Origin of the sequence: Streptomyces sp. JH14, assembly GCF_029428675.1 — a bacterium.
Lineage (GTDB): Bacteria > Actinomycetota > Actinomycetes > Streptomycetales > Streptomycetaceae > Streptomyces.
This window is the reverse complement of the sequence record NZ_JAJNEL010000001.1, coordinates 5,951,370-6,066,712: the sequence shown is the minus strand read 5'-3', so window position 1 is coordinate 6,066,712 and position 115,343 is coordinate 5,951,370. Positions and strand designations below refer to the sequence as shown.

97 protein-coding genes and 3 pseudogenes (2 of these 100 cut by a window edge) are annotated in these 115,343 nt (G+C 70.9%); 43 read left to right on the top strand and 57 right to left on the bottom strand.

Annotated elements, in window-relative coordinates; genetic code table 11:
* Positions 1–554, bottom strand: partial view of an alpha/beta hydrolase gene (locus tag LRD69_RS27275; protein WP_277329186.1) — the 5' portion only. 130 nt of this gene lie to the left of the window's left edge; 554 of the gene's 684 nt are visible here — the first part of the coding sequence; its start codon is at positions 552–554; the stop codon falls past the left edge of the window.
* Positions 555–671: 117 nt separating this feature from the next.
* Between LRD69_RS27275 and LRD69_RS27270 the strand changes: the two genes are divergently transcribed.
* Together LRD69_RS27270 and LRD69_RS27265 are read left to right on the top strand one after the other, a co-directional pair.
* Positions 672–1,460, top strand: a complete 789-nt coding sequence (locus LRD69_RS27270; protein WP_277329892.1) for a chitosanase — start codon at positions 672–674, stop codon at positions 1,458–1,460.
* 685 nt (positions 1,461–2,145) lie between these two features.
* Positions 2,146–3,018 carry a chitosanase gene (locus LRD69_RS27265; RefSeq protein ID WP_277329185.1) on the top strand — a complete coding sequence of 291 codons (873 nt, stop codon included), beginning with the start codon at positions 2,146–2,148 and terminating at the stop codon, positions 3,016–3,018.
* A gap of 79 nt (positions 3,019–3,097) precedes the next feature.
* Here the strand turns inward: LRD69_RS27265 and LRD69_RS27260 are convergent, their stop codons facing one another.
* The 5 genes from LRD69_RS27260 to uraD all read right to left on the bottom strand — a co-directional run bounded on the left by LRD69_RS27260 (position 3,098) and on the right by uraD (position 8,220).
* Entirely contained in the window at positions 3,098–4,540 is a 1,443-nt protein-coding gene (locus tag LRD69_RS27260; RefSeq protein ID WP_277329184.1) for a nucleobase:cation symporter-2 family protein, read from the bottom strand.
* 239 nt (positions 4,541–4,779) lie between these two features.
* Complete coding sequence (locus LRD69_RS27255; protein WP_277329183.1) at positions 4,780–6,168, bottom strand: 8-oxoguanine deaminase; 1,389 nt, start codon at positions 6,166–6,168, stop codon at positions 4,780–4,782.
* A 186-nt stretch (positions 6,169–6,354) separates the two neighbouring features.
* Positions 6,355–7,278, bottom strand: coding sequence for a factor-independent urate hydroxylase (pucL, locus tag LRD69_RS27250; protein ID WP_277329182.1), 924 nt, complete (start codon positions 7,276–7,278; stop codon positions 6,355–6,357).
* 7 nt (positions 7,279–7,285) lie between these two features.
* Positions 7,286–7,690 carry a hydroxyisourate hydrolase gene (uraH, locus tag LRD69_RS27245; protein WP_277329181.1) on the bottom strand — a complete coding sequence of 135 codons (405 nt, stop codon included), beginning with the start codon at positions 7,688–7,690 and terminating at the stop codon, positions 7,286–7,288.
* Positions 7,691–7,695: 5 nt separating this feature from the next.
* Complete coding sequence (uraD, locus tag LRD69_RS27240) at positions 7,696–8,220, bottom strand: 2-oxo-4-hydroxy-4-carboxy-5-ureidoimidazoline decarboxylase (protein WP_277329180.1); 525 nt, start codon at positions 8,218–8,220, stop codon at positions 7,696–7,698.
* Positions 8,221–8,565: 345 nt separating this feature from the next.
* Here uraD and LRD69_RS27235 point away from each other — a divergent pair, with 345 nt between their 5' ends.
* The 3 genes from LRD69_RS27235 to LRD69_RS27225 all read left to right on the top strand — a co-directional run bounded on the left by LRD69_RS27235 (position 8,566) and on the right by LRD69_RS27225 (position 10,149).
* Positions 8,566–8,880: a metalloregulator ArsR/SmtB family transcription factor gene (locus LRD69_RS27235; RefSeq protein ID WP_277329179.1), complete on the top strand. Its 315-nt coding sequence runs from the start codon at positions 8,566–8,568 to the stop codon at positions 8,878–8,880.
* Positions 8,877–9,290: an SRPBCC domain-containing protein gene (locus LRD69_RS27230; protein WP_277329178.1), complete on the top strand. Its 414-nt coding sequence runs from the start codon at positions 8,877–8,879 to the stop codon at positions 9,288–9,290. The genes LRD69_RS27235 and LRD69_RS27230 overlap by 4 nt, the downstream gene beginning before the upstream one ends.
* An 82-nt stretch (positions 9,291–9,372) precedes the next feature.
* Positions 9,373–10,149 (top strand): MerR family transcriptional regulator, encoded by a 777-nt coding sequence (locus LRD69_RS27225; RefSeq protein ID WP_277329177.1) that lies wholly within the window; start codon positions 9,373–9,375, stop codon positions 10,147–10,149.
* A 96-nt stretch (positions 10,150–10,245) separates the two neighbouring features.
* Here the strand turns inward: LRD69_RS27225 and LRD69_RS27220 are convergent, their stop codons facing one another.
* The 3 genes from LRD69_RS27220 to LRD69_RS27210 all read right to left on the bottom strand — a co-directional run bounded on the left by LRD69_RS27220 (position 10,246) and on the right by LRD69_RS27210 (position 11,897).
* Complete coding sequence (locus LRD69_RS27220; protein WP_277329176.1) at positions 10,246–10,614, bottom strand: helix-turn-helix domain-containing protein; 369 nt, start codon at positions 10,612–10,614, stop codon at positions 10,246–10,248.
* A complete protein-coding gene (locus LRD69_RS27215) occupies positions 10,611–10,862 on the bottom strand; it encodes a hypothetical protein (protein WP_277329891.1) in 252 nt (83 codons plus the stop codon). The genes LRD69_RS27220 and LRD69_RS27215 overlap by 4 nt, the downstream gene beginning before the upstream one ends.
* Positions 10,863–11,057: 195 nt before the next feature.
* A complete protein-coding gene (locus tag LRD69_RS27210; protein ID WP_277329175.1) occupies positions 11,058–11,897 on the bottom strand; it encodes a GntR family transcriptional regulator in 840 nt (279 codons plus the stop codon).
* A gap of 438 nt (positions 11,898–12,335) precedes the next feature.
* Between LRD69_RS27210 and LRD69_RS27205 the strand changes: the two genes are divergently transcribed.
* The 3 genes from LRD69_RS27205 (at position 12,336) to LRD69_RS27195 (ending at position 15,735) form a co-directional block, all read left to right on the top strand.
* On the top strand, positions 12,336–13,772 hold the full coding sequence (locus LRD69_RS27205) for a cellulose binding domain-containing protein (RefSeq protein ID WP_277329174.1): 1,437 nt from the start codon (positions 12,336–12,338) through the stop codon (positions 13,770–13,772).
* Positions 13,773–13,947: 175 nt separating this feature from the next.
* Positions 13,948–14,787, top strand: a complete 840-nt coding sequence (locus LRD69_RS27200; protein ID WP_277329173.1) for a TIM barrel protein — start codon at positions 13,948–13,950, stop codon at positions 14,785–14,787.
* A 48-nt stretch (positions 14,788–14,835) separates the two neighbouring features.
* Positions 14,836–15,735, top strand: coding sequence for a 2-hydroxy-3-oxopropionate reductase (locus tag LRD69_RS27195; protein ID WP_277329172.1), 900 nt, complete (start codon positions 14,836–14,838; stop codon positions 15,733–15,735).
* 478 nt (positions 15,736–16,213) lie between these two features.
* Here LRD69_RS27195 and LRD69_RS27190 read toward each other — a convergent pair whose 3' ends face one another.
* From LRD69_RS27190 to gcl, 5 genes are all read right to left on the bottom strand, one after another.
* Positions 16,214–16,885, bottom strand: coding sequence for a response regulator transcription factor (locus LRD69_RS27190; protein WP_277329171.1), 672 nt, complete (start codon positions 16,883–16,885; stop codon positions 16,214–16,216).
* Positions 16,882–18,168, bottom strand: coding sequence for a sensor histidine kinase (locus tag LRD69_RS27185; RefSeq protein WP_277329890.1), 1,287 nt, complete (start codon positions 18,166–18,168; stop codon positions 16,882–16,884). The genes LRD69_RS27190 and LRD69_RS27185 overlap by 4 nt, the downstream gene beginning before the upstream one ends.
* Positions 18,169–18,214: 46 nt before the next feature.
* On the bottom strand, positions 18,215–19,378 hold the full coding sequence (locus LRD69_RS27180) for an acyltransferase (protein ID WP_277329170.1): 1,164 nt from the start codon (positions 19,376–19,378) through the stop codon (positions 18,215–18,217).
* Positions 19,371–20,360 (bottom strand): alpha/beta hydrolase, encoded by a 990-nt coding sequence (locus LRD69_RS27175; protein WP_277329169.1) that lies wholly within the window; start codon positions 20,358–20,360, stop codon positions 19,371–19,373. The genes LRD69_RS27180 and LRD69_RS27175 overlap by 8 nt, the downstream gene beginning before the upstream one ends.
* 237 nt (positions 20,361–20,597) lie before the next feature.
* On the bottom strand, positions 20,598–22,382 hold the full coding sequence (gene gcl, locus LRD69_RS27170) for a glyoxylate carboligase (protein WP_277329168.1): 1,785 nt from the start codon (positions 22,380–22,382) through the stop codon (positions 20,598–20,600).
* A 287-nt stretch (positions 22,383–22,669) separates the two neighbouring features.
* Here gcl and LRD69_RS27165 point away from each other — a divergent pair, with 287 nt between their 5' ends.
* The 3 genes from LRD69_RS27165 to LRD69_RS27155 all read left to right on the top strand — a co-directional run bounded on the left by LRD69_RS27165 (position 22,670) and on the right by LRD69_RS27155 (position 24,311).
* Complete coding sequence (locus tag LRD69_RS27165) at positions 22,670–23,383, top strand: hypothetical protein (protein WP_277329889.1); 714 nt, start codon at positions 22,670–22,672, stop codon at positions 23,381–23,383.
* Between the two features lie 41 nt (positions 23,384–23,424).
* Entirely contained in the window at positions 23,425–23,931 is a 507-nt protein-coding gene (locus LRD69_RS27160) for a GNAT family N-acetyltransferase (RefSeq protein ID WP_277329167.1), read from the top strand.
* Positions 23,932–24,089: 158 nt separating this feature from the next.
* Complete coding sequence (locus LRD69_RS27155) at positions 24,090–24,311, top strand: hypothetical protein (RefSeq protein ID WP_277329166.1); 222 nt, start codon at positions 24,090–24,092, stop codon at positions 24,309–24,311.
* Between the two features lie 37 nt (positions 24,312–24,348).
* Here LRD69_RS27155 and LRD69_RS27150 read toward each other — a convergent pair whose 3' ends face one another.
* Together LRD69_RS27150 and LRD69_RS27145 are read right to left on the bottom strand one after the other, a co-directional pair.
* Positions 24,349–25,962: an AMP-binding protein gene (locus LRD69_RS27150; protein WP_277329165.1), complete on the bottom strand. Its 1,614-nt coding sequence runs from the start codon at positions 25,960–25,962 to the stop codon at positions 24,349–24,351.
* Positions 25,959–27,635 (bottom strand): AMP-binding protein, encoded by a 1,677-nt coding sequence (locus tag LRD69_RS27145; protein ID WP_277329164.1) that lies wholly within the window; start codon positions 27,633–27,635, stop codon positions 25,959–25,961. Before LRD69_RS27145 ends, LRD69_RS27150 begins: the two co-directional genes overlap by 4 nt.
* A 110-nt stretch (positions 27,636–27,745) precedes the next feature.
* On the opposite strand from LRD69_RS27145, the gene LRD69_RS27140 reads away from it, so the two are divergent.
* Positions 27,746–28,588 (top strand): helix-turn-helix transcriptional regulator, encoded by an 843-nt coding sequence (locus tag LRD69_RS27140; RefSeq protein ID WP_277329163.1) that lies wholly within the window; start codon positions 27,746–27,748, stop codon positions 28,586–28,588.
* A 63-nt stretch (positions 28,589–28,651) separates the two neighbouring features.
* Here LRD69_RS27140 and LRD69_RS27135 read toward each other — a convergent pair.
* Positions 28,652–29,789: pseudogene (locus tag LRD69_RS27135) on the bottom strand (winged helix DNA-binding domain-containing protein).
* Between the two features lie 127 nt (positions 29,790–29,916).
* Between LRD69_RS27135 and LRD69_RS27130 the strand changes: the two are divergent.
* Positions 29,917–30,798 carry a DMT family transporter gene (locus tag LRD69_RS27130; RefSeq protein ID WP_277329162.1) on the top strand — a complete coding sequence of 294 codons (882 nt, stop codon included), beginning with the start codon at positions 29,917–29,919 and terminating at the stop codon, positions 30,796–30,798.
* A gap of 45 nt (positions 30,799–30,843) precedes the next feature.
* Here LRD69_RS27130 and LRD69_RS27125 read toward each other — a convergent pair whose 3' ends face one another.
* Entirely contained in the window at positions 30,844–31,752 is a 909-nt protein-coding gene (locus tag LRD69_RS27125; RefSeq protein ID WP_277329161.1) for a DUF2510 domain-containing protein, read from the bottom strand.
* 229 nt (positions 31,753–31,981) lie between these two features.
* Between LRD69_RS27125 and LRD69_RS27120 the strand changes: the two genes are divergently transcribed.
* Positions 31,982–32,350 (top strand): nuclear transport factor 2 family protein, encoded by a 369-nt coding sequence (locus tag LRD69_RS27120; RefSeq protein ID WP_277329159.1) that lies wholly within the window; start codon positions 31,982–31,984, stop codon positions 32,348–32,350.
* Between the two features lie 7 nt (positions 32,351–32,357).
* On the opposite strand, the gene LRD69_RS27115 is transcribed toward LRD69_RS27120, so the two are convergent.
* The 9 genes from LRD69_RS27115 to LRD69_RS27075 all read right to left on the bottom strand — a co-directional run bounded on the left by LRD69_RS27115 (position 32,358) and on the right by LRD69_RS27075 (position 44,786).
* Entirely contained in the window at positions 32,358–33,401 is a 1,044-nt protein-coding gene (locus LRD69_RS27115; RefSeq protein ID WP_277329158.1) for an aldo/keto reductase, read from the bottom strand.
* A complete protein-coding gene (locus tag LRD69_RS27110) occupies positions 33,398–37,282 on the bottom strand; it encodes an ABC transporter ATP-binding protein (RefSeq protein ID WP_277329157.1) in 3,885 nt (1,294 codons plus the stop codon). Before LRD69_RS27110 ends, LRD69_RS27115 begins: the two co-directional genes overlap by 4 nt.
* Entirely contained in the window at positions 37,279–38,664 is a 1,386-nt protein-coding gene (locus LRD69_RS27105) for an LLM class flavin-dependent oxidoreductase (RefSeq protein WP_277329156.1), read from the bottom strand. The genes LRD69_RS27110 and LRD69_RS27105 overlap by 4 nt, the downstream gene beginning before the upstream one ends.
* On the bottom strand, positions 38,648–39,463 hold the full coding sequence (locus LRD69_RS27100; RefSeq protein ID WP_277329155.1) for an ABC transporter ATP-binding protein: 816 nt from the start codon (positions 39,461–39,463) through the stop codon (positions 38,648–38,650). Before LRD69_RS27100 ends, LRD69_RS27105 begins: the two co-directional genes overlap by 17 nt.
* Positions 39,439–40,371 carry an ABC transporter permease gene (locus tag LRD69_RS27095; protein WP_277329154.1) on the bottom strand — a complete coding sequence of 311 codons (933 nt, stop codon included), beginning with the start codon at positions 40,369–40,371 and terminating at the stop codon, positions 39,439–39,441. Before LRD69_RS27095 ends, LRD69_RS27100 begins: the two co-directional genes overlap by 25 nt.
* A complete protein-coding gene (locus LRD69_RS27090; protein WP_277329153.1) occupies positions 40,368–41,432 on the bottom strand; it encodes an ABC transporter substrate-binding protein in 1,065 nt (354 codons plus the stop codon). Before LRD69_RS27090 ends, LRD69_RS27095 begins: the two co-directional genes overlap by 4 nt.
* A 64-nt stretch (positions 41,433–41,496) precedes the next feature.
* Positions 41,497–42,009 (bottom strand): flavin reductase family protein, encoded by a 513-nt coding sequence (locus LRD69_RS27085; RefSeq protein ID WP_277329152.1) that lies wholly within the window; start codon positions 42,007–42,009, stop codon positions 41,497–41,499.
* A 337-nt stretch (positions 42,010–42,346) separates the two neighbouring features.
* Positions 42,347–43,600, bottom strand: coding sequence for an ROK family transcriptional regulator (locus tag LRD69_RS27080; protein ID WP_277329151.1), 1,254 nt, complete (start codon positions 43,598–43,600; stop codon positions 42,347–42,349).
* Positions 43,601–43,958: 358 nt separating this feature from the next.
* On the bottom strand, positions 43,959–44,786 hold the full coding sequence (locus LRD69_RS27075; RefSeq protein ID WP_277329888.1) for a metalloregulator ArsR/SmtB family transcription factor: 828 nt from the start codon (positions 44,784–44,786) through the stop codon (positions 43,959–43,961).
* A gap of 207 nt (positions 44,787–44,993) precedes the next feature.
* Here LRD69_RS27075 and LRD69_RS27070 point away from each other — a divergent pair, with 207 nt between their 5' ends.
* Positions 44,994–47,411 (top strand): endonuclease/exonuclease/phosphatase family protein, encoded by a 2,418-nt coding sequence (locus LRD69_RS27070; protein WP_277329150.1) that lies wholly within the window; start codon positions 44,994–44,996, stop codon positions 47,409–47,411.
* Between the two features lie 195 nt (positions 47,412–47,606).
* Here the strand turns inward: LRD69_RS27070 and LRD69_RS27065 are convergent, their stop codons facing one another.
* Genes LRD69_RS27065 through LRD69_RS27055 form a run of 3 tightly spaced genes read right to left on the bottom strand, consistent with a single transcriptional unit; the run spans position 47,607 to position 50,197 of the window.
* Positions 47,607–48,509: an alpha/beta fold hydrolase gene (locus tag LRD69_RS27065; protein WP_277329149.1), complete on the bottom strand. Its 903-nt coding sequence runs from the start codon at positions 48,507–48,509 to the stop codon at positions 47,607–47,609.
* Between the two features lie 21 nt (positions 48,510–48,530).
* Entirely contained in the window at positions 48,531–49,967 is a 1,437-nt protein-coding gene (locus tag LRD69_RS27060) for a beta-ketoacyl-[acyl-carrier-protein] synthase family protein (protein WP_277329148.1), read from the bottom strand.
* Complete coding sequence (locus LRD69_RS27055) at positions 49,964–50,197, bottom strand: acyl carrier protein (RefSeq protein ID WP_277329147.1); 234 nt, start codon at positions 50,195–50,197, stop codon at positions 49,964–49,966. The genes LRD69_RS27060 and LRD69_RS27055 overlap by 4 nt, the downstream gene beginning before the upstream one ends.
* 345 nt (positions 50,198–50,542) lie before the next feature.
* Here LRD69_RS27055 and LRD69_RS27050 point away from each other — a divergent pair, with 345 nt between their 5' ends.
* Positions 50,543–52,120 (top strand): N-acetylmuramoyl-L-alanine amidase, encoded by a 1,578-nt coding sequence (locus LRD69_RS27050; protein WP_277329146.1) that lies wholly within the window; start codon positions 50,543–50,545, stop codon positions 52,118–52,120.
* 340 nt (positions 52,121–52,460) lie between these two features.
* The gene (locus LRD69_RS27045; RefSeq protein ID WP_277329145.1) at positions 52,461–53,672 is read left to right on the top strand and encodes an MFS transporter; all 1,212 of its coding nucleotides are present in this window, start codon (positions 52,461–52,463) and stop codon (positions 53,670–53,672) included.
* Between the two features lie 99 nt (positions 53,673–53,771).
* On the opposite strand, the gene LRD69_RS27040 is transcribed toward LRD69_RS27045, so the two are convergent.
* The 6 genes from LRD69_RS27040 to LRD69_RS27015 form a co-directional block, all read right to left on the bottom strand.
* Complete coding sequence (locus LRD69_RS27040; RefSeq protein ID WP_277329144.1) at positions 53,772–57,533, bottom strand: S8 family serine peptidase; 3,762 nt, start codon at positions 57,531–57,533, stop codon at positions 53,772–53,774.
* Positions 57,534–57,836: 303 nt separating this feature from the next.
* Positions 57,837–58,988, bottom strand: coding sequence for an XdhC/CoxI family protein (locus LRD69_RS27035; protein WP_277329143.1), 1,152 nt, complete (start codon positions 58,986–58,988; stop codon positions 57,837–57,839).
* Positions 58,989–59,025: 37 nt separating this feature from the next.
* The gene (locus LRD69_RS27030) at positions 59,026–60,489 is read right to left on the bottom strand and encodes an NCS2 family permease (RefSeq protein ID WP_277329142.1); all 1,464 of its coding nucleotides are present in this window, start codon (positions 60,487–60,489) and stop codon (positions 59,026–59,028) included.
* A gap of 290 nt (positions 60,490–60,779) precedes the next feature.
* Positions 60,780–63,164, bottom strand: a complete 2,385-nt coding sequence (locus LRD69_RS27025; RefSeq protein ID WP_277329141.1) for a molybdopterin cofactor-binding domain-containing protein — start codon at positions 63,162–63,164, stop codon at positions 60,780–60,782.
* Positions 63,165–63,166: 2 nt separating this feature from the next.
* Entirely contained in the window at positions 63,167–63,760 is a 594-nt protein-coding gene (locus LRD69_RS27020) for a (2Fe-2S)-binding protein (protein ID WP_277329140.1), read from the bottom strand.
* 2 nt (positions 63,761–63,762) lie between these two features.
* Positions 63,763–64,653 (bottom strand): xanthine dehydrogenase family protein subunit M, encoded by an 891-nt coding sequence (locus tag LRD69_RS27015; RefSeq protein ID WP_277329139.1) that lies wholly within the window; start codon positions 64,651–64,653, stop codon positions 63,763–63,765.
* A gap of 257 nt (positions 64,654–64,910) precedes the next feature.
* On the opposite strand from LRD69_RS27015, the gene LRD69_RS27010 reads away from it, so the two are divergent.
* Positions 64,911–66,641: a PucR family transcriptional regulator gene (locus LRD69_RS27010; RefSeq protein WP_277329138.1), complete on the top strand. Its 1,731-nt coding sequence runs from the start codon at positions 64,911–64,913 to the stop codon at positions 66,639–66,641.
* Between the two features lie 187 nt (positions 66,642–66,828).
* Positions 66,829–67,614, top strand: coding sequence for a hypothetical protein (locus LRD69_RS27005; protein WP_277329137.1), 786 nt, complete (start codon positions 66,829–66,831; stop codon positions 67,612–67,614).
* Positions 67,615–67,672: 58 nt separating this feature from the next.
* Here the strand turns inward: LRD69_RS27005 and LRD69_RS27000 are convergent, their stop codons facing one another.
* A complete protein-coding gene (locus LRD69_RS27000; protein WP_277329136.1) occupies positions 67,673–68,458 on the bottom strand; it encodes a GntR family transcriptional regulator in 786 nt (261 codons plus the stop codon).
* Between the two features lie 146 nt (positions 68,459–68,604).
* Here LRD69_RS27000 and LRD69_RS26995 point away from each other — a divergent pair, with 146 nt between their 5' ends.
* Positions 68,605–69,453, top strand: coding sequence for a (2Fe-2S)-binding protein (locus LRD69_RS26995; protein WP_277329135.1), 849 nt, complete (start codon positions 68,605–68,607; stop codon positions 69,451–69,453).
* 14 nt (positions 69,454–69,467) lie between these two features.
* Here the strand turns inward: LRD69_RS26995 and LRD69_RS26990 are convergent, their stop codons facing one another.
* Complete coding sequence (locus tag LRD69_RS26990; protein WP_277329134.1) at positions 69,468–69,665, bottom strand: hypothetical protein; 198 nt, start codon at positions 69,663–69,665, stop codon at positions 69,468–69,470.
* A gap of 247 nt (positions 69,666–69,912) precedes the next feature.
* A complete protein-coding gene (locus LRD69_RS26985) occupies positions 69,913–70,329 on the bottom strand; it encodes a hypothetical protein (RefSeq protein WP_277329133.1) in 417 nt (138 codons plus the stop codon).
* A gap of 477 nt (positions 70,330–70,806) precedes the next feature.
* On the opposite strand from LRD69_RS26985, the gene LRD69_RS26980 reads away from it, so the two are divergent.
* Positions 70,807–71,886 (top strand): DUF2637 domain-containing protein, encoded by a 1,080-nt coding sequence (locus LRD69_RS26980; RefSeq protein ID WP_277329132.1) that lies wholly within the window; start codon positions 70,807–70,809, stop codon positions 71,884–71,886.
* A gap of 144 nt (positions 71,887–72,030) precedes the next feature.
* Here LRD69_RS26980 and LRD69_RS26975 read toward each other — a convergent pair whose 3' ends face one another.
* Entirely contained in the window at positions 72,031–72,393 is a 363-nt protein-coding gene (locus tag LRD69_RS26975) for an ATP-binding protein (RefSeq protein ID WP_277329887.1), read from the bottom strand.
* 271 nt (positions 72,394–72,664) lie between these two features.
* On the opposite strand from LRD69_RS26975, the gene LRD69_RS26970 reads away from it, so the two are divergent.
* The 3 genes from LRD69_RS26970 to LRD69_RS26960 all read left to right on the top strand — a co-directional run bounded on the left by LRD69_RS26970 (position 72,665) and on the right by LRD69_RS26960 (position 76,747).
* Positions 72,665–73,057 carry a ribonuclease domain-containing protein gene (locus tag LRD69_RS26970; RefSeq protein ID WP_277329131.1) on the top strand — a complete coding sequence of 131 codons (393 nt, stop codon included), beginning with the start codon at positions 72,665–72,667 and terminating at the stop codon, positions 73,055–73,057.
* A 102-nt stretch (positions 73,058–73,159) separates the two neighbouring features.
* Complete coding sequence (locus LRD69_RS26965) at positions 73,160–73,549, top strand: barstar family protein (protein ID WP_277329130.1); 390 nt, start codon at positions 73,160–73,162, stop codon at positions 73,547–73,549.
* Positions 73,550–73,633: 84 nt separating this feature from the next.
* Positions 73,634–76,747, top strand: a complete 3,114-nt coding sequence (locus LRD69_RS26960) for a glycoside hydrolase family 38 C-terminal domain-containing protein (protein ID WP_277329129.1) — start codon at positions 73,634–73,636, stop codon at positions 76,745–76,747.
* Between the two features lie 59 nt (positions 76,748–76,806).
* Here the strand turns inward: LRD69_RS26960 and LRD69_RS26955 are convergent, their stop codons facing one another.
* From LRD69_RS26955 to LRD69_RS26945, 3 genes are all read right to left on the bottom strand, one after another.
* Positions 76,807–78,549, bottom strand: coding sequence for a pyruvate dehydrogenase (locus tag LRD69_RS26955; RefSeq protein ID WP_277329128.1), 1,743 nt, complete (start codon positions 78,547–78,549; stop codon positions 76,807–76,809).
* A gap of 62 nt (positions 78,550–78,611) precedes the next feature.
* Positions 78,612–80,291 carry a protein phosphatase 2C domain-containing protein gene (locus LRD69_RS26950; RefSeq protein ID WP_277329127.1) on the bottom strand — a complete coding sequence of 560 codons (1,680 nt, stop codon included), beginning with the start codon at positions 80,289–80,291 and terminating at the stop codon, positions 78,612–78,614.
* Between the two features lie 121 nt (positions 80,292–80,412).
* Positions 80,413–84,189: a S8 family serine peptidase gene (locus LRD69_RS26945; protein WP_277329126.1), complete on the bottom strand. Its 3,777-nt coding sequence runs from the start codon at positions 84,187–84,189 to the stop codon at positions 80,413–80,415.
* A gap of 211 nt (positions 84,190–84,400) precedes the next feature.
* Between LRD69_RS26945 and LRD69_RS26940 the strand changes: the two genes are divergently transcribed.
* The 3 genes from LRD69_RS26940 (at position 84,401) to LRD69_RS26930 (ending at position 88,534) form a co-directional block, all read left to right on the top strand.
* Entirely contained in the window at positions 84,401–85,390 is a 990-nt protein-coding gene (locus LRD69_RS26940; RefSeq protein WP_277329125.1) for a LuxR family transcriptional regulator, read from the top strand.
* 96 nt (positions 85,391–85,486) lie between these two features.
* Complete coding sequence (locus LRD69_RS26935) at positions 85,487–85,969, top strand: DUF456 domain-containing protein (RefSeq protein WP_277329124.1); 483 nt, start codon at positions 85,487–85,489, stop codon at positions 85,967–85,969.
* A gap of 168 nt (positions 85,970–86,137) precedes the next feature.
* Positions 86,138–88,534, top strand: coding sequence for a glycoside hydrolase family 95-like protein (locus LRD69_RS26930; RefSeq protein WP_277329123.1), 2,397 nt, complete (start codon positions 86,138–86,140; stop codon positions 88,532–88,534).
* A 141-nt stretch (positions 88,535–88,675) separates the two neighbouring features.
* Here LRD69_RS26930 and LRD69_RS26925 read toward each other — a convergent pair whose 3' ends face one another.
* Entirely contained in the window at positions 88,676–90,031 is a 1,356-nt protein-coding gene (locus LRD69_RS26925; RefSeq protein ID WP_277329886.1) for a DNA-3-methyladenine glycosylase 2 family protein, read from the bottom strand.
* A 91-nt stretch (positions 90,032–90,122) separates the two neighbouring features.
* On the bottom strand, positions 90,123–91,292 hold the full coding sequence (rsgA, locus tag LRD69_RS26920) for a ribosome small subunit-dependent GTPase A (protein ID WP_277329122.1): 1,170 nt from the start codon (positions 91,290–91,292) through the stop codon (positions 90,123–90,125).
* Positions 91,293–91,617: 325 nt separating this feature from the next.
* Here rsgA and LRD69_RS26915 point away from each other — a divergent pair, with 325 nt between their 5' ends.
* Complete coding sequence (locus LRD69_RS26915) at positions 91,618–92,118, top strand: DUF5949 family protein (protein ID WP_277329121.1); 501 nt, start codon at positions 91,618–91,620, stop codon at positions 92,116–92,118.
* A gap of 128 nt (positions 92,119–92,246) precedes the next feature.
* On the opposite strand, the gene LRD69_RS26910 is transcribed toward LRD69_RS26915, so the two are convergent.
* The 6 genes from LRD69_RS26910 to LRD69_RS26885 all read right to left on the bottom strand — a co-directional run bounded on the left by LRD69_RS26910 (position 92,247) and on the right by LRD69_RS26885 (position 95,406).
* Complete coding sequence (locus LRD69_RS26910) at positions 92,247–92,660, bottom strand: rodlin (protein WP_277329120.1); 414 nt, start codon at positions 92,658–92,660, stop codon at positions 92,247–92,249.
* Positions 92,661–92,776: 116 nt separating this feature from the next.
* Positions 92,777–92,989, bottom strand: a complete 213-nt coding sequence (locus LRD69_RS26905; RefSeq protein WP_277329119.1) for a hypothetical protein — start codon at positions 92,987–92,989, stop codon at positions 92,777–92,779.
* A gap of 197 nt (positions 92,990–93,186) precedes the next feature.
* Positions 93,187–93,597: a rodlin gene (locus LRD69_RS26900; protein ID WP_277329118.1), complete on the bottom strand. Its 411-nt coding sequence runs from the start codon at positions 93,595–93,597 to the stop codon at positions 93,187–93,189.
* A 184-nt stretch (positions 93,598–93,781) separates the two neighbouring features.
* Positions 93,782–94,072 (bottom strand): hypothetical protein, encoded by a 291-nt coding sequence (locus LRD69_RS26895; RefSeq protein WP_277329117.1) that lies wholly within the window; start codon positions 94,070–94,072, stop codon positions 93,782–93,784.
* A 441-nt stretch (positions 94,073–94,513) separates the two neighbouring features.
* Positions 94,514–94,747: a chaplin gene (locus LRD69_RS26890; protein ID WP_277329116.1), complete on the bottom strand. Its 234-nt coding sequence runs from the start codon at positions 94,745–94,747 to the stop codon at positions 94,514–94,516.
* A 248-nt stretch (positions 94,748–94,995) separates the two neighbouring features.
* Complete coding sequence (locus LRD69_RS26885; protein WP_277329115.1) at positions 94,996–95,406, bottom strand: rodlin; 411 nt, start codon at positions 95,404–95,406, stop codon at positions 94,996–94,998.
* Between the two features lie 457 nt (positions 95,407–95,863).
* Between LRD69_RS26885 and LRD69_RS26880 the strand changes: the two genes are divergently transcribed.
* Positions 95,864–96,826 carry a chaplin family protein gene (locus tag LRD69_RS26880; RefSeq protein ID WP_277329114.1) on the top strand — a complete coding sequence of 321 codons (963 nt, stop codon included), beginning with the start codon at positions 95,864–95,866 and terminating at the stop codon, positions 96,824–96,826.
* 231 nt (positions 96,827–97,057) lie between these two features.
* Here LRD69_RS26880 and LRD69_RS26875 read toward each other — a convergent pair.
* The 4 genes and pseudogenes from LRD69_RS26875 to LRD69_RS26865 form a co-directional block, all read right to left on the bottom strand.
* Positions 97,058–97,515, bottom strand: a pseudogene (locus LRD69_RS26875) (MaoC family dehydratase).
* A gap of 87 nt (positions 97,516–97,602) precedes the next feature.
* Positions 97,603–97,983: pseudogene (locus tag LRD69_RS31095) on the bottom strand (MFS transporter); the annotation flags it as partial.
* Positions 97,984–98,181: 198 nt separating this feature from the next.
* The gene (locus LRD69_RS26870) at positions 98,182–99,411 is read right to left on the bottom strand and encodes an acetyl-CoA C-acetyltransferase (protein ID WP_277329113.1); all 1,230 of its coding nucleotides are present in this window, start codon (positions 99,409–99,411) and stop codon (positions 98,182–98,184) included.
* A gap of 130 nt (positions 99,412–99,541) precedes the next feature.
* Positions 99,542–100,441, bottom strand: a complete 900-nt coding sequence (locus LRD69_RS26865; protein WP_277329112.1) for a LysR family transcriptional regulator — start codon at positions 100,439–100,441, stop codon at positions 99,542–99,544.
* A 150-nt stretch (positions 100,442–100,591) separates the two neighbouring features.
* Between LRD69_RS26865 and LRD69_RS26860 the strand changes: the two genes are divergently transcribed.
* The 4 genes from LRD69_RS26860 (at position 100,592) to LRD69_RS26845 (ending at position 104,477) form a co-directional block, all read left to right on the top strand.
* Positions 100,592–101,503 (top strand): CoA-transferase, encoded by a 912-nt coding sequence (locus LRD69_RS26860; protein WP_277329885.1) that lies wholly within the window; start codon positions 100,592–100,594, stop codon positions 101,501–101,503.
* A 26-nt stretch (positions 101,504–101,529) separates the two neighbouring features.
* Positions 101,530–102,291, top strand: coding sequence for a CoA-transferase (locus LRD69_RS26855; protein ID WP_277329111.1), 762 nt, complete (start codon positions 101,530–101,532; stop codon positions 102,289–102,291).
* 45 nt (positions 102,292–102,336) lie between these two features.
* A complete protein-coding gene (locus LRD69_RS26850) occupies positions 102,337–103,875 on the top strand; it encodes a 3-hydroxyacyl-CoA dehydrogenase (RefSeq protein WP_277329110.1) in 1,539 nt (512 codons plus the stop codon).
* A 155-nt stretch (positions 103,876–104,030) separates the two neighbouring features.
* A complete protein-coding gene (locus LRD69_RS26845) occupies positions 104,031–104,477 on the top strand; it encodes a VOC family protein (protein ID WP_277329109.1) in 447 nt (148 codons plus the stop codon).
* On the opposite strand, the gene LRD69_RS26840 is transcribed toward LRD69_RS26845, so the two are convergent.
* Positions 104,414–105,160 carry a helix-turn-helix domain-containing protein gene (locus tag LRD69_RS26840; protein WP_277329108.1) on the bottom strand — a complete coding sequence of 249 codons (747 nt, stop codon included), beginning with the start codon at positions 105,158–105,160 and terminating at the stop codon, positions 104,414–104,416. The genes LRD69_RS26845 and LRD69_RS26840 overlap by 64 nt on opposite strands.
* A gap of 52 nt (positions 105,161–105,212) precedes the next feature.
* Complete coding sequence (locus tag LRD69_RS26835) at positions 105,213–106,436, bottom strand: YihY/virulence factor BrkB family protein (RefSeq protein WP_277329107.1); 1,224 nt, start codon at positions 106,434–106,436, stop codon at positions 105,213–105,215.
* A gap of 17 nt (positions 106,437–106,453) precedes the next feature.
* On the opposite strand from LRD69_RS26835, the gene LRD69_RS26830 reads away from it, so the two are divergent.
* From LRD69_RS26830 to LRD69_RS26790, 10 genes are all read left to right on the top strand, one after another.
* Positions 106,454–108,091, top strand: coding sequence for an acyl-CoA dehydrogenase family protein (locus LRD69_RS26830; RefSeq protein ID WP_277329106.1), 1,638 nt, complete (start codon positions 106,454–106,456; stop codon positions 108,089–108,091).
* Between the two features lie 309 nt (positions 108,092–108,400).
* Positions 108,401–109,618, top strand: coding sequence for a GAF domain-containing protein (locus LRD69_RS26825; protein ID WP_277329105.1), 1,218 nt, complete (start codon positions 108,401–108,403; stop codon positions 109,616–109,618).
* 126 nt (positions 109,619–109,744) lie between these two features.
* A complete protein-coding gene (locus LRD69_RS26820; protein WP_277329104.1) occupies positions 109,745–110,338 on the top strand; it encodes a GNAT family N-acetyltransferase in 594 nt (197 codons plus the stop codon).
* A 317-nt stretch (positions 110,339–110,655) separates the two neighbouring features.
* The gene (locus tag LRD69_RS31090) at positions 110,656–110,739 is read left to right on the top strand and encodes a putative leader peptide (protein WP_316248393.1); all 84 of its coding nucleotides are present in this window, start codon (positions 110,656–110,658) and stop codon (positions 110,737–110,739) included.
* A gap of 114 nt (positions 110,740–110,853) precedes the next feature.
* Complete coding sequence (locus tag LRD69_RS26815; RefSeq protein ID WP_277329103.1) at positions 110,854–112,551, top strand: nitrite/sulfite reductase; 1,698 nt, start codon at positions 110,854–110,856, stop codon at positions 112,549–112,551.
* Entirely contained in the window at positions 112,548–112,727 is a 180-nt protein-coding gene (locus LRD69_RS26810; RefSeq protein ID WP_277329102.1) for a hypothetical protein, read from the top strand. The genes LRD69_RS26815 and LRD69_RS26810 overlap by 4 nt, the downstream gene beginning before the upstream one ends.
* Positions 112,724–113,425: a phosphoadenylyl-sulfate reductase gene (locus LRD69_RS26805; RefSeq protein WP_277329101.1), complete on the top strand. Its 702-nt coding sequence runs from the start codon at positions 112,724–112,726 to the stop codon at positions 113,423–113,425. Before LRD69_RS26810 ends, LRD69_RS26805 begins: the two co-directional genes overlap by 4 nt.
* Positions 113,425–113,994: an adenylyl-sulfate kinase gene (gene cysC, locus LRD69_RS26800; protein ID WP_114247376.1), complete on the top strand. Its 570-nt coding sequence runs from the start codon at positions 113,425–113,427 to the stop codon at positions 113,992–113,994. The genes LRD69_RS26805 and cysC overlap by 1 nt, the downstream gene beginning before the upstream one ends.
* Positions 113,991–114,926, top strand: a complete 936-nt coding sequence (cysD, locus tag LRD69_RS26795) for a sulfate adenylyltransferase subunit CysD (RefSeq protein ID WP_277329100.1) — start codon at positions 113,991–113,993, stop codon at positions 114,924–114,926. Before cysC ends, cysD begins: the two co-directional genes overlap by 4 nt.
* A protein-coding gene (locus tag LRD69_RS26790) for a GTP-binding protein (protein ID WP_277329099.1) crosses the window boundary here: on the top strand, positions 114,927–115,343 show its start. 918 nt of this gene lie beyond the right edge of the window; the window shows 417 of its 1,335 coding nt (coding positions 1–417); the start codon lies at positions 114,927–114,929; the stop codon falls past the right edge of the window. It abuts the gene before it with no gap.

Sequence of the window (115,343 nt, the reverse complement as noted above, 5' to 3'; positions counted from 1 at the left end):
TGCGGCATCGTGCTCTCCGGGCCTCCGGAGATCATCAGTGTGGGCGCGACGATCTCGCCGAGACCGTCCGCCCACGCCGGATCGGGGTCGGCGACCTGGGCCCGGATGGGGGCGACGACGTTCCAGTCATAATCCACCGGCCCGTCCGGCTGCGCGGGCGGCCGAGGCTTGCTCGGGAACGGGGGCGGGGTCTCCACCAGTACCAGCCGTTCCACCCGGTCCGCGTGCTCCTGGGCGAGCAGATGGGCGACGACCCCGCCCATGGAGTGGCCGACCAGCCCCACGCGGTCGAGCTCGCACTCGTCGAGGAAGCCGAGAACGTCGTCCCGCATCAGCTCGAAGGAGTACTCGTCGGGCCAGTCGCTCTCGCCGTGCCCGCGCAGATCGAGGGCGTACACCCGCCATTCCTCGCCCAGCAGGCTCGCAGCCGCCTCCCAATCGGCGGCGGAACCGCCGAGACCGTGCAGCAGGACGACGGGCGAGCCGAACGAGTCGCCCCAGGTCCGGTACGCCAGCCGCACATCGCCTACATCCACAACAGACTGATCTTCCATACTGCCGACGCTACCGCCGAATGGGCGAGGTTCCCTCCCCACGCCTGGCAGGGTGGAGCAGTGAAGATCACTGCGCGCCCCCGGATCGCCCCCGCCACAGCCCTCGTCACCGCTCTCGTGACGACGCTCCTGGTGCTGTTGGGCTGCTCCGCGTCCGGCGCCGACGCGGACAAGGACGCCTCCGAGGCCGGACTCGACGATCCTGCCAAGAAGGAGATCGCCATGCAGCTGGTCTCCAGCGCCGAGAACTCCTCGCTCGACTGGAAGGCCCAGTACCCATACATCGAGGACATCGGCGACGGCCGCGGTTACACCGCCGGCATCATCGGCTTCTGTTCCGGTACAGGAGACATGCTGAGAGTCGTCGAGCGGTACGCGGCGGCGCGCCCCGGCAATGCGCTGGAGCAGTTCCTTCCCGCGCTGCGCGCGGTCAAGGGCACCGACGCGCACGACGGGCTCGGCCGCCCCTTCACCGACGCGTGGGCGAAGGCGGCGGACGACGCCGCATTCCGGGACGCCCAGGACGCGGAGCGGGACCACTCGTACTTCGACCCGGCGGTCGAACAGGCCAAGGCCGACGGACTGGGCACCCTGGGCCAGTTCATCTACTACGACGCCTATGTGATGCACGGGGCCGCCGACGCGGACGGCACGGTCGGGTTCCGTACGATCCGCAGCGAGGCACTGGCCGCGGCCGAACCGCCGTCGCACGGCGGCGACGAGGCGACGTATCTGAACTGCTTCCTCGACGCCCGTGTCGCCGCGATCCGCAAGGAGCCGTCGCACTCCGACACCAGCCGCGTCGAGACGGCCCAGCGGGTCTTCGTTCGCGAGGGCAGATTCCAGCTGGAGACGCCACTGCAGTGGAAGGTGTACGGCGACAGCTACCGCATCGACGGCCCCTGAACCCGCGATCGGCGGGCGCGTGAAGCGTCTGCGCGAGGGGCCGCGCGCCGGCGCCCGGCAGGGTTCCCGCCACCGGTCTCGGGCCGGCCGCCGGCCCCGTGGCCCAGCCCGTCCGGAGCTCCGTCGTCACTCGGGGCGCCAAGGCCCTTCGTGGGAACGCACGGTCGACGACAACGGGTTCAACTCCCGTGGCGGACCGGGGCGTCGGAGTACCCGTGCCGGGTCGGGTGAACCGTGGGAAGTCCCTCAACCACCGTCAGCAGGAATGGCATTGAGCCATGGATGATCTGCGGGGCGGCCCCACGGACGCATGGATCCACGCGGCCCGCCTCACCTGCTGACCGCCATCTGCCAGAGGGTGTCCGCCCCTGATCCGCAGGCCGCCCCGTACGGCCCCGCACCGCGTCCGGCGCGGCGCGGGGCCTTTCCGTAGCCGAACTCAACACGCTTGCGCCGAACGAGTGCACGACTCGCACTCCACTCCGAACGCTCACCCCGCTCTGGTAGGAAAGCTTCGTCGCGGCTCACGGAACGACGAACTCCCTCTGGAGGAATGGTGCCCGCTTCCCATCGGCACGCCGCACCTCGCAACACTCGCCCCCTACGGCTCGCGCTGGTCGCGTTCGGGGTGACCCTCACGGCGGCACCCGCCACCAACCACGCCAGTGCCCCCACGCATCCCGCTGTGCGCCAGGATGTATACGTCACCCGGCAGCCGGCTGCCACCAGCGGGCGCCCCACGGCGACACCCGCCACCGACCACGCCAGTGCCCCCACGCATCCGCCCGCGCGCAAGGATGTCTCCGCCACCCGGCAGCCCGCTGCCGCCACCCGGCAGCCCGCTGCCGCCACCGGGCTGGACGATCCGGCGAAGAAGGAGATCGCCATGCAGCTGGTCTCCAGCGCCGAGAACTCCTCACTCAACTGGAAGGCCCAGTACGCATACATCCAGGACATCGGCGACGGCTGCGGCTACACCGCGGGCATCATCGGCTTCTGCTCCGGCACCGGCGACATGCTCGCCCTCGTCGAGCTGTACACCCAGCGCAAGCCGGGCAACGTCCTCGCGACGTATCTGCCCGCTCTGCGGGAGGTGAACGGCACCGACTCGCACGACGGCCTCGACCCGGACTTCGCCGAGGACTGGGCGGCCGCGGCATCGGACCCGGCCTTCAAGCAGGCGCAGAACGACGAACGGGACCGGATGTACTTCAACCCGGCGGTCGGTCGGGGGAAGGCCGACGGCCTCGGCACGCTCGGCCAGTTCGCGTACTACGACGCCATCGTCATGCACGGCAACGGCGACGACAGCACCAGCTTCGGCTCCATCCGCAAGCGCGCGCTCGCCAGGGCGAAGCCGCCGTCGCAGGGCGGCAACGAGGTGACCTACCTCAACGCCTTCCTGGACGCGCGGATCTGGGCGATGCAGCAGGACGAGGCCCACTCGGACACCAGCCGGGTGGACACCGCCCAGCGGGTCTTCCTGAAGGAGGGCAATCTGAACCTGGATCCGCTGCTCGACTGGAAGGTGTACGGCGACAGCTACCACACCGGCTGAGTCCTGCCCGCGCCTGCCCGGAATACGTCTGTGGCGCGTACCGCTCCCGCCGTGCGCGCCACAACGCCGTGCCGCACGCTCAGTGCGCGCCCACCGGAGCCGCTGCCGGAACGGAGGGCTCCTCCTCGTTCGCCTCCTCCGGTTTCCTGCCCAGGTGGTTGAAGGCCAGGTTGAGGACGATCGCCACGACGCACCCGGTGGAGATCCCCGAATCAAGCACGACCAGAAGGTCCTTCGGGAACGCGTGGTAGAAATCCGGCGCGGCGATCGGTATCAGGCCGATACCGACTGCGGCCGCGACGATCAGTGCGTTCTCGCCCTTCTCCAGGGCTGCGGCGGCCAGCGTCTGGATGCCGCTCGCGGCGACCGAGCCGAAGAGCACGATGCCCGCACCACCGAGCACCGGCAGCGGTACGAGGGCGATGACGGACGCGGCCACGGGGACCAGGCCGAGGACGATGAGGATACCGCCGCCCGCGGCGACGACGAACCGGCTGCGCACCCTGGTCATCGCCACCAGGCCGATGTTCTGCGCGAAGGCGCTGCACATGAAGCCGTTGAAGAGCGGGCTGAGGGCGCTCCCCAGGGTGTCGGCGCGCAGACCGCCCTCGATGGTCCGCTCGTCCGCCGGACGGCCGACGATCTTGCCGAGGGCCAGCATGTCGGCGGTGGACTCGGTCATGCAGACGAGCATCACGATGCACATCGAGACGATGGCCGCTATCTCGAACTGCGGTGCCCCGAAGTGGAACGGGGTCGGGAAGCCGACCAGGTCGGCGTCCTTGGTCGCGCCGAAGTCGGTGATGCCGACCGGGATCGCGATCAGGGTGCCGGCGACCATCCCGAGCAGGATCGCGATCTGCTGGAGGAATCCGCGCAGCAGTCTGCGCAGCACGAGGACGATCAGCAGCGTGACGGCGGCCATGGAGATATGGGCCGTGGAGCCGTAGTCGCCGGCCGCGGCGTTGCCGCCCTGCGACCAGTTGAAGGCGACCGGCAGCAGCGAGAGGCCGATCAGGGTGATGACGGTGCCGGTGACCACGGGCGGGAAGAAGCGGACCAACTTGCAGAAATAGGGGGCGAGTACGAAGCCGATCAGGCCGGCCACGATGATCGCGCCGAAGATGACGGCGATGCCGTCGTGTCCGCGGTCCTTGCCGATCGCGATCATCGGTGTCACGCCGGCGAACGAGACCCCGTTGACGAACGGCAGCCGGGCGCCGATGCGCCAGAGGCCGAGGGTCTGCAGGAGGGTGGCGATGCCTGCGGTGAAGAGGCTCGCCCCCATCAGGAAGGCGGTCTCCCTGGGGCTGAGTCCCACAGCCGGTCCCACGATCATGGGCGGGGCCACCACGCCCGCGTACATCGCGGCCACGTGCTGCAGTCCGCTGGTGAACATCCTCAGTGGGGGGAGGGTCTCGTCGACCGGGTGTGTGCCGTCGGCGACCTGCGGGTCGTCCGCTTTCGGCTCCTGGTCGGGTCCTGCGACTGCGTCGTTGCGAAACCTGGGCTGTGCTGCCACGTCGGCTCCTCCGGTCGGGTACACGTCGATACGACGCGGGTGTCAGGGAGGTGATGCGTTGGTGCAGGTAAGACAGGTGATGCAGCTGGTGCGGCAGCTTGGTTCGTCACCGGTGCGGCAGGCGCGTACGTCTGGGTACACGCCCGCCGCACCGGCTGCCGCGGACCCCGCTCGGGTCCACGGCGGCCGGCCGAGGGCCGTCCCCCGTCGGCCGGCCGTTCTGGGGGCGCCCCGGAGCGTCAGGCTCCGGCGGCGATCCGCGCGAGGCGCCGGGCCTCGTCGCGGGTGACGCGCGCGAGGACTTCCTCGTCCACGGTGGTCAGGCGGGAGCCCTCGACGACCGTCTTCCCGTTCACGAGGGAGAGCGTGACGGGGGCGGCCGCACCGAAGACGAGCGCGGTGACCGGGTCGGCGATGGAGGAGTGCGCGAGGGTGTCCAGCTTCCAGAGCACCAGGTCGGCGAGCTTGCCGACCTCCAGGGAGCCGATCTGGTCGGCGCGGCCGAGGACCTGGGCCCCGCCGTACGTACCCAGTCGCAGGGCCTGACGGGCATTCAGGGCCTTTTCGCGGTGGGCACCGAGACGGTTGATGAGGAGTGCGTTGCGCAGTTCGGTATGGAGTTCACCGGACTCGTTGGAGGCGGTGCCATCGACGCCGAGACCCACCGGGACGCCCGCCGCGAGCATGTCGGGGACCCGGGCGATGCCCGCGGCGAGGCGGGCGTTGGAGGACGGGCAGTGGGCGACGCCCGTTCCGGTGCGGGCGAACGCGGCGATGTCGGAGTCGTTCATATGGACGCAGTGCGCCATCCATACGTCGCTGCCGAGCCAGCCCGTCGACTCGAAGTAGTCGGTCGGGCCCATGCCGAACAGCTCGTGGCAGAACTTCTCCTCCTCCACCGTCTCCGACCCGTGGGTGTGCATCCTGACACCGCGCCGGCGAGCCAACTCGGCTCCCTGCCGCAGCAGTTCGGTGGAGATGGAGAACGGCGAACAGGGCGCCACGGCGATCTGGGTCATCGAGTCGAACGATCCGTCGTGGTGCGCGTCGATGGTCGCCTCGGTGGCGGCGAGCGCGCCGTCCAGCGTCTCGACGGCGAAGTCCGGCGGCAGTCCGCCGTCCTTCTCGCTGCGGTCCATGGAACCGCGGGCGAGGGTGAACCGTACGCCCATGTCCCGTGCGGCGCCGATGATGGCGCCGGACAGGTCGCCGGAGCCCTGCGGATAGACATAGTGGTGGTCCATGGCGGTGGTGACGCCACCGCGGGCCATCATCGCGAGCGAGCCCTGCGCGGCGGCTCGGACCATCGGCTCGTCGATGCGCGCCCAGGTCGGGTAGAGCGCGACCAGCCAGTCGAAGAGGTTGTGGTCGGTCGCCAGGCCCCTGGTGATCCACTGGTAGAAGTGGTGGTGGGTGTTGACCAGGCCGGGGGTGACGAGGTGCCCGGTGCCGTCGATGCGCCGTACGACGTTCTCCGGACCCGCGGGGGCCGGACCGGCGCCGACGTGCTCGATGCGGTTGCCCGCGACGACCACATGGCCCGAGGCGTACTCGGTGTCGTCCGCGTCGACGGTCGCGATCGAACAGTTCTCGATGACGATGCGTTCCACACGATCAGCGGCTGCCATGGCGCTTCCTTCTCTCTGGGGTGAGGTGGGCACGGCAGGACCCTAGGAGGATTTGAGTGCCACGGCGGTGCGTCCGTGGGTGCCGAGAGGGGAGGAACGGATGGGGCGGAACCGCAGCAGACACTGCCGCACCGGCTCCGGGGCCGGTCCCCGTACGCCCACGCGCGGGGACCGGCGCGGGCCTCGTCAGAGGTTGGTCAGGTCGACCGGGATCTGCGGCTCGACGCCGTCCCGCAGCACGGTGGCCTCGATCAGACCGTACGGGCGGTCCGCCGCGAAGTAGACCTCGTTGTCGTTCTTGAGGCCGAACGGCTCCAGATCCACGAGGAAGTGATGCTTGTTCGGCAGCGAGAAGCGGATCTCGTCCACCTCGCTGCGGCTGTTGATGACGCGCGAACCCATCTGGTACAGGGTCTGCTGGAGCGAGAGGGAGTACGTCTCGGCGAAGGCCTGGAGCATGTGCGTGCGCGTCTGCTCGTACGACTTCTCCCAGTTGGGCATGCGCGCGTCGTCGCTGGTCCAGTTGTACCGCCACTTGGCGGACACCTCCGTCGCGAGGATGCGGTCGTACGCCTCCTTGAGCGTCGTGTACTTGTCCTTTGCGTAGCCCCAGAACTCGGAGCTGGTGGAGTTCATCACCACCAGGTCCTTGAGACCCGAGATGATCTGCCAGCTCTCGCCGTCGAAGGTGATCTGGGTGGTGCGTACCTCCTGGCCCTTGCGGACGAAGGAGTGCTTGACCTCGTCGGCGCCGATGAACTGCGCGCTGGCGTCGGAGGTGGCGATGCGCTCCCAGGCGTACTCCTCGATCCGGATGCGCGCGGTCCTGATCGGCTCCTGCGACGTCACGAAGTGGCGGGCGAGGTGGATGCCGAACTGCTCGGCGGACTCGATGCCGTGCTCCTTGGCGAACGCGTACACCGTGTTCTTGGTGGTGTCGGTCGGCAGGACGTTGGCGTTGGAACCGGAGTAGTGGACGTCGTCCATGTCGCCGGAGAGGGCGACCGAGACGTTCAGGTCCTTGATGTGGTGGGTGTCGCCGTCCCGCGTGATCCTCACGACGCGGTTCTCTGCTTTGCCGTACTGGTTCTGGCCGAGAATCGTGGGCATGTCGGTGCTAGCTCCCTCGGTAAACGGAGTAGCCGAACGGGTTGAGCAGCAGCGGTACGTGATAGTGCTCGCCCGGTACGACGGCGAATGTGATCGCCACTTCCGGGAAGAACGCGCCGCTGTCCCTTACGCGGGGGGCGTCCTGCTGCGCCTCGGCTTGCCTCTTGGAACTGTGCTCTTTCGAGAAGTACGTCTCGGTGTCGAAATCGAGCCGTACGTGGGTGGTGCCCTCCGGCAGAGCCGGCAGGTTCTTGCACCGCCCGTCCGCGTCGGTCGCGGACCGGCCGACCGTCACCCACGGCGCGTCGCTGCCGCTGCGGGCGGCGAGCGAGACGGCGACGGCCTCGGCGGGGCAGCCGATGCTGGTGTCCAGGATGTGCGTGGACACCGAGGCGGTGGTGTCGGTGCTCACGGCCGTCACTCTCCTTCTGCTTCTGCTGCGTCCGCCACGAGACGGGTCAGCCGGATGCGGTTGATCCTGCCCAGCTCGGAGCGCACGATCTCACGCTCCCGCTCGGGCGGGTTCCCGATCCGGGACTTCACCGCGTCGCGCATCTGCTCACCGGTGGCGCCGGTGGCGCAGATCAGGAAGACGTGTCCGAACCGCTCCTGGTAGGCCAGGTTCAGTTCGAGCATCTCGGCCCTGAGCTCCTCGGTGGCGTCGGCCATCCCCCGCTGTTCGCGGGAGGAGGCCGGGTCTCCTGGCTTCGGGCGGCCGATCGGGGGGTGCCCGGCCATCGCGTCGGCCAGCTCGTCCCGGGTCAGCGCGGCCGTGGCGGCGTCACCGGCGGAGAGAAGGGCTTCCACGGTGGCGTACGGGCGCCCGGAGAGGATCGCTCTCCCCCATGCCGCGCTGGCACACACCTCGTGCAACGCGGCGGTGGCCTCGTCGTCCGCCAGGATGTTGAACCGGGCAAGGCCCGGCGTGGAGCTCGAAGTCACGGGAGCCTCCGTGGCTGCATGGCGCTGCTGCTGTTCGCTGTGCGTTGGTCGGGCTGCGGACAGCTAACGCCCTCCACAACACCACGTCAACACTTTGTTGAAATCTCGCGTACGGAAACGGCCATGGCGGGCGATCCGAACGACGGCCTTCATCCCCCTTCCGTACCCCAACTGCTCACCTTGGGCCGAATTCTCCCGGCAGGAAAGGGTGCGCGCACCCCCGACCGACCCTTCCCGGACCCGGTCACCTCATCGACCACAACGGTGCGATCGCGGTCCGAGCGCCCGGTTCCGACACGTCGGAAAAAGTTGACGCGTCGGAATTCTCCGACGTATCGTCGGGCCATGCCAAGCGACGTGTTCGGCGCGCTGGCCAATCCGGTGCGCCGTAAGCTGCTCGAAAGTCTGCGTGAAGGTCCGCGGGCCACGGGCGATCTCGCCGGGCTCTTCGAGCTGGGACGCCCGGCGGTCTCCGAACACCTGGCGGTGTTGCGGGCCGCCGGCCTGGTGCGCGAGGAACCCCGCGGCAGGCAGCGGTTCTACCACCTCGAACCGGCCGCGCTCGCCGAGGTCGGTGAGTGGCTGCACCCGTTCGAGCACTACTGGAAGCAGCGACTGCACGCGCTCACCGACGTACTGGACGAGGAGAACACCTCATGACCGAGCAAGCCGTGATCCGCTGCGAGCAGTACATGGATCACCCGCCCGCCGTGGTCTGGACCGCACTGACCGACCCTGAACACCTCGCCCGCTGGTGGGTTCCCGGCGACATCCAGCCGGTCGTCGGCCACCGTTTCACCCTCGACATGGGCAACTGGGGCCTCCAGCCCTGTGAGGTCACCGCGGTCGAGCCCGAGCAGTTGCTGCGCTACCGGTTCGCGGAAGGATCGCTGGACACCACAATCACCTGGCGTCTGGAACCGGAAGGCAAGGGCACCCGCCTGCTGCTCGAGCACGCCGGCTTCGACCTCGACTCCCCGATGGGCAAGCAGGCCTACCACGGCATGGGCGAGGGCTGGCCGCACCTGCTCGTCCACCTCGACACGGCCCTGAGCGGCCCCGCCGCCTGACTCCGGCTTCCCGGACCGACCCGGGGGCGGTGGCGCATCAGCCCTTGAACCTCCCGCGACGGGAGGTTCTAGCGTTGCTGACGTGATCGGGAAAGACACCACCGGACGCCGGTGGAGCATCGGAGAGCTTGCGCATGCGAGCGGGCTGACCGTGCGTGCGCTGTACCACTACGACGAGATCGGTCTGCTGACCGCGGGTGAGCGCACCGCATCCGGGCACCGCCGCTACACCGAAGGGGACCTGCGGCGGCTGTACCGGGTGCGGGCGCTGCGCGCCCTCGGGCTGTCGCTGGACGAGATCGCAGGCGTGCTCGCCGACTCGGCGGCGGACGATCTGGGCACGATGCGCGAACTGCTGGCTGCCCAGCTGCGCGACCTGGAGGAGCAGGCCGCACGCATCGAACGGCTGACGCACCGCATTCACGGACTGGTGCGTCAGCTGGACGACTCGTCGATGCCCGATCCGGATCAGTTCATGACGACCTTGGAGATGATCTCGGTGTTCGAAACCGGCTTCACGCAGGAACAGCAGGAGCAACTGGCCGAGCGGAGGGCCGAACTCGGCCCGGAGGCCGTGGAGTCGGCCAAGCACCGGTGGGCCGGCCTCGTCGAACAGCTCCTGGTTCATGTGCGGGACGACACCCCCGTCGACGATCCGCAGGTACAGGACCTCGTCCGGCGCTGGGACGAGCTGGGAGCCGCGTTCCACGCCGACGGCGAGCAGGGCGAGCGGACCAAGGCCGCAGCCCGCCGCATGTGGCAGGACAACAGCGCCGAAATCAGCCGGAGCCTGCCCTGGCCTGCCGACCGGATGGCCGCCCTGGTCGGCTATCTGGAGCGCGTGCGGCAAGCACGCTGACCGGTCGTCCGCCCTGGGGCGGACGATACGGACAAGGAGTGTACCGCCGACTCGGCCGGGAGGAGGCGCTCCAAGCTTGTGCACACCCCGTCCGCATCAGGGGCTCTTCTCCCGGTTCAGGTAGTTGTAGACGGTGAAGCGGCTGACCCCCAGGGCACCCGCCACCGTCTCCACGCCGTGCCGTACGGAGAACGCGCCCCGCGCTTCCAGCGTCCGTACGACCGACTGCTTGGTCTTGCGGTCCAGGTCGGCGAGCGGCATTCCGTGCCGCCGCTCCATGGCGGCCAGGATGTGGTCGAGGGAGTCCGACAGCTGGGGCAGCCGTACCGCGATGACGTCGTCGCCCTCCCAGGCCAGCACCACGTCGTCGGGCCGCGCCTGCTCGGGTCCGACCAGTTCGGCGCCGATGGCGTCGACGAGCGGCTTGACCGCGCTGACGAAGGGGTGGTCCGCCGGCTCGGTCACTTCGAGTCCTCCCCGAGGACATTGACCTGGAGCGACACCCGGGTGGCACCCGCCGCCAGGGTCTTGCGCAGCAGGGAGTCCACGGCCGTGAGCACGGCGTCGGAGCCGCCTTCCGCCGTGTTGCCGAACGGGCCGACGTCCACCGCGTCCAGTTCCGCGGCCGCGATGACCTCACGGGCCACCACGGCGTGCGCCGGGGCCTCGTCGAGATCGAAAGGCTCGGTCGTGAACTCCACTTTCAGGCGCACTGTCACCCACTCCTCATTCGGGGACACGACCCTAACGGACACACCGGCGAGGGGCCGGGGCCCCTACGGAACGGCCGGAACGTGCCCCCGTGCGGACCGAGCGGGCCGCCGCGCCGGACCGGGCCGACGGGCAACTTCGGCCTGCCGATCCACCGCGTCATCGGTCCGCGCCGCAGTCGCCCGAGCCGCACCGGTTCACTGCCCCGACTGGATGTCCCCCCGGGTGGACGAGGTGATCGGGTCGCCGTGGGCGAAGTCGCCCGGCGGGATACCGGGGTGGTGGCCGTCCGGTACGGGCGGCACCGCCGCGGCCGGGCCGAGCGCCAACCGGGAGACGATCCGGTAGCGGTCGCCCCGGTAGAGCGAGTGGACATACTCCACGGGCCTGCCCGTGGTGTCCGAGGTCAGCCGCTCGAAGAGCAGCGCGGGGGACAGTTCGGGCACATCGAGAAGCTTCGCCTCCGCGCGGGTGACCACCGTGGGCTCGATGGCCTGCAACGCCTCGTGGACGTGGACGCCGTGCCGCTCGCGCAGATGCTCGTAGAGATCGCCGCTCTCCAGTTCCTGGGCCGAGAGGCCGAGGACGAGCTCTGCCCTGATGTGCAGATGCTCTATGGCCATCGGGGCGCCGTCGACCAGCCGGAGGCGCGCGACGTACACGATCTCCGCGGCCGGTGACATCCGCAGCTTGCGACCGACCCGGGCGCCGGCCTGGAGCGTGGTGAATTCCAGCAGCCGGCTCGACCAGGCACCCGCCGCCGGGGGGACACTCAGTGCGAGTTCCCCCGAGACCAGCTCCTGGGTGATCTTCGCGGGTGCGACGAACATGCCCCGGCCGTGCTCGCGAACGAGGAGCCCTGCGGCCACGAGTTCGTCGACCGCGGCACGCAGAGTCGGCCGCGACACCCCGAGCAGCCCGCAGAGCGAACGCTCGGACGGGATGGCGTCCCCCGGGCTGCGCGCTTCGATGAGCTCCAGGATGGCGTCACGGGCCCTCTCCCGTTTCAGTACCGTCCCCGGCACGTCGGCGTCCATGCGGTCCTCTCCACATACGGTTCCCTGCTGACCAGTTGACCGAGCGGATTCTCCAACTGGACGGCTGGTCAAGGGAAGTCTAGCCACACTTTACGCAGACCGAACGAGTCGCACATCGGCAACATCATCAAATCCCCCTGCTATCAAGGGGGTTGACGGACCCATTGGTCTATGCCACCTTCTTCCACCATCAAGAGGTGAGCTGTCCAGCGGTCATCACTGGTCAGGTGGTCAGGTCCTGTCTCTCCGAGGTGAGCCGTGAAGTACCGCTTGCTTGCCGGTGGGTCCGCGCCGGTCACGGCAACCGCGCTCCGTGGCCGGACGTCCCCGCGTCCGCCACCCGCCACCTGACCGCACGGTCGCTCACGACCGCCTCCTGAGGAACGGCGCGCCCCCATCCGGCATCACCCCCACCACTGTTCCGGAGAGGAACACGCCATGAAGAAGATCGCCAGAAGCCGGCTGCGCGCATCGGCCGCAGCCGCCGCCACCCTGGCTCTGGGCTGTGCGGGACTCACCGCACTGCCCGCCTCCGCGACCGCCGTCGCGGACGGGTTGGTCGTCCAGTACCGGACGAGCGCCTCCGGAGCCACGGCCGACCAGAGCGAGCCCTGGCTCAAGGTACGCAACTCGGGCAGCGCGAGCGTGCCGCTCAGCAACGTCAAGGTGCGCTACTACTTCAAGTCCGACGCGGCCGGCATGGACTACCGCTTCGCATGCTCGTGGGCGGTGAAGGGCTGCGCCAACATCACCGGGACCTTCGGCGTCCCGGCCACGCCCACCGCCACCGCCGACCGGTATCTGGAGATCGGGTTCACCGCGGGCGCGGGCTCCCTCGCCCCGGGCGCGGACACCGGAGACCTCCAACTGCGCTTCTACCGGGCGGACTGGCAGACGCTGGGGCAGAGCGACGACTACTCCTTCGGTGCCGAACGCACCTCGTACGGCGACTGGCCCAAGGTGACCGCGCAACTCGGCGGGACCACCGTGTGGGGCGAGGCACCCGGGGGCAACGACCCGACCGACCCCACCGACCCCACCGACCCGCCGACCGATCCGCCCGCGGACGGACCCGCGCTGTTCGACGACTTCAACTACACGGGCCACACGGATCCGAAGATCGCCGCGCACGGTTGGTCCGTCCGCTCCAACTCCGGTGGCCCGGGTGTCCCGGGGGCGGTATGGGCCCCGGAGAACGTCACGTTCGCTGATCAGGGCGGCAACTCGGTGATGAACCTCGAGACCTCGACGGCGGGCACCAGCGGCTCGACGCGGCAGACCGAATTCCTCACCCAGAGCATGAAGTTCCGCAACGGCACCTACGCGGCCCGGGTGAAGTTCAACGACACGCCGCGGTCGGGGCCGGACGGTGACCATCTCGTCCAGACCTTCTTCACGATCAACGACCTCAAGGCACCGATGGCGGACGACTACGCGGAGTACGACTTCGAGTATCTGCCGAACGGCGGCTGGGGCGAACCGTCCGACATCCTCTACACGACCTCCTGGGAGACCTACCGGCCCGACCCGTGGGAGGCCGTCAACCAGCACAGCGAGTCCCGGCAGAGCTTCGCCGGGTGGCACGACCTCGTGGTGACGATCGACAACAGCGCGATCACGTACTACATCGACGGTCAGCTCTTCGGTACGCACGGGGCGGCATACCTCCCGGAGCGCGGGATGTCGATCAACTTCAACCAGTGGCTGATCGATCTGGCCGGGCAGACGAGCACCACGCCCCGCTCCTACGACCAGCAGGTGGACTACGTCCTGCATGTGAAGGACCAGGTGCTCTCGCCGGCCCAGGTGAACGCGGCGGTCGCCGCGTACCGCGCCGCGGGCACCACGTTCAAGGACACGGTCCCGGCCGGCTGACAGACGGATGGAGCGGGGCGGATGCCGAGGGTGGCGTCCGCCCCGTTTCCGTGTGTACGGCCGCCCCTGACCGGCCCGACATCCGGGCGCCCCCTTGACAGCTCATCCACCCCCCGGGCAATCTTCCGTTAAGCAGAAACTAATTTCCGCAATACGGAAGGAGCGCCTGACCCTCATGGGATATCCGGACCAGCGCTTCGATGTGAACCTCTCGATCCTTTTCACCGAACTCCCGCTCCTGGAGCGCCCCGCCGCCGCGGCCGCTGCGGGCTTCACGGCGGTCGAGCTGTGGTGGCCCTGGACCGATACCCCCGCCCCGCCGCAGACCGAACTGGACGCCCTCAAGAAGGCGCTCGACGACGCGGGCACGCAGCTGGTGGGGCTGAACCTCTACGCCGGACAGCTGCCCGGCCCCGACCGCGGTGCGCTCTCCGTACCCGGCGCGGAGTCGGACCGGTTCCGCGCCAACATCGAGGTGGCGGCCGGCTTCGCCGCCTCGGTCGGCTGCAAGGCGCTGAACGCGCTCTACGGCAACCGCGTCGACGGCGTGGACCCGGCCGTACAGGACGAACTCGCCCTGGAGAACCTGGTCCTGGCCGCCCGCGCAGCCGACCGCGTCGGGGCGGTCCTGCTGATCGAGGCCCTGAACGAGCCGGAGTCGCCGCGTTACCCGCTCGTGAGCGCACCGGCCGCGATCGAGGTCGTCGACCGGGTCAACGCCGCGACAGGGCTCGGAAACGCGAAGTTCCTGCTGGACCTCTACCACCTGTCGATGAACGGCGAGGACCTCAGCCAGGTCATCACCGCGTACACCGGGAAGACCGGCCACGTCCAGATCGCCGACGACCCCGGGCGCGGCGCACCCGGTAGCGGCTCGCTGCCGCTGGAGCGGCTCCTCGACGAGCTGACGAAGGCCGGTTACGACGGCTGGGTCGGCCTGGAGTACAAGCCCGGCGACCGGCCGAGCGCCGAGGCCTTCGCGTGGCTCCCCGCCGGGGCCCGGGCGGCCCACTGAGGTCGCCGGCCCCACTCCCGCACCCCCGTTTTTCAGGAAGGCACCCTCATGAGCAACAACCTCCCCAAGGTTGCGTGGATCGGGCTCGGCATCATGGGCTCCCCGATGTCCGAGAACCTGATCAAGGCCGGTTACGACGTCACCGGTCACACCCTGGAGCAGGACAAGATCGACCGGCTGGTCGCCGCCGGCGGCAAGGGCGCCGGCTCGATCGCCGAGGCGGTCCGGGACGCCGATGTCGTCATCACGATGGTGCCCGCGTCCCCGCAGGTCGAGGCCGTCGCGTACGGCCCCGACGGCATCCTCGAGAACGTCAGGTCCGGCGCGCTGCTGATCGACATGTCCTCGATCACCCCGCAGACCTCCGTGGACCTCGCGAGGAGCGCGCGGGACAAGGGGGTTCGCGTGCTGGACGCCCCCGTCTCCGGCGGCGAGGCCGGGGCCGTCGAGGCCGTACTGTCGATCATGGTCGGCGGCGAGCAGGCCGATTTCGACGCCGCGCAGCCGATCCTCCGGGCACTCGGCAGGACCATCGTGCTCTGCGGTCCGCACGGCGCCGGCCAGACGGTGAAGGCCGCCAACCAGCTGATCGTCGCGGTCAACATCCAGGCGTGCGCCGAGGCCGTCGTCTTCCTGGAGAAGTCCGGAGTCGATCTCACCGCAGCGCTCGACGTACTGAACGGCGGACTGGCCGGTTCGACCGTACTGACCCGCAAGAAGGACAACTTCCTGCGGCGGGACTTCGCGCCGGGCTTCCGGATCGATCTGCACCACAAGGACATGGGCATCGTCACCGACGCCGCGCGCAACGTCGGCGCCGCATTGCCCGTCGGCGCCGTGGTCGCCCAGCTCGTCGCCTCGCTGCGCGCGCAGGGCGACGGAGGCCTGGACCACTCGGCGCTGCTGCGCGCGGTCGAGCGGCTCTCCGGACAGCCCGTTCAGGCCTGAGCGGGCCGGCCCCAACGGACGGACCGCTCCACAGACTTCCGGATGGTGTCGGCGCCGACACCTGTCCTGTCGCGCCCAGGCGCCGGCACCATCCGGAACACCACACCTCCAATTTCAACAAATTGTTGACGTCGGGTTCGGGGCGTACTTACGCTCCTGGAGCCCCCAGGGCGTCGCAGTTCAGCAGCTCCCGTACGGAAGGTCGCCCCGACACCATGACGCAGCGTGCCGAGGACCGCGGCGGTGTGCGAGCCAGTGCGGTGGTGAAGGCGGCCGGCGGCCGCTCTCGACCTGACAGAGAGCGGACCCGGCCGCCCATCGCCCGTCGCCGCGGTCCCGGCACAACCCGCAGGAAGGACTCCGCCCGGCGGCGCGAACGAAACGGTCGCGCCGGCCTCTCGCCGTCGGGCGGTCACCACCCTCACGCAAGGGCGGGGAGTGCGGACGGTCCCGCGCTCCCCGTCCCTGCGTGTGTACGTCAGTAGCCGGCCGGGCGCACGAGGCCCGTCTCGTACGCGAAGACCGCCGCCTGGGTCCGGTCGCGCAGCCCCAGCTTGGCCAGGATCCGGCTCACATGGGTCTTCGCCGTCTGCTCCGCCACCACCAGGCGCGAGGCGATCTCCCCGTTCGACAGGCCCTGCGCGATCAGGGAAAGCACCTCGGTCTCACGCTCCGTCAGATCGCCGACGCGATCCATGAGCGGGGCCCGGGGGCTTGCGGTCATCCGGGAGAACTCGGCGATGAGCCGCTTGGTGATGTTCGGGGCCAGCAAGGCGTCACCGGCCGCCACCACCCTGACCGCATGGGCCAGTTCCTCGATCGATGCGTCCTTGAGGAGAAAGCCGGACGCGCCGGCACGCAGCGCCTCGTACACGTACTCGTCGAGATCGAAGGTGGTCAGGATCAGCACCTTGACCCGGGCGCCGGCCGGTGACGTGATGCGGCGGGTCGCCTCGATTCCGCCGAGCACAGGCATCCGGACATCCATGAGGACGACGTCCGGGGCGAGTTCGGCGACCTTGGCGACGGCGTCGAGACCGTCCACCGCCTGCCCGACGACCTCGATGCCCGGTTCGGCGTCGAGCAGCACCGTGAAACCCTGGCGAACCATCATCTGGTCGTCGGCGATGAGTACACGAATGGTCGTCACGGGATGTCCTCGACAGGTTCGGCGGACTGGGCAGGGGCGCTCACCGGCAGGATGGCCGTGACCTCGTAGCCGCCGTCCGGGGTCGCTCCGGCCGCGAGTTCGCCGCCCAGCATGGCAGTGCGTTCGCGCATCCCCAGCAGTCCGTGTCCCATGGACTGCTGGGGCGCGGGCGGTCCGTCGGGCGCGGTGTTGGTGATCCGGACGGACAGTCCGGTGGTCCCGTAGGACGTCTCCACCCGCACCCGGGCACCGGGGGCGTGCCGCATCGCGTTGCTGAGAGCCTCCTGGACGATCCGGAACGCCGACAGTTCGACGCTCGGCGGCAGCGGACGCGGCACGCCGGTGGTGGCGGTGGTGACGACGAGCCCGGCACCGCGCACATTGTCCAGCAGTTCGTCCAGGCGGTCGAGGGTGGGCTGCGGGGCGTGTCTCGCCCCCTGCGACAGGGCGTCCTCGGAGCGCAGTACACCGAGCACATGCCGCAGCTCGGTGAGCGCCTCGACGGCGTTCTGCCGGATGCCCGCGAGGTTCTCCCTGAGCGCGTCGGACGGGTTGTCGACCAGGTGCGGGGCGACCTGGGCCTGGATGGAGATCACCGACATGTGGTGGGCGACGACGTCGTGGAGTTCGCGGGCGATCCGGTTGCGCTCCTCCAGCAGCGTGCGCCGGGCCCGCTCCCCGGCGGTGAGTTCCTCCTGGACGACGAGCTGGGTGCGGGCCAGCCGCAGGCCGCGCAGCGCGGCGCCGATCAGCACGGCTGCGATCAGGACCGGGGTGCCGCGGTCGAGGACGTAGTTGTGTGCCCGGGTGGTGGCGACGGTGCAGGACAGCGCCGCGAGGAGGGTGACCACCAGCGCCCCTGCCGACCGACGGGGCCGGACCCGCAGTGCCAGCAGGAACAGCACCCCGCTCTGGAGCAAGAGCCCCGAAACGGTCCAGGGGAAAAGTGCGTCCGGGCTCACCCCGGGCTCCGTGATCCGCGCGGTGACGACCATGAGGACCGTCGACGCCCACCAGGCTGACACCGGGCGGGACATGCCGACGACAAGCGCCGCCGCCTGGGCGATGCCGAGCAGCACCGCGTACCCGGGGACGCCGCCGCCGTCGACCGGAGCCAGGGCGCTCACCTGGACCACGGCGAGGGCCACGGCGCAGAGGACCAGCACCATCCCGAACACCGGCCGCCAGACCGGCCATCCGGGACCCCCCATCGCAGGCAGCGGATCGGCGGGCGCCGTCAGATCCTCGAACAGGGCGCGCGGGGCCCTCCGCAGCGCCGCCATCAACCGCTGTTTGTCCCCCACCACTGACCCCCTCGTCCAGTCCAGACTAGGCACGGCGCATCACCGACTTCCGGGCAGGACGCCCCTCACGGACGATACGGCCGCCTTTGCGCGGCCGGCCCTGCTCGTACGTGCGGAACGCCGACCAGCACACCAGCAGCGCCACGGCGAAGACGGGCAGCCAGGCCAGCCGCGCGAACACCCAGTCCGAGTCCCTGGGTACGGTGTGCAGTCCCGGCAACGGCTCGCCCGCGAACAGGCCGACGGCGGTGACCGCCATCATCGCGGTCTGGTGCCACAGAAAGACCGTCATCGCGGAGAGGTTGACCAGTGCCACCGCCGCCCATGCCGCGGGGCGGCGCAGGACCCGCCGCAGCGGGCCGAGCAGCAGCCGGGCCGCGCCGCACTGGGCGAGACCGAAGGCGACGGCCGCGAGGGTGGGCGGGTCGAGGTTGGAGATCCGGCTGCCGGGCACCCCGACCATGGACGCCGGGTATCCGGCCCACAGGACGAGTGCGGCGGTGGCCGCGGCCCCGACGATCAGCAGGGCCCATCCGGTCGACCGGCTCCGCAGACCGCCTCGGGCCCAGCTCGCGCCCAGGCAGTACGGGACCAGCCAGCCGGCCGCCACATTGATCCAGCCGAGCCAGGCGGGGCCGCCCAGCCCGAAGCGGATCAGGTCCACATGCAGCACGACCACAAGCGGCCACAGGGGATGAAGCTTCGCCACCAGTGGGGTCACCGCCGTCAGTGCCGCGAACACCAGCAGGAACCAGAGCGGCGACAGCACCAGTTTGAGCAACGCGTGCACCGTCTCCACGCCCGCCCCGGAGGCGAGCAGCGCGCCCGCGATCACGGTCCACACCACCAGGACGGCGGCGACAGGCCGGAACAGCCGAAGCGTGCGGACGCCGAGCCATTGCCCGTACGTGGTGCCACGGGTGCGGGCGGAGGCGTAACTCTGCGCCCCGACCTGCCCGCCCACGAGGAAGAACACCGCAAGGGTCTGGAACAGCCAGGAGACCGGCGCCAGTTCGGGCATGTGCTGGAGAGGGCTCACGGCGCGCAACGTGCCGGTGTCGGCGATCAGGGCGGTCACCAGCCAGTGGCCGAGCACCACGCCCAGGACGGCGAAGGCGCGCAGTGCGTCGGTGGCGCGGTCGCGGCCGGGCGGGGTGGCGGCGTCGATACGCCGGACGAGGTCACGCATGACGCCCCTCCTCGGCGGGGGTCCGGCCGGAGACGATCCGGGCGATGTTCCTCAGTGACAAGGAGCCGGGCTTCAGGTAGTCGCTGTGGCCGCCGTCGCCCGCCGCGAAGTGCCGGGCGCCGAACCGAGGGGAGAGCGGGTCCGTTCCGAACCCGAGGGTGACGAAGGGCAGCCGGAGCCGCATGTGCGGCACCTCGGCGATCCAGTCGTCGCGGCCCCGGCCCGCCCAGACGGTGGCCGGGGAGTGGAGTGCGGCCGCGTCGCGGGCGCCGGTTCCGGGGCTGCCGTACAGGACGATGTCGGAGACCGCCAGCCCGGGCGCGGCCCCGGCGCAGACGACGGAGCCGTAGGAGTGGCACAGCAGCGATGTCCTGGCGGACGGCTCGGCCCGCATCAAAACGCCCAGGAATGTGCGTAGTTCCACTGCGGCGCTCTCGGCCCGGCCCGTGGTCACCGACGTCCGGCTCACCGTGTCGGGCGTCCGGTAGCCGAGCCAGCCGATGACCGCCGCCCCTTCGCCCAGCTCCCGGCGCAGGGCGACGCCGCCGGCCCGCAGCCGCCCGTAGTGGTCGAGGCCGACGCCTGCGCCCGGGACCAGCACGGCGATCCGGCGGGCCCGGGAGAGGTCGCCGAAGACCTCGACACTGCGCCCCCCGTCGCGGCCGTCGAAAGAAAAGAAGTGGCGTGCCGGGTCGGCGAGTTCATGCAGCGAGGCAGCCCGCTTCCGGTCGCCGTGGCGGGTGGCCGTCCGCTCGGCCGCGAGGATGGATCCGCGGTTGACGGCGTACCGCTGGGCCAGTGCGGCGGGGGTCGCCGCGCGGAGCGGAGCGAGGGCGGCCGGGACGGGCGCCGGGACGGCCGAGGGCCGGGCCGCGCCCGACAGCGGCACCGCGACCGCCGCGATGACCAGGGCGGCGAGCAGGGTCCGGGCGGTGCGCGGACGGATCGTGCGCGGGTGGCTCCTGGGCGGGCGGGGCACCATGAATGGGGGTCCTTCCGTACCGGATGTCCGTCGTGTCGTATGTCGCTTCCGGTACAGAAGCTAGGGAGCGGACGCCGTGGTCGGCGTCCACCCAGGGAGTGCACCTGCCGAGTAACCCAGAAGTACTACGGGTAGGGGGAGTTGGTGCTTCCGGTCTGACCGTGACACATGCGTGCGGGGGCCGGACACCGGGTTCCGGTGGCCGGCCCCCGCACGGGCGGCGGACGAGAGGGCGGGTCAGCTCGCAACGAACGGGCGGATCGAGGTCGGGGCGTGCCCCGGCTCGGTGGCGATGTCCTCCCACTCGTTGACGGCGTCGATCCCTGCGGCGCCCATCGAAATGTTGGTGACGCGCTCCAGGATCGCCTCGACGACCACCGGGACGCGGAACTCGGCGGCCAGCTTCTTGGCCTCCTCGAACGCGGGCAGCAGCCGGTCCGGCTCGGTGACCCGGATCGCCCTGCAGCCCAGTCCCTCGACGACCTTCACATGGTCGACGCCGTAGACGCCCAGCTCAGGGGAGTTGATGTTCTCGAACTCGAGGTTGACCTGGAAGTCGATGTCCAGGTTGCGCTGTGCCTGGCGGATCAGCCCCAGGTAGGAGTTGTTCACCAGGACATGGACGTACGGGATGCGGTGCTGTGCGCCGACCGCCAGTTCCTCCAGCATGAACTGGAAGTCGTAGTCGCCCGAGAGGGCGACGACCTGGCCCTCGGGGTCGGCGGTGGCGACCCCGAGCGCCGCCGGAATGGTCCACCCGAGCGGACCGGCCTGGCCGCAGTTGATCCAGTGGCGCGGCCGGTAGACGTGCAGCATCTGCGCGCCGGCGATCTGGGAGAGCCCGATCGTGGTGACGTAGCGCGTCTCCGGCCCGAAGGCGCGGTTCATCTCCTCGTACACGCGCTGCGGCTTCAGCGGCACGTCGTCGAAGTGGGTACGGCGCTGCAGCCGGGCCCTGCGCTCCTGGGTGGAGGCGGCCCATGCGCTGCGGTCCGGCAGTCTGCCCGCCGCCTTGAGCTCCTTGGCCACTGCGACGAAGAGCTCCAGGGCGGCCTTGGCGTCGGAGGCGATACCGAGGTCCGGGGCGAAGATCCTGCCGAGCTGGGTGGGCTCGATGTCGACGTGGACGAACGTGCGGCCCTTGGTGTAGACGGCCAGGTCGCCGGTGTGCCGGTTGGCCCATCGGTTGCCGATGCCCAGGACGAAGTCCGACTCCAGGAAGTTCGCATTGCCGTAGCGGTGCGACGTCTGCAGGCCGACCATGCCGGCGTTCAGCGCGTGGTCGTCGGCGAGGATCCCCCAGCCCATCAGGGTCGGGATGACCGGCGTGCCGGTCAGTTCGGCGAATTCGACGAGGAGTTCGCAGGCGTCGGCATTGATGATGCCGCCACCGGCGACGATGACCGGCCGCTCGGAGGCGAGCAGGAGTCCGAGCGCCTTCTCGATCTGGGCACGGGATGCGGCCGGCTTGTGGACGGGCAGCGGCTGGTACGTCTCCGGGTCGAACTCGATCTCCGTCAATTGGACGTCGATCGGCAGGTCGACGAGGACCGGGCCGGGGCGGCCCGAACGCATCAGGTGGAAGGCCTGCTGGAAGACGCCGGGCACCTGCGCGGCCTCCAGGACGGTGGTCGCGGCCTTGGTCACCGGCCGGGCGATCGAGGCGATGTCGACGGCCTGGAAATCCTCCTTGTGGAGCTTGGCCACCGGCGCCTGGCCGGTGATGCAGAGAATCGGAATGGAGTCGGCGATCGCGGAGTACAGCCCGGTGATCATGTCGGTGCCGGCGGGCCCCGACGTACCGATGCAGACGCCGATGTTCCCGGCCCTGCTCCGCGTGTACCCCTCCGCCATATGGGACGCGCCCTCGACATGGCGGGCGAGCGTGTGGTCGATGCCGCCACCGGCCTTGAGAGCCGCATAGAACGGGTTGATCGCTGCGCCCGGCACGCCGAACGCATGGGTGATGCCTTCCAGCTTGAGGATCTCAACTGCCGCTCGGGCAGCGGTCATTCGGGGCATGGAGTACTCCTGCTCGGACGGGTGGGATCGGGCTCCGTCGCGCCACCTGAGAGCACCTATTCCGTATCGTGAAACTTTTTTTCTGCTATACGGAAGCAATCTAAAGTGCGTCCGGACGACCGTCAAGGGCGGGCGTGACCCGCCGCACCGGGGGCTCCCGGAGCTCCGCGAATCCGCGAAGTCGCACCCCCGCGCGCCGCTCTTGGTGGAGCATGGGGACGGAGCAAGGAGAGACGGGGACGCAGAGGCACCGAAGACGGCACCGGGGGTGCCGGAGGGAGACCATGGTGGAGTCCGTGCCGGTACACTGCCCGGCCTGCGGTCGCGATCACGCCTACCTCGCACCGGTCTACCCGTGCCCGTGCGGCACCCGCATCGCCCCACCGGTGCTGCCCGGCGGGGCGGTCGAACCGATCACCCACCACGCCTGGAACGACGACTGGGTGACCGTGCGCTGCCTCACCTGCGGGCGCCACGACCAGTGGCCGCGGCCGGAGCTGTGCTGCCCGTGCGGCGCCGTGCTGCGGATCCCGGTCCGCCGGGCGTCGGAGTCGGCGTCCGGTGCGGCTGCCGGAGCCCCGCCGTCCCACATCCCGATGCCCCGGACCGCGGCGGCGCCCCGCCCGGCATTCCGGCCGATGACGATCCGTACCGGGCGCGACGCGGTCACCGCCGCCGCCCTGTATCTCGGATGGCTGGGCTACCGCAACGTCGTACAGCCCGCGGAGCGCCCCTCCTCCCGGATCGATCTGCGCGCCACCGGACTGATCGCCCAGGTCGACTCGACCACCCGGCCGACCACCCTGCGCGATGTCGAATGCCTCTGGCTGAACGGCCTGAACGCCTCGGTGACCGCCGTCCTCTTCTCCCTGGCCGGATATGCGCGGGACGCCAGGGAACGCGCGGACGGCCTCGCCGTCCCGCTCTTCGTGATGGACCTCACCGGGACCCCTCAGCCGGTGAACAGCCCTGCGGACGAACTGCTCTCCACCGGCGCCTGAGCGCCGTACCGGTCCGCGCTCCGACCGCTCATACTGGCGGCATGCGCATCCGTCCCGCCCGCCGCTCCGATCTCCCGCTGCTCCAGGACATCGAGCGCGCCGCCGGCGAACCCTTCCGCACCCTCTCCATGTCCGCCGTCGCGGACGACGATCCGCTGCCGCTCGAACTGCTGGACGACTACCGCAGGGCCGGTCGCGCCTGGGTGGCCGTGGACGACGACGACCACCCTGTCGGCTACTTGATCGCGGATCCGGTCGACGACGCGGCCCATGTCGAACAGGTCTCCGTCCATCCGTCCGCCGCCCGGCGCGGCGTGGGCAGGACCCTCATCGACCACCTTGCGACCTGGGCGGGCGAACGGCAGCTCACAGCCCTCACGCTGACCACGTTCGTGCACGTCCCGTGGAACGCGCCGTACTACATGCGCCTCGGCTTCCGCACGCTGACGGAAGCGGAACTCACGGACGGGCTGCGGAAGATCCGGGCGGAGGAGGCGGAACACGGTCTGGACCGCTGGCCGAGGGTCTGCATGCGGCGCGAACTCTGACCGCTCCACGGGAGTTCCGGCGACGCGCGGCGCCCCCGGCGGCACCTTCCGACGCCGCAGCGGAACCGGCCGGCAACAGCGAGTGCAATCGGTCACGTTCGGCCCAGGGGGCCACAAATGTTCGGCCGCTGTCAGAGGGCGCCCTTACAGTGGTGCGCATGGCCTTAACTCCACGACTCCCACCGACTTCCGCACCGCTGGACGCCGTACAGCCGACCCACCCGTCCGCCGTCGAGGCGAACGACGCGATCCGTGCGCTCGTGGACGCACGCGCCGGCAAGGACTGGTCCTCCGTGGAGTCCGCGGCGTACGAGGTACTGCTCATCGAGTGGGCGGCGGCGACCCGGGGCACCGCCGGCGACATCATCGAAGCCGCCTGACGGCGCCCGCGGGCGCTGCTTGCCCACGGGACAGCCCTTACCCGTAGTTCTCGCGCAGTTCGACCTTCCGGACCTTCCCGCTCACCGTCATCGGGAAGGTCTCCAGAATCCGCAGCCGCCGCGGAATCTTGTAATGCGCCAACTGCTCGCGGCAGTACTCCGTCACCTCGTCGAGGGTCGGCGGCTGCGCCGGGTCCCGGGGAATGACGCAGGCCAGGATCTCCTCGCCGTACGTGTCGTCCGGGACGCCCACCACCTGCACGTCCGCGATCTTCGGGTGCCCGTAGAGGAACTCCTCGATCTCCCGCGGGTACACGTTCTCGCCACCGCGGATGATCATGTCCTTGATGCGGCCGACGATCTGCACATAGCCGTCCTCCCGCATCACCGCGAGGTCACCGGTGTGCATCCAGCGCCCCGCGTCGATCACCTCCGCGGTCCGGTCGGGCTGCTCCCAGTAGCCGAGCATCACGCTGTAGCCACGGGTGCAGAGTTCGCCGGCCGTGCCGCGCTCCAGGGTCACGCCCGTCACCGGGTCGACGACCTTCACCTCGATGTGAGGCATCGCCCGGCCGACCGTGCCGGTGCGGCGCTCCAGGTCGTCGTCGCGGCGGGTCTGGGTGGAGACCGGGGAGGTCTCCGTCATGCCGTAGCAGATGGACACCTCGTCCATGTGCATCTCGGCGACGACCCGCTTCATCACCTCGACCGGACAAGGAGATCCCGCCATGATTCCGGTGCGCAGCGAGGAGAGGTCGTACGAGGCGAAGTCGGGAAGGTTCAGCTCCGCGATGAACATGGTGGGGACGCCGTAGAGCGAGGTGCAGCGCTCCTGCTCGACCGCCCGGAGGACGGCGGCGGGCTCGAAGGCCGGGGCCGGGATCACGATGCAGGCGCCGTGCGAGGTGATGCCGAGATTGCCCATGACCATGCCGAAGCAGTGATAGAAGGGAACGGGCAGGCAGACCCGGTCCTGCTCGGTGTAGGCGACCATCTCCCCCACGAAGTACCCGTTGTTGAGGATGTTGTGGTGCGAGAGGGTCGCGCCCTTGGGGAAGCCCGTGGTGCCCGACGTGTACTGGATGTTGATCGGGTCGTCGCAGGACAGCTCGGCCTCCCTGGCGGCCAGTTGTCCGGCCGTGACCGATGCGGCCGCCGCCGTCAGCTCGTCCCAGGACGGATCGCCGATGTAGTGCACGGCCCGCAGGCCGGGGCAGTTCGCCCGGACCTGGCCGACGAGGGCGCGGTAGTCACTGGTGCGGTGGGCGAGCGAGGCGACGAGGAGGGAGATCTGGGCCTGGCCGAGTACGTACTCCAGCTCGTGCGCCCGGTAGGCCGGGTTGATGGTGACCATGACGGCGCCGATGCGGGCCGTGGCGTACTGCACGAGCACCCACTCGGGGCAGTTGATCGCCCAGATGCCGACGCGGTCGCCCTTCGCCACCCCCGAGCCCATCAGGCCGCGCGCCAGCTCGTCCACGGCGGCGCCGAATTCGGCGTACGTCCAGCGGCGCCCCGAGCTGACGTCGACGAGCGCCTCGCGCTCCGGGTACGCCTCGATCGCCCGGTCGAGGTTGCGCCCGATGGTGTCGCCGAGCAGTGCGGTGGTGCCGGTGCCGTGCGCGTAGGAAAGTCCGGTCCGCTCGCTCATCGCAGGTCCCCCTCGTCGTATTCGGTTCCGGTTCCCTGGGCCGTGCGCTCGCGCAGCTCGATCCGGCGGATCTTTCCGGACACGGTCTTCGGCAGCTCGGCGAACTCCAGCCGCCGGATCCGCTTGTAGGGGGCGAGCACCGCCCGGGAATGGGCGAACAGCACCTTCGCGGTGTCCGGGCCGGGCTCCCAGCCGTCCGCGAGGACGACGTACGCCTTCGGGACCGCCAGCCGGACCGGGTCGGGTGCGGGCACGACCGCCGCCTCGGCGACCGCTTCGTGCTCCAGCAGGGCACTCTCCAGCTCGAACGGCGAGATCTTGTAGTCGGATGCCTTGAAGACGTCGTCGGCGCGGCCGACATAGGTGATGTAGCCGTCCTCGTCGCGGGACCCGATGTCGCCGGTGCGGTAGTAGCCGCCCGCCATCGCCTCCGCGGTGCGGTCGGGGTCGCCGTGGTAGCCGGTCATCAGGCCGACCGGACGGTCCGAGAGATCGAGGGAGATCTCGCCCTCCGCGGCTCCGGGCTCACCGCTGACCGGGTCGAGGAGCACGACCTTGAAGCCGGGGCTCGGCCGCCCCATCGAACCGGATTTCAGGAGCTGGCCGGGGGTGTTGGCGACCTGGACGGCGGTCTCGGTCTGGCCGAAGCCGTCCCGGATCGTGACGCCCCAGGCGCGCCGGACCGTCTCGATGACCTCGGGGTTCAGCGGCTCGCCCGCCGCGACGACCTCACGCGGCGGGGTCCGCAGCTGGGACAGGTCGGCCTGGATCAGCATCCGCCAGACGGTGGGCGGGGCGCAGAAGCTGGTGATGCCCGAGCGGTCCATCTCGGCCATCAGCCGGCCCGCGTCGAAGCGGGTGTAGTTGAAGATGAAGACGGTCGCCTCGGCGCTCCACGGCGCGAAGAGGTTCGACCAGGCGTGCTTGGCCCAGCCGGGAGAGGAGATGTTCAGATGGACGTCCCCCGGCTTGAGGCCGATCCAGTACATGGTCGACAGGTGGCCCACCGGGTACGAGACGTGGGTGTGCTCGACCAGCTTGGGACTGGCGGTCGTACCGGACGTGAAGTACAGCATCAGCGGTTCGTCGGCGTCGGTCTCCCGGTCCGCCTCGAAGGTCTCCGGCTGCTCGTCGGCGCCGGTGTACGAGCGCCAGCCCTCGACGTCAGCGCCGACGGCGATCCGGGTGTAGTCGCCGGGCACCTCGTCGAACTTGGCGGCGTCCGCGTCCCGCACGATCACATGCCGCACCCGGCCGCGGTCCACCCGGTCGCGCAGGTCGAGCGGGCCGAGGAGCGGGGTCGCGGGGATGACGACGGCACGCAGCTTCATCGCGGCGAGGGCCGTCTCCCACAGCTCGACCTGGTTGCCGAGCATGACGAGGATCCGGTCCCCGGCACGCACCCCCTGGGCGCGCAGCCAGTTCGCGGCCCGGTTGGAGCGGGCGGACATCCGGGCGAAGGACACCTCGGCGCGGCGGCCGTCCTCCTCCACGATGTGCAGAGCGGTGCGTTCGTTGTTCTCGGCGATGACGTCGAACCAGTCGAGCGCCCAGTTGAAATGGTCGGCGCGCGGCCAGCGGAAGCCCTCGTAGGCCGCCGCGTAGTCCTCGCGGTGCTGCAGCAGAAAGTCCCGGGCGGCCCGGAACGTCTCCGTCGCGCTCGATGCCGACATGTGCCCTCCTCATTGCGGACCGGACCGGTCTTTTAACATCATGTAAACAGTGACCCAGCTCTCACCACCCCCGAACGGGGGTACGACGAGCGGGGCGGAGAGGCAACGGCGTGCCGGAAGCGGTCGATACGGTCGAGATGCAAGCGGCGCTCCTGCGGCTGCGCCGGACGAGCGGACTGCCCGTCGCGTTCGGCGGACTGCTCACCGACGCCCGCCACGCGAGGATCGTGGAGCTCAACGGTGCGCAGACGACCGCGCTGCGCGGGCTCGTCATCTCGGCCGGCAGCGGACTCGGCGGCAAGTCGATCGCCCTGTCACGGCCGTGCGCGGTGACCGACTACGCCTCGTCGCGGCACATCAGCCACGAGTACGACACGGCGGTCGCCGCGGAGGGCCTGCGCTCGGTGGTCGCGGTACCCGTCGTCGTGCGCCGGAAGGTACGGGGCGTGCTGTACGGGGCACTGCGCGAGCCGCTCGCCCTCGGGGACCGTACGTTCGACGCGGCGGTAGCGGCGGCGCGCGACGTGGAGCAGGCCCTCGCCGTACGGGACGAGGTGCAGCAGCTCCTGGCCTTCACCCGGGATCAGGTGACGGACCCCCGGGCCGCGCCGGGGGCCTGGGAGGACGTCCGTGAGGCGCACCGCGAACTGCGCGCGCTCGCCCCCAGGGTGGCCGACCCGGCGCTGCGCGACGAGCTCCTCTCGGTGTGCGCACGGCTCGCCTCGGCGTCGGGTGCACAGGCGCCGCAGGTCAGCGGGGTGGTGCTGGCGCCGCGCGAGGTCGATGTCCTCGCCTGTGTGGCGGCGGGTGCGACGAATGCGGTGGCGGCGGGCCGGCTGGGGCTGCGGCCGGAGACGGTCAAGGGGTATCTGCGCTCGGCGATGCGGAAGCTGGGGGCGCACACCCGGCTGGAGGCGGTGGTCGCCGCGCGCCGGGCGGGGCTGCTGCCGTAGCCGGTCCGACGGACGCGGCCCCTGCCGTGCCGTCACCGCAGGCCGAACGGGCTCTGCCCGTCCTCAGTCCGCGAAGTCGACGAAGGGCGCGAACCGGATCTCGTGCGTGGACGGGTCCGCCGGCGTCATCGTGGCGAGCATCCGCAGCCCTTCCTCCGTGACGGCGTCACGCTCGGTCCGGCTCAGCCTCCCCAGCGCCTGCACGGTGACGGTCCCCTCGCCGCCGCCCGTACCGTGGCGCCAGATCGCGGCGAGGAATCCGTCGACCAGCACGGCCCCGTACGCCTGGTTCCCGTTCCCGTTGCGCCCCTTGAACCGTGGCGGGATAACGCGTGTCCGGTCCGCGTGGCCGAGCAGTACGTTGTCGAACTCGGGCAGGAAGCGCGGCGGGGCCGGGGTCTCCGGGTCGGGGCGCGGGGGCGTCCGGCAGGTCGAAGAGCTCGACGCCGTTCTCGTCGCGGAAGGTCATCAGCTGCGGCCGGAGCCGTTCGAACGCCTCCCGCAGTCGGGTCAGGCCCGCCCACCGCTGCATGTCCTGCACGGAGGCGGGGCCGAACGCGCCGAGGTACCGCAGCACCGTCGCGTCCGGCGCGGGCGTCGGCTCGGCGGGCCGGCCGAGCCAGTGCTCGGCGGTGGTCAGCGCGACCTGTCCGCTCCGCCCCCACAGCCCGCGCGGGGTGACCTGGACCAGCGGCAGGGTGCAGCGCGCGGCCACGGTCAGGGCCTGTGGGTCCGCGTCCGGCCACTCGGCGAGCAGCGCTTCGCGCAGCTCCTTCGGGGTGCGCGGCCGCTCCTCGGTCAGCTCTCTGCAGATCGCAGCGAGCCGCTTCAGGTCCACTCCTGACAGCCCCGTGCGGAACATGGCCAGCTCCCGGCTGCGGGCCGGCTGGACCAGCGGGCGCAGGGTGAGCGCGTCATCGGCGGTGTGGGTGTGGAGGGTGGAGCGCAGAGTGACGATGCGGACCACCTCGCGGGACTCCATCAGCGCGGAGAGCTCGGCGGGATCGAAACCGTCCAGCCGGGCGAAGAGCTGGTAGTAGGGCGGCTTGGTGTTCTGCGCCTGAAGCCCGACGAGATGCCCGACGGCGTCCCTCGCGGACATCGGGCTCCGGCGCAGCAGGAGTTGGCGCTCCAGGGTGGCGCGGCCCAGTGCGCGGGGCGAGAGCACGGCGGGTACAGCGGGATGCGTCTTCGCGGCCATGCCCCGCACGCTACGCGGGCTTGCGGACATCTCCGGTCCGCAAGCGCGCTCCCTCCTCGGGGCGGGTCGCCGCACCGCACGGTGGCAGGACCCGGGAATGCGCGCCGGCCGCCCGCATCATGGACCCGTGATCAGTGTCCTGTTCGCCGTCCTGACCGCACTGAGCAACGGCGCCGCCTCCGTGCTGCAACGCCGCGCCGCCCGCTCCGCACCCGACATCGAGGCGATGCACCTGTCGCTGATCGGTCATCTGGTGCGGCAGAAGGTGTGGCTGGCCGGGATCGGACTGGTGATCGTCGCAGCCGTCTGCCAGGCCACGGCGCTGGCGACCGGCCCGATCTCGGTGGTCCAGCCGATCTTCGTCATCGAACTGCCGGCCACGCTGCTGCTGGCCGGGTTCGTGATGCGGGTCCGCGTGCCGCGTCCGGTCTGGTACGGGGTCGTTTCCGTGACCTTCGGTCTGGCCCTCGGCATGGCCTCCGCCGCGCCGGGCGGCGGGAGTTCCTCGGTGCACGACGCGGCGTGGATCCCGGCGCTGATCCTGACCGGGATCTTCGAGGCGGCGCTGATCGCCGGGGCGCTGCGTACCCGCGGCAACCGCCGCGGGGCGCTGCTCGGTCTGGCCGCCGCGTGCGGGTACGCGCTCACCGCCGCGCTGATGAAGGACGCCATGGGGCAGCTCGGCGACGGCGGCGGGGCCGTCGCACTCATGACCTCCTGGCAGTTGTACGCCACCGCCGCCGCCGGAGTGGGTTCGCTCTTCCTCCTTCAGAACGCCCTGCAGGCGGGCACGCTGGTCGCCGTCCAGCCGATGCTGACGCTGGGCGACGCGCTGATCAGCATCCTGTACGGCGTGACCCTGTTCGGCGAGCACCTGCGTACCGGCTGGTGGCTGCTGCCCGAACTGGTGGCGCTCACCATGATCGCCCTGGGCTGCGTCGAGCTGGCCCGCTCGCCGCTGGCGTCCGGCAACGCCGTACCGCCGCCGCACGGCCCCCGGGTGAAGTGACGGCCCTGCCGGCCGGGCAGGGCCGTGACCGGCCCACGAGGGGCCCTACGCGGTCTGCCCGGCCTCCGAGCCTCCCCCGGACGAGGCCTTGATGCCCTTCGTGATCTCGTCCATCACCGAGAGCGCGGGAGCCTTGGGGCTGATGTCGAAGCCGGAGCGCACGACCACGAGCATGTCCGCGGAGTGCGGGGAGGGAAGGACCAGCGACTGCACATAGCCGTCGTCGCCCGACTTCGTCACCACCTTCCAGCGCACCACGTACCCCTTCTGGCCCGCGACGGTGACCGGCTCGGACTTCAGCTGCTGGTGCGAGGTGATGGCGCCGTAGGCCTTGCCGCCGTACGACTCCTTGGCGTTGACGGCGATGTCGGCCTTCGCCGCCGCCTCCGCCGTCTTCGCCGTGTTCTTCAGCGCCTGGGCCGGGGCGGCGAACACTCCACCGCGCTCACACTTCTGTGTGGCGTCGGCCGGGCAGGCGTAGGTGCCAGTGCTGACCGAAGCGCCGACCGCGGCGGACTGGCCCTTCCAGCCGTCCGGCACCGGCAGGCTGACGCCGCTGATCATGTCCGTGACATAGCCGTCCTCGGCCGGCGGCTGCAGCGGCTGCTGCTGGTCGGGCGCGGGGCTCCGGCCACCGCCGCCGGATCCGTCCCGGCCGCCCTCCCCCTGCCGTCCCCCCGGGGCACCGGGCGTGGGCGACACCACGTCGGATGCCGCGTTCTTCGAACCGCCGGAGTCGTCGGTCAGCAGCAGGACGCCGCCCGCGATCGCGGCCAGCACCACCACGCCCGCGGTGACACCGACGCCGATCCGTACCCGGCGGCGCCGGACGGCGGCGGGCGGCATGCGGAGCTGATCGGTCCACTGGCTGCCGTCCCACCAGCGTTCCTGGACGGGGCCTGTTCCTGTATACCCGGGGTCCGTATGCCAGCCGGGAGGGCTCATCTCGGTCACGACGTCCACCGTAGAGGTGCTCCCTGAAAATCAGATGAAACCGTGCGCCGAAATCCGCCGCCGCGCTCCCCCCGGGGCCGGCCCGACGGCGGGCCCGAAGACGGCCCGGGCCGGCCCCGGCCATGACCCGGGAGGTAATCGACGCTCCTTCCCCCGTCGGACATCGTGTCTCCCACGAGCAGCCCGGGAGCCCGGCCGCACGGCCGGGACACGACGAGAGGACCGCACGATGACCGCATACGAGGACGCCGTTCAGCGCTACTTCGCCGCCTGGAACGCGACCGCCCCCGAGGACCTCGCCAAGGCCGTCGCCGCCGCGTTCACCGAGGACGCCACCTACACCGACCCGCTGGCCGACGTGCGGGGGCACGACGGGCTCGTCGCCCTGATCGACGGTGCCCACCAGCATTTCCCCGGCTTCGAGTTCACGCCGACCGGCACCCCCGACGGACACCACGGCCTGGTCCGTTTCAGCTGGGATCTGGTCTCCACCGCCGACGGTTCGGCGCCCGCCGCCGGTTCCGACGTCATCGTCCTCGACGACGACGGGCGCATCCGCTCGGTCAGTGGCTTCCTGGACCGGGTCCCCGGGGCCTGAGCGGGCGCTACGCAGGCCGGGCGGAACGACGCCGCAGTGCGGGGTCGCTCAGCACGGCAGGCTGGTAGCCGGCGTCGCGGGCCGACAGGTTGGTGCCGGGCGGCACGATCTTGTCGATCTGGTCGAGGACGTCCCGGCCCAGCCGCACCCGGTCCGCGCCGAGCTGACCCGCCAGCTGTTCGAAGGTCCGCGGTCCGATGATGGCGGACGTGACCGCCGGGTGCTCCAGGACGAACGCCAGGGCCAGCTGTACGAGCGTCAGCCCGGCGTCCTCGGCCAGCCGGGCGAGGGCCTCGGCGGCGTCGAGCTTGGCGCTGTTCTCCGGGGACGCGATGTCGAAGCGCTCCGCCTGACGTTCGGCCCGGCTGGAGACGGGCTGGCCGGCCCCCTTGCGGTAGCGGCCGGTCAGCCAGCCGCCCGCGAGCGGGCTCCAGGAGAGCACCGCGAGGCCGTACCGCTGGGCGACGGGCAGCACCTCGCGTTCGATGCCGCGGGCGAGCAGGGAGTACGGGGGCTGTTCCGCCACGACGCGTTCACGGCCGCGGCGCTCCGCGGTCCACTGGCCCTCGACGATCGCGGAGGGCTCGAACGTGGACGTACCGATGTAGCGGATCTTGCCCTGGTGCACCAGGTCGGAGAGGGCACCGAGCGTCTCGTCGAAGTCGGTGTCCGGTTCGGGGCGGTGCACCTGGTAGAGGTCGATCCAGTCGGTGCCGAGCCGGCGCAGGCTGTTCTCGACCTCGCGGATGATCCAGCGTCGGGAGTTCCCCTGCTCGTTGGGGTCGCCGCCGAGGCTGCCGTGGAACTTGGTGGCGAGTACGACGTTGTCGCGGCGGCCACCGGCGAGCGCCTTTCCGACGATGGCCTCCGACTCACCGGCCGAGTAGACATCGGCGGTGTCGACGAAGTTGATGCCGGAGTCGAGTGCGTGGTGGATGATCCGGATGCTGTCGTCGTGGTCCGTGTTGCCGCGGGCGCCGAACATCATGGTGCCCAGACAGAGCGGGCTGACCTTCACTCCCGTGCGTCCGAAGTTGCGGTACTCGGTCATCGTGCACTCTCCTTGACGAGTTCATCGATCGGCGGATGGCCCTCGGCCGGGTCCGGGTCGCTGCTCTGGCGGAAGGCGTCCCAGAGGCGGCGGTACGGGCCTTCGGCGGCGAGCAGTTCGGTGTGGGTGCCGGTCTCGACGACGGTTCCCGCGTCGAGCACCACCACCCGGTCCGCGCGGGCCGCCGTCGTCAGCCGGTGGGCGACGACGACGGTGGTACGGCGCCGTGCCAGTACCTCCGTCGCGGCGGCGACCCGGCGTTCGGTGGCCAGGTCCAGCGAGGCGGTCGCCTCGTCCAGCAACAGGACGTCCGGGTCGACGAGTTCGGCCCGTGCCAGGGCCAGCAGCTGGCGCTGCCCCGCGGAGAGATTACGGCCCCGCTCCCCCACCGGCTGCAGGTAGCCGAGCCGCAGTCCCGCGACCATGTCGTGGGCGCCCACCGCGCGGGCCGCCGCCTCCACCTCGGTGTCGGTGGCATCGGGGCGCCCGTACGCGATCGCGTCGCGGACCGTTCCGCTGAACAGATGCGCCTCCTGTGGCACCACGCCCAGTCTGCGGCGGAAGCCGGGCAGATCGAGCTCGCGCAGATCGTGCCCGTCGATCCGGACCGTGCCCGCCGACGGGTCGTAGAACCGGGCGAGGAGTTTGACGACGGTCGACTTGCCCGCGCCCGTCGCACCGACCAGGGCGACGGTCTCGCCCGGCGCGATGCGCAGACAGACGCCGCGCAGGACCTGTTGGCCGCCGCCGCCCGCGTATCCGAAGGAGACCGAGTCGAACTCGATCTCCCCGCGCAGTGCTCCGACCGGCCGTGGGTCCCCGGCGGGCGGGGTGCCGGTGGGCGTCTGCATCAGCGTCCGGAGACGGCCCAGACCGATGACGGCCTGCTGGTAGCCGTCGAACACCTGCGAGAGCTGCTGGATCGGTGCGAAGAACAGCTCGACGTAGAGCAGGAACGCGATGAGGGTGCCGGCGCTCAGCTCGCCGGACCGGACCTGCCCGGCGCCGACGGTCAGCACGGCGGCCGTGGACAGCGTGCCGAGGAACTCGACGAACGGGAAGAACGTGCCCATGTACCGCTGGGCACGCAGCCTGGAGTCCCGGAAGGACCAGGCCAGTTCGGCGAAGTCGCGGGCGTTGCGGCGCTCGCGGCGGAACGCCTGGGTGACACGGATGGTGGTGACGTTCTCCTGGAGGCAGGCGTTGACCGCGCTGATGCGTTCCCTGGCCTCCCGGTAGGCGGGCACCGAGTGGTGGCGGAAGAGTGCCGTCGCGGCGACCAGCAGCGGCAGTGCGGCCAGCAGCACCAGCGCCAGCCGCGCGTCGATGACCAGCAGCGTGACCAGGACGCCGAGGACCGTCAGCAGGCTCACCACCGCGGTGATCAGTCCGGTCTGCAGGAAGTTCGACAGGGCGTCCACATCGGTGGTCATCCGGGTCATGATCCGGCCGCCGAGTTCGCGCTCGTAGTAGTCGAGGCCGAGCCGCTGCAGCTGCGCGAAGGTTTTCACACGCAGGGTGTAGAGCAGGCGTTCGCCGGTGCGTCCGGTGGTGCGGACCTGGGCCACGCCGATCACCCAGTTCGTGGCGACCACCACGGCCGCGCCGGCGGCGGCGGCCAGCAGGACGCCTCCGGCACGATGGGCGACGCCGTGGTCGACGCCCTGTCTCACGAGGACGGGCACGGTGATCTGGGCGAGCGCGTCCAGTGCGACCAGCACCAGGCCGAGCAGCAGCGGCAGGCGGAACGGACGCAGGAGGGTGCCGAGGCCGAACGCCTGGTCGGCGGCGACCGCCTGGCCGGTCGGCACCCGCGGATCGGCGGCGGGCAGCGGGAGCCGGGCGAGTCCGGCGATGAGCTCGGCGCTCGGCGGGGCGGAGCCGAGGACCCCGCCACCCGGGCCGCCCCTCCCCGGTCCTGAGGTGGCCGCCGCCTCGGCGAGCGCCTGGGCGGCACGGACGGCGGTTCCTTCGAGCTGGTCGGAGGTGGAGTCGTCGGGGCGGAGCCAGAGGTGGGGCGTGAGCGTACCGGCGGCCGCGTCCGGATCCTGGGGCACGGGCAGGGGGGCGTTCGGGGCCTCGGCCGTCACGCCCTCCGTTCCGCCGGCGGCGGCCCCCGTCGTCGCTTCCGCCGTGGAGAGCAGGTTGCGGAACAGGGCGGATCCGGAACGCAGTTCGTCGAGCGTTCCGATGTCGACGATCCGGCCGTGGTCGAGGACGGCGATCCGGTCGGCGAGTTCCAGCGTCGATCTGCGGTGCGCGACGATCAGTGTGGTGCGGCGCCGGGTGTCCTCGCGCAGCCGGTGGTGGATCTCGGACTCCACCCGGGCGTCGATGGCGGACGTGGCGTCGTCGAGGACGAGGACCGCCGGGTCGCCGACCAGCGCGCGGGCCAGCGCCATCCGCTGGCGCTGGCCGCCGGAGAGGGTGAGGCCCTGTTCCCCGACGACGGTGTCGTACCCCTGGGGCAGCCGCTCGATGAACTCGTCGGCCCGTGCCGTCCTGGCCGCCGCGCGCACCTGCTCGTCCGTCGCATCCGGGACGCCGTAGGCGATATTGGCGCGCACGGTGTCGGAGAGCAGCAGGCTCTCCTCGAAGACGAAGCCGATCCGGGAGCGCAGGGACGACAGACGCAGTGCGCGTACGTCGCTGCCGCCCACCCGTACCGCACCCGACGGCACGTCGTAGAACCTGGGCAGCAGCGCCGCCGCCGTGGACTTCCCCGAACCGGCAGGGCCGATCAGGGCGAGCGTCTCGCCGGGCCTGACGTCCAGGGTGAAGTCACGGAGCACCGGCTCGCCATCCCCGTGGCCGAAGGTGACGTTCTGCCAGGAGAGCGCCGGGGGTTCGTCCCGCAGCTCCTGCGCATCCGGCGCATCGGTGATCACCGGTGCTTCGTCGACGACCTCCAGGACCCGCTCGGCGCCGGCCCGTGCCTGCTGCCAGACGGTGAGGAGGGTCGCCACCTGTCGGACCGGGGTGACGAAGGAGCCGAGGTACGTCGTGAAGGCGAGAAACGTGCCCAGGGAGATCCGGCCGTGCAGGGCCATCCAGCCGCCGAGGGCGAGGACGGCGACCTGGCCGAGGGCCGGGACCGCCTGGAGGGCGGGGTTGTAGCGGCTGGTGAACCCGACGACCCGCAGCCGCGAGGCGAACAGGGTGCGGGCGCGCTCCTCGAGACCCGCGAGTTCGCGCTGCTCCTGGCCGAAGCCCTTCACCACGCGGACGCCGGTGACCGTCGCCTCGACGGTGGAGGCGACCTCGGCGGCCTCCTGCTGGGCGTGCCAGTTGGCGGGGAAGAGCGTGCGGCGCGAGCGCAGGGCGATCAGCCACAGCAGCGGGCCGACGACCAGCGCGACGACGGTCAGCAGGGGCGACAGCAGTGCCATGAGGACCAGCGAGAACAGGAACATCAGCGCGTTGCCCGTGAGGTTGGGCAGGAACTGCAGCAGCGTCTGGATGAGCGTGACGTCCGATATGGACCTGCTCACCACCTGCCCGGTCCGCAGATCGTCCTGCTGGGCGCCGCCGAGCCGCAGCAGCGCGGCGAACGCGTCGTTGCGGAGGTCGTACTGCACGCCGAGGGAGAGCCGGCCGGAGCGGTAACGGCGGGTGAAGCTCGCCCCGAAGCGGACCGCGCCGATGGCGGCGAGGAGGACCGTCCACGGGACGAGCGAGGCGGTGGTGCCGGCCGCCACCCCGTCCACCACGTGCCGCAGGACGAGCGGCAGGGTGGCGGTGGCGACGGCCGCGACCACGGCGGCCCCGAAGGCGAGGAGCAGGTCGGTGCGGTGACGCAGGCAGTAGCCCAGCAGCCGCCGCGCCCAGCCGGGCGGCGGCTGCCGGTGCGTACCGGTTTCCGGGTCCGTACAGTCCGTCACCGGACCTCCGCCAGCCCGATGCCGAAGTGGCCCTCGCTGCGGTCGACGGTCTCGAACAGCCGGTTGGCGGGGCGCGGCAGCCCGTAGTGGCCGCGCAGGGTGCGGGCGATGTACTCGGTGCGGAACAGGCCGCGCTCCTGGAGGATCGGCACCACCCGGTCCACGAAGACCTCGAGACCGGACGGGAGCACGGCGGGCATGATGTTGAATCCGTCGGCGGCGCCGCTGTCGTACCAGTGCTCGATGGTGTCGGCGACCTGCTCGGCCGTTCCGGCGAAGGTGCGGTGCCCGCGCCCGCCCCCGAGCCGCCCGATCAACTGGCGCACGGTCAGTTTCTCGCGCCTGGCGAGCTCCACGATGAGCGTGTAGCGGCTCTTCGCGCCCTCGATCTCGTCCTCGGTGGGGATGTCCTCGGGCAGCTGCGCGTCGAGGTCGAGGTCGTCGGGGGCGATCCTGAGGCGCTGGGCGAGCTGGCGCTTGGCGTACTCGGGGACGATCAGTCCCTCCAGCTCGGCATCCAGGGCCAGCGCTTCGGCCTCCGTGTCGCCGATGACGGGCACGATGCCTGGAAGGATCTTGATGCCGTCCGGGTGGCGGCCGATGGCCTCCGCGCGCTGCTTGACGTCCTTGTAGAAGGCGATGCCCTCCTCCAGGGTCTGCTGGGCGGTGAAGACGGCCTCGGCGTACCGCGCCGCGAAGTCCTTGCCGTCCTCGCTGGAGCCGGCCTGTACGAGCAACGGGTACCCCTGCACCGGGCGTTGCACGTTGAGCGGGCCGTCGACCCGGAAGAACTCGCCGGTGTGGCCGATGCGTCGCACCCGCTCGGCCAGGGCGTGGACGCCCCGTTCCTTGTCGGCGATCACGGCGTCGTCCGCCCAGCTGTCCCAGAGCTTGGTGGACACCTCGACGAATTCGGCCGCTCGCCGGTAGCGGTCGCGGTGCAGTGGGGTGTCGTCGAGACCGAAGTTGCGGGCCGCGTCGGCACCCGCCGTGGTGACGATGTTCCAGCCGGCCCGGCCGCCGGAGACATGGTCCAGCGAGGCGAACCTGCGGGCCAGGTTGTACGGCTCGTTGTAGCTGGTCGACGCGGTGGCGATGAGACCGATGCGCTCGGTGGCCCCGGCCAGCGCGGTCAGCAGGACGGTGGGCTCCAGCTTGGCGGCGGGACGCCGTCCCGGGTCGCCCATCAGGACCGGGCTGTCGGCGAGGAACAGCGAGTCCAGCCTGCCGCGTTCCGCGATGCGGGCCAGGTTCTTGTAGTGCTCGATGTCCGAGTTCGCCTCGGCCGGACTCTCGGGCAGGCGCCAGGACGCCTCGTGGTGACCGGTGGACATCAGGAAGGCGTTCAGGTGGAGCGGCTTGCGGTCAGGCTTGCGGGACATGGGCTTCCTTCTTCTCCGAACGGGCCAGGGGCTGCGTCACGCCGAGCGCGGTGAGCAGGGTGTCGCGGTACTCCTGGAAGCGGGGGTCGCGCCGGGAGCGCGGGGTCGGCAGGTCGACGGCGAGGTCGACCGAGATCCGGCCGTCCTCCAGGACCAGCACCCGGTCGGCGAGTTCCACGGCCTCGTCGACGTCATGCGTGACCAGCAGCACCGCGGGGCGGTGGCGCTCGTACAGTTCGCGCAGCAGGCCGTGCATCTTGATCCGGGTGAGGGCGTCCAGGGCGCCGAACGGCTCGTCGGCCAGGAGGAGCCCGGGTTCGCGGACGAGTGCCCGGGCCAGGGCGGCCCGTTGCTGTTCGCCGCCGGACAGCTCATGGGGCCAGGACCGGTCGCGGCCCTCCAGGCCGACCTCGGCGAGCGCGGTCAGTCCGCGTTCGCGCACCTCGGGGCCGCGCAGACCGAGTACGACGTTGTCGAGCACCCGGAGCCAGGGCAGCAGCCGGGAGTCCTGGAAGGAGAGCGAGACCCTGTCCGTGACGGTGAGTTCGCCGGAGCCCTCGACGGTGTGGTCCAGGCGGGCCACGGCCCGCAGAAGGGTGGACTTGCCGGATCCGCTGCGGCCGAGGAGGGCGGTGAACTCCCCTGGTGCGACGGTCAGATCGAGCTCCTTGAGAACGTTCCGGTCACCGAACCGGCGGACCAGCTTCCTGGTGCGTACCGCCGCCGGCCGCACCGCGGTCGCGGTTCCGGTCCCGGTCTCCTCGTGCGTGCCGGTCAGCCCGCCAGTGTGCGTCGCCATGACAGGGCCCTCCGCTCGATGGCGCGTACTGCCGCGTCCGAGGCGAAGCCGAAGATCCCGTAGGCCACCAGGCCCACGATGATCACGTCGGACTGGGCGTACTGCTGGGCCTGGAACATCATGTAGCCGATGCCGCTCGTGGCATTGATCTGCTCGACGACGATCAGGCCGAGCCAGGACGCCGTGACGCCGAGCCGCAGACCGACGAAGAAGCCGGGCAACGAGCCGGGGACGACCACCTTGCGGATGAACTGCAGGCGGCTCAGGTCGAGTCCTTCGGCCAGTTCGACGTACCTGCTGTCGATGCCGGTCAGCGAGGAGTACGTATTGATGTACATGTTCACCGCGACGCCGAGCGCGATCACGGTGACCTTCATCTGCTCGCCGATGCCGAGCCAGAGGATCAGCAGCGGGAGCATCGCCAGGGACGGGATGGCGCGCTTGATCTGCAGCGGGCCGTCAAGGAGGTATTCCCCGGTGCGGCTCAGCCCGGCGGACACGGCCAGGATCACTCCGGCGGCCACCCCGAAGAAGAGGCCGAGGCCGGCTCGTTGGAGCGAGATCAGCACATTGTCCTGGAGACGGCCGCTCCGGATCAGATCCGCCGCGGTGGAGACCACGGCGTCGGGTCCGGACAGGATCCGGGGATCGAGAAGGCCGGCGGCGGAAGCTCCCCACCACACGGCGACCACGAGCACCGGGCCGATCAGCCGGCCGAAGGGAAGCGAGCGGCCGGGGCCGAGCCGCCTGCGGGTGGCACGGGCGGTGGTGGGCGTCGCGGAGGCGGGGCCCTGGAGGCCCTGGCCCCTAGGGGTGTCCTGGGACCGGTGCGGGTCCGGCGAGCCGTGCGGCCCGGCGGTCCCCGCCGTCGGCTCCGCCAGGTGTGCTTTCGGCAGCAGCTCCGTCATGATGTCTCCCGGTACGTGGCCGGTACGGCCTGCGCCGCCAGCCCTTCGAAGCGGCGGTCGAACAGCCCGGTGACGTCCTGCTTCGGCACGAAGCCGCCCTCGGCCATCAGGTCGGCGGTCTCCTGCTCCCATTGGATCGCCTTGTCCCAGCTCGCCGGGAACTGCGGCTTGTTGAGGGAGGCGACGATGCGCCGGCCGTCGGCCACGGTCACGCCCTGGTCCTTGACGTAGTACGTGTTGATCCATTCGTCGCCGTTCTCCCACGCCCAGACCAGGCCACGGGCCCACAGCGGAATGAAGTTGCGGACGGCGGCGGCCTTCGCGTCGTCGTGCAGCACCTCGTCGGGCGCCCACAGCACGGTGAGCAGATCCACCACGTCGGTGGTGACTCCGCGGGCGCCGTCCTTGGCGTACTGGCTGAGGTACTTGGTCAGCGTCGGCTCACCCAGCGGGGCCACATCGACCTGCTTGGACTGCAGAGCGGTCAGGAACTGGGTGCTGGGCAGCGCGACGAGCTTCACGTCGCTGTTGCTCAGCCCGGCCTTCTTCAGGGCTCGCAGAACGACCACGCCCTGCGCCTGCCCCTGGGAGAAGCCGATCTTCTTTCCGCGGAAGTCCTCCACCCGCGTGATGTCGGAGCCAGGGGCGGTCGCGAAGACGTAGGACGGATGGTTGCGCACCTGCACCGCCACGATCTTCGCCCCGACACCGATGGCCGCGGCCTGGATCGGCGGAATTCCGGCATTGGATGCCACGTCGATGGAATGTGCTCTGAACCCCTGGATGATGTCGGGCCCGGCGCTCAGATTGGGCCATTGCGAGACAGTGAAAGCGAGGTCCTTCTGCAATCCGGCAGGACCCAGTTGAAGGCGCGTGGTGCGCACCGCTATCGAGAGTTCGGTACCGGGCGGCGGGGCACCGGAGGGAAGTTTTCCGGCAGCCTCCGGCCCGGCGACTGTCGCTGCCTGCGGAGCGCAGGCGGAGAGGCCCAGAATCGCCCCGCCCGTGAGGGCGAGGAACGACCGGCGGCCGACTGCGTGGCGTACGTCGTGGCGTGGCATGGTGAATTCCCGATCAGTGGTCGTGAGAAGTCGCGCGTGGTCGTCGAGGGTCGGAACGGAAGGGTCAGAGGGAGTGGTACGTGCCGTCGTGGAACAGCAGCGGACTGCGCCGTTCGTCGATCCAGGTGTCCACGACCCGGGCGATGACGATGCGGTGGTCGCCCGCCGGGACGGCCTGCTCGATCTCCAGCCGCAGCCAGCCGGCCACCCCGTCGAGGACCGGTTCCCCCGCCGGCAGCCGCCGCCAGGCAGTCGGCGCGGCGAACCGGTCGATGCCGCTGGTGGCGAACGTCGTGGCCACTGGCTGCTGTTCGGCGCCGAGGAAGTTGACGACGGCGGTGTCGGCCCGCTCGATGTGCGGCCAGGACGAGGTGGTGGTCCCGATCCCGAAGGAGACGAGCGGCGGGTCGAGCGACAGCGAAGCGAGTGAGGTGGCGGTGAAGCCGACCGGTCCGTGGCCGGCGTCGGCGGTGACGACGACGACACCGGCCGGATAGCGGCGGAAGGCCTGCCGGAACCGGTCCGGGGCGATGCCCGCAGCGGCCGCCGGAGAAAATGAGGGCACAGTGACAGTCAACGTCTCTCCCGGGATGGAAGCGCGAAGGGTGGGAATGAAGGAAGTGACAGGAGAATTCCGCACACGCGCGGCGAGCGCAGGCAGAAGTGAGGCGACGCGCATCGGCGCGTAACCGTTCGCGAAATTCAGCGGGTGGTTATCGGCAACCCGGACAGGAGCGACAACAGAAACGGCGGGCGACCATACGCACCGGCGCAGCCGCGCGGCGGTTGCGCGCCACCGGGGGCGCGTACCGGAATTTCCGCTGCTGGCTGGTCATGAATCCATCATCTCGCTCGGGCTCGGACCCGGTCAACAATGCAACTCTCTGAATTAAATCGGGGGCCGTGCCGCTTCGTCAGCACACCGCGGGCAGCACGGGCCACCGGCCGAGCGGGTCCCCGTACAGGGCGTCCAGCGCCACCGCGCCACCCGCGGTCGCCAGTACGGAGCCGGTGAAGCTGCTCGGCACCACCGCGCGCTCGGCGTCGTCGCAGACCGCGGACCGGTCCGCCACCTGCGCGCGCAGTTCGGCCAGACACTCCGGGATCCGGCCCGCTCCCGGTTCGACCACGACGAGCACCTCGGGGTCGAACATGTCCAGGAGCAGCGCCGCGGCGCGGCCGACCAGTCCCGCCCGGCGCCGGAGCAGTTCCAGCGCCCGCGCCTCGCCCGTCAGGGCCAGGTCCAGCAGTTCCCGGAACGAGGCGACCCGTAGACCCTGTTCGGCCGCGCGCCGCACCATGGCCCGCTCCGACACCTCGGACTGGAGACAGCCGGTCCGCCCGCAGGAACAGGGCTCGGCGCCACCGGATCCGCTTGGTCCGAGCGGCAGATGAGCGACGCCGCCCGCCCCGGAGCGCGGCCCCCGGTGCATGGCGCCCTCGGTGGCGAAGGCCGCGTCCACGACCGCGCCGACGAACAGCAGCACCGTGCTGGTACGGGTCGAGGTCTCGCCGAACATCTGCTCCGCCCGCGCCAACGCCCGTGCGTGGCTGTCCACATGGACCGGCAGCCCGGTCGCGGCGGAGAGGACGTCCCGTACCGGCACATCGCGCCAGCCGAGCTGGGGATGTTCCACGATCACGCCGGCCCCGGGGTCGACCCGGTGCCCGGTGGCGACGCCCAGGGCGAGCACGGAGCGGCCCGCCGCATGCGCGGTGGCGAGCCGGGGCAGGCGTGCGGCGAGGTCGCCGAGCATTCGGTGCGGGTCCGTGGTCCGGTGCGGCTGCCGGTCCTCGGCGACGATCCGGCCGCGCAGATCCATCAGGGACACCGTCGAGTGCGCGACGGCGATGTGCGCGCCGGAGACCAGGTAGCGGCCGGTGTCGATCTCCACGGGGATGTGCGGCCGCCCGAGCCCGCGCGGCCCGGCGGTCTCGGCGCTCTCCCGGACCAGTCCGCGGGCCAGCAGCCGGCCGACGTGCCCGGTCACGGACGCGGGCGAAAGCCCGGTGAGCCGGGCGACGGTGGACCTGGCGACGGGGCCGTGGTCGAGGATGGCGCTCAGTACGGATCCGGTGCCCGAGACGCGTCGCGCGGACCCGGGGGCAGGTATGTCGGAGCGGCGCAGAGGGGTGGGCCGGCGGACGGGCGCAGACAGGCTCTTCACAATGTCTTCCAGATCCTCGAGGGCAGCCGGTGCGGCGGTGCGCGCTCCTCGGAGAGGGAGCGCGTGGCAGACGCTGCCGACGTGCGGGCACGCTCAGCGGCTCTGCTTCTCCCGTGGAGAGAAACGCCCTGCGAAGACCCGATGGGCCGCATCCGAGGGTGCGCCGGTCGCGCGGGCGTCGTGCTCTCAGGCCTGGTGACACGCGGCGGAGCACACACGCTTGAGGTCGACATGACCTCGAGTCGTCAGGTGTGCGGATCGCTGCATGGCGGGCAACGTAGCCGGAACGACGTAACCCGGTCAAACCACTGCCCGCATCATGGACAACCGTGCGTGGCGAACTGTGCGTTCGGCAGCCTTACGCGGACGCGTCCCGGCCCTGGTCGGAGACGAACCTGCCACCCTCCAGCAGGGTCTTGAGCGTCGAGAGGATCATGATCCAGCCGCCGCTGACACCCTCCAGCATCTTGCTGTCCGGACTGTCGAAGCCATCGTGCGTGATGGTCAGCTTGACGCCCATCGCGGCCTCCTCGGCGGGCTCGATGTCGAACGTGACCTTGGACCGCTCCTTCACCGCCTGGGCCCACTCCTCGTCCGGCATCCGACCGAACATCTCGCGGTGCATGGGCTGCAGGGTGTGCCAGGTGTACGAGAGCCGCTTGCCGGGCTCCGCCTCCAGGACCCGCTGGCCGACCTCCTCGAACTCACCCTCGGGATCCATTTTCCAGCGGACCGGCGCGCCCACCTCCCAGCTCGACTCGGGGCCGTAACCGCCCATGTAGATCTTGATGAACTCGGGGTCGATCAGCGCCTGGTAGAGCTTTTCCGCCGTGGTCTGGATGTACGTGACGTAGACGAACTCGGGCTTGTCCATGACCGGACTTCCTTCCAGTGTGCGTTTGAGGCGGGACAGGGCGGTCATACGGCCGCGCTCGTACCGGCCGATCCAGCGGTCGGCGACTTCCTGGACGGGCACCGGGTTGAGGTAGTGGAGCTTCTCGCGGCCCCTGCGGACAGTGGTGACCAGCAGGGCGGACTCCAGGACCGCCAGATGTTTGCTCACCGCCTGCCGGCTCATGGCGAGCCCCTCGCTCAGCTCGCGCAGAGTCTGCCCGCCGCGCGCGTTGAGCCGGTCGAGGAGCTGTCGGCGGCTCGGATCGGCCAGCGCCTTGAATATCGCGTCCATCGCCGCCGCGGTCGCCATCGTCTCCCCGCCTTCCCTGGTCACCACCATCACCATAGGCAACCTTTTGGTTGCCTGTCGAGCGACGGACGGACGACCGAGGACCCGGGCGTCGGAACGATTTCTGGAATTAACCTCTGATGCCTTGTCATGGCCGGTTCTACGCGCATAGCTTGTGGCCTCTCATCACACTCTGAGGGGCAGCTGACCGTGCACATATCCAGACCGCGTTCCGTCCTGCTGGCCGGCGCCGTCACCGTGACCCTCTCGGCGACCGCGCTGCCTGCCGCCTTCGCGGCCCCGTCATCGACCGCCGTGATCTCCGAGGTGTACGGCGGCGGAGGCAACTCCGGGGCGACGCTCACCCGCGACTTCGTCGAGCTGGCCAACGCCGGCTCCGCCGCGTACGACCTGTCCGGCTTCAGCGTCCAGTACCTGCCCGGCACTCCGTCGGCCGGTTCGCTGTGGCAGGTGTCCGCACTGACCGGTTCCGTCGCCCCCGGCGGCCGGTACCTGGTCGCCGAGGCCGCGGGCACCGGCGGCACCGTCGCGCTGCCGACCCCGGACGCCACCGGCACCGTCGCCATGTCCGCGACCAGCGGGACGATCGCACTCGTCTCCGGCACCACCCCGCTGACCTGCAAGACCGCGGCCGACTGCGCCGCCGACACCCGCATCGTGGACCTCGTCGGCTACGGCTCCGCGGTCGTGCGGGAAGGCAGCGGGCCGGCGACGGGCACCTCCGCCACCGCCTCCGTGGCGCGCGGCACGTCGCTCGCCGACACCGACGACAACGCCGCCGACCTGACCGCGGGCGCCGCGACACCGGTCAACACGGCCGGTGAGACGTCCGGCGGTTCGGGTCCGGGCGACCCGGGCAACCCGACCGAGCCCGGCCCGGTCAGGATCCACGACATCCAGGGCACCACCCGTGTGTCGCCGCTGGACGGCCAGTCGGTGACCGGGGTCCCCGGCGTCGTCACGGCGGTGCGGACCAGCGGCTCGCGCGGCTTCTGGATCCAGGACGCGGCACCGGACGCGGACGCCCGTACCGGCGAAGGCGTCTTCGTCTACACCGGCTCCGCCGCCCCGGCCGTCGCGGTCGGCGACGCGGTGCTGGTCAGCGGCAAGGTGGACGAGTACTACCCGTCGGCCACCACCCAGTCGATCACCGAGATCACCGCCCCCAGGGTCACGGTCCTGTCGTCGGGCAACGCACTGCCCGCACCGGTCGTGCTCGATGCGGCGTCCGTGCCCGGCGCGTACGTCCCCTCGGCAGGCGGCGGTTCGATCGACGCGCTGCCCCTCGACCCGGCGACGTACGCCCTCGACCGGTACGAGTCGCTCGAAGGCACCCGCGTCGAGATCGCCGACACCCGGGTCACGGGTGCGACGACCGCGTACGGCGAGGTCTGGGTGACCGTCAAGCCGAACGAGAACCCGACCCGGCGCGGTGGCACGCTCTACTCCTCGTACACCGACCAGAACACCGGCCGCATCAAGGTGATGTCGCTCGACACCACCCGCCCGTTCCCCGCCGCGAACGTCGGCGACGTGCTGTCCGGCACCACCACCGGTGTCCTGGACTACGACTCCTTCGGCGGCTACAACCTCCAGGCCACCGAGCTCGGCACGCTCACCGACCACCACCTGCGGCGTGAGGTCACCCGGAAGCAGAAGGACAAGGAGCTCGCGGTCGCCACGTACAACGTGGAGAACCTGGACGCGCTCGACCAGCAGGCGAAGTTCGACACCCTCGCCCAGGGGGTCGCGGTCAACCTCTCCTCGCCGGACATCGTGTCGCTGGAGGAGATCCAGGACGACAACGGCGCGGTCAGCGACGGCACGGTCGGCTCCGAGGCGACGCTCAAGCGGTTCACCGACGCGATCGTCGCGGCGGGCGGCCCGCAGTACGCGTGGCGCTACATCGCCCCCGAGGACGGCAAGGACGGCGGCGAGCCCGGCGGCAACATCCGCAACGTCTTCCTCTTCAACCCCGAGCGGGTCGAGTTCGTGGACCGTCCGGGCGGCGATGCGACCACCGCGGTGACGGCCGTGGACACCAGGAAGGGCGTCACGCTGTCGGCCTCGCCCGGCCGCATCAACCCGACCAGCGACGCCTGGGACGACAGCCGCAAGCCCCTGGTCGGCGAGTTCCGCTTCCACGGGAAGCCGGTGTTCGTCATCGGCAACCACTTCGCCTCCAAGGGCGGCGACCAGCCACTGCACGGCCGCTACCAGGAGCCGACGCGCAGCTCCGAGACGAAGCGCGTGAAGCAGGCGGCCGAGGTCAACACCTTCGTCAAGTCACTGCTGGCGGCGGACAAGTCGGCCCGGGTCATCGCCCTCGGTGACCTCAACGACTTCGCGTTCTCCCCGACGGTGCAGAAGCTGGCCTCCGACGGAGCGCTCAAGCCGCTGATCACCACCCTGCCGACGAACGAGCAGTACAGCTATGTGTACGAGGGCAACTCGCAGACGCTCGACCATATCCTGACCAGCCCCGGCATCTGCCGCTTCGACTACGACGTGGTGCACATCAACGCGGAGTTCGCCGACCAGGCGAGCGACCACGACCCGCAGATCGTGCGCGTGGACGTGAACGCTCCGGTCCAGGGTCACCACTGACCTGATGTGACCCGGCCCGGCCGGCCCGCCCGGCGGGCGTCGGGAGACCGGCCCCGGTCCCTTCCGTGGACAGCCTCCGCGGAAGGGACCGGGGCCGCACGGTGTTCGGGCCTGCCGTCGGCGCGGCCGGGCGGGGTCAGGGCTTCGGCCTGTTCGGCAAGCGCACGACCATCGTCCGGTTCACCGTCGCACGGCTTATGCGGAGACCGCCGCATCGTGTTCCGCCCGGCGCCGGTGCGGCAGCGTGGCGATGCCCGGGGCGGTGTCGAGCGGGCGGTCGGTGAAGAACCGTGCCACCAGGTCCGCCACGTCGTCGGGCCGTTCCAGGATGACCCAGTGGTCGGAATCCGCGAGGGTGAGGAAGCGGCTGCCCTCGATCGTGGCGGCGAACTCCCGCTGCTGGGCGGGCGAACTCACCGTGTCGTGCTCGCCGGCGAAGACCAGGGCGGGTACGCCCGTCAGCCCCCCGGAGAAGTCCGGCGGGTCGCCCAGCACCCTGTTCACGGAGTCCGCCGCGTGCGGGGACCCCGACATCGCGTGCAGGAGCGAACGGCGTACGTAGCGCAGCGCCAGCTCCCTGCGGTGGACCCTTCGGTCCGGGTCGAGGCACATCAGCCCCTCGGCCGCGAGCGCGGCGGCGGCTTCGAGGTCACCGGCCTTCAGCCGTTCCTCGGCCCGCAGCCAGTGGGCGCGCTGACCGTCGTCGATGTGCGACGGCACGCCGCCGAGGATCAACCGGGCGACGCGGCCCGGCTCGTGCTGGGCGCACTGGAGGGCGATCGAGGTGCCGTAGGAGTACCCGAAGAGGTTGACCCTCTCCACGCCGAGGTCGTCGATGATCCGGGTGAGGGCGGAGCGCAGGATCCCGGCACTGGGCACGTCCGGGAGGGGATCGGCCCCGCCCATGCCGGGCAGGTCGGCGGTGACGACGTCGGCCACCGCTCCCACGTGGTGGTCCATCTGGGGCCAGCCGAACATCCCTTGGAGCGCGCCGCCGAGGATGACGACCGGTTCGGTGCGCGCTGCGGGCTGCTGCAGGAGTCGGTAGCCGTACCGCAGTCCGTTCACCGAGAGGCTGCGGACGGTCTCCTGGGGCATGCGGGGTCTTCCGTTTCTGCGTCAGGCCCTGGTGAGGACGAGTGCGGCATTGTGGCCGCCGAAGCCGAGCGAGGTCTTGACGGCGACGTCGAACAGGCCCGGGCGGGCCTCCTTGGCGACCACCTCGATGGGGATCTCCGGGTCGGGTGCGTCGAGATTGACCGTGGGCGGCACGAGCTGGTGCTGAAGCGCGAGCACGGTCAACGCGGTCTCGATGCCCCCTGCGGCACCGAGGGTGTGCCCGGTCATCGACTTGTTGGAGGTGACGAGGGCGCGGTCGCCGAGGACCCGGCGGAGCATCGTCGCCTCGATGAGGTCGTTGGAGACGGTCGAGGTGCCGTGGGCGTTGACATGGCCGACGTCCGCGCCGTCGAACCCGGCGTCGGCGAGGGCGGTACGCAGCGCCCGTTCGATGCCGAGCCCTTCGGGATCGGGGGCGACCGCGGAGTACGCGTCGCTCGACGCCCCGTATCCGGCGATGTGGGCGCGGATCCCGGCGCCGCGGGCGCGTGCGTGTTCCGGGCGTTCGAGCACGAGGAGCCCGGCACCCTCACCGACGACGAAGCCGTCGCGGTGGACGTCGAACGGGCGGCAGGCCGCCCCGGGGTCGTCGCGGCGGGTGGAGACGGCCTTCAACTGGCAGGCGCTGGCGATGAGCAGCCGGGAGCACACCGATTCGGCGCCGCCCGCGATGACGATGTCGCAGGCGCCGGCGCGCAGCATCTGGTGGGCGGTGCCGATCGCGACGGTGCCGGAGGAGCAGGCGGTGGAGACGGCCTGGCTCGGGCCGTGGACGCCGAGGTCCGTGGCGACGCTGCTGGCGGCGCCGTTGACGACGGTCAGCGGGGCGAGCTTCGGGGAGACGCGGCGTGCGCCGCGCCCGGCGAGGGTGGCGTGCTGCTCGTCGTAGAAGGGCAGACCGCCGTGGGCGGAGCCGATGACGACCGCGACCCGCCCGCTCTCCCAGACCGAGGGGTCGAGCCCGGCGTCGGCGACGGCTTCGCGGGCCGCGATGACGGCGAGCTGGGAGAAGCGGTCCATCAGCCGGTGCGCGGCCACACCGAGGACGGCCTTCGTGTCCAGGCCCGTGATGGTGTACATGAAGTCGCAGGGCAGATCTGCGAGTTCGGGACGCCGCAGGACGGAGGGTGCGGCGGCCGCCTCGCAGACGGCGCGCCAGGTGTTGCCGGCGCCCACGCCTGCGGCGGTGACGAGTCCGACTCCGGTGACGGCGGCGCTGAACGGCTCCGGGCGGGGTGACGGGACACGGCGGGGCGGGGCGGGACGGGTCGTCACGCCTTCGGTGGGCGGGCGGGGCGCCGTGACCTCGCCGGGCGGTCGGACCGGCTGACCCGTTGCGAGCGTGCGGGTCGCCGCGTCCTCGGCGAGTGCGCGGGTCGCCCGGCCCTCGGCGTCCGCACCGGCCGTGCGGCCCTCCGTGACCGTGCGGGGGATCATGCCGCCGCCTTGCCGTCGACCGTCTCGACCAGCCGGCCCCAGGTGTCCCGCGAGGACAGCTGGACATCGTCCAGGTCGACGCCGATCCGGTCCTCGATCAGGAGCCGCAGCTCCTCCAGCGCCAGTGAGTCCAGGCGGAGCTGATGGAGCGACACCTCGGGCCCGATGGTCCGGGGATCGGTCCCGAAGTTCGACACAAGCAAGGTGCTGATCTCTTCTGCCGTGCCCATGAGGCACTCCTCCGCTGTCGTACGCGGTGACGCCTGCCGCGTGAGGTGTACGTGCCGTCGGGTGACGCCGACCGGTTCCGGAGGGACCCTTTATACGCCTTCGCGGTGAGGTGTCCGGCCCGCGTTCCCCCGTGCGGTGGTTGACCGTCCAGGTGTCCGAATCGCAGCTCCACCCCCGGAGCTCCCACCCGTCGCCCCCATGCCATTGGAGTGAAGGGGAGTTCGACACACGGCAAGATCATTGTCATGCCCTGAACAGATGCATACCGTGGGCGGCTTCGCGGCCCTCGGCCCACCCCACTCGGGTCCGTGGGCGGTTCTTCTCCCCACAGAGCAGGAGCAGGTATGCCCAGACGAGCCGCAGCCCACACAAGGGTCCGCGCATCCGTCCTCGCAGCCCTCACCGTCACCGCGCTGGCCGCGACCGGCACACCGGCCCTAGCCGCCCCCGCCGCGCCTCCTCCGGCGCCCCAGGCCGCCACCCGTCACGCCATGAACCAGGCATTCGTCAGGGCCTCCGGGCAGTTCGACGTACCGCGCGATCTGCTCGCCGCCGTCGGCTACGGCGAGACCCACCTCGACGGCCACGCCGGCCGCCCCAGCCAGGCGAACGGGTACGGCGTGATGCACCTGGTGAGCAACCCCACGAACCGGACGCTGGAGAAGGCTGCCGACCTCACCGGTGAGCCGCTGTCACGGCTGCGGCGGGACACCACGGCCAACATCCTGGGCGGCGCGGCCGTGCTGCGCTGGTATGCGGACCGGCTCGGCCTCGACGGCGGCGAGCGCGACGACATCGACGCCTGGTACCCGGCCGTCGCGCAGTACAGCGGCTCGACCGGCCGCACCGCCGCCCTCTACGCCGACGCCGTCTACACGTTCCTGGCGCACGGGCTCAGCGCCACCGTCCCCGGCGGCGAGCGGATCTCGGTCGCGGCGCGGCCCGTCGCTCCGGAGAAGGGCCCGTTCGCCACCGCCGACGTACGCACGCAGAGCCCCGACTACCCGTCCGCCCTGTGGGTCCCGGCCGATGCGCACAACTTCGCCGCCGGCCGGTCGGCGAAGATCGACAAGGTGATCATCCATGTCACGCAGGGGTCGTACGCGGGCACCATCAGCTGGTTCCAGAACCCCACGTCCGAGGTGAGCGCCCATTATGTGATCCGCTCCTCCGACGGGCAGATCACACAGATGGTGCGCGACCGCGACACCGCGTACCACGCGAAGAACGCCAACGCCTCGGCGCTCGGGATCGAGCACGAGGGCTTCGTCGACGACCCGTCCTGGTTCACGGACGCGATGTACCGTTCCTCGGCCGCGCTGACCCGCGCGCTGTGCGACACGTACGGGATCCCCAAGGACCGGACGCACATCATCGGGCACAGCGAGGCGCAGGACAGCGACCACACCGACCCGGGGAAGTACTGGGACTGGAACCTCTACATGGGCTACGTCGAAGGCGACGGCACCGACGGCAGCGGCGAGGGGCTGAGCTTCACCTCGTACACGAGCCAGCGGAGCGGATCGTCGGGCGCCCGGGTCGAGGCGGTGCAGCAGCTGCTGACCGAGCAGGGCTTCACCACCGGCGACGAGGCGGGAGCCTTCGGCGCGGGCACCGAGAGCGCGGTGAAGGCGTACCAGACGGCCCGCGAGCTGACTGCCGACGGCATCGTCGGCGCGCAGACCTGGACCGCTCTGCTGTCGGCCGGCACCACGCCGACTCTGCAGCAGGGCAGCTCGGGCCCGGATGTGAGGCGGCTCCAGCGCTCGCTGACCGCGGCGCTCGGCACGACCGTGGACGCCGACGGGACTTTCGGTGCCACCACGGAGACAGCGGTGCGCACGTACCAGACGGCCCGTGGGCCGGCCGTCGACGGGATCACGGGCAGCGGCAACTGGGCGGCGCTGCAGGCGGGCCGCTGACCCCGCCCCGCCTGCGCCCTGGCTCCGGCTCGACGTCCCCCGCCCGGTCCTTGCCCGGCGGCGGAACCGGCGAGCCGGGGTCGAAGGCGGCGCCGAGTGACGCCGGTCCGGCGTGCACGGTTTCCGTGCGTCCACAGGTGGCGCAGGACACCGGCAACGGCAGCTGCCCGCAGGGCTGACGGCGCCCGCAGGCCACCTGCTACGTTGGCACGCATGCTCCTCCTCCGTGTCTAGGACTCCGCACCGCCCGCACCCCGTGTCACCCCGGGGTGCGGCACTTCGGCGTCCCTGCACACGCGCAGTGTGTGTCTCCGTACTGCATTTCCGAGGACAAGCCCCCATGCTTTCGCCTTCGCGCGCTCCTTCGTACGCGACCGTCCTGCGTACCCGTCATGCCTCCCGCACCTTCGGTGCGGCACTCCTGGGGCGGCTCTCGTACGGGATGGTCTCCCTCTCCCTGATGCTGGCGGTCAAAGGGGCCACCGGCTCGTACTCCGTGGCGGGCGCCGTCATGGCGCTGTTCGGGGCCACCAGTGTCTTTCTCTCGCCCGCCCGCGCCGCACTGATAGACCGGTACGGGCCACGCCGGGCGCTGCCGCCCATGGCCACCGCCTACGCGCTGCTCCTCTCCGCCGTCGCGTATGCCACCTGGCGGCCCGGTGCGTCGGGGTTCCACCTGGGGGTGCTGGCCGTGACCGCCGGCGCCTGCACACCACCGCTCGGTCCGGTGATGCGGACCGTGTGGAGCACCCTCGTACCCGACAGGGAACTGCTGCAGCGGGCCTACAGCCTGGACGGCGTGGCCGAGGAACTGCTGTTCGTCACCGGGCCGTTGCTGGTGGGCCTCCTGGTGAGGTTCGCCGAGCCCGCGACCGGTGTGGCGGTCAGCGCCGCGCTCGTGCTCGTGGGGGCCATCGCGATGGTGTCGTCCCCGGCGGTGCGCGGCACGGGTGCCCGCCCCCCGAAGGAGGCACAGGCCGGCCCTTCCGGATCCACCGGGCAACGGCTGCTCGGTGTCGCCGGGTTGCGTCACGCGGTCGTGGTGACGGCAGGCGTCGGTCTGTGTCTGGGGGCCCTCGACCTGCTCGTGGTGGCCTTCACCGACCTGCATCGTCAAGGTGCGGCCGCGGCCTGGGTGCTGGCGTCGCTCTCCGCCGGGAGCGCGGTCGGCGGTCTGGCCTACGGCGCCGTCTCGTGGCGTAGGTCAAGTCGGCTACGGCTGACGGCACTTGCCGTGGCACTGGGGACGGCCCTCATGGTGGCGGGGGCGTCACCGAACCTTTACGTCCTGGTGGCGGTGGTCGCCGCGGCCGGGCTGTTCGTCGCTCCCGCCCTCACCACCGCGTACCTGATCGCGGACGAGTCCGTCGGCCCGGGCAGCCGGACACAGGCGGGTGCCTGGGTCAACACCGCGGTCAATGCCGGATCTTCGGCGGGCACGGCCGCGGTCGGCCTGCTGGTGGGCCGGGTGCCGCTCGCGGCGTGCTTCGCGCTCGCGGCGGCGCCGGTACTGCTCTGCGTGGCGTTCACGTGGGGACGTGACCGGCGGTGACGCTCCCCCGCTGCCGAACGCGAAGAGGCGGCTGCGCATCCCGGTCCGGGGTGCGCAGCCGCCTCGATCGGGCCGCTCAGCAGATCGCTGCGGGGAAGGTCACTTCAGACCGAACGCGCGGATGATCTCCTGGTCGACGCCGAGCCCCTTCCCGTCCTCGGCGTGCGCCTTGAGCGAGACGAAGCCGCCGGCCTTCCCGGGCGTCTGGAACCGGGCGGTCCAGTGACCGTCGGAGGTCCTGTGCACCTCCGCGCCGACCCAGGTCCTGCCGTCGTCGTAACTCACCGACAGCGAGGCCTTCTTCGCCTTCACCGAGCCCTCCAGCCACTCCTGCGTACCGGAGGCGAGACCGATCTCGGTCCACCGGCCGGCCTCGACGTCACCGGCGAGGTCGGTGTCGACCTTGTAGTCGAGCTGGAGCAACGGCAGGTCGGCCTGCCAGGGACCGTTCTGGTCCATCTGGCCCGAGACGAAGCTCCACTCGGTGTGCGTGCGGGTGGAGGTCTTCCACACGTCGCCGTCGCGGGTGGAGTCGAGGACGAAGCGGTACGGCAGCTTCTCCGCAGAGAGGCCCCCGATGTACCCGGCCCGGCCCGCAACGCTCTGGACCAGTGTGTCGCCCTGGTAGAAAGCGGTCGTGGTGGTGTCGTACTCGTCCTCCGGCATGGAGCCCGAGTGGCCCGCGCCCGAGTCCGTCCACGGGGTGAAGTTGAACTGCATGTCGTTGCTGACGGACCGGAACGGACCCCAGTAGCCGGTACCCAGACGCGGGCGGCTGATCGGCGCGAACCAGTCGGTGTCGTAGGTGCGGCCGGCTGTGTAGTCGTCGTTGCCACCGCGCATCTCGTGCGCGAAGCCGGTCTCCGTGGCGTTGAAGACCGAATGCTCCTCGTACCAGAAGGAGGCGCCGGGAAGCGGGGTGACCCACTCGTCACGGGTTCCGGGGAACTTCTCGTACTCGGCGAAGCCGATGCCGGGCCCGTAGTCCGGGATGTCGTAGCGGTAGCCACCGCCGAGGGTGGCCTTGTGCCCGTAGAAGGTGTTCTCCACCTTCGCCAGCTCGCGGGCCGACGGGGCGAACGCCAGCGAGCGGTCCGGGACGGTGCCGTTGTGGCGGTCGACCAGGTCGTACACGTACCCGGCGAACCTGCGCTGGGTCATGGTCAGCTTCTCGCCCCGCGTGACCTCCTTGATCAGGGTCTCGCCGGCCAGCTGTTGCACCGAGGCGACCGGAATGGTGGTCGTGGTGCCCCACTCGGTGTACTGCTCCATCGCCACACCGCGGCCGTCGTTGACGACGAAGAGCGCCTCGGCGCCCGCGGCAAGCGCGTTGGTCAGCCGGTCGGCCGCGGCGACCGCGTCGCTGCGGCGGACCACGACGGCTTTGCCCTTGACGTCCAGCCCCTGGTAGTCGGCCGCGGCGCCGTTGCGCGCGAAGACACCGGTCAGCTTCTGACTGCCGTTCTCGGCGACGGGCGAACCGCCCTGCACGGCCACCGGCACGTCACGGCCGTCGACCGACAGGTCGATCTGCTTCTCGCCCTGGCGCCAGCGGGTCAGGAAGCTGAAGCTGCCCTGGGTGACCTTCTTCGTCGGGCTTGCCCACAGCTGGTCGTACGTCATCGGGATCTGGTACGCGTCGCGGAAGACCATGCCGTTCGGTGAGGTGCGCGCCATGTCGTAGCGCAGCTGCCGCGTCTCGGTCTCCTTCGGCGTCCGCACACTGATCTTGTGGGCCTTGGACGCGTCCAGGGTGACGGTGGTCGGCTTGTCGAGGACCGTCTCCGGCTCTGCGAGGAAGGCGACGGCCTTCGAGTCCGGGCGGTCACCGTCGACGTCGACGGAGGCCCAGGAGGTGTAGGTGCCCGGGGGCAGCCGCAGCGTGGTGTCGCCGGAGACCGGGACGACGTTGAGGCTGCCGAACGGGTCGTTCAGATCGCCGACGACGACATAGCCGTCCATCGGCTGGCCCGCGCGGTCGCGGAGCTTGTACGTGAGGTCGTAGAGCTCCCGCTCCTTGCTCAGTGCGAAGCCCGTGTGCGCGACGGTCGCGCCGGACGCGCCCTTCGCGACGACCTGGCCGGAGAACGTGGTGCCCGGCTCGACCTTCGACGGGTCCAGCGACAGCACGGCGTCGGCGGTGGATCCGGCGGGGACGGTGAGCTTCGGCGTCGAGAGCGTGTACGCGGCCGAGTCCGTGTCGGTGGCCAGGTCCAGGGTGACGTCCTGCGTACCGGTGTTGCGGTACGTGATCGTGCGCTGGGCGACCGGGTCGGAGGCGCTGTGCGGCCAGTCGTACGTGGCGACCGCGACGGAGCCGGTGGCCTCGATCCTCGTGTCCACCGCCGCCTTCACATCGACGCGGCCGGTGCCCTGCTGGTACGGCGTGTAGTCGGGCAGCTGCTTCGACGAGGACATCAGCGCGTCCTTGATGCGCTCACCGGACCAGTCGGGGTGACGCTGCTTCAGAATCGCCGCGGCGCCCGCTACGTGCGGGGTCGCCATCGACGTTCCGGACATCTGCTGGTACATGCCGCTGATGCCGGGGATCGCCTGCGAGGCGGCGGCGTTGATGTCGACGCCGGGGGCGGACAGGTCGGGCTTCAGCCCGTTCGACCGGGTGAGCGGGCCCATGGAGGAGAAGTCCGCGCGCGCGTCCTGCTTGTCGACGGCGGCGACGGTCAGCGCCTTGTCGGCCGAACCGGGCGAACCGATGGTGCCCTCGCCGTACGCGTTGCCCGCGGCGATCACGAACAGCGGGCCGCCGTCCGCCGAGAGAGCGTCGACCGCCTGCGACATCGGGTCGGTGCCGTCGTCCGGGATGTCGGAGCCGAGGCTCATGGATACGACGTCGGCGCCTTCGGCCTTCGCCCACTCCATCGCGGCGATGATGCCGGAGTCCGCGCCGGAGCCCTCGTTGCTGAGGACCTTTCCGATGATCAGGTCCGCGCCGGGGGCGACCCCCTTGTTGACGCCGTCCGAAGCGGCGCCGGAGCCCGCGATGGTGGAGGCGACGTGGGTGCCGTGGCCGTGCTTGTCGAGGACGTCCTGGTCGGGCACGAAGCTCTTCGACTCGAGGATGCGGTCCTTGACGTCCGGGTGGGTCGGGTCGATGCCGGTGTCGAGGACGGCGACCTTGGTGCCCTTGCCGTCGTACCCCTCGGCCCACGCCTGCGGGGCGCCGATCTGCGGCACGGAGTCCTTCAGCGCCGCCTCGACGCGGCCGTCGAGCCACAGCTTGGCGATGCCGTCGTCGAGCGACCGGGCGTTGGACGGACGCGCGATGTCGTTCCAGAAGGTACGGGCGGTGTCCTTGTCGGCCTTCAGCGCGGCACCGTGGATGCTGTCGAGCTGACGGACCGTCTTGGCCCCGCGGGGCACGGCGGGCAGCGAACGCGCCCGGCCCGCCGGGTAGGTGGCGATGAGCGGGATGCCACCGGTCTTCTTGTCGTCGTAGCCCATCTTGGCGAGGCCCGAGACATTGAACAGCCGGCGGTCCAGCTTCCCGGACGCGATGAGCGCGGTCGCCTCGTCGGGCAGGACGTAGACGTCGTCGCCGACCTGCTGGACATGCACACCGCCGACCGCACCGTCGGGACGGTCCACGGTCACGGTGTCCTGCTTGCCGGCACCGTCCTCGTAGTGGACGACGTCGCCGGTGAGCAGGGTGATGTCGTACTGGTGGACCGAGGTCCGGGACTGCCCGGTGGCGCCGGGGGCGGCCTGCGCCGCCGAAGCGGCACCTGCTGCGGGCAGCAGGGCACCACTCACAAGAGCGACCGAGGTCGCTATGAGCAGGGCCCTGCGTCCCGCGCGCACAGGTCTCGCCCGGCCGGAAGCGGAGGAGGGTGTGAATGTCATGGGGTTGATGTACCGGCAAATTCACACCCACGTCTGCGCCTTCCGCTGGCGGGATACCGCCGTGGCGGCATCCCGCCCTTCGGGGAGTTCCGGCGAACTCCGCCGACTCCACCTCTTTTCCGCTGCTTTCACCCACGGGCCCCGGTCCCCGGAGTCCCTGAGGCGAGGCTCGATCGCCATACGCGTCATCACGGTCCCGCTCCCCGGGAACGGACGCGCGACATGGCGGAACCCGTCGACGACGAGCAGCAGATGCACGCCTCCTTTGACGGAGCCGGCGCCGGAAACGTTCGGCCGTGCGGGTCAGGCCACCCAGGAGATGTGTCCGGCAGGCGGTTGGCCGCCCTCGTGGTGGATCGGGGTGTGTGCCCCGGTGAGCGAAACCCCGCTGCCGCCGCGCCGGTCGGCGACGATCTCGGCGGCGATCGACAGCGCGGTCTCCTCGGGGGTGCGGGCGCCGAGGTCGAGGCCGATCGGCGAGTGCAGCCGGGCCAGTTCGAGCTCGGTGACGCCGGCGTCGAGGAGCCGTTCGTTGCGCTCCAGATGGGTGCGGCGCGATCCCATCGCCCCGACGTACGACACCGGCAGCTTCAGCGCCGTCTCCAGCAGCGGGATGTCGAACTTCACGTCGTGGGTCAGTACGCACAGGGCCGTGCGCGCGTCCACGGCGGTCGACGCCAGATAGCGGTGCGGCCAGTCGACGACCACCTCGTCGGCGTCGGGGAATCGGGCCTTCGTCGCGAAGACGGGCCGGGCGTCGCAGACGGTGACGTGGTAGCCGAGGAACTTGCCGGCCCGGACCAGGGCGGCGGCGAAGTCGATGGCCCCGAAGACGATCATCCGGGGCGGCGGGACGCTCGACTCGACGAGCAGTTGGAGCGGCCGGCCGCAGCGCGATCCCTCGGCACCGATCGTGACCGGGCCGGTCCGGCCCGCGTCCAGCATCGCCCGGGCCTCGGCCGCCGCGGTGCGGTCCAGCTCCGGATGTCCGCCGAGCCCGCCCTCGTACGAACCACCGGGGCGGACGAGGAGCGGGCGGCCGAGGAGTTCGGCCGGCCCGTCGGTGACCCGTACGACCGCCGCCGCCTCCCCCCGCACGGCGGCGGCGAGACCGGCGGCGAACACCGGGCGTGCGGGGTCGTCCGCACGGACCGGTGTCACCAGGATGTCGATGATGCCGCCGCAGGTCAGCCCGACCGCGAAGGCGTCGTCGTCGCTGTAGCCGAACCGCTCCCGTACGGTGGTCCCGTCGTCGAGGGCCTGTCGGCACAGCTCGTACACGGCCCCCTCCACACACCCGCCGGAGACCGAACCGATCACCGTCCCGTCGCGGTCGACGGCGAGAGCGGCTCCCGGCGGCCGGGGCGCGCTCCCGCCGACCGCCACGACGGTCGCGACGGCGAATTCGCGTCCTTGCCCGACCCACCGGTGCAGCTCTTCGGCGATGTCCAGCATGACGTGGCTCCTTCGGCGTGGTGTTCAGGGACGGGGGTCAGTTGACTCCCAGCCAGCTCTCGATCGGATGCAGTGCGAAGTAGATGACGAAGATGAAGGTAAGGCCCCACATGAAGCCACCGATCTCCCGGCCCCTGCCCTGAGCAGCCTTGATGGCCACATAGGAGAGGACGCCGGCGGCGACTCCCGGGGTGATGCTGTAGGTGAACGGCATCAGCACGACGGTGAGAAAGACGGGGACGGCGATCGCCCGGTCGCTCCAGTCGACGTGCCTGGCGTTCTGCATCATCATCGCTCCGATGACGACCAGGGCCGCGGAGGCGACCTGCGGCGGCACGATCGCCGTGAGCGGGGTGAAGAAGAGGCAGGCCGCGAAGAACAGGCCGGTGACCACGGAGGCGAGACCGGTGCGTGCGCCTTCACCGACGCCGGTCGCCGACTCGACGAACACGGTCTGGCCGGAGCCGCCCGCGACACCGCCGATCGCACCGCCGGCGCCGTCGATGAACAGCGCCTTGGACAGGCCCGGCATCCGGCCCCTGCCGTCGGCGAGCCCGGCCTCCGTACCGACACCGATGATGGTGGCCATGGCGTCGAAGAAGCCGGCCAGCACCAGGGTGAAGACGATGAAGCCGACGGTCATCGCGCCGACGTCGCCCCAGCCGCCGAACTCGACCTTCCCGAAGAGGGAGAAGTCCGGGGCGGAGACCGCACCGCCGGTCAGCTCCGGCGGCGACATGTTCCACGCCTTGGCGTCGAGCCCGGCCACCTTGTGGACGACGACCGCGATCACGGTACCGGCGACGATGCCGATGAGGATCGCCCCGGGGACGGCGCGGGCCTGCAGCATGAAGATCAGCACAAGGGTGACGCAGAAGACCAGGACGGGCCAGCCGGCGAGCTCGCCGTCGACGCCCAGCGTGACGGGCGGTCCCGTCGGCGATCCCCTGCCGACGAAACCGGCCTTGTAGAGGCCGATCAGGGCGATGAAGAGCCCGATGCCGATGGTGATGCCGTGCTTCAGCGGGAGCGGGATCGCGTTCATGATCAGCTCACGCAGGCCGGTGACCACCAGGAGGCAGATCACCACGCCGTACATCACGCACATGCCCATGGCCTGCGGCCAGGTCATGGCGGGCGCGACCTGCGACGACAGGACGCCGGAGACACTGAGGCCGGCGGCGAGGGCCAGCGGCACCTTGCCGACGAGACCCATCAGCAGGGTGGTCGCGGCCGCCGCGAGTGCGGTGGCGGTGATCAGCCCCGGCCGGCTGAGCAGATGTCCTTCGACGTCCTGGCCGCCGAGGATGAGCGGGTTGAGCAGCAGGATGTACGCCATGGCCATGAAGGTCGTGACGCCGCCGCGCACTTCTCGCGCGACGGTGGATCCACGCTCGGATATGTGGAAGTACCGGTCGAGCCACGATCTGCCGGCGGGGATGCGCGAGCCGCGGCCCGCTTCCTCCGCGGTTGTCCTGGGCTCCGCTGACTGCTGGGTCATGATGCCTGACTCCCAAGGTTCACAGGGGCACCCGCGATGGAGACTCTGGATGCGGGATTTGGGATGACTGCTTGGCTGCACGACCCGGGGGACGGCCCGGGACGAACGGTTCCTGCAGCGTGCGTGTGCGGGTACTGCGCTTTTTCGCACACAGCGGTGCTGCGGGTGCTGCTCGGATTTCGGAAGACCGCGAGCGGTGCGGTGCTTCGGATCTCCGGGCGGTGCGCGCGGCGGAAGTGTGACGTTCCCGGCGGGCGCGCCCCGCCCGGAGAGTTCGGCGGGAGCCGCTCTCAGGTGCCGGTGAGGTGTTCGGGGCGCACCGGCGTCCTGTTCAGCTCCAGTCCCGTCGCGTTCCGGATCGCCGCGAGGACGGCCGGGGTGGACGACAGGGTCGGGGCCTCGCCGATGCCACGGAGCCCGTACGGGGCGTGGTCGTCGGCGAGTTCGAGCACATCGACCGGGATGGTCGGCGTGTCGAGGATGGTGGGGATCAGATAGTCCGTGAAGGACGGGTTGCGCACCTTCGCGGTCTTCGGGTCGACGATGATCTCCTCCATGACGGCGACACCCAGCCCCTGGGTGGTGCCGCCCTGGATCTGGCCGACGACGGACAGCGGGTTGAGCGCCTTGCCGACGTCCTGGGCACAGGCCAGTTCGATGACCTTGACCAGACCGAGCTCGGTGTCGACCTCGACGACGGCGCGGTGCGCGGCGAAGGAGTACTGGACGTGGCCGTTGCCCTGTCCGGTGCGCAGGTCGAACGCCTCGGTGGGCCGGTGGCGCCACTCCAGCTCGATGTCGACCGCCTCGTCCTCCAGTACGTCCACCAGATCGGCCAGCACCTCGCCGCCGTCGGTGACGACCTTGCCGTCCTCGAGGAGCAGCTCGGCGGTGGCCCAGGCCGGATGGTACGTACCGAACTTGCGGCGGCCGATCTCCAGGACCTTCTCGCGGACGGCCTCGCAGGAGTGCTTCACCGCGCCGCCGGTGACGTACGTCTGCCGGGAGGCGGAGGTGGATCCGGCCGAGCCGACCCGGGTGTCGGCCGGGTGGATGGTGACCTGGGCGACGCCGAGCTCGGTGCGGGCGATCTGGGCGTGGACGGTGACGCCGCCCTGCCCGACCTCCGCCATCGCGGTGTGCACGGTGGCGACCGGTTCGCCGGCGATGACCTCCATGCGGACCCGGGCGGTGGAGTAGTCGTCGAAGCCCTCGGAGAAGCCGACGTTCTTGAGGCCGACCGCGTAGCCGATGCCGCGTACGACGCCTTCGCCGTGGGTGGTGTTGGACAGGCCGCCGGGCAGGGCCCGTACGTCGGCCGCCTCGCCGGCGACCTCCCACTGGCGCTCGGGCGGCAGCGGCCGGGCCTTGACCCGGCGCAGCAGCTCGGCGACCGGGGCGGGCGAGTCGACGACCTGCCCGGTCGGCAGGAGGCTGCCCTGCTCCATGGCGTTGAGCTGCCGGAACTCGACGGGATCCATGCCCAGTTCGGCGGCGAGCTTGTCCATCTGCGCCTCGTAGGCGAAGCACGCCTGGACCGCGCCGAAGCCGCGCATGGCGCCGCACGGCGGGTTGTTGGTGTAGAGCGCGATCGCTTCGATGTCGACGTCGTCGACGACGTACGGGCCGACACCCAGCGAGGAGGCGTTGCCGACGACGGCCGGTGACGCCGAGGCGTAGGCGCCGCCGTCCAGCACGATGCGGCACTTCATGTGGGTGAGCTTGCCATCGCGGGTGGCGCCGTGCTCGTACCAGAGCTTCGCGGGGTGGCGGTGGACATGTCCGAAGAAGGACTCGAACCGGTTGTAGACCATCTTGACCGGTTTGTTCGTGCGAAGCGCCAGCAGGCAGGCGTGGATCTGCATCGACAGGTCCTCGCGGCCGCCGAAGGCGCCGCCTACGCCGGAGAGCGTCATCCGGACCTTGTCCTCGGGCAGGCCGAGGACGGGGGCGATCTGGCGCAGGTCGGAGTGGAGCCACTGGGTGGCGACGTACAGGTCGACGCCGCCGTCCTCGGCGGGGACCGCCAGGCCGGACTCGGGGCCGAGGAAGGCCTGGTCCTGCATGCCGAAGACGTACTCGCCCCTGACGATCACATCGGCGCGGGCCGCCGCCGCGTCCGCGTCGCCGCGGACGATGGGCTGGCGGTGGACGATGTTCGGGTGCGGGACGTGGCCGGCGTGGTGGTCGCGCCGGCCCTCGTGGACGAGGGGCGCGTCGGGTGCGGTGGCGGAGGCCTCGTCGGTCACGACGGGCAGCTCCCGGTAGTCGATCCTGATCTTCGCGGCGGCGCGGCGGGCGGTCTCCGGGTGGTCGGCCGCGACGAGCGCCACCGGCTCGCCGTGGTGACGGACCTTGCCGTGGGCGAGGACGGGGGTGTCCTGGATCTCCAGTCCGTAGTTCTTCACCGAGGTCGGCAGGTCGTCGTAGGTGAGTACGGCGTGGACGCCGGGGGTGGCGAGCGCCTCGGAGATGTCGATGGAGACGATCTCGGCGTGCGCGACCGTGGAGCGCAGGGTGTGACCCCAGAGCATGTCCTCGTGCCACATGTCCGAGGAGTACGCGAACTCGCCGGTGACCTTCAGGATGCCGTCGGGGCGGAGCGTGGACTCGCCGATGCCGCCCTTGGTGCGGGTGCCCTGGTTGATGTTCGTGGGGGAGCCGGTAACGCCCATCGTCAGACCGTTTCTTCCGCGCGGGCGGCCGCGAGGCGGACCGCGTCGAGGATCGTCTCGTAACCGGTGCAGCGGCACAGGTTGCCGGAGAGCGCTTCGCGGATGTCCGCGTCGGACGGTTCCGGGTTGCGCTCCAGCAGTTCGTCGGCGGCGACCAGCAGGCCGGGGGTGCAGAAGCCGCACTGGACGGCTCCGGCATCGATGAACGCCTGCTGGATCGGGGAGAGTTCACCGGTGTCGCGGGCCTGCTCGCCGGTCGGTTTCGCCTCCCAGCGGCGGGCCCGGTCGAGCTCGGTCCCGCAGGCGCCGGAGGCGCAGCCCCTGCCGGGGTGTGCCTCGGAGCGGTGGGCCGCGAAGTCGGCGAGACCTTCCACGGTGACGACCTCGCGGCCCTCGACCTGGCCTGCGGCGACCAGGCAGGAACAGACCGGGACGCCGTCCAGGCGGACGGTGCAGGAGCCGCATTCGCCCTGCTCGCAGGCGTTCTTGGAGCCGGGCAGGCCCAGCCGCTCGCGTAGCACGTAGAGGAGGGACTCGCCCTCCCAGACGTCGTCGGCCTCGTGCTTGCGGCCGTTGACCGTGAAATTGACGCGCATGATCAGGCGGCTCCTTCGGTGCTGCGGCCGGTGCCGCGGTACGACTCCCAGGTCCAGCCGAGGGTCCGGCGGGCCATGATCCCCACTGCGTGCCTGCGGTAGCTCGCGGTGCCGCGCACATCGTCGATCGGGTTGCAGGCGCCCGCGGCGAGCGTGGCGAACTGCGCCGCGACGGACGGCGTGATGATCGTGCGGCTGTCCCAGAACCCGCCCTCCTCGAGCGCGGCGTTCAGGAATTCCTCGGCCTCCTTCGCCCGGACGGGTGTCGGTGCGGCGGATCCGATGCCGGTACGGACCGTGCGGGTCTCGGGGTGCAGAGCCAGGCCGAAGGCGCAGACGGCGATGACCATGGCATTGCGGGTGCCGACCTTGGAGTACTGCTGGGGTCCGTCGGCCTTCTTGATGTGCACGGCCCGGATCAGCTCGTCCGGTGCGAGGGCGTTGCGCTTGACGCCCGTGTAGAAGGCGTCGATCGGAATCATCCGGGTGCCGCGTACGGACACCGCCTCGACCTCGGCGCCCGCGGCGAGCAGCGCCGGGTGCGCGTCACCGGCGGGCGACGCGGTGCCCAGGTTGCCGCCGACGCCGCCGCGGTTGCGGATCTGCGGGGACGCCACGGTGTGCGAGGCGAGCGCGAGGCCGGGCAGCTCGGCCCGTAGGTGCTCCATGATGTGGCTGTACGGCACGGAGGCGCCGAGCCGCACGTTCTCCTGGCCCACCTCCCACTCGGACAGCTCACCGATGCGGTTCAGGTCCAGGAGGTACTCGGGCCGCCGGTGGTCGAAGTTGATCTCGACCATCACATCGGTACCGCCCGCGATGGGCACAGCCGTCGGGTGCTCGGCCTTGGCGGCGAGCGCCTCCTCCCAGCTGGCGGGGCGAAGGAAGTCCATGAGTGGCTCTCTTCTTCTCAATCGGTCGTTCGCTGGGGCTGGGGACGGCCGGCCTCGGTGGAATGTTCATGTGCTGTTGACGCGGTGTGTGGCCCAGTACACAACCGCGACTCGGCCCGGTGCAGTCACCGAAACCATGAAGGAGTTGGCTGGTCGCCTTCCGCGTCTTGTAGATTCGAACGAATGGCGGGGATCACTGACCTCACCGCAATACCCAGTTTTCACCTGCACCAACGAAAGAGATCGGCGGCGACGACATGCGGCTGCGCGCACTGCTGGAGACCAATGCGCTGGGCCTGCGGCTGCTCGGCGGCGAGGACGAGCTCGACCGGTCCGTCCGCGGTGTCATGACCACCGACCTGCGGGACCCGAGCCGCTATCTGACCGGCGGCGAGCTGGTCCTGACCGGCCTGGCGTGGCGGCGCGACGCGGCGGACTCGGAGCCGTTCGTGCGGATCCTCACGGCCGCCGGGGTCGCCGGGCTGGCGGCGGGCGAGGCGGAGCTCGGTGACATCCCGGGTGATCTGATCGAGGCGTGCGAGCGCCACCGGCTGCCGCTCTTCGCCGTCCATGAGACCGTCGCGTTCGCAACGATCACCGAGCATGTGGTGCGCCAGGTCTCGGGTGAGCGGGCCGGTGACCTGGCGGCGGTCGTCGACCGGCACCGCAGGCTGATGACCTCGGGTCCGGCCGGCGGCGGCCCCGAAGTGGTCCTCGATCTGCTCGGATCCGACCTGGACCTGCATGCCTGGGTGCTCTCTCCCACCGGGCGGCAGATCGCGGGCGCCGGTGCGCCGCTGCCCGGGCCGGTCGGCGCGGCACTCGCGGGCCACCATCTGGCGGCGACGCGCACCGACCGCCGGGCTCCGCACCGGACCACGGTCGACGGCGTGACGTATTCGCTGTTCCCGATCCGCAACACCGGGCGGGGCGCCGCCCCGGCCTCCCGCGATGCGCGCGAGTCGGTGCTCTCCGACTGGCTGCTCGCCGTGGAGGCCGACGCGAGCGACTGGCCGGCCGCCCGGCTGGATCTGCTCCAGGGCGTCACCCAGCTGATCGCGGTCGAGCGCGACCGGCGCGACGCGGCCCGTACGGTACGCCGCCGGCTTGCCCAGGAGATCCTGGAACTGGTCCAGGCGGGCGCCGCGCCCGCCGAGATCGCGGCCAGGCTGCGGGTCGCCGCGCCGGTCCTGCTGCCCGGACTGGGCACCGCCCCGCACTGGCAGGTCGTGGTGGCCCGGGTCCAGTGGAGCGCCGAGGGCTCCCCGGGCGTCGCGGGCGGCCCGGTCGCCCAGGCGCTGCTGGAGGAGATCCTGGTCGACCCGGCGGTCACCGGACCCGACTCCGCCGACCGGATCGCGGTCGCGCACGCGGGCGACGAGGCCATCGCCCTCGTACCGCTTCCTGCCGTCGCCGTGCCGCCCGCGGACGGCACGGACGCGGCGGGCACCGACGCCGACGGCGGTGCGGCGGCAGCGGGCAAGGACGACGCGGCACTGCACGCCGACGCGCTCCTCGCCACCGTCCGCGAGCCGCTCTCGGCGGGCCTCGCCGACGACGGCCGCCTGACACTGGGTGTCAGCGCCGCCGTGCACTCCGCCGAGGGGCTCCGCGGCGCCCTGGAGGAGGCGCGGCACGCCCGCCGGGTGGCGGCCGCCCGGCCGGGCCGGGTCTGCGCGGCCGGCCACCACGAGCTGGCCTCGCACGTCCTGCTGCTGCCGTTCGTCCCCGACGATGTGCGCCGTGCGTTCACCGCACGGCTGCTCGACCCGCTGCGCGACTACGACCGGCGCCACCGCGCCGAGCTGATCCCGACGCTGGAAGCGTTCCTGGACTGCGACGGTTCGTGGACCCGCTGCGCGGCCCGGCTGCATCTGCACGTCAACACGCTGCGCTACCGGGTCGGGCGAATCGAGCAGTTGACGGGGCGTGACCTTTCGCGCCTGGAGGACAAGCTCGATTTCTTCCTGGCCCTGCGGATGAGCTGACCTCCCGGGCCACTCCCCGATGCGGCCAGAGCCGGCGGAAGTCGCTGCCACGGCCCACCCCCACGAGCGGAAGATTGTGAATTCATTCACCTGACCTCTTGGCCCGGCGTGCCATTCCGTGCTGAGATGCGCCCAGACTCAACAGCTCAATGGCGCGCTCGGGGAGGGCAATGTGGCGTATACCGCCATGTCTGGTTCCGGAACGACCTCAGATGACGATCCGCCGCTCCAGACAGCGGTATGGCGGCTGCGGTCACGCGCCTGCTGGACGGACGCCGCTGCCCTGCTCGAACGCGACGCCGCCACCGATCCCGCCGCGGCGCTGCAGCGGACGGCGCTGCTGACCGAACGGTGCCTGTACACCGGTCAGGGCTGGACCGACGCCGAGGACGCCCTGCGCACCGCCGAGGCACTCGCGCACGACGACGCCGAGCGCGGGGCCGCGGCCTGCGAGCGCGGTCATCTGGCGTATGCGTCGACCCTGCTCGGGGTACGGGACCGGGCCGACGAGGCCCGCGCCGCGCTGGGCCGGTCCGCGGCCCTGCTCTCCCCCGCCGCCCCGGGCCGCCCGCTGCTCGACTTCCGCCGGGGCCTGATCGCCCAGAACATCGCCGACTCGCCGCAGGCCGCCCGGGCCGCGTACCGCAGGGCGCACGCCGGCGCGACCGCCCAGGGCGACGAGCTGCTGCTCTCCTCGACCTGGCGCCACCTCGCCCTGCTCTCGCTGCGCGAGGGCGAACTGGTCGAAGCCAGGCACGGGTTCGCCGAGTCGCTGCGGATACGGGAGGAGCTGGGCTTCCTGGTGGGTACGGCCCCGGCCCTCATCGCCCTCGCGGACACCGAGCCGGAACCGGACGCGGCATCGCGGCTGCGTGCCGAGGCGGGCCGCCTCTTCCGTCTTCTGGGGGGCGTACCGACGTGGCTGGCCCCGCACTTGAACCCGCCCGACCCGGAGACGGCCGGGGCCAACTGACCGCCGGACCCCCGCGGCCGGCCCACGGCCGACCGCGGGGGCGCGGACCCGCCACGCGTCAGCCGTCGGCGCCGGTGAAATGTTCCCGTACCAGTGACTGCACGACGGACAGGTCCTGGGCGATCAGCGCGTCGAGCAGCGCGGTGTGCTCCGCGGCGTCGGCGAGAAGCCCGGCCCGGTGGGCGACCCGGCTGTTGCCCTGGGGCCACTGGGAGCGGCGGTGCAGGTCGTCGGCGACCATCACCAGCTGCTGGTTGCCGGAGAGCGCGAGGACCGCCCGGTGGAAGGCCCGGTCGGACTCCGCGTAGCTCCCCCGGTCGCCCACCGCCGCGGCCGCGACCGTGGCCTCGGCCAGCGGCCGCAGGGCGGCCCACCGGGCCTGCTCCACCGTGCGGGCCAGCCGCAGCATGACGGGGACCTCGATCAGGGCCCGCACCTCGGCCAGCTCGGCCAGCTCGCGCGGGCCGTGCTCGGCGACCCGGAAGCCCCGGTTCGGTACGACCTCGACGGCCCCCTCGGCGGCCAGCTGCTGCATCGCCTCACGGACCGGGGTCGCCGAGACACCGAAGCGGGCGCCGAGCGCCGGGGCCGAGTAGACCTGCCCGGGCAGCAGCTCGCCGTCGACGAGGGCGGCGCGCAGGGCGTCCAGGATCTGGCCACGTACGGAGTGCCGCTGCACCACGACGCGGGGGGCGGGGGGTTCGCTGTGGGTGTGCTCGCCGCGGGCCGCGGGGCCGTGCGCCTGCCCGGGCACCCGGGAGGACGGTTCGGCCGGCCGGGTGAACGCGGACGGGGCCGACGGGTACGACGGTCGCACCTGCTCGCCCGCTCTCCCCTGCTCCACTCCGACCTCCTCGGCCTGCCGCGGGCCCGGCTCATCTGTGCCATGCCTCCTGTGCACGATAGGCCGAAGGGGCCGCAGTTCAAACATCGATCTCTTCGGGTAAGGTAAGGCTAACCTGCAAACGATCGCGATTCGGTGGTCCCTGCATGACCCTCCCTGCCCTGCTTCCCGGCACCACCGCGTCCGCCGTGACGGACGCGTACACACGCCTGGCCGAGGTCTTCCCCGGGCTGCGTGCCGAGGTGCTCGGGGACGGTGACCCGGCACCGTCCGGCGCCGGCTGGGTGGGGGCGGACGAGCTCGCGGCCGGCGGCCGCGCACTGGACACCTTCCTCGCCTGGGACAACGCGCAGGTGCTGCGGGACTACGGGCAGCAGGCCCGGCCCGATGTGGTCGCCAGCTTTGGACTGCACCGTTACGCCTGGCCGGCGTGTCTGCTGGTGACGGTGCCGTGGTTCCTGCACCGGCGGGTGCCGCAAATCCCCGTCGAGGACGTGGCGTTCCAGCGCACCCTGGGCCATCTGGCCGTGCGCGTAAGGGGGTTCGCCTGCCTGCCGGACGATCCGGCGGCCGCGCTGCCGGGGGCCAGGGTGGTGGCCGACGAGGCCGCGCTGCGGGCCGAGGTGCTGGCGGCGGTGGCCGAACACATCGGCCCGGTGCTCGATGGCTTCGGCCCCCGGATGCGCCGCGGCAAGCGGGCGCTGTGGGGCATGGCGACGGACGAGGTCGTCGAAGGCCTCTGGTACATCGCACATCTGCTCGGCGAGGAGCAGCGGGCGATGACCGAACTGGAGGCGCTGCTGCCGGGCACCACGAAGCCGTATGTCGGCACGGCGGGCTTCCGCGAGCTGACCGGGCCGAACGGCGAGTCACTGCCCACCCGCGACCGGGCGAGCTGCTGCCTCTTCTACACGGTGCGGCCCGAGGACACCTGCGTCACCTGCCCGCGCACCTGCGACACCGAGCGGGTGCGGAAGCTGACGCCCACCGTCTGATCCGCGCCGCCGGCTCAGTCCGGGATTGCGGTTCCGGTGCCGAGCATCCGCCGGCCTTTTCGTACACGCACCAACTGCTCGCCGCCACGAGCCTCCAGGAGTGCGCCGAGGTCGATCCGTTCGGCCGCCGGCAGTCGCGGCTGCTCCTCCCTGGCCAGGGACGGTGACGGGATGGCCGTACCGGCGCCAAGACGGCGGCGCATCGCGCTCATGATCGCGACGGTACGTGTCCCGAACCGACCGTGCCGCCGCTGAACTCCGCCTCGATGAACTCGATGAAGTCGACCGTGCCGCCGCTGAACCTCGCGCCGTCAAAGGCCCCTGTGCCTCGAAAATGACTGTCCGAGAAACTGACGCGTCCGTCGCCCCGCCCGGCGGCCCCGTGCCGAAGGCGACCGGCCGGGAGACACCCGGAGGGGCCGGAAGGCCGGTAGCGGGGCGCACGCCCCGGTTCGCTGATCAGGACTCGTCCTCGGCGAGGAAGTGGTCGGCGACGGGGGTGCCGGCGAACTTCTCGTGCATCAGGCGGGAGAAGAGCAGCATCGCGTTGCGCGGCCGGTGCAGTACCGCGAGGTCCTGGGCCTGCCCGGCGGCGTTGCGGGTGACCGTGACGACGACCTTCAGGGGCTCGCCCTGAATCGAGGAGTCGTAGATCTCGAGGAACCCGTCGTCGCCGAAGTCGCCGGCGTAGCTGAAGTCCTGGTGGTCGTACAGCTCGCGGGCCTTGACCACGATGGAGCGGACCGTCTCGGCGCCGCGAGCAGTGCCGTTCATCGCCGCGCCTTCCAGGGTGGCGTCGTCGGCCAGGTTGTCCAGCCACCACGGGTAGTAGCTGAGGCCCTGACGGTCGACATCCCCGTTGCCTGCGTTCTGCATGTCATGTCTCCTTCGAAGCTCCCGGCCAAAGGCCGGATGGTGGGGGGTGGGCCGCCGGGGCGGGGCAGCCCCGGGCCGACACATAAGAGCATATCCTCGTATTTTGTGCACAGGCAAGCGGGACACCCGGTCGCAGGTCCGCCGGGTCCCACCACCAGCACTGATCAGGGGCAGTACCGTCACGGTTGCCTTGAGGAGGTCATTGATGTCAACCGGCTCGGGCGGCTTCCGGTCGGCGGCCACCTGCGCGAAGTGGTCGTAGGTGTAGTGGGAGATACCCCAGCCGACCCACACCCCCACAGGGGTGGCGCGGATCGAACTCAACTCGGGCGCCACGTAAGGGCATTCGAGGAGATCGCGACCTTACGTACACGCGGCCACCCCGATGGCGTTCTCTTGCCCCGAAACCGCCTGGGCTCGATGGGATTTCCGCCACTATGGCGCCCGAAACCCCTAACGCGATGCAAGGGACCGCGCATGAGACTGACCGACATATCGCTGAACTGGCTCCTTCCGAGCGTCGTACTGCTCGTGGGGGTCATGGCGGCGGTGGCGATGGTCGCGCGCGGCAAGCGCGCCGCTGATCCGTCCGCGGCCGACGACACCTGGGAACGCAGCGAGGAGCGGCGCAGGCGCAAGGAAGCGCTCTACGCCACCGCCTCGTACGTGCTGCTGTTCTGCTGCGCGGCGGTCGCCGCCGCGCTCTCCTTCCACGGACTGGTCGGCTTCGGCCGGCAGAATCTCAGCCTCTCCGGAGGATGGGAGTACCTCGTCCCGTTCGGCCTGGACGGGGCGGCGATGTTCTGCTCCGTGCTGGCCGTGCGCGAGGCCAGCCACGGTGACGCCGCGCTCGGCTCACGACTGCTGGTGTGGACGTTCGCCGGTGCGGCCGCCTGGTTCAACTGGGTGCACGCTCCGCGCGGCATGGACCACGCGGGCGCCCCGCACTTCTTCGCGGGGATGTCACTCTCGGCGGCGGTCCTCTTCGACCGGGCACTGAAGCAGACCCGCCGGGCCGCACTGCGCGAACAGGGCCTGGTGCCCCGCCCGTTGCCGCAGATCCGGATCGTGCGGTGGCTGCGCGCACCCCGGGAGACCTTCGGCGCCTGGTCGTTGATGCTGCTGGAAGGCGTGCGCACGCTGGACGAGGCGGTCGACGAGGTACGCGAGGACCGGCGGGAGAAGGAGCAGAACCGTCTCCGCAGGAAGGACCAGGAGAAGCTGGACAGGGCCCACATCAAGGCACTGAACCGGCAGAACCGGGCCTGGGGCCGGGTCGGCCGGGGCGGCGCCCAGGTCGACGCACCGGCCATCGCCCCGGCGACGGGCTCCGCGCAGTCCGTCGTGGAGCCCGTCATAGCGGAGCCGGGACAGCTGCCGCTGCGCCCCCGGCCCTCCCTGCAAGCCGTGAACGGCACGAGCGCGAAGGGCTCCCCGGACCGCAGCACCCATGATCCGAGGACCGTCGATCTCACCGCCGAGGACGACACCCAGGCACTGCCCCGGCTCGACTCGCTGGAGCAGAAACTCAAGGACCTGGAGCAGCAGTTCGGCTGACCGAGGGCCCGGCCTGCGGGACGCCGCCCTGCGGAACCCCGTCCCCCGGGGCACCGTTCCGCAGGAACCCGCCGCTTCGCACCCGTACAGCACGAGACGGAAGGCTCTGTCCGGCTTCCGGAGTCCTTGGACTCCCCGATGACGTCAGGGCCTTCCGCCGTCCAGCTCGAACCAGACCACCTTGCCCAGTGCGTGGGACTTGACCCCCCACGCGTCCGCGAGGCTCTGCACCAGGACCAGCCCCCTGCCGTGTGTACCGTCGTCGGCGTTCGGTACATACACCATGGGCAGACCGGACACGAAGTCCCGCACCTCCACCCGCAGGGTCGTCGGCGCCACCGTCACCGTGACGACCGCGCCGTGCCGCGTGTGGACGAGCGCATTCGTCACCAGCTCGCTCAGCAGGAGCTCCGCCACTTCGGCCGACTCGTCCCGCCATCGGTATCGCAGGAATTCCCGCAGCGCGCAGCGCACTTCGGAAATGTCCGCCAGATCGGTGTGAGCCAGTCTGCGGTGCATTCGAGTCAGCTGTCGACGCTCCATCGTTTCCCCCGCGTACACAGTGAATCACCCCTTTCTCGTCGAACACCCTCCCGGGATGCATGCCCCGCACGCGGGCCGTCACGCGTGTCGACTCATCAATATGCCCATACGGGGACGAGTACGCCCTCCCCCTCGGAAACGCGGCGGAAACATTCCGTCCACCCGGTTAACTTCCAAAAAATTCACCCGAGTTGGCGTTGACGAGCTCATGTCTACGCGCGTCATCATGGTGGGCATGCGAATCCCCCCACGGATCACCACCCTCGGCGGCGTCGCCGCCTTCCTGTCCGTCCTCCTCGCCGGCGGAGCGATCGCGACGTCCGCCACCGCGGCCACCCCGTCGGTCGGCAGCATCTGCTACTCCGACCTGCCGCCCCAGGCGTACGACACGCTCGATCTCATCGAGGCGGGCGGCCCCTTCCCCTACTCACAGGACGGCGCCGTCTTCCAGAACCGTGAAGGCGTGCTGCCCGGCCAAAGCACCGGCTACTACCACGAGTACACGGTCATCACCCCGGGCTCGCCGACCCGCGGTGCGCGGCGGATCGTCACGGGTGAAGAGGTCCAGGAGGACTACTACACCGCCGACCACTACGTGACGTTCGACCTCATCGACCACGGCTGCTGAGTCCGGCCCTCCACCACCCCCGATCCGATCCGCGCCGTAGCCCCCCACCTGCGGCGCGGATCACCGGACCGACAACGGAGTGGGGCCTTGTACGCTGCGCCCATGACCGTGACGTATGTGATCGAAGGCGCCGAAATCACCGGCCTGGAGCGGTTCTGGCAGGTGATCGGCGAGGTGGTCAACGGCCCCGGCGGCTACTTCGGCCGCAATCTCGACGCTTTCGCGGACTGTCTGAGCGGCGGCATGGGCACGCCGGACGACGACGACTTCGTCATCGAGTGGCGCGACCACGCGCTCTCCGCCCGCGCCCTGGGGCACGAGGAGACCGCGCGTCGTCTGCGCGCCGCCCTCCCGCGCGTCCACCCCACCAACCGTGCCCGCCTCGAAGCCGACCTGGCCGAGGCCGAGGCCGGCCGGGGCCCCACGCTCTTCGACCACCTGGTGGAGATCATCACGGAGCGGACGCCGCCGGGCACACTGCGGCTGAGCTGATCCCTCCTGCCACGGGTGCCCCGTACGTCGAGTGGGAAGTGGTGCCATGGACCCACCCGCAGGCGCCGACCCCGAGGAGCCGTGATGCACGACGACCGCACACTGGTGGAGGGCCGTCTCGAACGGGCGCTCCACCAGTTCATCCGCCCTGCCCAGTACGGAGCCCGCACCCCCCTCACCCTCTCGGTGTGGCACGCACCGGGTGAACCGGTTCCGGTGGGGGAGGCGCTGAAGGCGACGTACGAGCCGTTCGGGACCGGCACCGAGTGGGGCAGCCCCTGGTCGACCAGCTGGTTCCGGCTGGAGGGAACAGTGCCCGGCGAGTGGACGGGCCGACGGGTCGAGGTGGTCGTGGATCCCGGCTTCTCCGGTCAGGGGCCCGGTTTTCAGGCCGAGGGGATGCTGTACGACTCCGGGGGCGTGCCCCTCAAGGGCGTCCACCCGCGCAACCGTCATCTGACCGTCGCGGACCCGGCTGCGGGCGGTGAGGAGGTCTCCCTGCTGCTGGAGGCCGCGGCCAACCCGGCCGTGCTGGAGCACGGCTTCGAGCCGACGCCGCTCGGAGACGTCCTGACGGCGGGCGACCGGCCGATCTACCGGTTCGCCTCCGCCGATCTCGCGGTGCTGAACGAGGAGGTCTGGCACCTCGTCCTGGACATCGAGGTGCTCTCCGAGCTCATGCACGAGCTGCCCGCCGACCGTTCGCGGCGCCACGAGATCCTGCGGGCGCTGGAGCAGATGCTCGACGCGCTGGATCTGCACGATGTGGCGGGTACGGCGACGGCCGGCCGGGCCGAGTTGGGCGAGGCACTGTCCCGCCCGGCGTCGGCGAGTGCGCACCGGATCTCGGCGGCCGGTCACGCCCATATCGATTCGGCGTGGCTGTGGCCGCTGCGCGAGACGGTACGCAAGGCGTCGCGCACGTTCGCCAATGTCACCGCGCTCGCCCAGGACTATCCGGAGCTGGTCTTCGCCTGTTCGCAGGCCCAGCAGTACGCCTGGGTGCGTGACCACCAGCCGCACATCTGGGAGCGGATCCAGCAGGCCGTGACGGACGGACAGTGGGCACCGGTCGGCTCGATGTGGGTGGAATCCGATGCCAACATGCCGGGCGGCGAGGCACTGGCGCGGCAGATCGTGCACGGAAAGCGTTTCTTCGAGGAGGAGTTGGGGGTGGAGACGGAGGAGATCTGGCTGCCGGACTCCTTCGGCTACACGGCGGCCTTCCCGCAGCTGGCACGGCTGGCGGGAGTGAAGTGGTTCCTGACGCAGAAGCTGTCCTGGAACCAGTCCAACAAGATGCCGCACCACACTTTCTGGTGGGAGGGCATCGACGGGACCAGGGTCTTCACCCACTTCCCGCCCGTCGACACGTACAACGCGCAGTTCCATGCGCGTGAACTCGCCCACGCGGAGAAGAACTTCGCGGACAAGGGGCGGGCGACCCGGTCCCTGGTGCCGTTCGGCTGGGGTGACGGCGGGGGCGGTCCTACCCGCGAGATGCTGGAGAAGGCGCGCCGGCTCCGTGACCTGGAGGGTTCGCCGCGGGTCGAGATCGAAAAGCCGTCGGCGTTCTTCGCGGCGGCCGAGGAGGAGTACGGGGAGCAGGCGCCGGTCTGGTCCGGTGAGCTGTATCTGGAGCTGCACCGGGCGACGTACACCACCCAGGCGAAGACGAAGCAGGGCAACCGGCGCAGCGAGCACCTGCTGCGCGAGGCCGAGTTGTGGGCCACGGCTGCGGCGCTCCGGACGCCCGGATACCGGTATCCGTACGAGACGCTGGACCGGGTGTGGAAGACGGTCCTCCTCCATCAGTTCCATGACATCCTGCCGGGCTCGTCGATCGCCTGGGTGCACCGCGAGGCGCGCGACACCTACGAGCAGGTGCGGGCGGAGCTGGCGGACCTGGTGGCGGACGCGGTGACGGCGCTGGGCGCGGCGGAGGGGCTCGTCGCGCTCAACTCCTCTCCGTATGACCGCACTCAGGTGATCGAGCTGGACGCGGAGGCAAGCGCGGTGCTGCCGTCCGGTGCTCAGGCGCAGCCGCTGGACGACGGGCGGACGGCAGTGCTCGCCAGGTCGCCGGGGCTGGGCGCGGGGCTGCTCGACGGATCGGCGGTGCCGGAGCGGGAGGCGGTGGCGAGCCGCACGGCGGACGGCGGATTCGTCCTCGACAACGCGGTGCTGCGGGTCACCGTCGACCGCGACGGGCTGATCGCGGCCGTCCGCGATCTCGACGCGCACCGCGAGGTCCTCGCCCCCGGCCACCGGGCCAACCTCCTCCAGCTGCACCCGGATCACCCCAATCACTGGGACGCCTGGGACATCGACCGGCACTACCGCCGCTCCCGCACCGATCTGACCGACGCCGACTCCGTCGAGCTGATCGAGGAAGGGCCGCTGCGGACAGCCGTGCGTGTGGTGCGGTCGTTCGGGAAGTCTCGCATCGTGCAGGAGATCCGGCTCGCCGCGGGCAGTCGGCAGGTCGACATCGACACCGAAGTGGACTGGCAGGAGTCGGAGAAGGTGCTCAAGGCGGCGTTCCCGCTCGATGTGCACGCCGAACGGTCCACGGCGGAGATCCAGTTCGGGCACATCCACCGTCCCACGCACGACAACACCGGCTGGGACGCGGCCCGATTCGAGATCTGCGCGCACCGGTGGCTGCGGGTCGCCGAGCCGGGGTACGGGATCGCGGTGCTCAACGACTCCACGTACGGCCACGACGTGACCAGGACCGCGCACGCCTCGGGTCTCGCCACGACCGTACGGCTGACGCTGCTGCGCGCCCCGCACAGCCCGGACCCGGAGACCGACCTCGGCACACATCGGTTCCGGTACGCGCTGGCACCGGGCGCGGAGGTCACGGACGCGGTGCGCGAAGGGCTCGCGCTCAATCTGCCGCTGCGGGCCGCAGTGGCACCGGTGGTGCCGTCGCTGGTCACCACCGGGCATCCGGCGGTGACCGTGGAGTCCGTCAAGCTCGCCGAGGACCGCAGCGGCGATGTGGTCGTCCGGCTGTACGAGTCGGCGGGCGGCCGGGCGGAGGCCACGCTCCGCGTCGGATTCCCCGTCGTGCGGGCGCAGATCACCGACCTGCTGGAACGGCCGCTGCACGAGGCGACGGCGGATGAGCACGGTCTCGTACTGGCGCTGCGGCCGTTCCAGATCCTGACGGTGCGGCTGACCCCGGCGTAAGGGGGCCGCCCCGCCCCGGGCCAGTGCAGTCGGGGGCGGGGCGGTCGCGGCCGGTGCGGTCAGGGACGGGGCACGTTCCGCAGGTTGGAGCGGGCCATCTGGAGCATCCGGCCCACACCGCCGTCCAGCACGATCTTGCTGGCGGAGAGCGCGAACCCGGTCACCATGTCCGCGCTGATCTTCGGCGGGATGGAGAGCGCATTCGGGTCGGTGACGACGTCGACCAGGGCCGGGCCCTTGTGCTTGAACGCGTCCTTGAGGGCGCCTTCGAGGTGCTTGGGCTTCTCGACCCGCACGCCGTACGCTCCGGCGGCCCGTGCGACCGCGGCGAAGTCCGGGTTCTTGTTGGTCGTACCGAACGACGGCAGACCGGCGACCAGCATCTCCAACTCCACCATGGAGAGCGCGGAGTTGTTGAAGAGGACCACCTTCACCGGCAGGTCGTACTGGACGAGGGTGAGGAAGTCGCCCATCAGCATCGTGAATCCGCCGTCGCCGGACATCGACACGACCTGCCGGTTCCGGTCGACGAACTGGGCGCCGATGGCCTGCGGCAGGGCGTTGGCCATCGAGCCGTGGCTGAACGAACCGATCACCCGCCGCTTGCCGTTGGGCGTCAGGTAGCGGGCCGCCCACACATTGCACATCCCGGTGTCGACGGTGAACACGGCGTCGTCGTCCGCGAGTTCGTCGAGCACCGAGGCGACGTACTCCGGATGGATCGGGACGTGCTTCTCGACCTTGCGGGTGTACGCCTTGACCACACCCTCCAGCGCGTCGGCGTGCTTCTTCAGCATCCGGTCGAGGAACTTGCGGTCCGTCTTGACCTTCACCTGCGGCGTCAGACAGCGCAGCGTCTCACGCACGTCGCCCCAGATCGCCAGATCCAGCTTGGACCGGCGGCCGAGGTTCTCGGGCCGCACATCGACCTGCACGATCTTCACATCGGTGGGCAGAAAGGCGTTGTACGGGAAGTCGGTGCCGAGCAGGATCAGCAGATCGCACTCGTTGGTCGCCTCGTACGCCGCGCCGTAGCCGAGCAGTCCGCTCATGCCGACGTCGTAGGGGTTGTCGTACTGGATCCACTCCTTGCCGCGCAGCGCGTGACCGACCGGGGCCTTCACCCGTTCGGCGAACTCCATGACCTCGGCATGGGCGCCCGCGGTGCCGCTGCCGCAGAACAGGGTCACGCGCTTCGCTTCGTCGACCATCCGGCGGAGCTTCTCGATGTCCTCGTCACCGGGGCGGACCGTCGGCCGCGCGGTGACAAGGGCGTGCTCGATCGACTTCTCCGGCGCCGGCCGGGAGGCGATATCGCCGGGCATCGAGACGACGCTGACCCCGCCTCGGCCGATCGCGTGCTGGATCGCCGTCTGGAGCAGCCGCGGCATCTGCTGCGGGTTGGAGATCATCTCGTTGTAGTGGCTGCACTCCTGGAAGAGCAGCTCAGGATGGGTCTCCTGGAAGTAGCCCAGACCGATCTCGCTCGAAGGGATGTGCGAGGCGAGGGCGAGGACCGGGGCCATCGAGCGGTGGGCGTCGTAGAGGCCGTTGATGAGATGCAGATTCCCGGGACCGCAGGAACCCGCGCAGGCGGCCAGGGTCCCGGTGATCTGGGCCTCGGCGCCGGCGGCGAAGGCGGCGGTCTCCTCGTGTCTGACCTGGATCCAGTCGACGGCGGCATTGCGGCGGACGGCGTCGACGACCGGGTTGAGGCTGTCGCCGACGACGCCGTACAGCCGTTTGACGCCGGCCCGGACGAGAATGTCGACGAACTGTTCCGACACGTTCTGCTTGGCCATGGGTGCGTGTCCTCTCCGCGCCGGCGGTGCGCTAGGAGTCCATCAACCCACGGCACGCACGGTTACGCCTCCCAGACGCCCACGCCCGTACGGTCGTCGGCGTACCCCTTCACCCGGAGCTGGGTGTCCGCGAGGAAGGCCGCCAGGCCGGGTGGCTCCCGGGGCGTCCAGCGTTCGGCGAGCTCGTCGGCGAGGGCGGGCTCGGCGCGCAACGGCTCGGCCAGACCGGTGCTGCACAACAGAAGCGTGTCCCCCGGTCGGGCCACCGAGGCCCGGAAGCGGAACGACTCCGCGGGAGGCGGGGGCGGCTGCTCGATGTACGGGGACGGGGGCGTGGTGATCCCCAGGTCCATGGTGAGCCGGTCGCCGTCGGGCCCGCTCTCCGGGGACGCGGATCCGAAGCCGACGACGGACTCCCCGGTGAGGGACCCGGGCGCCGGAACCTCCGGTTCGAGGTCCCGCCACACGCCGTCGCGCAGCCGGAAGAGCCCGCCGCCGCCCACTCCGAAGAAGACCCGGGTGCGGCAGTCGGGGTCGGCCGACAGCAGCAGGCAGCGCAGGCCCGCGGTGTACTCGTGCGGTTCGAGGCCCAGCTCGGCGGCGCGGGCGCGGAGCTTGCCGTAGCTCCGGTCGGTGAGGCGGTGCAGACCCGACTTGAGGTCGCCCCGGCGGCCTGCCCTTATGTCCTCGGCGAGCCGGGTGTGGCTGCGGCCCACGGCTCCGCCGATCCAGCGGCAGGCGTCGGCGGCTGCGAGATGGGCGCGCTCGGTGGCGCGGGCGCCGCCGGCGACGGCGACGAGCACAAGGGCGTTCTCGGCGGCACCGAAGCGGACGGTGAGCAGGGCGTCGCGCCGGGGCTCACCCCGGAACCGCGCGGAGTCCCCGCGCACGGAGGCGGCCCGCAGGGTGTAGGTGCCGTACCTCGCCCCGTCGAGCACGGTGTCCGGGACGAGCCCGTCGAGCTCCTGGGGGGCGGTGGCGGGCAGCGCGGTGGGCTCGGCGTCGTAGGTGGGTGGCCGGTCCCCCACGTATGTGAGCCCGGGGCGGCGGGATGCGCCGTCCGGGGCGGGGCCGGTGGACTCCGGGTCCGGGTCCGCATGGCGGGCCTCGGCGACAGGGGCGGCCACCGCCGGGGACGAGGAAGCCGCCGGGACATCAGCTCTCTCGGCAACCGACCGCCTGGGGAGCGGCGGTACCTGGTCGGGTGGCGCCGGGGGTGAAGGCGGTGCGGCCTCCGACGGTGGAACGGCGGGCGGGGGCGGGGCGGGGGCCGGCTCCGTGGCGAGCGGCGGCTCGGCAGCGGCGGGCGGCGGTACCTGGTCGGGCGGCGCCGGAAGCGCGGGCGGCGCATCGGCGATCGGTGGCACGGATGCCGGCGGATCGGCAAAGGTGCGTGGCCGTGGCACACCGCGCGGCGGCTCCCACGGGGCGCGCTCGGAATCCAGCGGCGGTTCCCACGGGGCGCACTCGGCCTCCGCCGGAGGCTCCCGGCGTGCGGGCGCCGGCACGGGTGGCTCGGACGGTGCCCGGGGCTCGGGCACCGTGACAACGGCCTCGCCCTGCCCGTCCTTGCGATCGGGACCGTCCCGCCTCACCGAACCCACCGTGTCCGAGGCCGAGTCGAAGCGGTCGTCGAGACTGTCGGGCGCGTCGGTCGACCCGGTGTCCGCGGCGGTTTCGTCGTACAGCCTGCGCCACCAGTCGTCCTCGTGGGCGGCGGGCCTCTCCCCCTGCTGACTCATGCCCTTATTGTCCACCCCAGGGGCCGTACGAAAACGGGTCATCCGGAAAAAAGAGGTCCGCCGGGCGACCCCACCCCCCACGGGAAGGACGCCCGGCGGACCGGTCATGGTGTGACCCGGGTCAGCGCACCGCGTATGCGTCGACGACGGTCTGGACGACGGAGTTGCCGTTGGCGTCCGTCAGTTCGGTCTTCAGCGTGACCGACTTGCCGGCCGCGTCCGCGTGGTTCACGGTCGCGGTCCAACGCCCGTTCTGCTGTGCGGTGGTGGCCTGGGTCCAGGTCGTGCCACCGTCGTACGAGTACGAGACCTTGGCCGCGGTCAGCTTGCCGGGGGTGTAGCCCGCGTGGCCGGTGACGCTCAGGCCGATCTTCTGATCGTCCTGCGCCGCCAGGGTCTTCATCCCGTCCGTCGCCAGGTCGTAGCCCGGGAAGAGGAGCGGGATGCCCTGGGAGTACGCGTTCTCGTCCCGCTTCGAACGGAATTTCCAGATGGTCTCGGTCTGGGTGGACCGCTTCCACACAGCCGCGGGCTGGCCGCCCTTGAACGTGACCATGGTGAGCTCGTACGGTGCGTCCTCGGCCGGCACCTCGAACACGCCGAACGGGACCCCGGTGCTGCCGAAGTTCTTGTCGCCACTGGTCAGCGTCATGTTGCCGAAGTCTCCGAAGGAGCCCTGGATACCGGCGTGCTCGGTGTCGGCCCAGAAGCCCGGGGCGACGCCGATCAGGTTGTCCTGACGCTCGGCGGCGAGCACCTCCTTGCCCTGGAGGTCGCGCGGAGTGGACGGGCCGACGATCCCCCGGTACCAGTTCTCCGTGCGCTGCGAGCCGGCCTTGTAGGTGCGGGCCGGGTCGACCATGGACTCGCCCCAGGGGAAGCTGGAGGAGACGAAGCGCTCCCAGGCGCCGTCGCCCGCCGAGTAGTACTCGGTGCGCTTGCCCGGGACGCCGACGGTGTCGAACGCGGCGGAGAAGCGCCCGCCGTACGGCCGGTCGAGGACGATCGAGTCGACATAGTCGGCTGCGACGCCCATCGCCTCGTACGTGGCGGTGGACTTACCGAGCTTGCTGTCACGGACCTTGTACGTACGGTCCGAGGTGACCGGGCCGGTCTCGGGGAAACCGAGGTTGTAGACGAACGGGCTGGCGGCGGTGGCCTTCCAGCGCAGTGCCACGGGGCCGTCGGCCAGGGCGGCGGTCAAACCGGCGGCCTCGCTCGCCTCGACTGCGAGGGACGGCAGCGGCGCCGCCCCGAAGCCGAGATTCGGCAGCCATGTGCCCGCGGACGGCCGGTACACGATCATCGCCTTTGCGCCGGCGGCCTTGGCGTCCCGCGCCTGGACGGTCATGTACCCGTCGTCGGCGACCTTCACCAGAGCGATCTTGCCCTCGACACCGGCGGCCTTCAGCTCGTCCGGAGTGCCGGTGCCCGCGTCGACCAGCGCGGCCTCGCCCGTACCGTCGAGGTTGACGGCGCCGGTGCTCGCCGTCTGCGGGTGCAGCTCGGCACCGCCGACGACCGAGAGCTTCTCGATCTGCGGGGCATACGCACGCCAGAAGCTGGCGAACTCGAAGTCGCCGTCACTCGCCCGGCCCTCGATGTCGGCGAAGTAGTTCTTGACGATACGGCTGCCGGTGACGGAACCCGAGTGCAGCCAGGTGTCGTCCCAGCTGCGGCCGAAGGTGAGGGTCGTGGAGCGGTTCTCGGACGTGTGGTCCTCGGTCTTCACCTGGATCCGGTGGGCCTTGCGGGCGTCCAGTACCAGGGTGGTGTCCTTGGTGACGTTCAGCTGCGGCCTGGCGAGGTAGCCGACGGACTCGACCATCCTGCCGGTGGCGTCCTTCGGGTCCGGCGACGTGACGAAGCTGGAGACGAAGTACGCGCCGGGGCGCACCTGGTACACCTGGTCGGCCGCACCGTCGTTGAAGCGGCGCTCACCGGTGGCGGTGTCGGTGCCGATGACGTCCAGCGAGGAGGAGCCCGCGGCGGGCTTGCCGGTGCGGTCGATGAGCTTGACGCGCAGGGTGACCGTCTCGGCGCCGACGTACAGCGAGAACGGGGTGGAGACCTTGACACCGTCGGCGCCGGTGGCCAGCACGCGCCCGGTGACATCGCCGTACTGGGCGGCCTTCAGCTGCGCGGTCGGGTCGATGTGCAGCGGGACCTCGACGGTCGCTCCGGCCGGCACGGTGACACTGCTCGCATCGAGCCTGGCGACCGAGGAGCGGACCTCCGAACCGTCGTTGCCGGTGACACCCTGGACCTTCAGCGACAACTTCACCGGCTTGTCACCGGAGTTGGTGTACGGGACGTCGACCGTGGTGCGGTCGCTCTTGTCCTGCGGCCAGTTGAACGTACCGCCCTGGACGGCGGCGGCGCCGACGACGGTGGTGTCGATGGCGGCCTTCACGTCGAGGCGGCCGCCACCGGTCTCCCGTACGTCGCCGGGGATGTCGCTCTTCGCGGACGACACGAGGGCCGCCTTGATCTGCTGGGCGGTCCAGTCCGGGTGACGCTGCTTCACGATGGCGGCGGCGCCCGCGACATGCGGGGTGGCCATCGACGTACCGGACATCGTCCGGTACGCGTACACCCCACGGCCACCGGCCGCAGCGGCCGAGATGTTGACTCCCGGGGCGGCGATCTCGGGCTTGAGGGTGTGCGAGCCGATCGCAGGTCCGCGGCTGGAGAACTGGGCCGTGGAGTCGTCGCGGTCGACGGCGCCCACGGTCAGCACGCTGGGGGCGCAGCCGGGCGAGGAGACGGTGTTCAGCGTCGGGCCGGAGTTGCCGGCCGCGATGACGAACAGGGTGTCCTTGCTCTGGGCGAGTTCTTCGGCGGCGACGCTCATCGGGTCGGTGCAGTCGGTCGGCGTCGGGCTGCCGAGGCTCATGGAGACGACGTCGGCCTTCTGGTCGACGGCCCACTGCATACCGGCGATGATCCAGGACTCCGCGCCGGAGCCGCTGTCGTTGAGGACCTTGCCCGCAAGGAGGTCGGCGCCGGGGGCGACGCCCTTCTTCAGGCCGTCGCTGGCCGCGCCGGATCCACCCACAGTGGAGATGGTGTGCGTGCCGTGGCCCTGCCGGTCGTCGGTGGTGTCGGAGTCGGTGAAGTTCTCCGAGGCGGCGATCCGGCCCTTGAGGTCGGGGTGTTCGGCGTCGACACCGGTGTCGAGCACGGCGACCTTGGTGCCCTTGCCGTCGTAACCGGCGGCCCACGCGAGGTCGGCGCCGATCTGCTTGGTCGACTTGTCGAGAGTGGCCTGAACCTTGCGGTCGAGCCAGAGCTTCTTCAGACCGGAGGCCGAGCGCGAGCGGGTGTTGGTGACGTCCGACCAGAAGTCGGCGGCCTTCCCCTTGTCCGCCTTGAGTGCGACGCCGTCGATGGCGTCCAGTGCCAGTCCGCGCTTCGCGCCGCGCGGGGTGACGGGCGCCGAGCGGGCCACGTCGGTGCCGTACACGGCGATCAGCGGCAGCGACGTGCTGCTCGCGTCGTCGTAGCCCTGACGGATCAGCCCGGTGACGTTGAACAGCTCCTCGTCGACCGTTCCCGCAGCGAGCGCCTCGGTCGCGGTGTCCGGGTAGACGTACAGGTCCTTCCCGGCCTGCCGGGTCTGTACGAGCGGAACGGTGCCGTCCTCGCGCGGCAGCGCGGTGGCGGACGCCGTCCCCGAACGGTCCGTGCTCACCAGCACCTTGTCCCCGGTGACCAGGGTGACGGTGACCGGCTTGCCGCCCTTCGAGGCAGCGGCAGCGGTGGACGCCGCGCTGCCGGTGAGCGGTCTCGTCGCAGCGGGCTCGTCCGGTGGCGCGGCCACGGACGGCGCGACCACGGTGGCGGCCAGGACGGCGGCGGTCGCCGCTCCCAGCGCCGTGCGTGATATCGGGCGCATCGCACTCCCCAGGTGAATCCGGAAGAAAGCCACGCAAAGGCCTTGTTCCCGGAGGTTGTTGGTACAGCGGTGGCGCCACATTGGCAGAGGTGCGGGCGATACAGGGATGATGTCTCCGGCGGGTTTGCGCCGTGGCAAGTTCCCGCCACGGCAGGTCGGCCGAAGAGTGCGCAACGATGCGGAAATGATGCGTCCGGGGAGGGGTCCGAGAGTGCTGGGAGCCATAGGTCTCGACGAGAGGCAGGAGTCCGCGTACCGCGCGCTGGTCGCGGTGGGGGCGGCGGAGGTCAACGACCTAGCGCACCGGCTGGGGCTCCCCGAGTCGGACACCGAGCGGACGCTGCGCCGGCTGGAGCAGCACGGGCTGGCCGCCCAGTCGTCCGCCCGCACCGGGCGGTGGGTGGCGGCGCCGCCCGGGGTCGCCCTGGGGGCGCTGCTCACCCAGCAGCGCCATGAGCTGGAGCAGGCGGAGCTGGCGGCGGCGCTGCTCGCCGAGGAGTACCGGGCGGATGCCGCCGAGCCTGCCGTGCACGACCTGGTCGAGGTGGTCACGGGCGCCGGCGCGGTGGCGCACCGCTTCCATCAGTTGCAGCTGGGAGCGGCGAACGAGGTGTGCGCCCTGGTCACCGGGAACCCGATCGCGGTCAGCGGTCTGGAGAACGAGTCCGAGGAACGGGCCGCCACCCGGGGGGTGTCGTTCCGGGTGGTGATCGAGCGCGAGGTGCTCGCGCTGCCGAGCGGGATCCTGGAACTGTCGGCTGCGCTGAGCCGGGACGAGCAGTGCCGCGTCGTCGACCGGGTGCCGACCAAGCTGGTCATCGCGGACGCCTCGCTGGCCATGGTGCCGCTGACCAGCCGTGGCGCCGAACCCGCGGCCCTCGTCGTCCACGCCTCCGGTCTGCTGGAGTCGCTGACGGGGCTCTTCGAGGCGGTGTGGCGCGAGGCCATGCCCCTGCGGCTCGGCGAGAGCGGCTGGGCGCAGGAGACCACGGTGGGCCCCGACCCGACCGACCTGGAGATACTGTCGCTGCTGCTGGCCGGGCTGACCGACGCGAGCGTGGCCAAGCAGCTCGATCTGGGACTGCGCACCGTACAGCGCCGGGTGAAGGGGCTGATGGAGCTGACCGGGGTGTCGACGCGGCTGCAACTGGGCTGGCACGCGTACGAACGGGGATGGGTGGCCCGCGGGTCACGATCGTGAGAGGTGCGGCGCCGATACGGCTCTGAGCTGCGCCGACGCCTTTCGCCGGGGCCTTGCTGACGGGCGGGACCAGCCGGACTCCGGCAGGCTGGTGAGATGGGTGTGTGGCAGCTCGTTGCCGTTGGCCTGGTCATGTTGCTCGGCCTGGTCGGCGTGCTGGTGCCGGGCGTGCCGGGGCAGGCGATCGTCTGGGCCGCAGTGCTCTGGTGGGCACTCACCGACAGGACCCCGGTCGCCTGGGGCGTACTGATCGGAGCCACGGCGCTCCTGCTGCTGAACCAGGCGCTGAGGCCGCTGCTGCGGCCCCGCCGCCCGCGCGAGACCGGGGCGCCGCGCAAGACGCTGATGCTGGGCGGGATCGCCGGGATCGTGGGGTTCTTCGTGGTGCCGGTGGTGGGCGGGATCGTGGGATACGTCGGGGCGATCTACGGCGCGGAGCGGCTGCGGCTCGGCAGCGGCGGCGCGGCCCGGGCCTCGCTCCGTTCGGTGATGCGGGCCACCGGCTACTCCGTACTCGTCGAGCTGCTCGCATGTCTGCTGGTGACCGGAGCGTGGCTGGGCGCTGTGATCCGCGGTTGACCACCCGAACCCCTTCCTGATGAACATGAGGGTGAATACCGTCCAGATCGATGGCAACACATCGGATCTCTCTCGCTCTATTGACGCCAGGATCGACCCTGCCTACCTTCCGTGAAGTAATAGCTCGGATGAATTGATGCGCCTGCGTACGAGTTGCCAGGAGATGCCTTGCCCACAGCACCGGACCCTTCCCGCGCGCCCCGCACTCCCCGGACGACCTCCTCGTCGCCGTCCCCGTCCCGAAGAACCCTTCTCGCCACCGGCACCGCGCTCGGCGGCGCCCTGGCGGTGGGTGGCGCGGCCTTCCCCGCCCGGGCGGCCGCCCCGGCCACCGAGCCGGCCGCCCCCGCCGCGCCCGTCGTGCACTCCCCCGATGACAGCTGGCGCACCGTCCTCGACGACGCCGACCTGCTCTGGCAGAAGCTGCCGACGACGTGGTACGAAGGCCCGTACCTGGGCAACGGCCGCCTCGGCTCCGGCATCTACGCCGAACCGGGCGCCACGACCACGGCCGTCCGTTTCAACGTCCAGCACTCCGAGGTCCAGGACCACCGCCCCGAGTTCGGTTCCCTCTTCGGTCTCGCCCGCCTGCCGATCGGCCACTTCACCCTGGAACCGGCCGGCGCCATCACCGGCATCGAGTGGTGGATGCGCCTGCGCACCGCCGAGCTCGAAGGCACGATCACCACCACCGCGGGCACCCTGAAGCTCCGCGCCTTCGTCCACTCCTCCAGCGATCTGCTCGCCGTCGACATCACCCCGAGCGAGGGCGAGCAGGGCTTCCGCTGGGTCTTCCACCCGGCCGACGCCATCAGCCCACGTGCTGACTTCAAGCCTCTGCCGGACGGATACACGGGCAACCCGCCCGCCGTCGTCGAGCAGCACGGTGAGGTGACCGCCGCCGTCCAGCCGCTGCTGGCGGGCGGCCAGCACGTCACCGCCTGGCGGGAGCGCACCAGGGGCGACAGCCGCACGCTGTACGTGACCGTCACGCACTCCCACCCGAAGACGACCGCACGTGACCGCGCGCTGCGTACGGTCAAGGCCGCCTCCGCCCTCCCGTACGCGCTGCTCGCCACCCCGCATCGCACCTGGTGGGACCGGTTCTACCGGAAGAGCTTCCTGTCTCTTCCGGACGCCCGGCTGCAGCGTTTCTACTGGATCCAGCTCTACAAGACGGCGTCGGCGGCCCGCAAGGACGCGCCCGTGATGGCGACCTCGGGCCCCTGGCTGGAGCCCACCCCGTGGCCGAACACCTGGTGGAATCTCAACGTCCAGCTGGAGTACTGGCTGATCCACGGCTCCAACCACCTGGAGCTGGACGCCGTCACCCGCGCCCTGAGCGAGTTCCGGGACCAGCTCTCCCGCGAGGTCGCGGCCCCCTACCGGGCGGACTCGGCCGGCATCCCACGCACCACCGACCCTCAGCTGGTCAACGGCGCGTCCGTGACCGACGGCGGCTACGGCGTCGGCATCCCCGGCCAGGACCCGCCCACCCCTGAGGTCGGCAATCTCACCTGGGCGCTGCACAACGTGTGGCTCTCCTACCGGCACACCATGGACGAGGCGATCCTGCGCGACACGCTGTTCCCGTTGCTGCGCAAGGCGGTCAACTACTACCTGCACTTCCTGGCGCCCGGTACGGACGGCAAGCTGCACCTCCCGGCGACGTTCTCCCCCGAGTACGGCGTCAACGCCCCCGACTGCAACTACGACCTGATGCTGCTGCGTTGGGGCTGCCGCACCCTGCTCGACTCCGCCCGGCAGCTCGGCGTCCACGACCCGCTGACGGCCCGCTGGCAGGAGGTGCTGGCCAAGCTCGCGCCCTACCCCGTCGACGCCAACGGGTTCATGATCGGGGCCGGGGTTCCGTTCGCGAAGTCGCACCGCCACTACTCGCACATGCTCGCGGTGTACCCGCTGTACGAGCTGACGGGTGCGACGCCCGACGAGCGCGCCCTGATCGAGAAGTCCCTCGCCCACTGGGTGGGCTTCGAAGGCGCCCTGCAGGGCTACACCTTCACCGGTGCGGCCTCGATGTCCGCGCTGCTCGGCAAGGGCGAGGACGCACTGAAGTACCTCGGCCAGCTGATGAGCCGCTTCATCCAGGCGAACACCATGTACAAGGAGTCGGGCCCGGTCATCGAGACCCCGCTCTCGGCGGCCCAGTCACTGCACGACATGGTGTGCCAGTCCTGGGGCGGCACGATCAGGGTCTTCCCCGCGCTGCCGGCCGCCTGGCGGGAGCTGACCGTCCACGACTTCCGTACCCAGGGCGCGTTCCTGCTCAGCGCGGTACGGGAAGAAGGCCGGACCCGCTGGGTGCGGGTGACCAGCGAGGCCGGCGCCCCCTGCGTCGTACGCCACGGCATGGACGGCCCGATCGAGATCCGGGACCGCCACGGACGGCCGGTGAAGTACGAGGAGGTGGCGGACGGCACGGTGCGGATCGGCCTGCTCAAGGGCGACTCGGCGCTGATCACGGCCGAGGGCGACCGCCCGGACCTCACGATCCGTCCTGTCGTCCCGAACGCGGCGGCGCCGCGTTGGGGGCTGCCGGTCTGAGCCGGCCCGGTCGCAGGCCGTAGGCCGTGGGAACACCGTCCGACGGATCGGACGGTGTGGGGGTGGGGCAGGCGCACGAGGCCGATGCCGGGACACATCCGGCGAGGCCGAGCGCGCCTGCCTCCTCCGGCGGGACCGATGTCACCGGCACTCCAGATGACGCACGGCGTACGAGCGCCAGGGCCGCCACCGCTGCGACCCGGGGATCCCGTCGGGATCCACATCGGGATCGCCGAGCGCACGCATCCTGATCAGCGCCGCGGCCGCCGGGCCGATCCCCGGAAGCCGCAGCAGCCCCCGCTCGGCCTCGTCACGGTCGGCCCCGGCATCGAGCCGTACGGATCCGTCGGCGAGCGCGGCCGCCAGTGCCCGCAGTGCCGGGTCGTCCACCGCGCCGGCCAGCACGCCCGGCTCCGGGAACAGATGCGTCAGCCCGCCGGAGGGCGCGTCCAGGACCTTCCCGTACGTCTCCACGAGCCGCTCGGCGGCAGCCCGGCCCACCAGCGTCCTTACGGCGAACTCCTCGGGGTCCGCGGCGCCCGGCGACCGCAGCCCGCGGCGGGCCGCGACGCGCGGCGCCAGCCCCGGGTCGGCGCCGAGCCGCTCGTCGACCGCGTACGGATCGGCGTCCAGGTCGAAGAGCCGGCGCAGCCGCTGCACGGCCGTGGTCAGATCACGCAGGTCCGTGAGGTGGATCCTGGCGTCCAGCCACGCCCCGGCGGACCGTTCGTCGACAGCGACGATCCCTGCGCCGTACGGCAGCCGCAGGGTGCGCCGGTAGGTGCGGGCGCCGGCCCCGCCGGTGATCTCCTCGATGCGGGCGACCGTCTCGCCGGCCAGCAGATCGAAGACCTCCCGGGCGGCGTACGGACCCCGGTGGGCGAGCCTGAGCGGGATCCCGGTCCGGGTCGCCTCCCGTACCGCCGCGCCCAGCCCGGTCCCGGCCTCGGCCCGCAGGGCGCTCGGCGTACGGGCGTAGATCCGCCGGATCGTGTCGTTGAACTGACGCACGCTGGCGAAACCGGACGCGAATGCGATCTCGGTGACGGGCAGCCCCGTCGTCTGGAGCAGCACCCGTGCGGTGTGGGCCCGCTGGGCGCGGGCGAGAGCGACGGGCCCGGCGCCCAGCTCGGCATTGAGCTGTCGCTGCACCTGACGCGAGCTGTAGCCGAGCCGGTGGGCGAGACCGGGCACGCCCTCCCGGTCGACCACACCGTCGCCGATCATCCGCATGGCGCGGCCGACGACATCGGCCCGCGCGTTCCATTCCGCGGACCCGGGGACGGCGTCCGGGCGGCAGCGTCTGCACGCCCGGAAGCCGTTGGCCTGGGCAGCGGCGGCGGTCGGGAAGAACCGGACGTTCTTCCGCTTCGGGGTGACGGCGGCGCAGCTCGGCCGGCAGTAGATGCCGGTGGTCTCGACGGCGAAGAAGAACTCCCCGTCGAAGCGCGCGTCGCGGCTGCTGACCGCCTCGTACCTGGTCCGATCGTCCCGCACATGGTCGCTCACACCGACCAGTGTGCGCCCCCGCGCCAGGGCCTTCTCGCGGTTTTCGGACGTCGACCAGGGCCCCGGCAGGGCCCCGGCGCTACCGCACCCGGCCCTGCTTCGCGTCCATGGCCGCCCGGCCCTCGGCGCCCCTGCGCTTCCACTCGCGCTGGATCTCGGAGCGCACCCGGGCATCCGTCTTGGCGACAATGCGCTGGTTCTCGCGCAGCAGCTTGCGGAAGCTGTCGAGACGCCGCTCGGAGAGCGCACCGTCCTCGATCGCGGCGAGGACCGCGCAGCCGGGCTCGGAGCTATGGGCGCAGTCGTGGAACCGGCACTGCCGGGCCAGGTCCTCGATCTCCGAGAAGACCTGGCCGACGCCGGTCTCCGCGTCCCAGAGACCGACCCCGCGCAGTCCGGGGGTGTCGATCAGTACGCCCCCGGTGGGCAGGACCAGCAGGTTGCGGGTCGTGGTGGTGTGCCGGCCCTTGCCGTCGACGTCACGCGCGGCCTGCACCTCCATCACGTCCTCGCCGAGCAGGGTGTTGGCCAGGGTCGATTTGCCCGCACCGGACACCCCGAGCAGCACGCTCGTGCCGCCCGAGACGATGGCGCCCAGCACATCGAGCCCCTCCCCGGTGGCGGAGCTGACGGGCAGCACCTGCACGCCGGGCGCGATGGCCTCGACGTCCTGGACGAGGTACGACAAGGTAGCCGCGTCCGGCACCAGATCGGCCTTGGTCAGCACCACGAGCGGCTGCGCGGCACCGTCCTCCGCGGACGTCCCGTCCCGCAGCAGGGCGTCGCCGCTGGAGCTGGACATGGCGAGCGCGAGGAAGCGCTCCACCCGCCCGAGGTCGAGCTCCACGGCGAGCGAGACACAGATGGCGATGTGGTCGACGTTGGTGGCGAGCACCTGCCCCTCGGAACGCTGCGAGGACGTCGAGCGCACGAAGGCAGTACGCCGCGGCAGCAGCGTCCGTACGAACTGCGGGTCACCGTCGGGGTCGACGGCGACCCAGTCGCCCGTGCAGACGATCCGCATCGGGTCGCGCGGCACCACGAAAGCGGTGTCGGCGCGCACGGTGCCGTCGGGGGTGACGACATCGCACTGACCGCGGTCCACCCGCACCACACGCCCGGGCAACAGCCCCTGTGCGGCGTACGGGGCGAACTCGGCCGCCCAGGCGTCGTCCCAGCCGTACGGGGACAGCGGATGCGAGGAGGACGGAACGGAGGAGGAAAACGGGGAAAGCGGGGAGAAAGACAAGGGAAACCCTTCACAGGGTGGCCCCGGCAGCGCGCTCGGGCGCGGAGAGGTACGAAGAAGGTCAGCCGGCGACCACGGGGGTGGGAACGATGCACTTCTGGTTGTGGGCAGCGCCCATCGCAACGACAGTCATCAATGTCCTCACCTCCTGGTTCACGCACGAGCCGGCACCGGAGGCCGACCCGCCGTCCGGAACGCTCCACACGATAGCCCGCAGCCGCCCGACGGAGTCAACTCATTTATTCGCCGGGTTTGTCCCCAGGTCTCCCTCGATCAGGTGATACGTGTGCACAACGACCGGTCCATGGCCGTTAGGGTGCCGAGCATGACCTCACCCCAGACCGCCACCGGCGCGTTCACACAAGCCCAGTTGGGCACTCTCACCGTCATCGGATGGAGCGGCGAACACCCCGCGGGCGGACGCGATGCCGCCTTCCTGCTCGTCTACTCGCTGGGCGACGGGTCGGACGGCCCTGCCGCCGGTGAGGCCGCGATGCGCGTGGCCCTGGAACGCAGCGGACTGCCCGTCGGCGCCGGTCCCGTGAGAGCCGCCGAGACGCCGGGCCTACCGGTCAAGCTCCTGGTCCAGGCCGGCCAGGCCGTGCTGACGCTGCCTCACTTCACCGCGCAGTACACGGTTCCGCCCCAGTGGCTGGCCGCGGCCCGTGACCACGGCGAGGTGCACGCGATGTTCGCCACCCGCCCGTGGCCGGCGGGGGCGCCGGGGCGCCCGGTCGACGAAGAGCTGCTGCGCTCCTTCGCCGCCGACCCGGAGGTCATCATGACCTCCGCGCACTGCGTCCTGCCGGTGCGCTCCCTGGGCTGATCCGCCCCGCGCCGGTACACCGATGCCCACCGCCCCCCGTTGAGCGGTGGGCATCGTCGTGCGCGGCCCGACATGGGAGTGCGAGTGGCCCGGGGCATTCCCCTGGACCACCCGCACCTCACGCAGCGTCAGTTGTTGGCGACACCGTTGCCGGAGAACAGCGGGATGTTGTCCAGGATGTGCGACAGAGCCTCGTCACCCTTGGCCTGCGTGGAGCTCTCGGTGCACTGCTGGTTCTGCGGCGAGGACAGGACGTTGATGTCCTGGATCGCAAGGCTACCGAGGTAGCCGCCCAGCGCACCGCCGTTGACCTTGCCCGGCAGGGCGATGCAGGGCTTGTTCAGCGAACCCTGGATCAGACCGATCTGCGGACTCCAGTCACCACGGGTCGAGGAGTTGCCGAACGCCTGCGAGGAACCGTTGCCGTTGACCGACGTGATTCCCTGGTCGTCGCCGGTCGCCATGGCCGCGGGGGCCGCGGCAGCAGAGAGACCGACCAGGGATACGGCCACAGCCGCGCCGGCCATCATCTTCTTCATCACGCTTCACCTTTCAGAGCGCCCCGTTCTGGAACGTACTGATCAACCCGCTTACGCAACCGCCGGTTCCGCAATTCCACTCAAATGGGTTGGATCCGGAATGAGTTCGACATGGCGGGTCAGCCGCCGAGGGTCTCGCCGGAGGCGCGCGCGGCGGGGACGATGCCACACGTGCGGGGTGGATCGGGCTCGGGGGCCGGCAGGCCCGGCCCCCGGGCCCGCCGGGCCCGCCGGGCCTCCTGCCATTCGGCGAGCAGCCGGTCGTAGATGGGTGTGACGTCCTCCGGGTGCCGGTGGCGGCTCCACGGGCGCTGACTGTCGTACTGGTCCATGAGGGGCCTCTACCCGATGTGACGGGCCCTCGCGGCCGGTACTACGGCAACCGGCCCACTCCGTCACCCCATCGGGGGTCCGGTGGTCCGGGAGCACAACGAGGGGCCAGTCCCTCCGGGCTGCCGAGGTACGGCTGCCGCGCGGAGGAACTGGCCCCACGGGTGGATCAGCGAGGTGCGTCCGGAGCGGTACGGCGCTAGTTGTTGCCGAACCCGTTGCCGGAAGCGATCGGGATGTTGTCCAGGATGTGCGACAGAGCCTCGTCACCCTTGGCCTGCGTGGAGTTCTCGGTGCACTGCTGGTTCTGCGGCGAGGACAGGACGTTGACGTCCTGAACCGCGATCGGGATCCCGCCGAGGGCCGAGCCGATGTTGGCCTTGGCCGGCAGGGCGATGCAGGGCTTGTTGAGCGAGCCCTGGATCAGACCGATCTGCGGACTCCAGTCGCCGTGGGTCGCGGAGTTGCCGAACGCCTGCGCGGCACCGTTGCCGTTGACGGTCGTGACGCCCTCGTCGTTGCCGGTCGCCATGGCCTGCGGGGCGAGCGCGGCGGAGACACCGATGACCGACGCAGCGACAGCTGCCGAAGCCATAATCTTCTTGATCACGAAATAGCCCTTCTGGGGTTTTCTGTTGCCCACCTGTCCGGAGCGTTCTGATCAACTCGCGGCGGCGGGAATGGTTCTGCCACTTCACCCGAACGGTGCTTGTGCCATCCGGATACACCGAACGTCTGGCACCGGAAATGCGAAATGCTGCGAATGGGCGGGGAAAATTCCGCCGTACGACGGATCAGCCGCCGAGGGGCACGCCGCCGAGCAGCGGAGCAGCCCCCTTGGCCGCACCGGTGGCCTGACCGGCGACCTTCGTGAGGGCGCCCTTCTTCTGCACCGATTCGGCAGCGCCGCCGACGGTGTCGACGATCGGGTCGACACCCTGCGGTGCTGCGGCAAGCACCTGATTGACGCCGCCGTCGAGGCTCAGACTCGGGGCCGTCGCGGCGGTGGCGGCGAAGGCGGGAGCAGCCGTTCCGAGCGCAACCACGGAACCGGCAACGAACGCAGCAGTCTTCGCGTACTTCACTTTCGGGTTTCCCTTCTGCAGCGGCATCTGTTTCGGTCGCGTCCCCGCGCCGCACAAGCCTTCTTTGCCTGTGACTTCTGCCGCTTTCTCTCTGGGTAACGATCCGGTTCCGATCGGGCAACTGCATGGGACGGCTTTTCTGTCGGACCACTCGATCGATTGCATGACTAATCACCGGTAAGGGTGTTGTGCGGGGTCGGCGGGAAGAATCGGTGGTGCACTGTCAGGTGCTCCGTTCCGCGCAGCCGTCCGGGTGCTGGCCTCCAGCCGCCGGCGCATCGCGCCTCGGGCCGGGCGCAATGGTTTCGGCCGTTCCGCCCCATCCGGAAGGGCTTCGAACTCCCGGAACGGAGCATGCGGAAAAGAGGAAAGCCCCGGATCGCACACGACGTGCGATCCGGGGCGAACGGAAGGTGAGCGCAGGGCTCAGCCGACCAAAATTCAGTGGTGGAAGCAGACGTTGCCGAATGTGGGGTTGAGCAGAGCGAACACGTTCACGGTGTTGCCGCAGACATTGAGCGGGATGTGGATGGGAGCCCCGACATAGTTCCCGGACAGGAAGCCCGAGGCGTGGGAAACGATGCCGTCAGCCTCCGCGTCGGCGAAAGCCGGCGTGGCAGCACCGAGCGCCATCAGCGTTCCGGCAGCGACGGCGGCAACCTTGGTGTACTTCACTTTGATCCCTTTCTGCGGCGGGGTCCGGAGCGGCCACGGCTTTCGTGCCGCACGAGCACGGTCCTGATAGCTCGTAACCCCGTCAATGCAATTCGTAACGATTTAGGTCCGTGCACGAAACTCTTCAGGAAGAAGATTCTCGGAAATCCGCCCGAATGACGCAGTGCCGATCGGATACCGGACAGCGGCGGACCCGGACCCCGCAGCAGAGGGGCGGCGGCCCGGGCCGTTCGGTGCGGCCGACTGCGTCAGCGGTTGCGCACACCGTTGCCGGAGAACAGCGGGATGTTGTCCAGGATGTGCGACAGCGGCTCGTCGCCCTTGGCCTGGGTGGAGTTCTCGGTGCACTGCTGGTTCTGCGGCGAGGACAGGACGTTGACGTCCTCGACCGCGATCGGGACGAGTCCGCCCAGCGCACCGCCGTTGACCTTGCCCGGCAGGGCGATGCAGGGCTTGTTGAGCGAGCCCTGGATCAGACCGATCTGCGGGCTCCAGTCGCCGTGGGTCGCGGAGTTGCCGAACGCCTGCGCGGCGCCATTGCCGTTGAACGTCGTGGTGCCTCCCTCGTTCCCGATGGCCATCGCCTGCGGAGCAAGCGTTGCCGAGATACCGACGAAGGAGGCGGCGACGGCACCCGCAGCCAGGACTTTCTTGATCACGATGAACCCTTCTTGTGCTGGATGCCCCATGCAGAGGCTTCCTGCCCAACTCACCGCCGGGCGTTTGGTTCTCACCATTCACCCGAATGCCCGGTCGGGCCGGACGCCCGTACGAGACAGGACGCTGTCGCATCGGGTCGTTTTCCGAGCGCAACGTGAGGGTGCACAGGCATGCGTAATCCGTCCGGGTGATTAAAGAATTTCCAAGAAATTTTGGGTTCCCCGGCGAACCCTTCGTCGTTATGGCAGTCGTCAAGCGTACATTTCGGAACGCGCTCACAGAGTTCGTGGTCGTTCCGCCAAGCCGTGATGCCACTTACCCAATCGCGTGCGAAGAATCGCCAGGGTGGCCATCCCCGTCGGTAGCTGTACCGCCTGATGAATGAACTGCGGGCGTTCCGCCCGCGCGATATGTCCTAAGGAAGGGCAACGAATGCGAAAAACGTTGAGTAGAAGCATGCTCGTCATGGCAGCGGCGTCGGGCATTCTGACCGCGGCGGGCGGCTACGCGTACGCTGATTCCTCCGCTGCCGCTGCCGCCATCGATTCGTCGGGCTTCGGCTCGGGCAACGCGGTACAGGTGCCGGTCGACATTCCCATCAACCTCTGCGGCAATACCGTCAACGTGGTCGGCCTGCTGAACCCTGCCGTCGGCAACAAGTGCGAGAACGAGGACGACGCCCGGGCCGACGGCGGTTACGACGAGGGTGCGGACGCAGGCTACGACGGTTACGACGACGGTGCGGACGCAGGCTACGACGGTTACGACGACGGTGCGGACGCAGGCTACGACGGTTACGACGGTGCGGACGCAAGCGCCGAGGGTGCCACCGTCGACTCCTCGGGCGTGCTGTCCGGCAACCTGATCCAGGCGCCCGTCGACATCCCGGTCAACGTCTGTGGCAACACCGTTAACGTCATCGCCGCGCTCAACCCTGCGGCCGGCAACAAGTGCTCCGACGAGTCCTCCCCGACTCCGCACTACCCGCCGCACCACAACCCCCCGCACTACCCGCCGCACCACAACCCCCCGCACTACCCGCCGCACCACAACCCGCCGACGACGCACCAGCCCCCGTCGCACCACCACCACCCGGACTGCCCTCCGGAACACCACAAGCCGCCGTACCACAGGCCGCCCCACCACAAGCCGCCGTACCACAAGCCGCCGTACCACAGGCCGCCCCACCACAAGCCCCCGGTGTACAACCCCCCGGTGAGCCACCAGTGGCCGCACCACGAGTGGGACCACAAGAAGTGGGACCACAAGAAGTGGGACCACAAGAGGTGGGACCACAAGCCCCCGACGCTGGCGCACACTGGCGCCAGCACCGACATGGGCATCGCTGGTGGAGCCAGCGCCGCCATGGTGATCGGCGGCGCGTGGCTCATGCGCCGCGCCCGCGGTTCGCAGAGCTGACGACGTAGCAGAGAAGCAGCAGGCGCTTCGACGACAGGTCCGGCAGGACGGCTTCAGCCGTCTCGCCGGACCTTTTACATGGACGGAGAGGTCGGCCGGTGGTGTGGGCAGAGCAGCGCCACCGGCATCTGTCCCAACCGTCCCGGCGCCTGCTCGGCCGACGCGGAGCTCATGCCGGCAACCGGCTTCCGCGCTGACCGTCCGAGTCCGCATGGCCCGAAAGGGGCCGTTTCACAGATAGAAGTGCGTCAGCGACTCGGCCACGCAGGCGGGTTTCTCGGACCCTTCGAGTTCGAAGGTGAAGGCACGGGACATCTGTACGCCGCCCCGCGCGACCTCCTTCACCCCGGCGACCGAAGCGTGCACCCGAACGCGGCTGCCGACCGGTACGGCGCCGGATAACGGACCCTGTTGACCCCGTAGTTGAGCGCCCGGGCCACGCCCCGAACCTGGAGCAGCTCGCCGAACATCGGAATCCCCCAGCTGAGGACCATGTACCCGTGGGTGATGGTGCGTCCGTACGGGCCCGCCGCCGCGCGTTCGGTGTCGGTGTGGATCCACTGGTGGTCCCCGGAGACGTGCGCGTAGGCGTCGATGAGTTCCTGGGTGATCTCCTTCCAGCCGGAGTGGCCCAGGTCGCGCCCGCTCAGGGTGAGGATCTCCGGCATGCCGTGCACGGTCAGCGGCATGGTCCGCGCTCCGTTCTTGCTCGCGGTGGAAGTCAGGCGGTGACGGGGGCGGTGCGCGGTGCGCGGTGCGACAAGCGGCTCCGCGGCCTGTTCGTCGTGGTTGGGGCGCTTGAGCAGGAGCAGCATGCAGCCCAGGGTCAGTACCACCTGGAGGACGGCGTAGGCGATGACGGCGGTGATCGAGCCGGTGCGGTTCAGCAGGAACTGGCCGATGATCGGGGTCGTTCCGCCGAGGAGGGTGCCGCAGAGCTGGTAGCAGAGCGAGATGCCGGTGTACCGCAGGTGGGCCGGGAAGCGGCTGGCGAGCATGCCGGCGAGAGCCGCGTGGTAGAGGCAGTGCGGGATGGTCGCGACGGCGACGCCGACCATCGCCAGACCGTAGTTCTCGGTGCCGATCAGGACGAACATCAGTGGCATCAGGACCAGTTCGGGCAGCAGCATCATCGTCACCGCCCGGGACCAGCTCTTTGATGGTGGGGGAGAGCGTCGCCCGGGACGCCCGTGTCGGCAGCGCAGCGAGGGGCCTGGGGACGGCTGCCGGGTGTGGTGGCGGTTACGGTGCCGGCCGGGACCTGAGGGCTGTCCGATACCGCGTGGCTGGTGCAGTGGGACGCTGGGCGTCCCACTGCCGGTCAGCTGCTGTTCGTGCGACGAGCGCGGTGCCCGTCAGACCGCAATGCGTTCGAAGATCGCGGCGAGGCCCTGGCCGCCGCCGATGCACATGGTCTCCAGCCCGTAGCGCACCTCGCGACGGTGCATCTCCCGGGTCAGCGTGGCCAGGATGCGGGCGCCGGTGGCGCCGACCGGGTGGCCGAGGGAGATGCCGGAGCCGTTGACGTTGATCCGCTGCTCGTGGTCGGTGTCGCCGAGGCCCAGCTCGCGGGTGCAGGCCAGGACCTGGGCGGCGAATGCCTCGTTGAGCTCGATCAGGTCGAGGTCGGCGAGACCGAGTCCGGCGCGGGCGAGTGCCGCACGGGTGGCCGGGACGGGGGCGATCCCCATGGTCGCGGCCGGAACTCCGGCGCGGGCGAAGGAGACCAGCCGCACAAGCGGGGTCAGGCCGAGGCGTTCGGCCGTCGTCGCGCTCGTCACCAGGCAGGCGGCGGCCGCGTCGTTCTGTCCGCTGGCGTTGCCCGCGGTGACGGTGGCGTCCGGGTCGGACTTCAGCATGACCGGACGCAGCGCGGCGAGCTGTTCGGCGGTGGTGTCGGGGCGCGGGTGCTCGTCGGCGGTGACGGTCGTCTCGCCCTTGCGGGTGCGTACGGTGACGGGGACGGTCTCCGCGTCGTAGCGCCCGTCGGCCGCGGCCCGGGCGGCGCGCTGCTGCGAGCGCAGGGCGAGCGCGTCCTGGTCGGCGCGGCTGACGGCGTACTCCCGCCGCAGGTTCTCCGCGGTCTCGATCATGCCGCCGGGGACCGGATGGTTGATGCCGCCCGCCGTGACCCGGCCGCGGGCCAGGGAGTCGTGCAGCTGGAGGCCGGGGCCCTTGATGCCCCAGCGGCCGTCGTGCGTGTAGTAGGGGGCGGCGCTCATCACATCGACGCCGCCCGCGATCACGACGTCGCTGAAGCCCGCCCGGATCTGCATCGCCGCGTCGAGTACGGCCTGCAGGCCGGAGCCGCAGCGGCGGTCGATCTGGGAACCGGTCACGGACTCCGGGAGTCCGGCGTCGAGGGCGGCGACCCGGCCGATGGCCGGGGCGTCGGAGGACGGGTAGGCGTGGCCGAGGATCACTTCGTCGACCTTCGCGGGGTCGATGCCGGTGCGGGTGACGATCTCGGCGATCACTCGTGCGGCCAGCGCGGCCGGCGTCTGCTGGGCGAAGGCCCCGCCGAAGCGGCCGATGGGGGTGCGCAGCGGTTCACAGATGACGATGTCGGGCTGCTGGTCGGGCACGGCGGGACCTTCCGGTGGCACGGGCGGGTGACGGGGCGGTTGTGGCTGACCTCGGTGTCCACCGACCCTCGCACTCGGTGACTGAGTCGGTCCAATATCCAGTTCGCCCTGGTTCAAGACGCCACGCGTCTCAATGGCCTACCGGGGTCGGCAGCGCGCTCTCCGCGACGGCGAGTACCGCGCGCAGGGCGGCGGACGGGTTGTCGGTCCGCCAGGCGAGCGCCGCCTGAAGCTGGATCGGTGGCCCGGCGAGCGGTCGGTAGACCAGGCCGTTCTGCTGGATGTGCTGGCAGGAGGTGACGGTGAGCGTCACGCCGACGCCCGCGGCGACCAGGGCCAGGATGGTGTACGAGTCGGGGGCCTCCTGCACCACGCGCGGGTTGAACCCGGCCGCCTCGCACGCCCCGACGGTCGCGTCCCGCACGGTCGAGCCGGTGTTGGCGGGGAAGGAGACGAACGGCTCCTCGGCGAGCACCCCGATCGGGACCTGGTCCAGCCTGGCGAGCGGGTGGTCGGAGGGCAGGGCACAGACCAGCTCCTCCTCGTCGATGACCCGGTACTGCACGCCGGGCCGGGTCACGGGCAGCCGGACGAATCCGAGGTCGAGCGAGCCGTCCGCCACTCCGGCGAGCGCGACATTCGCGTACGTCTGGCCCTTCATGACCAGCTCCAGGGCGGGATGGGCGGCGCGCACCGCCCTGGTCAGCAGCGGCAGCGTCTCGCGGCTGGACGCGCCGGCGAAGCCGATGGTGACCCGACCGTACTCGCCGCGGCCGGCCGCCCTCGCGGCCCGTACCGCCGTGTCGAGGTCGTCGAGCACGGTCCGCACCGGCTGGAGGAACGACTCCCCCGCGCTGGTGAGCCGCACCGAGCGGGTGTTGCGTTCGAAGAGCTGGACGCCGAGCTCCTTCTCCAGCTGCCGGATCTGCTGACTCAGGGGCGGCTGGGCCATCTGCAGACGCTTGGCGGCCCGGCCGAAGTGCAGCTCCTCGGCCACTGCGATGAACGCGGACAGATGACGCAGCTCCATTCCCCACCTCATTCATACATCAGAAGTCTTGATTCGACCTTAATTTGGTATTGGACAGCAAACAATGGCCGCTGACACGGTGGGGCAACGCGCACGCACACGCAGAGGAGCACCGTGGCCACAACGGACCGGGCGGACAAGACGCTGTCGATGCGGGAGGCCATCGCCTCCTTCGTCCACGACGGCGACACCGTCTGCCTCGAAGGTTTCACCCATCTCATCCCGACCGCCGCGGGCCACGAGATCATCCGCCAGGGCCGCCGCGACCTCACCGTCGTCCGGATGACCGCCGACATCGTCGTCGACCAGATGATCGCCGCGGGGTGTGTCTCACGGCTGGTCTCCTCGTTCGTCGGCAACTCCTCGGCCGGTTCGCTCGGCGAGCTGCGGCGGCGCGTCGAGACCGGCGATCCGATGCCGCTCGCCTTCGAGGAGTACAGCCACTACGGCATGATCTGCCGCTATCTCGCCGGCTCCCAGCGGCTGCCGTTCTATCCGTTGCGCTCGTACGGCGGCAGCGATCTGCCGTCCGTCAACAGCGATCTGCGGAAGGTCACTTCGCCCTATCCGGGCCCGGACGGCGAACCCGAGCAGATCTACGTCGTCCCGCCCGTCAACCCGGATGTCACGATCATCCACGCGCAGCGGGCCGACCGCCGCGGCAACACCCAGATATGGGGCCTGACCGGCATCCAGGCGGAAGCGGTGTACGCGGCGGACAAGGCGATCGTCGTCGTGGAGGAGATCGTCGACGACGAGGTGATCCGCTCGGACCCGAACCGTACGCTCGTCCCGGCCCATGCGGTCGACGCCGTGGTCGCCTGCCCACGCGGCGCGCACCCCTCGTTCGCGCAGGGTTACTACGACCGGGACAACGCCTTCTACCGGGCCTGGTCGCAGATCAGCAAGGATCCGCAGCGGCTGCAGGAGTGGCTGGACGAGTGGGTGCGCGGGACGGCCGACCACGCCGAGTACGTCGACAGGCTGGGCGACGAGTTCTGGGCGGGCCTGGCGGTCGGCGAGGCGCTCAGCGAACCGGTGAACTACGGGCGGCGACTGTGAGTACGGAACACGAGAAGGAGCAGGGCATGACCACCGTCACCTCGTCGGAGCTGCTCTCCGTCGTCGCCTCGCGCGAACTGGTCGCGCGGCGCACCGTGTTCGCCGGCATCGGCCTGCCGACCCTCGCCACGGAGCTGGCCCATCTGACGGTCGCCCCGGACATCGAGGTCGTGTACGAGTCCGGGGTCTGCGGCGCCCACCCCTCGCATCTGCCGGAGACCATCGCCGACGCCGTCCTCATCACGGGCGCCGAGGCGGTCCTCTCCATGCCGGCCCTCTTCGGCTGCGTACTGCAGGGAGGCCATATCGACGTCGGGTTCCTGGGCGCCGCGCAGATCGACCGCCACGGCAATCTCAACACCTCGGTGATCGGCGACTGGGACAGCCCGACGGTCCGGCTGCCCGGCTCCGGCGGCGGCGTCGAGGTGATGGCCAACTCACGTGAGGTCTTCGTGGTGATGCGCCGCCACACCCCGCGCTCCTTCACCGGAACCCTCGACTTCTGCACCACCCCCGGCCCCGACCGGGCCCTCGCCGAGGGCATCCGGCCGCTGGGCATCGGCGTCACCCGCGTCATCACCGAACTGGGCATCCTGGCCCGGGCGGGCATCGGCGAGGAGCTGCGGCTGGTCGCCGTCCAGCCGGGTGTCACGGTCGGGCAGGTACGGGCGGCCACGGGCTGGGACCTGTCGGTCGCCGACACCGTGGAGACCGTGCCGCCGCCGACCGCCGAGGAGCTGCGACTGCTGCGCGAGGACGTCGACCCCGAACGCGTCTATCTTCGCTGAGACGACCGCACCCACTCACCCGCACCCGAGAGGACCCCCACTGCCATGCGTATCAGGATCGTCGGCGCCGGAGCCATGGGCCGTGGCATCGCCCAGTGGGCCGCGACCGCCGGACACACCGTCGAGCTGTGCGATGTACGCACCGAGGCGGTGACCGCGGCCCTCGACTTCGTACGGTCCATGCTCGACCGCGCCGTGCAGAAGGGCCGGCTGTCGGCCGAGGACGGCGCCGCCGCCCTGGAACGGCTGGTTCCGCTCGATGATCCATGGGCGGACGGACCGGACGTCGAGCTGGTGATCGAGGCCGTGCGGGAGGACCTCGGCACCAAGGCGGAGGTCTTCGGCCGGCTGGAGAAGGCGCTGCCCGCCTCGGCCGTGTTCGCGACCAACACCTCCTCCCTGTCCGTCACCCGGATCGCCGCGACACTCGAGGACCCGACGCGCCTGGCAGGGCTGCACTTCTTCAACCCGGTGCCGCTCATGAAGATCGTCGAGGTCGTGCCGGGCGCGGCCACCCGCCCGGAGATCCCGCCGGCCCTCACCGCGCTCGTCGAGGGCTGCGGGCACCGGGCGGTGACGGTCGCCGACACCCCCGGCTTCCTCGTCAACCACGCCGGTCGCGGTCTGGTGACCGAGGCGCTCGCGCTGCTGGAGGAGTCGGTCGCCGACCCGGCGGGCATCGACCGGATCGCGCGTGACGTGCTCGGCCTGCGGATGGGCCCGTTCGAGCTGATGGACCTCACGGGTCTGGATGTGACGGCCGCGGTCATCGACTCGATCTGGGAGGGCTTCCGGTACGCGGACCGGCTCCGCCCCTCGTACCTCACCCCGAACCGGGTGGCTGCGGGGCTGCACGGCCGCAAGACCGGGCGCGGCTGGTTCGCGTACGGCGCCGACGCGCCCGCCGCCGCTGCGGAGCCCCCGGTCACGGGGAACGCGGACCGGCCGGTGCATGTCGTCGGGGACGCGGCGGACCCGGGCGCGGCCGCGCTGCGCGAGACGCTGTCCGCGGCGGGCACCGCCGTCGAGCGGGGTGCGGGGCCGTCCGCCGATGCACTGGTGCTCGTTCCCGTCTGGGGCACCACCGTGGCCGCAGCGGTCGCCGCGCACGGGCTGCCCGCCCGGCGCACCTTCGGCGTCGACCCGCTGCCGCCGGCCGGCCGGCGCCGGGTGCTGGCCGTGACGGCGGCGGCGGACCCGGCCGCCGCACACGACGCCCGCGCGGTCCTGGCGCGGGCGGCGGACGGCGGCGAGCCGTACGCGGTGTCGGTGGTGCGGGACACGGCGGGCTCGGTCGCGCAGCGGCTGCTGGCCTCGATCGTGTCCGTCGCCGCGTCGATCGCCGAGCGCTCCCTCGCCACCCCGGCCGACATCGATCTGGCCGTCACGACCGGCCTCGGCTATCCGGTGGGGCCGCTGGCCTGGGGTGACCGGGTCGGCGCGGGCCGGATGCTGGAACTTCAGCGGGCGCTGCTCACCACGACCGGTGATCCGCGCCACCGTCCGTCCCGCTGGGTCACCGAGCGCGCCCAGCTCGGCCTGGCGCTGACGGACCCGGGGACCTCACCCGGCGACTGCCTCTGAGTGCGGGCGTCTTCCTCGGCGATCTCGAACGGCCGGCGACGCGTGCGCCGGGGCGGCAGGCACCCGCGCCGGGTCCTCGTCGCACGGGTGGGGCGGTCGGGCACGGGCAGGTAACTCGCCTGCGTCCGGCCGGGCCCCCGCAGCCCGGTGGCGACATGACCGATTCGTACAAGACCTGTCGCGGGGGTCCGCTCTACGTTCGGACCATGACTCCACGACTCGACGCGATCGGCATCATCACCGCGGATCTGGCCGCATCGCTCACCTTCTACCGCCGGCTCGGGCTCGACATCCCGGCCGGGGCGGACTCCGCACCCCATGTCGAAGTGACCCTGCCGGGCGGTCAGCGACTCCTGTGGGACACCGAGGACGTCATCCGCTCCTTCGATGCCGGGTGGGCCGGCTCCCGGGGAGGTGACCGGGTCGGGCTCGCGTTCCGCTGCGACAGTCCCGCGGAGGTGGATGCGGTGTACGCCGACCTGACCGGCGCCGGCTACCAGGGCCACCTGAAGCCGTGGGACGCCGAGTGGGGGCAGCGTTACGCGGTGGTCCTCGACCCGGACGGCTGCGCGGTCTCGCTGTTCGCCGACGCCGCGAAGTAGGCGGTCAGGGTCGTACCGGCCAGTTCGCGCATCTCCCGCGCGAGGTGCGCCTGGTCGGTGCAGCCCGCCGCGAGCGCCGCATCGGCGTACGGCATTCCGGACCCCACCAGGGCGAGCGCGCGCTGCAGTCGCAGCACCCGGGCCAGGGTCTTGGGACCGTAGCCGAAGGCCGCCAGCGCACGGCGGTGCAGTTGCCGGGGGCCGAGGCCGACCGTGTCCGCGGTGGCGGCGACGGACCGCCCCTGCGCCAGCTGCACGGCGACGGACCGCATCAGCGGGTCCGGCGGCCCGGTCGCGGCCGCCCTCCGCAGCGCCAGGGCCTCCAGTGCGGCGGCGGGGTCGGTGGCTGCGGCGATGCGCTCGGTAAGTACGCGCACGTGCGCGCCCGGCCACAGATCGGCCAGGTCGACCCGCAGGTCACGCAGTTCGTGCGCCGGTACGCCGAGCAGGGCCGGGGCGGTGCCGGGGGCGAACCGGATGCCCGTGAACCGCCCGCCGGCCGCCTCGGAGGGTTCGTACGCGTGCGTGTCCGGTCCGGCGACGAGCAGCCGGTCGCCGATCCAGAGCAGGTCCATGCAGCCGTCGGGCAGGACCGGGCGCACGGGCCCGTGCGCCCGGTCCTGCCGCGTCCAGACGATCGCCCCGTGGAAACAGGACTCCCGCTCTTCGTACCGTTCGCCCATGCCGCCACGCTACGCGCGAGGGCGCGCGGCGGGGGCGGCGTTCGGCCGGGTCCTACGACCGCGGCTTCGGGGATCCCTTCCCCTCCTGCTCGCTGTCCTTGCCCGTGGCCTTGTCCTTCTCCTTGGCGGCGTCCTTCGCCGCCTCCTTGTCGCGGCCCGGCTGCAGCAGGCGGGACTTCACATCGTCCGGGGGCAGGAACCGCGACCACCGCTCCGGGAACTCGGACGGCATGTAGGGGATGTCGCCTTCCTCCATGTCGTCGTCCCAGTCCTCGTCGGCGCACTCCGCCTGCGCCCGCGCCACGAGTTCCGCGGCCTGGGCCGCCCGCATCCGGTCGTTGGCCGCACGCGCCGCCGCCGTCGCCAGCGACGGCCAGACCCGGTCGATGGCGGCGTTGACCGCCGCCCCCACCAGCACCGCGAACGCGGAGACGCCGATCCACAGCAGCACGGCGATCGGGGCGGCCAGTGAGCCGTAGATCGTCGGCCCCTCGACCGTACTGGTCAGATAGATCCGCAGCAGGAAGCTCCCGAGCACCCACATCGCGAGCGCCACCAGCGCACCCGGCATGTCCTCTATCCACGGCGAACGCACCGGCACGGACACGTGGTACAGCGTCGTCAGGAACGCGACCGACAGCAGGATCACCAACGGCCAGTAGAGGACGCTGATGACCTCGGTACCCCAGGGAACGAGCTCCACGACCCGGTCGGGACCAACCACGAGCAGCGGCAGCACGATCGCGCCCAGCAGCAGCGCGACGATGTAGAGCAGGAAGGAGAGCAGCCGCGTCTTGACGATGCCGCGGTGGCCGTCGAGGCCGTACATCACGGTGATCGTGTCGATGAAGACGTTCACCGCGCGGGACCCCGACCAGAGCGCGATCGCGAAACCGATCGAGATGACGTCGGGGCGGGCGCCGGTGGTGACGTCCTCCAGGAGCGGTTTGGCGAAGTCGTTGACGCCCCGCTGGGACAGGACGGTCTGCGCCGCGTTGAGGATGTTGCGCTCGATCGAGGCGACCGTGGTGGTGTTCGTCCACTCGTCGACGTAACCGAGCAGTCCGATCAGGGCGAGCAGCAGCGGCGGCAGGGACAGCAGGGTGAAGAACGCCGCCTCGGCCGCGAGTCCCAGAATGCGGTACTCCATGCACGAATTGACGGTGTCCTTGAGCAACTGCCAGACCATCTGCCGCATGGATACGTTGCGGTAGAGGACTCGGGCCCGGTGGAGCCGCCCCGGTGGCCGCTCGGGTGTTTCATTTGCTGCCTGCACATCCTTACCGTATCCGCATGGCAGCCACCACCCACACCGTGTCCAACCAGGTCCCGCCGCTGGTCGGCTATGACGTCTTCGCCGCCGACCGCGCGCTGACCGAAGCCGTCGAACGGCACCTCGCGCCCGAGCTGCTCGCCGGGGCCCGGGACGAGCTCGGGGAGCTGGGCAGGGCCGCCGGGTCCGCGCAGGTCCAGGAGTGGGGTGCGCAGGCGAACACGTACCCGCCGAAGCTGCGCACGCACGACCGGTACGGGCATCGCATCGACGAGGTGGAGTTCCATCCGGCCTGGCACCGGCTGCTGGGGCATGCGGTCGGCGCCGGGCTGACCGGCGCGTGGGGCCGGCCGGGCGGTCATGTGCGGCGCGCGGCCGGGTTCCTGGTGTGGACGCAGGCCGAGGGCGGGCACGGCTGCCCGCTGTCGATGACCCATGCGGCGGTGCCGGCGCTGCGGACCGATCCGGTGCTGGCCGCCGAGTGGGAGCCGCGCCTGACGTCGACGGTGTACGAGCGGGAACTGCGGCCGCCCGCGCAGAAGGCCGGTGTGCTCTTCGGGATGGGCATGACCGAGAAGCAGGGCGGCACCGACGTCCGGTCCAATACGACGCGGGCCGAGCCGCTGGCGGCCGACGGCGAGTATCTGCTCACCGGACACAAGTGGTTCTGTTCGGCGCCGATGTCCGACGGCTTCCTGGTACTGGCGCAGGCCCCCGGCGGGCTGACGTGCTTCCTGCTGCCCCGGGTACTGCCCGACGGCAGCCGCAATGTGTTCGCGATCCAGCGGCTGAAGGACAAGCTCGGCAACCGGTCCAACGCGTCGAGCGAGGTCGAGTTCGACGGCACGTGGGCGCACCGGGTCGGCGACGAGGGGCGCGGGGTGCGCACCATCATCGAGATGGTGGCGGCGACCCGGCTGGACTGTGTGACCGGCTCGGCGGCGCTGATGCGGCAGGCGGTGGCGCAGGCGATCCACCACTGCACGTACCGCAGCGTGTTCGGCGGGGTGCTGGTCGAGAAGCCGCTGATGCGCAACGTGCTGGCCGATCTGGCGCTGGAGTCGGAGGCGGCGACGGTGCTGGCACTGCGGCTGGCCGCCGCGTACGACGCCGGCACGGAGGCGGACCGGGCGTTCCTGCGGATCGCGGTGCCCACGGCGAAGTACTGGGTGACGAAGCGGTGCACGCCGCTGGCCGGCGAGGCGCTGGAGTGTCTGGGCGGCAATGGGTACGTCGAGGAGTCCGGGATGCCACGGCTGCTGCGCGAGGCGCCGCTCAACTCGATCTGGGAGGGCTCCGGGAACGTACAGGCGTTGGATGTGGTGCGGGCGTTGCAGCGCGAGCCGCAGGCGCTGAACGCGTTCCTGCAGGAGGTCGGCCGGGCGCGCGGCGCCGACCACCGGCTCGACGGGGCGATCAAGGACATGCTGACCGAGCTGGCCGATCTGCACGGGATCGAGGCGCGGGCCCGCCGGCTCGTCGAGCGGATGGCACTGGTGCTGCAGGGTTCGCTGCTGGTGCGCTGGGCACCGCCGGAGGTGGCGGACGCGTTCTGTGCGTCGCGGCTGGGCGGGGACTGGGGTGCGGCCTTCGGGACGCTGCCGCACAGCCTGGACCTGGCCTCGATCGTGGAGCGGGCGCGGCCCGTCGCGCACTGAGCGCGGGAATCAGCGACGGAGGGTGGTGCTGCGCCGACACGGCACCACCCTCCTTGCTGTGCGCACCGAACAGCGGCGCACAGGCTCCACCGTGCGGTGTGACGCCACTCTCGTACGTACCGATGCAACACGCCAGAGTTGCAAAGGGTTGCAACCGTTGGGCGGAGTGCGCAGTATCGAGAACCCCACAACGACAGGATGGGGTCCGCGGGCCGTGACTCGGCCCCGGCGATGGGGGTGTCGACGGTGGAGACAAGTCCGGTCGAGGTGACGCGACTGGCCGCCTTGGGTTCTGACCGGGCCACGCGCATGCTCCACAGGGCCCGGGAGGCACGGCTCGAGGGCGAGCGCCCGCCGGTCGCCCCACGGGCCGAGATCGGCGCCTCGTGGGACCGGGTGCTGCGCAGCGGCATCGACCCCGAGCAGACCACCCAGAGTGTGCTGCTGGAGTCGGACGAGATCGAGCACCGGCGGCGCAGTTCGGCACTGGGCGAGGTGATGCCGCTGCTCAGCGACGGCCTGGGCTCGATCGCCGACAGCGCGCGGCAGATCATGGTCGTCACCGATGTCGAGGGCCGGGTGCTCTGGCGGCAGGGCAACCCCGGGGTGCTGCGGCAGGCGGACGGCATCTGTCTGGAGGAGGGTGCGTCCTGGGCCGAGGCGATCACGGGCACGAACGCGATCGGTACGGCGCTCGCCTCACGCGCCCCGGTCCAGGTCCACTCGTCGGAGCATTTCGTCCGCACCCTGCACAGCTGGACGTGTGCGGCGGCCCCGGTCCGTGATCCACGGGACGGACGGCTGATCGGCATCGTCGATGTCAGCGGCCCCGCGTCCACCTTCCATCCGATGACGCTCGCGCTGGTCGGTTCGGTGGCACGGCTCGCCGAGAGCGAGATACGGAACCGGCATCTGCTCGCGATCGACCGGCTGCGTTCGGTGGCCGCGCCGCTGCTCGCGCGGCTGGGCGGCCGGGCGCTGGCGGTGGACCGGCACGGCTGGCTGGCGGGGGTCACCGGGATGCCTCCGGTCAGCCGCCTGCCGCTGCCGAAGTCGCTGCAGGCGGGGCCGGTGTGGCTGCCGTCGCTCGGGATGTGCCGGGTGGAACCGCTGTCCGGCGGCTGGCTGATCCAGGTGGCGGACGAGCCGTCGGACGCGGCGCCGCGCCGGGTGGTCCTCGACCTGAGCCGGCCGGCCTGTCTCGCGGTCAGCGTGAAGGGCCCGGTCGGCTCCTCGACCCAGCGGCTGTCACCGCGCCACGCGGAGCTGCTGTACGCACTGGCGCTGCACCCCGAGGGGCGTACGGCGTCCGAGCTGGCCGAGGACCTCTTCGGCGATGCGACCCGGACGGTGACGGTGCGGGCCGAGATCTCGCGGCTGCGGCGCCATATGGCCGAAGTGCTGGCACACCGCCCGTACCGCTTCGGTGAGGGGGTCGAGGTGGAGATGATCCCGCCGGAACACCCGGGCGATCTGCTGCCGCGCTCGACGGCTCCGGTGGTGGTCAGGGCCCGCACGACGGTGTGACGGGGGCAGGGGCCGTCCCGGAGCCGGTGGGCGGCGGCGCGTGCGGCTGGTCCGGCGGGCGGCGCAGAGCGGAAGGTGGCGGGACAGGCTTTGGCCAGAGCTGTACGGCATGGTTCCCTGGCAGTCATGAGCAACGCTGAGCCCGCACCCGCCGCCGCCGCCGAGGTGACCATCTGGTCCCTGGAACAGACCTCCCCCGACGATCTGCGGCCCGCCACCGCCCCCGAGGGCGACGTCCGGATCCTGCGGTCGGCGGTACCGCTGCCGGAGTTCAGCCGCTTTCTGTACACGGCGGTCGGCGGCGACATCCAGTGGACCGACCGGCTCTCGATGACGTACGCGGAGTGGCAGGAGGCCCTGGACCGGCCCGGGGCGGAGACCTGGGTGGCGTACGAGAACGGGACCCCGGCCGGGTACATCGAGTTGGACCCGCAGGACGACGGCGTGGTCGAGATCATGTACTTCGGCCTGATACCGGCCTTCCGCGGGCGCCGGATCGGCGGTCATCTGCTCGCGTACGGGGTCGCGCGCGCCTGGGACCTGGCGGAGCGCTGGCCGCAGCGTCCGCCGACGAAGCGGGTGTGGCTGCACACCTGCTCGAAGGACGGCCCGCACGCCATGGACAACTATCTGCGCCGCGGATTCAGGCTCTTCGACACCAAGGCCGAGCTGGAGACGGACGTGGCGACGCCGGGCCCATGGCCCGGAGCGGCACGCTAGTGCCGTGTCAGCCAAGGTTCGCCCCGTCGCGACGTCCGGCACGCACTGTCGCCGCACCGGCCGAAAGCCCGAGTACGTCCAGTACGAGGACTTCCGGCCGTCACGCCGACAGCACGCACCGGACGCTGCTCCTTGGCGGGCAAACCTTGGCTGACGCGGCACTAGAGCAGAACGTTTCGGTCAATACCTCGCTTAAGGGCACCCGCGTCGGCACGGCTGAAGTGACCAGCACCACATCGTCTCACGCCTCGGGACAGTCTCGTCCACATCATGGATAGTGGTGGACTGCCCCGAGATTCGCGTGACACGCTTCCGTCATGCCTGGAACTGGAATTGCCTTGGTGAGTCGACGCCACGTCGACCTCGGCCGCATGTCCAGCGCCATCTGTCCGGCGGGCTGAGAGTCCCAGCACCGCCGCGATCCCTTTTCTCTGCACCCCCCTGCGCACCGCCGCGCCTCAGCGCGAGTGTGCAGTTCAGAGCCGCCCTCCTGCAGTCCCGAAGGACGTATTGTCATGGCCGCTACCCCGGATCAGCCTGCGACCACCACACCCCGCCGCAAGGCCGGACGCCACCGTGGCGAGGGCCAGTGGGCCGTGGGACACCACACTCCGCTCAACGGCAATGAGCAGTTCAAGAAGGACGACGACGGTCTCAATGTGCGGACACGCATTGAGACGATCTACTCCAAGCGCGGATTCGACTCGATCGACCCCAACGACCTGCGTGGGCGCATGCGGTGGTGGGGCCTCTATACGCAGCGCAAGCCCGGGATCGACGGCGGCAAGACCGCGATCCTGGAGCCGGAGGAGCTGGACGACGAGTACTTCATGCTGCGGGTCCGGATCGACGGCGGCCGGCTGACCACCACGCAGCTGCGTGTCATCGGCGAGATCTCGCAGGAGTACGCACGCGGCACCGCGGACATCACCGACCGGCAGAACATCCAGCTGCACTGGATCCGCATCGAGGACGTCCCGGCGATCTGGGAGAAGCTGGAGGCCGTCGGGCTCTCCACCACCGAGGCGTGCGGCGACTGCCCGCGCGTGATCATCGGCTCGCCGGTGGCGGGGATCGCCGCGGACGAGATCATCGACGGCACGCCCGCGGTCGACGAGATCCACGACCGCTACATCGGCAGCAAGGAATTCTCCAACCTGCCGCGGAAGTTCAAGACCGCGATCTCCGGTTCCCCGGTGCAGGACGTGGTCCACGAGATCAACGACATCGCCTTCGTCGGCGTGGTCCACCCCGAGCACGGTCCGGGCTTCGACGTCTGGGTCGGTGGCGGGCTCTCCACCAACCCGCGGCTCGCCGAGCGGCTGGGCGCCTGGGTGCCGCTCGACGAGGTCCCGGACATCTGGGCCGGTGTGGTGGGGATCTTCCGTGACTACGGCTACCGGCGGCTGCGCACCCGCGCCCGTCTGAAGTTCCTGATGGCGGACTGGGGTCCGGCCAAGTTCCGTCAGGTGCTGGAGGACGAGTACCTGAAGCGCCCACTGATCGACGGCCCCGCGCCCGAGCAGCCGAGCAGCCGCTGGCGCGACCACGTGGGTGTCCACGAGCAGCAGGACGGCCGCTTCTACATCGGGTTCGCACCCCGGGTCGGCCGGGTGGACGGCTCCACTCTGGCCAAGATCGCCGACCTGGCCGCCGCCCACGGCTCGGACCGGCTGCGCACCACCGTCGAGCAGAAGATGCTCATCCTCGACGTGGCGCAGGACCAGGTGGAGTCCCTGGTCGCCGGTCTCGAGGCGCTCGACTTCCAGGTGAAGCCCTCGCCGTTCCGGCGCGGCACGATGGCCTGCACCGGCATCGAGTTCTGCAAGCTCGCGATCGTCGAGACGAAGGCACGCGGCGCCTCGCTCATCGACGAACTGGAGCGCCGCCTGCCGGACTTCGACGAGCCGCTCACGATCAACATCAACGGCTGCCCCAACGCCTGCGCCCGCATCCAGACCGCGGACATCGGCCTCAAGGGCCAACTGGTCCTGGACGCCGACGGCAACCAGGTCGAGGGCTACCAGGTGCACCTCGGTGGCGCTCTGGGACTGGAGGCCGGGTTCGGCCGCAAGGTCCGCGGCCTGAAGGTCACTTCGGCCGAGCTGCCGGACTACGTCGAGCGGGTGCTCGGCCGGTTCCAGGAGGAGCGCGAGGACGGCGAGCGGTTCGCGATCTGGGCGGCGCGGGCGAGTGCGGAGTCGCTGTCATGAGCGGGCGCGCCGCACCGTTCTACTGCCCGTACTGCGGGGACGAGGACCTGCGTCCGCACGAGACCGGGCACGGGGCCTGGGAATGTGCTTCCTGCAACCGCGCGTTCCAGCTCAAGTTCCTGGGTCTGCTGACACGGGGACTGGTGCGCAACGACGTGGAGGGGGACGGCAAATGACGAACACTCAGCAAATCGAGGACCTCCGGGACCTGGCCGAGAGGGCGGGCCGCGAGCTGGAGGACGCCTCCCCGCTGGAGATCCTGCGGTGGGCCGCGGACACCTTCGGCAAGCGGTTCTGCGTCACATCCTCGATGGAGGACGCGGTCGTGGCCCATCTCGCCTCCCGCGCCTACCCGGGCGTCGATGTGGTGTTCCTCGACACCGGCTACCACTTCGAGGAGACGATCGGGACACGCGACGCGGTGGACGCCGTGATGGACGTCAACGTCATCACGCTGACGCCGCGTCAGAGCGTGGCCGAGCAGGACGCCGAGTACGGACCGCAACTGCACGACCGGGACCCCGACCTGTGCTGCAAGCTGCGGAAGGTCAAACCCCTCGAGGAGGGCCTGACGTCGTACGCGGCCTGGGCGACCGGGCTGCGCCGCGACGAGTCCCCGACCCGGGCGAACACCCCGGTCGTCGGCTGGGACGAGAAGCGGCAGAAGGTCAAGATCTCGCCGATCGCCCGCTGGACGCAGGACGACGTGGACGCATACGTCGCGGAGCACGGGGTGCTGACCAACCCGCTGCTGATGGACGGGTACGCCTCCGTGGGCTGCGCGCCGTGCACCCGCCGGGTGCTGGAGGGCGAGGACGCGCGGGCCGGCCGCTGGGCCGGACGGGGCAAGACCGAGTGCGGGCTGCACGACTGATGACGACTGATCAGGAGACTTCGATGAGCGTGACGGAGACGGGAGCCACCATCTGGCTGACCGGTCTGCCGAGCGCGGGCAAGACCACCATCGCGTACGAGCTGGCCGGCCGGCTGCGCGGCGAGGGGCACCGCGTGGAGGTGCTCGACGGCGACGAGATCCGCGAGTTCCTCTCCGCGGGGCTCGGCTTCTCCCGCGAGGACCGGCACACCAACGTCCAGCGGATCGGCTTCGTCGCCGAACTCCTGGCCGCCAACGGCGTGAAGGTGCTCGTACCCGTCATCGCCCCGTACGCGGACAGCCGTGACGCCGTACGCAAGCGCCACCAGGCGGAGGGCACCGCGTATCTGGAGGTGCATGTCGCGACTCCGGTCGAGGTGTGCTCCGTACGCGATGTGAAGGGCCTCTACGCCAAGCAGGCGGCGGGCGAGATCAGCGGGCTCACCGGGGTCGACGACCCGTACGAGGCGCCCGAGTCGCCGGACCTGCGGATCGAGTCGCACCGGCAGACCGTGCAGGAGTCCGCGGCGGAGCTGTATGCGCTGCTGAGCGAGAGGGGTGCAGCATGACGACCGCCGCGACTGTGTCGGAGGACACCGACAATCCGTACGCACTCAGCCACCTGGACTCCCTGGAGTCCGAGGCGGTGCACATCTTCCGCGAGGTGGCGGGAGAGTTCGAGCGGCCGGTGATCCTGTTCTCCGGCGGCAAGGACTCGATCGTGATGCTGCATCTGGCGCTCAAGGCGTTCGCGCCTGCGCCGGTGCCGTTCACGCTGCTGCACGTCGACACCGGGCACAACTTCCCCGAGGTCCTCGACTACCGCGACCGCACGGTCGCCGCGCACGGGCTGCGGCTGCATGTCGCCTCAGTCCAGGAGTACATCGACGCCGGCAAGCTCCGTGAGCGCCCCGACGGCACGCGCAACCCGCTGCAGACCGTGCCGCTGACCGAGGCGATCCAGCAGCACCGCTTCGACGCCGTGTTCGGCGGCGGCCGGCGCGACGAGGAGAAGGCGCGTGCCAAGGAGCGGGTCTTCTCGCTGCGCGACGAGTTCTCCCAGTGGGACCCCAGGCGCCAGCGCCCCGAGCTGTGGCAGCTCTACAACGGCCGGCACGCGCCCGGCGAGCACGTCCGGGTCTTCCCGATCTCCAACTGGACCGAACTGGACGTCTGGCAGTACATCGAGCGCGAAGGCATCGAGCTTCCGGAGATCTACTTCGCCCATGAGCGGGAGGTCTTCAACCGCTCCGGGATGTGGCTGACCGCCGGTGACTGGGGCGGCCCCAAGGAGAGCGAGCGGGTCGAGACCCGGCAGGTGCGCTACCGGACGGTCGGCGACATGTCCTGCACCGGCGCCGTCGACTCCGACGCCACGACGCTCGCCGCCGTGATCACCGAGATCGCCGCTTCCCGGCTCACCGAGCGGGGCGCGACGCGCGCCGACGACAAGATGTCCGAGGCCGCGATGGAAGACCGCAAGCGCGAGGGGTACTTCTAAATGACCACCAGCACCGAGCAGTTGTCGACCACCACCCTGCTGCGGTTCGCCACCGCGGGGTCCGTCGACGACGGCAAGTCCACCCTCGTGGGACGTCTTCTGCACGACTCCAAGTCGGTCCTCACCGACCAGCTGGAGGCCGTCGAGCACGCGTCGCGCAACCGGGGCCAGGAGGCGCCGGACCTGGCGCTGCTGACCGACGGGCTGCGGGCCGAGCGCGAGCAGGGCATCACCATCGATGTGGCCTACCGCTACTTCGCCACGCCACGCCGACGCTTCATCCTGGCCGACACCCCGGGACATGTGCAGTACACCCGGAACATGGTGACGGGGGCCTCGACGGCCGAGCTCGCCGTCGTTCTCGTCGACGCCCGCAACGGTGTCGTCGAGCAGACCCGCCGGCACGCCGCCGTCGCC

Bases quoted from the DNA above. Each gene is read 5' to 3' on its own strand.
- LRD69_RS27255 (WP_277329183.1), bottom strand. From the start codon at position 6,168: ATGGCAGCCGCTGATCGTGTGGAACGCATCGTCATCGAGAACTGTTCG.
- LRD69_RS27035 (WP_277329143.1), bottom strand. From the start codon at position 58,988: ATGCTGGACATCGCCGAAGAGCTGCACCGGTGGGTCGGGCAAGGACGC.
- LRD69_RS27040 (WP_277329144.1), bottom strand. From the start codon at position 57,533: ATGACATTCACACCCTCCTCCGCTTCCGGCCGGGCGAGACCTGTGCGC.
- LRD69_RS27020 (WP_277329140.1), bottom strand. From the start codon at position 63,760: ATGCGCGTCAATTTCACGGTCAACGGCCGCAAGCACGAGGCCGACGAC.
- LRD69_RS26950 (WP_277329127.1), bottom strand. From the start codon at position 80,291: ATGAGTCAGCAGGGGGAGAGGCCCGCCGCCCACGAGGACGACTGGTGG.
- LRD69_RS27075 (WP_277329888.1), bottom strand. From the start codon at position 44,786: ATGGACGCGATATTCAAGGCGCTGGCCGATCCGAGCCGCCGACAGCTC.
- LRD69_RS27180 (WP_277329170.1), bottom strand. From the start codon at position 19,378: ATGCGTGACCTCGTCCGGCGTATCGACGCCGCCACCCCGCCCGGCCGC.
- LRD69_RS26945 (WP_277329126.1), bottom strand. From the start codon at position 84,189: ATGCGCCCGATATCACGCACGGCGCTGGGAGCGGCGACCGCCGCCGTC.
- LRD69_RS26830 (WP_277329106.1), top strand. From the start codon at position 106,454: ATGGCAGCCACCACCCACACCGTGTCCAACCAGGTCCCGCCGCTGGTC.
- LRD69_RS27105 (WP_277329156.1), bottom strand. From the start codon at position 38,664: ATGTCCCGCAAGCCTGACCGCAAGCCGCTCCACCTGAACGCCTTCCTG.
- cysC (WP_114247376.1), top strand. From the start codon at position 113,425: ATGACGACTGATCAGGAGACTTCGATGAGCGTGACGGAGACGGGAGCC.
- LRD69_RS26985 (WP_277329133.1), bottom strand. From the start codon at position 70,329: ATGCAGAACGCAGGCAACGGGGATGTCGACCGTCAGGGCCTCAGCTAC.
- gcl (WP_277329168.1), bottom strand. From the start codon at position 22,382: ATGCCCCGAATGACCGCTGCCCGAGCGGCAGTTGAGATCCTCAAGCTG.
- cysD (WP_277329100.1), top strand. From the start codon at position 113,991: ATGACGACCGCCGCGACTGTGTCGGAGGACACCGACAATCCGTACGCA.
- LRD69_RS26825 (WP_277329105.1), top strand. From the start codon at position 108,401: ATGCTCCACAGGGCCCGGGAGGCACGGCTCGAGGGCGAGCGCCCGCCG.
- LRD69_RS27090 (WP_277329153.1), bottom strand. From the start codon at position 41,432: ATGCCACGCCACGACGTACGCCACGCAGTCGGCCGCCGGTCGTTCCTC.
- LRD69_RS27120 (WP_277329159.1), top strand. From the start codon at position 31,982: ATGACCGCATACGAGGACGCCGTTCAGCGCTACTTCGCCGCCTGGAAC.
- LRD69_RS27205 (WP_277329174.1), top strand. From the start codon at position 12,336: ATGAAGAAGATCGCCAGAAGCCGGCTGCGCGCATCGGCCGCAGCCGCC.
- LRD69_RS26905 (WP_277329119.1), bottom strand. From the start codon at position 92,989: ATGGACCAGTACGACAGTCAGCGCCCGTGGAGCCGCCACCGGCACCCG.
- LRD69_RS27210 (WP_277329175.1), bottom strand. From the start codon at position 11,897: ATGGACGCCGACGTGCCGGGGACGGTACTGAAACGGGAGAGGGCCCGT.
- LRD69_RS26820 (WP_277329104.1), top strand. From the start codon at position 109,745: ATGAGCAACGCTGAGCCCGCACCCGCCGCCGCCGCCGAGGTGACCATC.
- LRD69_RS27010 (WP_277329138.1), top strand. From the start codon at position 64,911: ATGCGGCTGCGCGCACTGCTGGAGACCAATGCGCTGGGCCTGCGGCTG.
- LRD69_RS26880 (WP_277329114.1), top strand. From the start codon at position 95,864: ATGCTCGTCATGGCAGCGGCGTCGGGCATTCTGACCGCGGCGGGCGGC.
- LRD69_RS26970 (WP_277329131.1), top strand. From the start codon at position 72,665: ATGCGAATCCCCCCACGGATCACCACCCTCGGCGGCGTCGCCGCCTTC.
- LRD69_RS26860 (WP_277329885.1), top strand. From the start codon at position 100,592: ATGCGGGAGGCCATCGCCTCCTTCGTCCACGACGGCGACACCGTCTGC.
- LRD69_RS27045 (WP_277329145.1), top strand. From the start codon at position 52,461: ATGCTTTCGCCTTCGCGCGCTCCTTCGTACGCGACCGTCCTGCGTACC.
- LRD69_RS31090 (WP_316248393.1), top strand. From the start codon at position 110,656: ATGCCTGGAACTGGAATTGCCTTGGTGAGTCGACGCCACGTCGACCTC.
- pucL (WP_277329182.1), bottom strand. From the start codon at position 7,278: ATGCCCACGATTCTCGGCCAGAACCAGTACGGCAAAGCAGAGAACCGC.
- LRD69_RS27230 (WP_277329178.1), top strand. From the start codon at position 8,877: ATGACCGAGCAAGCCGTGATCCGCTGCGAGCAGTACATGGATCACCCG.
- LRD69_RS27175 (WP_277329169.1), bottom strand. From the start codon at position 20,360: ATGGTGCCCCGCCCGCCCAGGAGCCACCCGCGCACGATCCGTCCGCGC.
- LRD69_RS26915 (WP_277329121.1), top strand. From the start codon at position 91,618: ATGACCTCACCCCAGACCGCCACCGGCGCGTTCACACAAGCCCAGTTG.
- LRD69_RS27095 (WP_277329154.1), bottom strand. From the start codon at position 40,371: ATGACGGAGCTGCTGCCGAAAGCACACCTGGCGGAGCCGACGGCGGGG.
- LRD69_RS26815 (WP_277329103.1), top strand. From the start codon at position 110,854: ATGGCCGCTACCCCGGATCAGCCTGCGACCACCACACCCCGCCGCAAG.
- LRD69_RS27025 (WP_277329141.1), bottom strand. From the start codon at position 63,164: ATGGGCGTTACCGGCTCCCCCACGAACATCAACCAGGGCACCCGCACC.
- LRD69_RS27185 (WP_277329890.1), bottom strand. From the start codon at position 18,168: ATGGCGGCGCTGCGGAGGGCCCCGCGCGCCCTGTTCGAGGATCTGACG.
- LRD69_RS27235 (WP_277329179.1), top strand. From the start codon at position 8,566: ATGCCAAGCGACGTGTTCGGCGCGCTGGCCAATCCGGTGCGCCGTAAG.
- LRD69_RS26845 (WP_277329109.1), top strand. From the start codon at position 104,031: ATGACCGATTCGTACAAGACCTGTCGCGGGGGTCCGCTCTACGTTCGG.
- LRD69_RS27065 (WP_277329149.1), bottom strand. From the start codon at position 48,509: ATGCCCCAGGAGACCGTCCGCAGCCTCTCGGTGAACGGACTGCGGTAC.
- LRD69_RS26980 (WP_277329132.1), top strand. From the start codon at position 70,807: ATGAGACTGACCGACATATCGCTGAACTGGCTCCTTCCGAGCGTCGTA.
- LRD69_RS27055 (WP_277329147.1), bottom strand. From the start codon at position 50,197: ATGGGCACGGCAGAAGAGATCAGCACCTTGCTTGTGTCGAACTTCGGG.
- LRD69_RS26990 (WP_277329134.1), bottom strand. From the start codon at position 69,665: ATGAGCGCGATGCGCCGCCGTCTTGGCGCCGGTACGGCCATCCCGTCA.
- LRD69_RS26935 (WP_277329124.1), top strand. From the start codon at position 85,487: ATGGGTGTGTGGCAGCTCGTTGCCGTTGGCCTGGTCATGTTGCTCGGC.
- LRD69_RS26955 (WP_277329128.1), bottom strand. From the start codon at position 78,549: ATGGCCAAGCAGAACGTGTCGGAACAGTTCGTCGACATTCTCGTCCGG.
- LRD69_RS27050 (WP_277329146.1), top strand. From the start codon at position 50,543: ATGCCCAGACGAGCCGCAGCCCACACAAGGGTCCGCGCATCCGTCCTC.
- LRD69_RS26865 (WP_277329112.1), bottom strand. From the start codon at position 100,441: ATGGAGCTGCGTCATCTGTCCGCGTTCATCGCAGTGGCCGAGGAGCTG.
- LRD69_RS27005 (WP_277329137.1), top strand. From the start codon at position 66,829: ATGTCTGGTTCCGGAACGACCTCAGATGACGATCCGCCGCTCCAGACA.
- LRD69_RS26960 (WP_277329129.1), top strand. From the start codon at position 73,634: ATGCACGACGACCGCACACTGGTGGAGGGCCGTCTCGAACGGGCGCTC.
- LRD69_RS27155 (WP_277329166.1), top strand. From the start codon at position 24,090: ATGGCCTTAACTCCACGACTCCCACCGACTTCCGCACCGCTGGACGCC.
- LRD69_RS27160 (WP_277329167.1), top strand. From the start codon at position 23,425: ATGCGCATCCGTCCCGCCCGCCGCTCCGATCTCCCGCTGCTCCAGGAC.
- LRD69_RS26965 (WP_277329130.1), top strand. From the start codon at position 73,160: ATGACCGTGACGTATGTGATCGAAGGCGCCGAAATCACCGGCCTGGAG.
- LRD69_RS27015 (WP_277329139.1), bottom strand. From the start codon at position 64,653: ATGGACTTCCTTCGCCCCGCCAGCTGGGAGGAGGCGCTCGCCGCCAAG.
- LRD69_RS27150 (WP_277329165.1), bottom strand. From the start codon at position 25,962: ATGAGCGAGCGGACCGGACTTTCCTACGCGCACGGCACCGGCACCACC.
- LRD69_RS26850 (WP_277329110.1), top strand. From the start codon at position 102,337: ATGCGTATCAGGATCGTCGGCGCCGGAGCCATGGGCCGTGGCATCGCC.
- LRD69_RS27195 (WP_277329172.1), top strand. From the start codon at position 14,836: ATGAGCAACAACCTCCCCAAGGTTGCGTGGATCGGGCTCGGCATCATG.
- LRD69_RS26805 (WP_277329101.1), top strand. From the start codon at position 112,724: ATGACGAACACTCAGCAAATCGAGGACCTCCGGGACCTGGCCGAGAGG.
- LRD69_RS26855 (WP_277329111.1), top strand. From the start codon at position 101,530: ATGACCACCGTCACCTCGTCGGAGCTGCTCTCCGTCGTCGCCTCGCGC.
- LRD69_RS27030 (WP_277329142.1), bottom strand. From the start codon at position 60,489: ATGACCCAGCAGTCAGCGGAGCCCAGGACAACCGCGGAGGAAGCGGGC.
- LRD69_RS27115 (WP_277329158.1), bottom strand. From the start codon at position 33,401: ATGACCGAGTACCGCAACTTCGGACGCACGGGAGTGAAGGTCAGCCCG.
- LRD69_RS27200 (WP_277329173.1), top strand. From the start codon at position 13,948: ATGGGATATCCGGACCAGCGCTTCGATGTGAACCTCTCGATCCTTTTC.
- LRD69_RS26995 (WP_277329135.1), top strand. From the start codon at position 68,605: ATGACCCTCCCTGCCCTGCTTCCCGGCACCACCGCGTCCGCCGTGACG.
- LRD69_RS26840 (WP_277329108.1), bottom strand. From the start codon at position 105,160: ATGGGCGAACGGTACGAAGAGCGGGAGTCCTGTTTCCACGGGGCGATC.
- LRD69_RS27145 (WP_277329164.1), bottom strand. From the start codon at position 27,635: ATGTCGGCATCGAGCGCGACGGAGACGTTCCGGGCCGCCCGGGACTTT.
- LRD69_RS26810 (WP_277329102.1), top strand. From the start codon at position 112,548: ATGAGCGGGCGCGCCGCACCGTTCTACTGCCCGTACTGCGGGGACGAG.
- LRD69_RS27060 (WP_277329148.1), bottom strand. From the start codon at position 49,967: ATGATCCCCCGCACGGTCACGGAGGGCCGCACGGCCGGTGCGGACGCC.
- LRD69_RS27100 (WP_277329155.1), bottom strand. From the start codon at position 39,463: ATGGCGACGCACACTGGCGGGCTGACCGGCACGCACGAGGAGACCGGG.